General features: G+C 36.1%; 143 protein-coding genes (2 of these 143 cut by a window edge). 20 read left to right on the plus strand and 123 right to left on the minus strand.

Annotated elements, in window-relative coordinates; genetic code table 11:
• The 8 genes from R8495_RS09165 to R8495_RS09200 all read right to left on the minus strand — a co-directional run.
• A protein-coding gene (locus tag R8495_RS09165; RefSeq protein WP_317636626.1) for a contact-dependent growth inhibition system immunity protein crosses the window boundary here: on the minus strand, nt 1–57 show its start. Its footprint begins 330 nt before the window's first position; only the first 57 of its 387 coding nucleotides appear in the window; it begins with the start codon at nt 55–57; its stop codon lies off the left edge, out of view.
• On the minus strand, nt 54–581 hold the full coding sequence (locus R8495_RS09170) for a hypothetical protein (RefSeq protein ID WP_317635173.1): 528 nt from the start codon (nt 579–581) through the stop codon (nt 54–56). The genes R8495_RS09165 and R8495_RS09170 overlap by 4 nt, the downstream gene beginning before the upstream one ends.
• Before the next feature lie 27 nt (nt 582–608).
• On the minus strand, nt 609–914 hold the full coding sequence (locus R8495_RS09175) for a hypothetical protein (RefSeq protein WP_317635174.1): 306 nt from the start codon (nt 912–914) through the stop codon (nt 609–611).
• Nucleotides 915–1015: 101 nt separating this feature from the next.
• Entirely contained in the window at nt 1016–1423 is a 408-nt protein-coding gene (locus tag R8495_RS09180) for a DUF7957 family protein (RefSeq protein WP_317635175.1), read from the minus strand.
• Nucleotides 1424–1718: 295 nt separating this feature from the next.
• Nucleotides 1719–2108 carry a hypothetical protein gene (locus R8495_RS09185; RefSeq protein ID WP_317635176.1) on the minus strand — a complete coding sequence of 130 codons (390 nt, stop codon included), beginning with the start codon at nt 2106–2108 and terminating at the stop codon, nt 1719–1721.
• A gap of 49 nt (nt 2109–2157) precedes the next feature.
• Nucleotides 2158–2664 carry a hypothetical protein gene (locus R8495_RS09190; RefSeq protein ID WP_317635177.1) on the minus strand — a complete coding sequence of 169 codons (507 nt, stop codon included), beginning with the start codon at nt 2662–2664 and terminating at the stop codon, nt 2158–2160.
• The gene (locus tag R8495_RS09195; RefSeq protein WP_317635178.1) at nt 2664–3575 is read right to left on the minus strand and encodes a hypothetical protein; all 912 of its coding nucleotides are present in this window, start codon (nt 3573–3575) and stop codon (nt 2664–2666) included. The genes R8495_RS09190 and R8495_RS09195 overlap by 1 nt, the downstream gene beginning before the upstream one ends.
• Before the next feature lie 197 nt (nt 3576–3772).
• On the minus strand, nt 3773–4045 hold the full coding sequence (locus R8495_RS09200) for a hypothetical protein (protein ID WP_317635179.1): 273 nt from the start codon (nt 4043–4045) through the stop codon (nt 3773–3775).
• A gap of 1018 nt (nt 4046–5063) precedes the next feature.
• On the opposite strand from R8495_RS09200, the gene R8495_RS09205 reads away from it, so the two are divergent.
• The 4 genes from R8495_RS09205 to R8495_RS09220 all read left to right on the plus strand — a co-directional run bounded on the left by R8495_RS09205 (nt 5064) and on the right by R8495_RS09220 (nt 9253).
• Nucleotides 5064–5906, plus strand: coding sequence for a MurR/RpiR family transcriptional regulator (locus tag R8495_RS09205; protein ID WP_317635180.1), 843 nt, complete (start codon nt 5064–5066; stop codon nt 5904–5906).
• Entirely contained in the window at nt 5902–7335 is a 1434-nt protein-coding gene (locus R8495_RS09210; RefSeq protein WP_317636627.1) for a 6-phospho-beta-glucosidase, read from the plus strand. The genes R8495_RS09205 and R8495_RS09210 overlap by 5 nt, the downstream gene beginning before the upstream one ends.
• Nucleotides 7328–8605, plus strand: a complete 1278-nt coding sequence (locus R8495_RS09215; RefSeq protein ID WP_317635181.1) for a PTS sugar transporter subunit IIC — start codon at nt 7328–7330, stop codon at nt 8603–8605. The genes R8495_RS09210 and R8495_RS09215 overlap by 8 nt, the downstream gene beginning before the upstream one ends.
• A gap of 174 nt (nt 8606–8779) precedes the next feature.
• Complete coding sequence (locus R8495_RS09220) at nt 8780–9253, plus strand: hypothetical protein (protein ID WP_317635182.1); 474 nt, start codon at nt 8780–8782, stop codon at nt 9251–9253.
• 126 nt (nt 9254–9379) lie between these two features.
• Here R8495_RS09220 and R8495_RS09225 read toward each other — a convergent pair whose 3' ends face one another.
• The 7 genes from R8495_RS09225 to R8495_RS09255 form a co-directional block, all read right to left on the minus strand.
• A complete protein-coding gene (locus R8495_RS09225) occupies nt 9380–10453 on the minus strand; it encodes a SepM family pheromone-processing serine protease (protein WP_317635183.1) in 1074 nt (357 codons plus the stop codon).
• A complete protein-coding gene (gene coaD, locus R8495_RS09230; protein WP_317635184.1) occupies nt 10443–10934 on the minus strand; it encodes a pantetheine-phosphate adenylyltransferase in 492 nt (163 codons plus the stop codon). Before coaD ends, R8495_RS09225 begins: the two co-directional genes overlap by 11 nt.
• Nucleotides 10934–11488, minus strand: coding sequence for a 16S rRNA (guanine(966)-N(2))-methyltransferase RsmD (gene rsmD / locus R8495_RS09235; RefSeq protein ID WP_317635185.1), 555 nt, complete (start codon nt 11486–11488; stop codon nt 10934–10936). Before rsmD ends, coaD begins: the two co-directional genes overlap by 1 nt.
• Nucleotides 11482–11721, minus strand: coding sequence for a DUF2129 domain-containing protein (locus R8495_RS09240; RefSeq protein WP_317635186.1), 240 nt, complete (start codon nt 11719–11721; stop codon nt 11482–11484). Before R8495_RS09240 ends, rsmD begins: the two co-directional genes overlap by 7 nt.
• Nucleotides 11705–12916, minus strand: a complete 1212-nt coding sequence (locus R8495_RS09245) for an FtsW/RodA/SpoVE family cell cycle protein (protein ID WP_317635187.1) — start codon at nt 12914–12916, stop codon at nt 11705–11707. The genes R8495_RS09240 and R8495_RS09245 overlap by 17 nt, the downstream gene beginning before the upstream one ends.
• 18 nt (nt 12917–12934) lie before the next feature.
• Nucleotides 12935–14779, minus strand: a complete 1845-nt coding sequence (gene typA, locus R8495_RS09250; RefSeq protein WP_317635188.1) for a translational GTPase TypA — start codon at nt 14777–14779, stop codon at nt 12935–12937.
• 497 nt (nt 14780–15276) lie between these two features.
• On the minus strand, nt 15277–15999 hold the full coding sequence (locus tag R8495_RS09255; RefSeq protein WP_317635189.1) for a CPBP family intramembrane glutamic endopeptidase: 723 nt from the start codon (nt 15997–15999) through the stop codon (nt 15277–15279).
• 16 nt (nt 16000–16015) lie between these two features.
• On the opposite strand from R8495_RS09255, the gene R8495_RS09260 reads away from it, so the two are divergent.
• Entirely contained in the window at nt 16016–16504 is a 489-nt protein-coding gene (locus R8495_RS09260; protein ID WP_317635190.1) for an acyl-CoA thioesterase, read from the plus strand.
• On the opposite strand, the gene R8495_RS09265 is transcribed toward R8495_RS09260, so the two are convergent.
• Nucleotides 16487–16972, minus strand: coding sequence for a hypothetical protein (locus R8495_RS09265; RefSeq protein ID WP_317635191.1), 486 nt, complete (start codon nt 16970–16972; stop codon nt 16487–16489). The genes R8495_RS09260 and R8495_RS09265 overlap by 18 nt on opposite strands.
• Nucleotides 16973–17066: 94 nt before the next feature.
• Here R8495_RS09265 and R8495_RS09270 point away from each other — a divergent pair, with 94 nt between their 5' ends.
• The gene (locus R8495_RS09270) at nt 17067–18113 is read left to right on the plus strand and encodes a hypothetical protein (protein ID WP_317635192.1); all 1047 of its coding nucleotides are present in this window, start codon (nt 17067–17069) and stop codon (nt 18111–18113) included.
• Between the two features lie 439 nt (nt 18114–18552).
• Here the strand turns inward: R8495_RS09270 and R8495_RS09275 are convergent, their stop codons facing one another.
• Nucleotides 18553–19011: a GNAT family N-acetyltransferase gene (locus R8495_RS09275; protein ID WP_317635193.1), complete on the minus strand. Its 459-nt coding sequence runs from the start codon at nt 19009–19011 to the stop codon at nt 18553–18555.
• A gap of 77 nt (nt 19012–19088) precedes the next feature.
• Between R8495_RS09275 and R8495_RS09280 the strand changes: the two genes are divergently transcribed.
• The 4 genes from R8495_RS09280 (at nt 19089) to R8495_RS09295 (ending at nt 21316) form a co-directional block, all read left to right on the plus strand.
• Nucleotides 19089–19580, plus strand: coding sequence for a hypothetical protein (locus R8495_RS09280; protein WP_317635194.1), 492 nt, complete (start codon nt 19089–19091; stop codon nt 19578–19580).
• On the plus strand, nt 19553–20212 hold the full coding sequence (locus R8495_RS09285) for a hypothetical protein (RefSeq protein ID WP_317635195.1): 660 nt from the start codon (nt 19553–19555) through the stop codon (nt 20210–20212). The genes R8495_RS09280 and R8495_RS09285 overlap by 28 nt, the downstream gene beginning before the upstream one ends.
• 260 nt (nt 20213–20472) lie before the next feature.
• Nucleotides 20473–20904, plus strand: coding sequence for a Panacea domain-containing protein (locus tag R8495_RS09290; RefSeq protein WP_317635196.1), 432 nt, complete (start codon nt 20473–20475; stop codon nt 20902–20904).
• Nucleotides 20894–21316 carry a hypothetical protein gene (locus R8495_RS09295; RefSeq protein WP_317635197.1) on the plus strand — a complete coding sequence of 141 codons (423 nt, stop codon included), beginning with the start codon at nt 20894–20896 and terminating at the stop codon, nt 21314–21316. The genes R8495_RS09290 and R8495_RS09295 overlap by 11 nt, the downstream gene beginning before the upstream one ends.
• Before the next feature lie 263 nt (nt 21317–21579).
• Here R8495_RS09295 and R8495_RS09300 read toward each other — a convergent pair whose 3' ends face one another.
• The 48 genes from R8495_RS09300 to R8495_RS09535 all read right to left on the minus strand — a co-directional run bounded on the left by R8495_RS09300 (nt 21580) and on the right by R8495_RS09535 (nt 60318).
• Nucleotides 21580–23208 (minus strand): DUF3114 domain-containing protein, encoded by a 1629-nt coding sequence (locus R8495_RS09300; protein ID WP_317635198.1) that lies wholly within the window; start codon nt 23206–23208, stop codon nt 21580–21582.
• A gap of 11 nt (nt 23209–23219) precedes the next feature.
• Nucleotides 23220–23369 carry a hypothetical protein gene (locus R8495_RS09305; protein ID WP_317635199.1) on the minus strand — a complete coding sequence of 50 codons (150 nt, stop codon included), beginning with the start codon at nt 23367–23369 and terminating at the stop codon, nt 23220–23222.
• Nucleotides 23370–23385: 16 nt separating this feature from the next.
• The gene (locus R8495_RS09310) at nt 23386–24003 is read right to left on the minus strand and encodes a TipC family immunity protein (RefSeq protein WP_317635200.1); all 618 of its coding nucleotides are present in this window, start codon (nt 24001–24003) and stop codon (nt 23386–23388) included.
• Nucleotides 24000–24389 carry a hypothetical protein gene (locus R8495_RS09315; protein WP_317635201.1) on the minus strand — a complete coding sequence of 130 codons (390 nt, stop codon included), beginning with the start codon at nt 24387–24389 and terminating at the stop codon, nt 24000–24002. Before R8495_RS09315 ends, R8495_RS09310 begins: the two co-directional genes overlap by 4 nt.
• A gap of 6 nt (nt 24390–24395) precedes the next feature.
• On the minus strand, nt 24396–25013 hold the full coding sequence (locus tag R8495_RS09320) for a TipC family immunity protein (RefSeq protein ID WP_317635202.1): 618 nt from the start codon (nt 25011–25013) through the stop codon (nt 24396–24398).
• Nucleotides 25010–25621, minus strand: coding sequence for a TipC family immunity protein (locus R8495_RS09325; RefSeq protein WP_317635203.1), 612 nt, complete (start codon nt 25619–25621; stop codon nt 25010–25012). The genes R8495_RS09320 and R8495_RS09325 overlap by 4 nt, the downstream gene beginning before the upstream one ends.
• 168 nt (nt 25622–25789) lie before the next feature.
• Nucleotides 25790–26086 carry a DUF4176 domain-containing protein gene (locus tag R8495_RS09330; RefSeq protein WP_317635204.1) on the minus strand — a complete coding sequence of 99 codons (297 nt, stop codon included), beginning with the start codon at nt 26084–26086 and terminating at the stop codon, nt 25790–25792.
• A gap of 1 nt (nt 26087) precedes the next feature.
• Nucleotides 26088–26831, minus strand: a complete 744-nt coding sequence (locus R8495_RS09335) for a hypothetical protein (RefSeq protein ID WP_317635205.1) — start codon at nt 26829–26831, stop codon at nt 26088–26090.
• A gap of 24 nt (nt 26832–26855) precedes the next feature.
• Nucleotides 26856–27473: a TipC family immunity protein gene (locus R8495_RS09340; RefSeq protein ID WP_317635206.1), complete on the minus strand. Its 618-nt coding sequence runs from the start codon at nt 27471–27473 to the stop codon at nt 26856–26858.
• Complete coding sequence (locus tag R8495_RS09345) at nt 27470–27859, minus strand: hypothetical protein (protein ID WP_317635207.1); 390 nt, start codon at nt 27857–27859, stop codon at nt 27470–27472. The genes R8495_RS09340 and R8495_RS09345 overlap by 4 nt, the downstream gene beginning before the upstream one ends.
• Nucleotides 27860–27865: 6 nt before the next feature.
• Nucleotides 27866–28483 carry a TipC family immunity protein gene (locus tag R8495_RS09350; protein WP_317635208.1) on the minus strand — a complete coding sequence of 206 codons (618 nt, stop codon included), beginning with the start codon at nt 28481–28483 and terminating at the stop codon, nt 27866–27868.
• Nucleotides 28480–29097 carry a TipC family immunity protein gene (locus R8495_RS09355; RefSeq protein ID WP_317635209.1) on the minus strand — a complete coding sequence of 206 codons (618 nt, stop codon included), beginning with the start codon at nt 29095–29097 and terminating at the stop codon, nt 28480–28482. The genes R8495_RS09350 and R8495_RS09355 overlap by 4 nt, the downstream gene beginning before the upstream one ends.
• Nucleotides 29098–29265: 168 nt before the next feature.
• Nucleotides 29266–29562 (minus strand): DUF4176 domain-containing protein, encoded by a 297-nt coding sequence (locus R8495_RS09360; RefSeq protein ID WP_317635210.1) that lies wholly within the window; start codon nt 29560–29562, stop codon nt 29266–29268.
• A 1-nt stretch (nt 29563) separates the two neighbouring features.
• Nucleotides 29564–30307, minus strand: a complete 744-nt coding sequence (locus R8495_RS09365) for a hypothetical protein (protein WP_317635211.1) — start codon at nt 30305–30307, stop codon at nt 29564–29566.
• Nucleotides 30301–31680 (minus strand): T7SS effector LXG polymorphic toxin, encoded by a 1380-nt coding sequence (locus R8495_RS09370; protein WP_317635212.1) that lies wholly within the window; start codon nt 31678–31680, stop codon nt 30301–30303. The genes R8495_RS09365 and R8495_RS09370 overlap by 7 nt, the downstream gene beginning before the upstream one ends.
• Nucleotides 31671–32033, minus strand: a complete 363-nt coding sequence (locus R8495_RS09375; protein WP_317635213.1) for a hypothetical protein — start codon at nt 32031–32033, stop codon at nt 31671–31673. Before R8495_RS09375 ends, R8495_RS09370 begins: the two co-directional genes overlap by 10 nt.
• A gap of 9 nt (nt 32034–32042) precedes the next feature.
• Nucleotides 32043–32294, minus strand: coding sequence for a TIGR04197 family type VII secretion effector (locus R8495_RS09380; protein WP_317635214.1), 252 nt, complete (start codon nt 32292–32294; stop codon nt 32043–32045).
• 4 nt (nt 32295–32298) lie between these two features.
• On the minus strand, nt 32299–32757 hold the full coding sequence (locus R8495_RS09385; protein ID WP_317635215.1) for a DUF5085 family protein: 459 nt from the start codon (nt 32755–32757) through the stop codon (nt 32299–32301).
• Nucleotides 32757–33203 carry a hypothetical protein gene (locus R8495_RS09390; protein WP_317635216.1) on the minus strand — a complete coding sequence of 149 codons (447 nt, stop codon included), beginning with the start codon at nt 33201–33203 and terminating at the stop codon, nt 32757–32759. Before R8495_RS09390 ends, R8495_RS09385 begins: the two co-directional genes overlap by 1 nt.
• Nucleotides 33193–34191, minus strand: a complete 999-nt coding sequence (locus R8495_RS09395; protein ID WP_317635217.1) for a hypothetical protein — start codon at nt 34189–34191, stop codon at nt 33193–33195. The genes R8495_RS09390 and R8495_RS09395 overlap by 11 nt, the downstream gene beginning before the upstream one ends.
• Before the next feature lie 30 nt (nt 34192–34221).
• Nucleotides 34222–34770, minus strand: coding sequence for a hypothetical protein (locus R8495_RS09400; protein ID WP_317635218.1), 549 nt, complete (start codon nt 34768–34770; stop codon nt 34222–34224).
• A 480-nt stretch (nt 34771–35250) separates the two neighbouring features.
• The gene (locus tag R8495_RS09405) at nt 35251–36831 is read right to left on the minus strand and encodes a T7SS effector LXG polymorphic toxin (protein ID WP_317635219.1); all 1581 of its coding nucleotides are present in this window, start codon (nt 36829–36831) and stop codon (nt 35251–35253) included.
• A complete protein-coding gene (locus tag R8495_RS09410) occupies nt 36822–37181 on the minus strand; it encodes a hypothetical protein (protein WP_317635220.1) in 360 nt (119 codons plus the stop codon). The genes R8495_RS09405 and R8495_RS09410 overlap by 10 nt, the downstream gene beginning before the upstream one ends.
• A gap of 2 nt (nt 37182–37183) precedes the next feature.
• Nucleotides 37184–37393 carry a hypothetical protein gene (locus R8495_RS09415; RefSeq protein WP_317635221.1) on the minus strand — a complete coding sequence of 70 codons (210 nt, stop codon included), beginning with the start codon at nt 37391–37393 and terminating at the stop codon, nt 37184–37186.
• Between the two features lie 87 nt (nt 37394–37480).
• Nucleotides 37481–37765, minus strand: coding sequence for a hypothetical protein (locus R8495_RS09420; protein WP_317635222.1), 285 nt, complete (start codon nt 37763–37765; stop codon nt 37481–37483).
• Complete coding sequence (locus tag R8495_RS09425) at nt 37758–38069, minus strand: hypothetical protein (RefSeq protein WP_317635223.1); 312 nt, start codon at nt 38067–38069, stop codon at nt 37758–37760. The genes R8495_RS09420 and R8495_RS09425 overlap by 8 nt, the downstream gene beginning before the upstream one ends.
• Nucleotides 38066–38434, minus strand: a complete 369-nt coding sequence (locus R8495_RS09430) for a hypothetical protein (RefSeq protein WP_317635224.1) — start codon at nt 38432–38434, stop codon at nt 38066–38068. Before R8495_RS09430 ends, R8495_RS09425 begins: the two co-directional genes overlap by 4 nt.
• Nucleotides 38428–39114 carry an alpha/beta hydrolase family protein gene (locus R8495_RS09435; protein WP_317635225.1) on the minus strand — a complete coding sequence of 229 codons (687 nt, stop codon included), beginning with the start codon at nt 39112–39114 and terminating at the stop codon, nt 38428–38430. Before R8495_RS09435 ends, R8495_RS09430 begins: the two co-directional genes overlap by 7 nt.
• Before the next feature lie 372 nt (nt 39115–39486).
• Nucleotides 39487–39903: a DUF1310 family protein gene (locus R8495_RS09440; protein ID WP_317635226.1), complete on the minus strand. Its 417-nt coding sequence runs from the start codon at nt 39901–39903 to the stop codon at nt 39487–39489.
• 286 nt (nt 39904–40189) lie between these two features.
• On the minus strand, nt 40190–40606 hold the full coding sequence (locus R8495_RS09445) for a DUF1310 family protein (protein WP_317635227.1): 417 nt from the start codon (nt 40604–40606) through the stop codon (nt 40190–40192).
• Nucleotides 40607–41188: 582 nt separating this feature from the next.
• The gene (locus R8495_RS09450) at nt 41189–41455 is read right to left on the minus strand and encodes a hypothetical protein (RefSeq protein ID WP_317635228.1); all 267 of its coding nucleotides are present in this window, start codon (nt 41453–41455) and stop codon (nt 41189–41191) included.
• On the minus strand, nt 41439–41747 hold the full coding sequence (locus tag R8495_RS09455) for a hypothetical protein (RefSeq protein ID WP_317635229.1): 309 nt from the start codon (nt 41745–41747) through the stop codon (nt 41439–41441). Before R8495_RS09455 ends, R8495_RS09450 begins: the two co-directional genes overlap by 17 nt.
• Nucleotides 41748–41750: 3 nt before the next feature.
• Nucleotides 41751–43118, minus strand: coding sequence for an alpha/beta hydrolase family protein (locus tag R8495_RS09460; protein ID WP_317635230.1), 1368 nt, complete (start codon nt 43116–43118; stop codon nt 41751–41753).
• Between the two features lie 45 nt (nt 43119–43163).
• Entirely contained in the window at nt 43164–43565 is a 402-nt protein-coding gene (locus R8495_RS09465; RefSeq protein WP_317635231.1) for a DUF1310 family protein, read from the minus strand.
• A gap of 92 nt (nt 43566–43657) precedes the next feature.
• Complete coding sequence (locus tag R8495_RS09470; RefSeq protein WP_317635232.1) at nt 43658–44059, minus strand: DUF1310 family protein; 402 nt, start codon at nt 44057–44059, stop codon at nt 43658–43660.
• 93 nt (nt 44060–44152) lie between these two features.
• A complete protein-coding gene (locus R8495_RS09475) occupies nt 44153–44554 on the minus strand; it encodes a DUF1310 family protein (protein WP_317635233.1) in 402 nt (133 codons plus the stop codon).
• A gap of 128 nt (nt 44555–44682) precedes the next feature.
• Entirely contained in the window at nt 44683–45084 is a 402-nt protein-coding gene (locus R8495_RS09480; RefSeq protein ID WP_317635234.1) for a DUF1310 family protein, read from the minus strand.
• A complete protein-coding gene (locus tag R8495_RS09485; RefSeq protein WP_317635235.1) occupies nt 45068–47428 on the minus strand; it encodes a MucBP domain-containing protein in 2361 nt (786 codons plus the stop codon). The genes R8495_RS09480 and R8495_RS09485 overlap by 17 nt, the downstream gene beginning before the upstream one ends.
• 18 nt (nt 47429–47446) lie before the next feature.
• A complete protein-coding gene (locus R8495_RS09490; RefSeq protein ID WP_317635236.1) occupies nt 47447–48148 on the minus strand; it encodes a class A sortase in 702 nt (233 codons plus the stop codon).
• A gap of 10 nt (nt 48149–48158) precedes the next feature.
• Entirely contained in the window at nt 48159–52547 is a 4389-nt protein-coding gene (essC, locus tag R8495_RS09495) for a type VII secretion protein EssC (protein WP_317635237.1), read from the minus strand.
• Nucleotides 52544–53722, minus strand: a complete 1179-nt coding sequence (gene essB / locus R8495_RS09500) for a type VII secretion protein EssB (protein ID WP_317635238.1) — start codon at nt 53720–53722, stop codon at nt 52544–52546. Before essB ends, essC begins: the two co-directional genes overlap by 4 nt.
• Nucleotides 53723–53732: 10 nt before the next feature.
• Nucleotides 53733–53984, minus strand: coding sequence for an EsaB/YukD family protein (locus tag R8495_RS09505; protein WP_317635239.1), 252 nt, complete (start codon nt 53982–53984; stop codon nt 53733–53735).
• The gene (locus R8495_RS09510; protein ID WP_317635240.1) at nt 53981–54508 is read right to left on the minus strand and encodes a hypothetical protein; all 528 of its coding nucleotides are present in this window, start codon (nt 54506–54508) and stop codon (nt 53981–53983) included. The genes R8495_RS09505 and R8495_RS09510 overlap by 4 nt, the downstream gene beginning before the upstream one ends.
• Nucleotides 54486–57605, minus strand: coding sequence for a type VII secretion protein EsaA (gene esaA / locus R8495_RS09515; protein WP_317635241.1), 3120 nt, complete (start codon nt 57603–57605; stop codon nt 54486–54488). The genes R8495_RS09510 and esaA overlap by 23 nt, the downstream gene beginning before the upstream one ends.
• A 183-nt stretch (nt 57606–57788) precedes the next feature.
• Nucleotides 57789–58079, minus strand: a complete 291-nt coding sequence (locus R8495_RS09520; protein WP_317635242.1) for a WXG100 family type VII secretion target — start codon at nt 58077–58079, stop codon at nt 57789–57791.
• A gap of 427 nt (nt 58080–58506) precedes the next feature.
• Complete coding sequence (locus R8495_RS09525; protein WP_317635243.1) at nt 58507–58668, minus strand: hypothetical protein; 162 nt, start codon at nt 58666–58668, stop codon at nt 58507–58509.
• A gap of 138 nt (nt 58669–58806) precedes the next feature.
• Nucleotides 58807–59946, minus strand: coding sequence for a M56 family metallopeptidase (locus R8495_RS09530; protein WP_317635244.1), 1140 nt, complete (start codon nt 59944–59946; stop codon nt 58807–58809).
• Nucleotides 59947–60318 (minus strand): BlaI/MecI/CopY family transcriptional regulator, encoded by a 372-nt coding sequence (locus R8495_RS09535; RefSeq protein ID WP_317635245.1) that lies wholly within the window; start codon nt 60316–60318, stop codon nt 59947–59949.
• Between the two features lie 731 nt (nt 60319–61049).
• Between R8495_RS09535 and R8495_RS09540 the strand changes: the two genes are divergently transcribed.
• The gene (locus R8495_RS09540; protein ID WP_317635246.1) at nt 61050–61274 is read left to right on the plus strand and encodes a hypothetical protein; all 225 of its coding nucleotides are present in this window, start codon (nt 61050–61052) and stop codon (nt 61272–61274) included.
• Between the two features lie 741 nt (nt 61275–62015).
• Here R8495_RS09540 and R8495_RS09545 read toward each other — a convergent pair.
• The 10 genes from R8495_RS09545 to R8495_RS09590 form a co-directional block, all read right to left on the minus strand.
• Complete coding sequence (locus R8495_RS09545; protein ID WP_317635247.1) at nt 62016–62870, minus strand: hypothetical protein; 855 nt, start codon at nt 62868–62870, stop codon at nt 62016–62018.
• Between the two features lie 110 nt (nt 62871–62980).
• Nucleotides 62981–63280: a DUF4176 domain-containing protein gene (locus R8495_RS09550; RefSeq protein ID WP_317636628.1), complete on the minus strand. Its 300-nt coding sequence runs from the start codon at nt 63278–63280 to the stop codon at nt 62981–62983.
• Between the two features lie 840 nt (nt 63281–64120).
• Complete coding sequence (locus tag R8495_RS09555; RefSeq protein ID WP_317635248.1) at nt 64121–64936, minus strand: hypothetical protein; 816 nt, start codon at nt 64934–64936, stop codon at nt 64121–64123.
• 24 nt (nt 64937–64960) lie between these two features.
• Nucleotides 64961–65767, minus strand: coding sequence for a hypothetical protein (locus R8495_RS09560; RefSeq protein ID WP_317635249.1), 807 nt, complete (start codon nt 65765–65767; stop codon nt 64961–64963).
• Nucleotides 65768–65838: 71 nt separating this feature from the next.
• Entirely contained in the window at nt 65839–66534 is a 696-nt protein-coding gene (locus R8495_RS09565) for a DUF3862 domain-containing protein (protein WP_317635250.1), read from the minus strand.
• Between the two features lie 85 nt (nt 66535–66619).
• Complete coding sequence (locus tag R8495_RS09570; protein WP_317635251.1) at nt 66620–66904, minus strand: DUF4176 domain-containing protein; 285 nt, start codon at nt 66902–66904, stop codon at nt 66620–66622.
• Nucleotides 66897–67760, minus strand: coding sequence for a hypothetical protein (locus tag R8495_RS09575; protein ID WP_317635252.1), 864 nt, complete (start codon nt 67758–67760; stop codon nt 66897–66899). Before R8495_RS09575 ends, R8495_RS09570 begins: the two co-directional genes overlap by 8 nt.
• Nucleotides 67761–67790: 30 nt before the next feature.
• Nucleotides 67791–69434 (minus strand): T7SS effector LXG polymorphic toxin, encoded by a 1644-nt coding sequence (locus tag R8495_RS09580; RefSeq protein ID WP_317635253.1) that lies wholly within the window; start codon nt 69432–69434, stop codon nt 67791–67793.
• Complete coding sequence (locus R8495_RS09585; protein WP_317635254.1) at nt 69421–69714, minus strand: hypothetical protein; 294 nt, start codon at nt 69712–69714, stop codon at nt 69421–69423. Before R8495_RS09585 ends, R8495_RS09580 begins: the two co-directional genes overlap by 14 nt.
• Complete coding sequence (locus R8495_RS09590; RefSeq protein ID WP_317635255.1) at nt 69707–70021, minus strand: WXG100 family type VII secretion target; 315 nt, start codon at nt 70019–70021, stop codon at nt 69707–69709. The genes R8495_RS09585 and R8495_RS09590 overlap by 8 nt, the downstream gene beginning before the upstream one ends.
• 465 nt (nt 70022–70486) lie before the next feature.
• Here R8495_RS09590 and R8495_RS09595 point away from each other — a divergent pair, with 465 nt between their 5' ends.
• Nucleotides 70487–70876: a hypothetical protein gene (locus R8495_RS09595; protein ID WP_317635256.1), complete on the plus strand. Its 390-nt coding sequence runs from the start codon at nt 70487–70489 to the stop codon at nt 70874–70876.
• Between the two features lie 39 nt (nt 70877–70915).
• On the opposite strand, the gene R8495_RS09600 is transcribed toward R8495_RS09595, so the two are convergent.
• Genes R8495_RS09600 through R8495_RS09615 form a run of 4 tightly spaced genes read right to left on the minus strand, consistent with a single transcriptional unit; the run spans nt 70916 to nt 74098 of the window.
• On the minus strand, nt 70916–71905 hold the full coding sequence (locus tag R8495_RS09600) for a VOC family protein (protein WP_317635257.1): 990 nt from the start codon (nt 71903–71905) through the stop codon (nt 70916–70918).
• 8 nt (nt 71906–71913) lie between these two features.
• Nucleotides 71914–72897, minus strand: a complete 984-nt coding sequence (locus R8495_RS09605) for a Gfo/Idh/MocA family protein (protein ID WP_317635258.1) — start codon at nt 72895–72897, stop codon at nt 71914–71916.
• Complete coding sequence (locus tag R8495_RS09610) at nt 72894–73787, minus strand: HNH endonuclease (RefSeq protein ID WP_317635259.1); 894 nt, start codon at nt 73785–73787, stop codon at nt 72894–72896. Before R8495_RS09610 ends, R8495_RS09605 begins: the two co-directional genes overlap by 4 nt.
• Nucleotides 73784–74098 (minus strand): hypothetical protein, encoded by a 315-nt coding sequence (locus R8495_RS09615; protein ID WP_317635260.1) that lies wholly within the window; start codon nt 74096–74098, stop codon nt 73784–73786. The genes R8495_RS09610 and R8495_RS09615 overlap by 4 nt, the downstream gene beginning before the upstream one ends.
• A gap of 68 nt (nt 74099–74166) precedes the next feature.
• On the opposite strand from R8495_RS09615, the gene R8495_RS09620 reads away from it, so the two are divergent.
• Nucleotides 74167–74514 (plus strand): hypothetical protein, encoded by a 348-nt coding sequence (locus tag R8495_RS09620; protein WP_317635261.1) that lies wholly within the window; start codon nt 74167–74169, stop codon nt 74512–74514.
• Here R8495_RS09620 and rfbB read toward each other — a convergent pair.
• The 4 genes from rfbB to R8495_RS09640 are packed head-to-tail and all read right to left on the minus strand — an operon-like array spanning nt 74511 to nt 77129.
• The gene (rfbB, locus tag R8495_RS09625; protein ID WP_317635262.1) at nt 74511–75467 is read right to left on the minus strand and encodes a dTDP-glucose 4,6-dehydratase; all 957 of its coding nucleotides are present in this window, start codon (nt 75465–75467) and stop codon (nt 74511–74513) included. The two genes, R8495_RS09620 and rfbB, sit on opposite strands and share 4 nt — an antisense overlap.
• On the minus strand, nt 75467–76258 hold the full coding sequence (locus R8495_RS09630) for an alpha/beta hydrolase (RefSeq protein ID WP_317635263.1): 792 nt from the start codon (nt 76256–76258) through the stop codon (nt 75467–75469). The genes rfbB and R8495_RS09630 overlap by 1 nt, the downstream gene beginning before the upstream one ends.
• A gap of 8 nt (nt 76259–76266) precedes the next feature.
• The gene (locus tag R8495_RS09635; RefSeq protein WP_317635264.1) at nt 76267–76821 is read right to left on the minus strand and encodes a shikimate kinase; all 555 of its coding nucleotides are present in this window, start codon (nt 76819–76821) and stop codon (nt 76267–76269) included.
• 29 nt (nt 76822–76850) lie between these two features.
• On the minus strand, nt 76851–77129 hold the full coding sequence (locus R8495_RS09640) for a PspC domain-containing protein (RefSeq protein WP_317635265.1): 279 nt from the start codon (nt 77127–77129) through the stop codon (nt 76851–76853).
• 141 nt (nt 77130–77270) lie between these two features.
• Here R8495_RS09640 and R8495_RS09645 point away from each other — a divergent pair, with 141 nt between their 5' ends.
• On the plus strand, nt 77271–77846 hold the full coding sequence (locus R8495_RS09645) for a xanthine phosphoribosyltransferase (protein ID WP_317635266.1): 576 nt from the start codon (nt 77271–77273) through the stop codon (nt 77844–77846).
• On the opposite strand, the gene R8495_RS09650 is transcribed toward R8495_RS09645, so the two are convergent.
• Nucleotides 77843–78928: a S66 family peptidase gene (locus R8495_RS09650; RefSeq protein ID WP_317635267.1), complete on the minus strand. Its 1086-nt coding sequence runs from the start codon at nt 78926–78928 to the stop codon at nt 77843–77845. The two genes, R8495_RS09645 and R8495_RS09650, sit on opposite strands and share 4 nt — an antisense overlap.
• Nucleotides 78929–79005: 77 nt before the next feature.
• Between R8495_RS09650 and R8495_RS09655 the strand changes: the two genes are divergently transcribed.
• Complete coding sequence (locus R8495_RS09655) at nt 79006–79422, plus strand: bis(5'-nucleosyl)-tetraphosphatase (protein ID WP_317635268.1); 417 nt, start codon at nt 79006–79008, stop codon at nt 79420–79422.
• Entirely contained in the window at nt 79423–80244 is an 822-nt protein-coding gene (locus R8495_RS09660) for a hypothetical protein (RefSeq protein WP_317635269.1), read from the plus strand.
• Nucleotides 80245–80258: 14 nt separating this feature from the next.
• Here the strand turns inward: R8495_RS09660 and R8495_RS09665 are convergent, their stop codons facing one another.
• Both R8495_RS09665 and R8495_RS09670 read right to left on the minus strand, forming a co-directional pair.
• Nucleotides 80259–80966: an MgtC/SapB family protein gene (locus R8495_RS09665; protein ID WP_317635270.1), complete on the minus strand. Its 708-nt coding sequence runs from the start codon at nt 80964–80966 to the stop codon at nt 80259–80261.
• 83 nt (nt 80967–81049) lie between these two features.
• Nucleotides 81050–81886 carry a DegV family protein gene (locus R8495_RS09670; RefSeq protein ID WP_317635271.1) on the minus strand — a complete coding sequence of 279 codons (837 nt, stop codon included), beginning with the start codon at nt 81884–81886 and terminating at the stop codon, nt 81050–81052.
• A 176-nt stretch (nt 81887–82062) separates the two neighbouring features.
• Between R8495_RS09670 and R8495_RS09675 the strand changes: the two genes are divergently transcribed.
• The 3 genes from R8495_RS09675 to R8495_RS09685 are packed head-to-tail and all read left to right on the plus strand — an operon-like array spanning nt 82063 to nt 84445.
• Nucleotides 82063–82404 carry a YwqH-like family protein gene (locus tag R8495_RS09675; RefSeq protein WP_317635272.1) on the plus strand — a complete coding sequence of 114 codons (342 nt, stop codon included), beginning with the start codon at nt 82063–82065 and terminating at the stop codon, nt 82402–82404.
• On the plus strand, nt 82401–82679 hold the full coding sequence (locus R8495_RS09680) for a hypothetical protein (RefSeq protein WP_317635273.1): 279 nt from the start codon (nt 82401–82403) through the stop codon (nt 82677–82679). Before R8495_RS09675 ends, R8495_RS09680 begins: the two co-directional genes overlap by 4 nt.
• An 11-nt stretch (nt 82680–82690) precedes the next feature.
• A complete protein-coding gene (locus tag R8495_RS09685; protein WP_317635274.1) occupies nt 82691–84445 on the plus strand; it encodes a DUF3114 domain-containing protein in 1755 nt (584 codons plus the stop codon).
• Nucleotides 84446–84471: 26 nt separating this feature from the next.
• Here R8495_RS09685 and R8495_RS09690 read toward each other — a convergent pair whose 3' ends face one another.
• The 17 genes from R8495_RS09690 to R8495_RS09770 form a co-directional block, all read right to left on the minus strand.
• Nucleotides 84472–85335 (minus strand): hypothetical protein, encoded by an 864-nt coding sequence (locus R8495_RS09690; protein WP_317635275.1) that lies wholly within the window; start codon nt 85333–85335, stop codon nt 84472–84474.
• Nucleotides 85336–85338: 3 nt separating this feature from the next.
• Nucleotides 85339–86130 carry a hypothetical protein gene (locus tag R8495_RS09695; RefSeq protein ID WP_317635276.1) on the minus strand — a complete coding sequence of 264 codons (792 nt, stop codon included), beginning with the start codon at nt 86128–86130 and terminating at the stop codon, nt 85339–85341.
• Nucleotides 86131–86133: 3 nt separating this feature from the next.
• Nucleotides 86134–86997, minus strand: coding sequence for a hypothetical protein (locus R8495_RS09700; RefSeq protein ID WP_317635277.1), 864 nt, complete (start codon nt 86995–86997; stop codon nt 86134–86136).
• A gap of 3 nt (nt 86998–87000) precedes the next feature.
• Nucleotides 87001–87843 carry a hypothetical protein gene (locus R8495_RS09705; RefSeq protein WP_317635278.1) on the minus strand — a complete coding sequence of 281 codons (843 nt, stop codon included), beginning with the start codon at nt 87841–87843 and terminating at the stop codon, nt 87001–87003.
• An 85-nt stretch (nt 87844–87928) separates the two neighbouring features.
• Nucleotides 87929–88174, minus strand: a complete 246-nt coding sequence (locus R8495_RS09710) for a type II toxin-antitoxin system HicB family antitoxin (protein WP_317635279.1) — start codon at nt 88172–88174, stop codon at nt 87929–87931.
• Nucleotides 88175–88215: 41 nt separating this feature from the next.
• Nucleotides 88216–89019, minus strand: a complete 804-nt coding sequence (locus R8495_RS09715) for an ABC transporter ATP-binding protein (protein ID WP_317635280.1) — start codon at nt 89017–89019, stop codon at nt 88216–88218.
• Entirely contained in the window at nt 88997–89911 is a 915-nt protein-coding gene (locus tag R8495_RS09720) for an ABC transporter permease (protein WP_317635281.1), read from the minus strand. The genes R8495_RS09715 and R8495_RS09720 overlap by 23 nt, the downstream gene beginning before the upstream one ends.
• Before the next feature lie 17 nt (nt 89912–89928).
• The gene (locus R8495_RS09725) at nt 89929–90897 is read right to left on the minus strand and encodes an ABC transporter substrate-binding protein (RefSeq protein ID WP_317635282.1); all 969 of its coding nucleotides are present in this window, start codon (nt 90895–90897) and stop codon (nt 89929–89931) included.
• 327 nt (nt 90898–91224) lie between these two features.
• Nucleotides 91225–92190, minus strand: coding sequence for an ABC transporter substrate-binding protein (locus R8495_RS09730; RefSeq protein WP_317635283.1), 966 nt, complete (start codon nt 92188–92190; stop codon nt 91225–91227).
• Between the two features lie 375 nt (nt 92191–92565).
• On the minus strand, nt 92566–92901 hold the full coding sequence (locus R8495_RS09735; RefSeq protein WP_317635284.1) for a hypothetical protein: 336 nt from the start codon (nt 92899–92901) through the stop codon (nt 92566–92568).
• Entirely contained in the window at nt 92901–93560 is a 660-nt protein-coding gene (locus tag R8495_RS09740; protein WP_317635285.1) for a Panacea domain-containing protein, read from the minus strand. Before R8495_RS09740 ends, R8495_RS09735 begins: the two co-directional genes overlap by 1 nt.
• 95 nt (nt 93561–93655) lie before the next feature.
• Nucleotides 93656–94624: an ABC transporter substrate-binding protein gene (locus R8495_RS09745; protein ID WP_317635286.1), complete on the minus strand. Its 969-nt coding sequence runs from the start codon at nt 94622–94624 to the stop codon at nt 93656–93658.
• Between the two features lie 324 nt (nt 94625–94948).
• On the minus strand, nt 94949–95686 hold the full coding sequence (locus tag R8495_RS09750) for a response regulator transcription factor (protein WP_317635287.1): 738 nt from the start codon (nt 95684–95686) through the stop codon (nt 94949–94951).
• A 192-nt stretch (nt 95687–95878) separates the two neighbouring features.
• Complete coding sequence (locus R8495_RS09755; RefSeq protein ID WP_317635288.1) at nt 95879–96256, minus strand: ATPase; 378 nt, start codon at nt 96254–96256, stop codon at nt 95879–95881.
• A gap of 3 nt (nt 96257–96259) precedes the next feature.
• Nucleotides 96260–96445 carry a hypothetical protein gene (locus tag R8495_RS09760; RefSeq protein WP_317635289.1) on the minus strand — a complete coding sequence of 62 codons (186 nt, stop codon included), beginning with the start codon at nt 96443–96445 and terminating at the stop codon, nt 96260–96262.
• Nucleotides 96446–96748: 303 nt separating this feature from the next.
• Nucleotides 96749–96964 (minus strand): hypothetical protein, encoded by a 216-nt coding sequence (locus R8495_RS09765; protein WP_317635290.1) that lies wholly within the window; start codon nt 96962–96964, stop codon nt 96749–96751.
• An 82-nt stretch (nt 96965–97046) separates the two neighbouring features.
• Nucleotides 97047–98324: a sensor histidine kinase gene (locus tag R8495_RS09770; RefSeq protein ID WP_317635291.1), complete on the minus strand. Its 1278-nt coding sequence runs from the start codon at nt 98322–98324 to the stop codon at nt 97047–97049.
• Nucleotides 98325–98497: 173 nt separating this feature from the next.
• Here R8495_RS09770 and R8495_RS09775 point away from each other — a divergent pair, with 173 nt between their 5' ends.
• Complete coding sequence (locus R8495_RS09775) at nt 98498–98710, plus strand: hypothetical protein (protein ID WP_317635292.1); 213 nt, start codon at nt 98498–98500, stop codon at nt 98708–98710.
• 13 nt (nt 98711–98723) lie between these two features.
• On the opposite strand, the gene R8495_RS09780 is transcribed toward R8495_RS09775, so the two are convergent.
• The 20 genes from R8495_RS09780 to rplO form a co-directional block, all read right to left on the minus strand.
• Nucleotides 98724–100373: an ABC transporter permease gene (locus R8495_RS09780; protein WP_317635293.1), complete on the minus strand. Its 1650-nt coding sequence runs from the start codon at nt 100371–100373 to the stop codon at nt 98724–98726.
• Nucleotides 100336–100569 carry a hypothetical protein gene (locus tag R8495_RS09785; protein ID WP_317635294.1) on the minus strand — a complete coding sequence of 78 codons (234 nt, stop codon included), beginning with the start codon at nt 100567–100569 and terminating at the stop codon, nt 100336–100338. The genes R8495_RS09780 and R8495_RS09785 overlap by 38 nt, the downstream gene beginning before the upstream one ends.
• A 13-nt stretch (nt 100570–100582) precedes the next feature.
• On the minus strand, nt 100583–101305 hold the full coding sequence (locus R8495_RS09790) for an ABC transporter ATP-binding protein (RefSeq protein WP_317636629.1): 723 nt from the start codon (nt 101303–101305) through the stop codon (nt 100583–100585).
• Between the two features lie 47 nt (nt 101306–101352).
• Nucleotides 101353–102327: a sensor histidine kinase gene (locus R8495_RS09795; RefSeq protein ID WP_317635295.1), complete on the minus strand. Its 975-nt coding sequence runs from the start codon at nt 102325–102327 to the stop codon at nt 101353–101355.
• On the minus strand, nt 102320–103012 hold the full coding sequence (locus R8495_RS09800) for a response regulator transcription factor (RefSeq protein WP_317635296.1): 693 nt from the start codon (nt 103010–103012) through the stop codon (nt 102320–102322). Before R8495_RS09800 ends, R8495_RS09795 begins: the two co-directional genes overlap by 8 nt.
• Nucleotides 103013–103457: 445 nt before the next feature.
• On the minus strand, nt 103458–106082 hold the full coding sequence (gene mgtA, locus R8495_RS09805; RefSeq protein WP_317635297.1) for a magnesium-translocating P-type ATPase: 2625 nt from the start codon (nt 106080–106082) through the stop codon (nt 103458–103460).
• Nucleotides 106083–106137: 55 nt separating this feature from the next.
• Nucleotides 106138–107328 carry an SAM-dependent methyltransferase gene (locus tag R8495_RS09810; protein WP_317635298.1) on the minus strand — a complete coding sequence of 397 codons (1191 nt, stop codon included), beginning with the start codon at nt 107326–107328 and terminating at the stop codon, nt 106138–106140.
• A 63-nt stretch (nt 107329–107391) separates the two neighbouring features.
• On the minus strand, nt 107392–108138 hold the full coding sequence (truA, locus tag R8495_RS09815) for a tRNA pseudouridine(38-40) synthase TruA (protein ID WP_317635299.1): 747 nt from the start codon (nt 108136–108138) through the stop codon (nt 107392–107394).
• Nucleotides 108135–108929 carry an energy-coupling factor transporter transmembrane component T family protein gene (locus tag R8495_RS09820; protein WP_317635300.1) on the minus strand — a complete coding sequence of 265 codons (795 nt, stop codon included), beginning with the start codon at nt 108927–108929 and terminating at the stop codon, nt 108135–108137. Before R8495_RS09820 ends, truA begins: the two co-directional genes overlap by 4 nt.
• The gene (locus R8495_RS09825) at nt 108926–109768 is read right to left on the minus strand and encodes an energy-coupling factor transporter ATPase (protein WP_317635301.1); all 843 of its coding nucleotides are present in this window, start codon (nt 109766–109768) and stop codon (nt 108926–108928) included. The genes R8495_RS09820 and R8495_RS09825 overlap by 4 nt, the downstream gene beginning before the upstream one ends.
• Nucleotides 109744–110580, minus strand: a complete 837-nt coding sequence (locus R8495_RS09830) for an energy-coupling factor transporter ATPase (protein WP_317635302.1) — start codon at nt 110578–110580, stop codon at nt 109744–109746. The genes R8495_RS09825 and R8495_RS09830 overlap by 25 nt, the downstream gene beginning before the upstream one ends.
• 79 nt (nt 110581–110659) lie before the next feature.
• Nucleotides 110660–111040, minus strand: a complete 381-nt coding sequence (gene rplQ, locus R8495_RS09835; protein WP_317635303.1) for a 50S ribosomal protein L17 — start codon at nt 111038–111040, stop codon at nt 110660–110662.
• Nucleotides 111041–111045: 5 nt separating this feature from the next.
• Complete coding sequence (locus tag R8495_RS09840; protein WP_317635304.1) at nt 111046–111987, minus strand: DNA-directed RNA polymerase subunit alpha; 942 nt, start codon at nt 111985–111987, stop codon at nt 111046–111048.
• Nucleotides 111988–112043: 56 nt separating this feature from the next.
• Nucleotides 112044–112433, minus strand: a complete 390-nt coding sequence (gene rpsK / locus R8495_RS09845; RefSeq protein ID WP_317635305.1) for a 30S ribosomal protein S11 — start codon at nt 112431–112433, stop codon at nt 112044–112046.
• An 18-nt stretch (nt 112434–112451) separates the two neighbouring features.
• Nucleotides 112452–112817 (minus strand): 30S ribosomal protein S13, encoded by a 366-nt coding sequence (gene rpsM, locus R8495_RS09850; protein WP_317635306.1) that lies wholly within the window; start codon nt 112815–112817, stop codon nt 112452–112454.
• Nucleotides 112818–112827: 10 nt separating this feature from the next.
• Nucleotides 112828–112944: a 50S ribosomal protein L36 gene (gene rpmJ / locus R8495_RS09855; protein ID WP_317635307.1), complete on the minus strand. Its 117-nt coding sequence runs from the start codon at nt 112942–112944 to the stop codon at nt 112828–112830.
• Nucleotides 112945–112958: 14 nt separating this feature from the next.
• A complete protein-coding gene (gene infA, locus R8495_RS09860) occupies nt 112959–113177 on the minus strand; it encodes a translation initiation factor IF-1 (RefSeq protein ID WP_317635308.1) in 219 nt (72 codons plus the stop codon).
• A 58-nt stretch (nt 113178–113235) separates the two neighbouring features.
• Nucleotides 113236–113907, minus strand: a complete 672-nt coding sequence (locus tag R8495_RS09865) for an adenylate kinase (protein ID WP_317635309.1) — start codon at nt 113905–113907, stop codon at nt 113236–113238.
• 6 nt (nt 113908–113913) lie between these two features.
• A complete protein-coding gene (secY, locus tag R8495_RS09870; RefSeq protein ID WP_317635310.1) occupies nt 113914–115224 on the minus strand; it encodes a preprotein translocase subunit SecY in 1311 nt (436 codons plus the stop codon).
• On the minus strand, nt 115224–115343 hold the final stretch of the coding sequence (rplO, locus tag R8495_RS09875; protein WP_317635311.1) for a 50S ribosomal protein L15. The gene runs 321 nt beyond the window's last position; the window shows 120 of its 441 coding nt (coding positions 322–441); its start codon lies off the right edge, out of view; it ends in the stop codon at nt 115224–115226. The genes secY and rplO overlap by 1 nt, the downstream gene beginning before the upstream one ends.

Here is a 115343-nt window from a genome sequence, read left to right on the forward strand (position 1 = left end):
ATCGTATTTTTCATCGATGATCGGAAATGAATCATCAATACTATAAATTTCTTTTATTTTTTTCGTTTGTCTATACTTCCGCGTATGTTATCATATGTATTTTCTACTTCGTCGATTGTCACTGGAAATACTTTTCCGATTGGGCCTTGATACTGATTACCCTGAATATCTTCCGTCCAACCGCATTCTGAACACTCTAGAAGAATTCTATCTGAATTATTTTCATAAACAATCTTTATAAACCTTAATTCGTTTTCTGGAGTTATTGGACAATCTTTGCCTGAATAAATTGTAACCCTGTCCCATAAAGTATCTCTAATAGACATTGCTAAAGTATCGATGCTTTTATGTTTTCCGGATAACCTTTTTGCTTCCATTTTTAAACAAAGGTCGGGTTGATCAACTAAATATTTCCGTGGATCGATACTTATAAGTTCTTCCAAACCCCACGCACTTCTAACTTCATCATTAAATTCTTCCGGATTATTTATCACAAATTTAGTCAATGATTGATAGTAAGCCAAAAAGCTTCCCATATTTAACTCTTGGCAAAAGTTATTTAACAACTTTTTATCGCTCATTTTACTCCTTATGCTTTTGAACAAAAATCACCTCATTAAATCCCAAATTTTATTTATCAAATCGCTTATTGATTGATTTATTTTTATTCTTATACTCTCGTCGCTATCCCAAACATAAAAATCTGTGAGTCCACCCCTTACAGGAAAAATACTTCTTGACATATCCTTAATTAAATCGTCTTTTTTATTTTCTTCCATATCAGAATTTATAATTTGGATTATTTCATTTAAAAGTATAACTTGATGATCGATTTTTCCCTCTCCGTATTTTAACAATAATGGTAATAACGATTGAATTGCTAACTCTAATTCTTTGGCTATTTCTCTTCTCAATCCAATTGCTCCTAAATTAAGACTTATTCATCAATAAAATCCGTCAATATTTGTTAATTTAACCCTCAAACGCTTAAATGAACGAATTTTGTGACCCGGGATCATATAAACCAAAGTTTTTCCCTGTCCACCCTAATATCATTTTGTAATCCCGCACTGTTCCAGCGCTCCGCCACTCTGATCCGCAACGAACCTTCTGCCCATAAAATCATTGACGTATAATCCTCTTCATCCAAATCCACTCCTACAATCGGACTATAAATGAACCCATTGGAATTTTGGAGAGAAAAATTTTGTACTTGCCATTCTAAATCCCCACATCTGTTAAAAGAATAAAAGTTGCAAATTACGTCCCTTGTTAACTCTTCTCCGGGTTGAACTTTAAGCAGCACAAAAACATGATTTAAGTTTGACATCGCTTCTAATATGCAACTAGATAAACGAATTGTCTTATCAGAAATATTTAATTTATTTTCTTTATATCGAAGTTTTATATTATCCTGTTCCATTTTGGAATTCCTCTTACATCTTTTAATCACAAAGCAGGCTTTTAGAAACAATAAAACCTTCTAATTTAGATATCTAACTTCATTTTTATACTTTTCAACAATTTTGATAAATCCCTCTTCGGTGTAAGCCAAACGAGATTTGCCAAAGGCATCTTTTAAATCATATTTAGATCCGCTTTTTAACAACAGGCGATATAAAGGCCTGGGTTTTCAATGGATAATTTATTAATCGTAATTACTCATTTATCACTAATAAGCACAAATAGCCTGTTTTGATGACATTCTCCACATTGCTTCAAACTTGGTTTACAATCATTCTCAATATATCAAATCTTGATATCTTCGCCTTAATATAGGCACCTTTTTCTATATCTTTAGGTATGAACCCATCTGAAATGTCTATTTCAAATTCACCAACTTTGACGATAGATTTATACTTGTCTATGAGTTGCCCTTGAATACAGTACATCCAATCATCACTTATTTTATCTGCTTTATAACTATTATCGGTAATTTGAAAAATATCATCAACATCAAATCCATAAATAACATTTCGAAAGACACTCTTTTCTTTTAAATTGCAATTGCTAAAGAAGCAATTTATAGATATAAAATCATCTAACAAAGTAACTTCTGCTTCTTTCGCTTCTTTATCTAACCAATTAATTTTTGTGATTTTTATCATTGGGGCCCGCTTGAATGAGTTTGCAAATATGGTTTATTTGAGCAAACTTCTATACTTCTGAAAGTTTACTGAGTAAAAATTTTAATTCCTTTATTTTGTCATTATCTCTGCCATTTAAAATTTCTAAATCTTTTAAATATTTATTTACTTTAACAAAAAGTTCTTCTCGAAAATATTTAGCCTTTATTATTCGTGTCCAAACAGTAGCTTCTTTGGCATCTATATCGGTTTCTATTGCAAGAGTGCCATCGGGTTTTTCCGCATTTATTTCACCAATTTGAATATTTTCAGTATTTTGAGCAAGACGTATCCATGTTTCAGGTGTTTCCACATCGCTAATGTAGACAGTTTTATTGCTCTCTAGCAATGACAAACCTTTCAACAAATTAACAAACCAATTATAAATATTAGTCGATAAAATATCTAAATCAACGTCTTCTCTGTAGTAACCATAAGTTTCGTCGTCTATAACTATTAAAAAATACCCGTACTCGCCTTTAAACTCGTTGTTTCCTGCATTAAATGAATCGAATATTTTATATTTTATTTCAATCATTAACTGTCTAAGCCAAGGCTTTTCTTTACGTTCATTAGTAGCGGGATCAGCTCCGTGCGCTCAGGTTCCTCTTCCAAAATATCCTGAACTGTCTTTGCTACATAATCATAAAATGTTTCAAAATCTAAGTATGCAATTTCGTCCACCTCAACTATGGGAGCATACAATTCTGCCAACACGTGATGATCATCTAACAGCTTCGGAAGTTGATACATGTCATATTCATCTAAATCACCTTTAAATGACACACCTACCCCTTCTTCACCTGCCCCCTTCTTTTTTGCAAGTAATTCCAGCCAATAACTAGTGCTATACATTAAGAAGCCCGAATAATACGACACAATTCTATCGATTTCTTTCTTATCAGTAATAACAATTCCCTTTTCGTTTGGCGGCACACCCTCTACTAAATATTTCATAGCATTGTCTGAAAATTCAATCGTACCAATCCTAGGAATTTCTTTATTAAAACTCCACTTAACTTTACCGATCCGAGAATATTTTAAAATGCCCGCAAAATATTTTGCTCGGTGCAAAATTTGGTACTCGTCATTGGTCAGATTTAATCCAAATAGAAGTTTGTTTCCAGCTTTAACTTCTCTAATTATTTTTATCAAACGGCTTGAAGAAATCCGTGAAATTTCGAGCCAGGATAACAACGTTGCCCGATCTATAATTGTATTCGATAACCAATCTTCTTCAAAAGTTAAATTAAAAAGTTCATTATATAAAGAAAAATTTTCTAAAAAATTATCAAAAGTAATAGTCTGATAAGCAACCTGTTGTTGCTGTTTTTGAGCAATTAACGAATTAAGTTGACTCGTTCTATCAACATCTAGAACTCCGTTTACATAAATTTGGTACTCATCAGCAACATCGTTTGCCTTTTTTATAATTTCTAAATTTTTCAACTTGTTACACCTATTTACCCATATTTTTTTAAATAGATAATTTAAATAATTTGATTTCATTTTTTCACTTCCTTTATTTTGGCTTCAACTTCCAGGCGGTAATTTTTAATTAATCTGCCACCATCAATTGTTTTCTTTATTAGATGTACCCTCTTACCATTTCGAAATAACCTTTCAAATGCCTTAATTTAGAGTAGCTACCGTCTCTGCAATCTTAATTTAAATTTTAAATACGATTCGACTATTTTTTTGGTCGCCGGAACTAAATCTCCTGAAATCTTAGTATACTTATCATTAACACCCGTATATAAGCATTCGTCACAGAATTTAATAATTGGTCTTTCTTTGCCTGCCTCTAAAGTTAAACGTAAGTTACTATCAAGGCAATTGGGACAAATTTCATTTGTCATATAGGCGCTTAAGTCCCAAATAAGAGAAGAAACTTGTTTTGAAATTTCTTCTTCATCCATGCCTCTCAAGATCTGATTTATAAAAAATGTAATTCCTGACTCAAAATATCGTCCGAATGACCTAAAATATAATCTTTAGAATTAAACTTTTTTACTTCATTTAAATATTCCGAAGAAGTATATTTGGAAAATTCAAATTCATACTTATTAACATAACCTATGAGGTTATCAAAAAAACAATCTAAATTATCAATAGAAAATTGTTCATAAATCGTTAGAATTTCTTCTTTTATATTCTATTCCTCTCTTGGAAATTTTATCCGCATCGTCGTTTTAATTGATCTCCCTTCAATCCAGAAAACGAATTGTTTTTGTCAACATTCTGCCGTTACCGAAGATAAATTATTGTCTGATTCAATCAGTTTGACTTGATTCCAAATCTTCAAAATCAGCCACCTTTTTTGCGGGAATCATTTAGCGAATTTTCCACATGTCTCGTAAATGTGATTAAGATCAATCGAGGACGTTCGATTCTTAGCAGCTTGGACATAAATAATCAATCGTAAATGTTGAAATATTTCATATCAAATGAACTACTTTTCTGCAAAATTCATCATTAGAAATTTTAAATATTTTTATACAAATTTAAATATCCGATCAAGTATTAGAACAATCTTATTCTCTTTTTTGTATTTTTAAATTATTTCTTCTCTCGTTGCTAATCTTCTTGATTTTTATACAGTTAATCAAGTTCCCCCAACAACTGTAAAATCACAAAATGTTTCAGGGTTATCCATTCTTCTATATTTTTAGTGGTACCTGATACCCTTATAAGCTTGTCTTTTGATTCATACAGAACAATTTATATTTTTAACTTTAACATAGTTGGAATACTTAGACAAAGTTTTATGATCAAAGAAAAGAATTAAAAAATAAAATTGGATTAACATTTCAAAATTCTTCACTTTCCGGTCCTATTTTGACTAACTGCGCCAAAATAACTAAATCGATTGAAGTGTAACCGCTTATCATCTATATTTGAAGTATCAATTGATATTTTTTCGGCCGGGAGGAGAAAATGTTACTGGACAAACTAAAGGTGCTCGATAACCTTACCGCACAAGAAAAATCTGTCTTGACGTTTATGATCACTAACCCACAAAAAATTTTGACAATGAACCTCAAAGAGCTGGCCATTGCCAGTTATACAAGTTCATCAACGATCGTCAGATTATGTCAAAAAGCTGGGTTTAGTGGATATTCCAAATTCAAATACGTGTTTGCCTCTGAAATTCCTACAATTATTGAGTTAAGTACTGACCTTAATGTGAAACCATTTACGGGCAGCGAAACTGAAATCGAGGTTTTGAACAAAGTGGAGCAGGTTTATCACAGATCCATTGGTTTTACCAAAAACATTTTCGATCAAACTAAATTAAAAAAAATTTCTCAAATGCTCAAAAAAGCTAAACGCATTGAAATCTATGGCGATGGCATTAATTACGAACTAGCTCAATTGTTTTGTCTTAACTTTCAAGAAATCGGGGTCGAAGCAAATGCGTATAATTCATTGAATTTAATGAATTCAAAACGCTTCACTGACTCTGAGGACCCCATTTTGGCGTTCATCTTAACGCACACGGGCAACAATCATCATATGTTTAAAATTGCTAGCAAATTAGCGCAAGAAAACTATCAAACAATTGCCGTCTGCGATAGTCTTAAACGTCAAATTGCTTCAATCTGCAACGAAACAATTATCATTATGACGACAAAAAACACAATTGAACTTAGTAATATGGTATATATTTCATCGCTTCAGTATTTGTTTGATGTCTTGATCTCAATCAAAATGCTGGATAAATATGCGCGCGTTAAGAAAACTTCTGAGGCAGTTGATGAAACAAAGGAAGGTAATTAATTTGTTAAACAAAAATTTTCTTTGGGGCGGCGCAACCGCAGCCAATCAAATGGAAGGCGCTTGGAATGTTGACGGTAAAGGGATCAGCGTCGCCGATGTAATGACCAAGGGCAGCGTATCTCAGCCACGCCAAATTACCGATGGCGTCCGAGCTGGGGAAGAATATCCCAACCATTTCGCAATCGATTTTTACCATAATTACAAGGAAATCATTAAATTGATGGCGCAAATGCATTTTAAATGTTTTCGCATGAGCATCGCTTGGACGCGAATTTTTCCAAAAGGTGATGAAAAGGAGCCAAACGAAGCCGGATTAAAATTTTATGACAATTTATTTGATGAATTACTAAAATACGGAATTCAACCGGTTGTTACACTTAACCATTTTGAAATGCCCTTTTATCTGAGCACAAAGTACGGCGGCTGGCGCAACCGAGAAATGATCACCTTTTTTATGAATTTTGCTAAAGTTTGTTTTAAACGCTACGCAGGCAAAGTGAAGTATTGGATGACTTTCAACGAAATCAACAATTTAATTGATACCGATAATCCCTTTAATGCTTGGACTGGCGCTGGCGTCTTATATCAGGACGGGGAAAATATCGAACAAACAATGTATCAAATTTGCCATTATCAATTTGTGGCCAGCGCGTTGGCAGTCAAAGCTGCTAAACAAATCGACCCCGAACTCCAAATCGGATGCATGCTACATTTTGGTCCCATCTATCCTCATAGCTGCCAACCAGAAGATCTGATGGCAAGTGTTAAAGCAATGGATCGAAGATTCTTCTTCAGTGACGTACAAGTTCGGGGAACTTATCCCGCCGCTGTCAATAAAATTTGGCAAAGAGATAAAATTCAGCTTGATCTAACTGACGAGGATCTATTGATAATTAAGGGTGGAGCCGTTGACTTCATTGGATTTAGTTATTATAAATCAACAACCGCTCAAGCCGATCAAGATGGTGATTTTTTGGAACTACCGAATCCTTATGTTCCCAAAAGCGATTGGGGTTGGGCCATTGATCCGGTCGGACTTAGATACATCTTAAATCTCGTATCCCAAAGGTATAACAAGCCGCTGTTTATTGTCGAGAACGGCTTTGGGGCTTTTGATAAATTGGAAGACAATAAAATTAATGACGATTATCGAATTAAATACTTAGAAAACCACGTGGTCGAAATGATGAAATCAATTGAATTAGACGGCGTTAAAGTCCTTGGCTATACCCCATGGTCCGCAATTGATCTGATTAGTGCCTCAACTGGTGAAATCGAAAAAAGATATGGATTTATTTACGTCGACATTACCAAAGTTAGGCAAGGAAAATCAGGTTTTATCCCTAAATCATCTTTCAACTGGTATCAAAATGTAATTAGGACAAACGGAGCTTGTTTAAAAGATAAGGTAGGTCTCACAAATGAATGATTTTATTAATAAAAAGGTTGTACCAAATGCAATAAAATTCTCAAACACTCGTCCAATCAAAGCACTTAAAGATGGAATGATGTACGGTCTTCCATTCTTAATTGTTGGTTCAATTTTCCTATTATTTGCTAATATTCCCATTCCCATAGTAGCAAAAGTTATTAAACAAAGCGGCTGGGCCGATGTATTTAACCAAGTTTATCAATCCTCTTTTAATTTAATGTCAATATTTGCAGTAATAGGGATTAGTTACGTATACATCAAAAATGAAGGAATTGAGTTAGCGATTCCTGGCAGTTTATCCGCCCTAGGAGCTTTTATCCTCCTCTTACCTTACCAAGTGAAAGCCCAAAGCGGCGAAATAATTCCAAATATTATTTCAAAAGATTGGACTTCAGGTAAAGGAATGATTTGTGCTATTTTAATCGGATTAGCTAGCGGTTGGATTTATAGCTTCTGTCTTAAGAAAAATTGGCGAATCAAAATGCCAGAAGGAGTCCCACCAGCTGTTGCCAACTCATTTAGTGCCTTAATTCCTACTAGTGCGGTTTTGATTTGTGCTGGCGCAGTTTTTGCCACATTTAAATTTTTGATAAAAAGTAATTTTTCTGAAGTAATCTATTCTACCGTTCAAGTTCCGCTCCAAGGGGTAACCGATTCACTTGGGGGAGTAATTATTATGGCTTTTGCGATGTCGCTATTTTGGTGGTGCGGCATTCATGGTGGAGCTATTTGTGGTGCAATTCTTACTCCGATTCTTCAATCAAATCTAGCAGCTAATCAGGCTATTTTGGATTCAGGTCGCAAATTAACTTTAGAAAACGGTGGTCACATTTTTTCTCAACAATTCTGGAGTAACTATTTATGTATGACTGGCGGAGGAATTATTGTTGGAATTGTTATCTATAATGCCTTCTTTGCCAAAGCTCCTATGTTAAGAGAGCTGGGAAAATTATCACTTCTTCCCAATATTTTTAATATTTCGGAGCCAATTATTTTTGGAGTCCCAGTTGTTATGAACTTATATTTAGCAGTTCCGTTCATGCTTTTCCCCGTACTAGTAGGTGCTGCTAGCTATTTATTAATGCAAGCTGGAATTTTACCTTTATTCTCAGGAGTGCTAGCTCCTTGGACCACTCCGCCAATTATTTCGGGGTTCATCATCGGAGGATGGCGCACTGCACTTTGGCAATTAATCATTATCATCTTATCAACTCTGTTCTATTGGCCTTTTATTCGTAAATATGACCAAACACTAATCTCCAAATAGGCCAATGTTTTTTTAATAAAAATGAGATTTCTGCGTAATTTATAGATTGGCGGGATTTAAGTGAGGAAGGAGAATGCTCACAAGCGAACTTGATTTCGCCAGACTAAAGCTGACAACTACTCGTCGAAGAAAAACATCACGATTGAAAAGGACAAGTACAGTTCTTTGAGACCAGTGTATCAGATCATAATTTTGTATGAGAATTATTTTGACGATGATCTGCCGATTCACACGTTTAGGTATCGGTGTGATGAGACGGGAGAGAAGTTGTTGGACTCTCGGGGACAAGAAGACTCGATGATCATATTTTTGGAATTACACAAGCCACTGGACACGTTAAGTGAGTTGTTAAGAGATTGGTCTTTGTATTTTCTAGCGGTGGATGCGCAGAAAGTTTCCGAGTATGTGAACTTAAAGAAGGAGGAGCGAGCACTGTTAATCGACATAGAGAAAAGGCGTGCGGATTCTGATACTTTTATAGCACGCGTTAAGTTGAATACGCGAGCGGAGACTCAGGCGGGGGACCGCAGGAAGTTTAAGGAGCGAATGCGAGAGAAGGCCCGCAAGATGCTGGCGAAAGGCTACGACCTGGAGGACATCAGCGAGATTACGGACTTGAGTATTTCGGAGATTGAAAAGTTGAGATAAGAATTGCGGGCAGCGATAAGCTGCTCGTTTTTAGATCAAGTTGTTAGAAAGCTTGCCGCATACCTTATTTAGAGCTGGCTGGTTTAAAACTTAATCATCAACATGGTTGGCCTAAAACGTTTCTAACTACAATTTTTCCAAAGCTTTGACAGCATCGTCAAAAGTTTTCACTGGAATAATCTTAATTTTCAACTTAAATTTTTTCTTAGCGTCCAAGGCTGTGTGGTAATTGTTCACGTAATGGGGATTATCTCGCTTCAATTCTTTGGAAAGCGTATCATCCGGGGCAATAAAATACTTCGCTCCCGCACGATCTGCACTTACAATCTTTTTATCGATCCCCCCAATCGCTCCTACGGTTCCATCCTCTTCAATTGTTCCGGTTCCCGCGATCTTCTCGCCGTGACGCAGATTCTTCTTAGACAAAATAGTGTAAAGCTCCAGCGTAAACATTAACCCCGCCGATGGACCACCAACATCACCCATATCGAAATTGACCTTTTTGTCAGTAACCACCTTGGTATGATCAATCGGCACAATTCCTACGCCAGCTCGATGTTTTGTAAGCTTAATCAACCCACCCGTAACCGAGATGCTCTTATTATTTCTTTTGACTTGAATTGTAACCTTTTGGCCTTTTTTCTTCTTATCAAGGTAACTTCTAAAATTGTCACTCGTACTAACTTTTTGATCATCGACTTTAATAATAGTGTCACCAATTTTAAGCTTATTCTTAAACTGGGAGTCTGGGTCAATACTCATGACGTAGACGCCTAAGTATTTAGTATGCACCTTTTCTCCCGCTTTCTTAAAAGCTGTGGAAATTGCGGTGTTTTCTGCATTTTGCATATAGTATTGCTGAAGGTTGTTATATTCTTCGCTCGTCTGATCTCCCATCACTGACTCCCGATCAATAATCGTCGAGTGAGGATCAAGTAGCGATTCTCCCAACATCAAAAGATTTACTGGCCCTCTAATACCAACGTCAGTATACATCAGCGCCCCTTCTTGCTTATCACTATTACCATCAACTGTGATGACCGATTTAAGCGACTTAGCATCCCCTAATCCCTCAATATAGTATTGAGTCGGAATTTGAATTGGCACTAGTAAAAATACTAAGATGATAATAAAGGCCGCAACTCTTAAATTACGCCAAAAATTTCGTTTCTCTTCTTTTTTTGAATCGTTATTTATCAAGATAAAACTTTTCCTTTAACTTCTGTACTACCGGATCTGGTACCATGCTTGATACATCTCCGCCTAAAGATGCAACTTCCCGGATCATCGTCGATGAAATATAGGTAAAATGTTTTGGCGGAATAAAGAAAACCGTCTCAATTGTCGGATCCAAACGATGATTCATATTAGAAATATCTGCTTCGTATTGAAAATCTGCTTCATTGCGAATCCCCCGAATTAGGAATTTTGCGTTTAATTTCTTAGCAACCTCAACAGTCAGTTGGCCAGGCTGCTCAATGACGCTAACTCGCTCAAGTCCAGCCGTACTTTCTTCTATCATCTGTTTTTTCTCTATATATGAGAACAAACCTGTCTTCTGCGTATTAGTCACTACAGCAACGTAAATTTGATCAAAAAGTGGATACGCGTCTTTTAATGTCTGTAAATGTCCGTTTGTAAAAGGATCAAAACTCCCAGGGAATAATGCTACTTTTTTCATTAATCTCTCACTCGATATATATAAATAAGGGTCTTTCCATACTTTTTAAATTTTAACAACTCAACCGAAGCAAAATTGTTTTCCGTCAGGTCCAGATCACCTTGACTAACAAACACCGTGCCAGGTTTGGTTAACCCCAACTCCACAATTTGCACCACATCATCATTTTGATTCTGATAACGATACGGCGGATCTAAAAAAATCAAAGAAAACTGCAAATCCTGATTTTGAAATTTTAGCAACGCTTTTTTTGCATCAGATTTTATCACGTGAAACATTTCATCATGATGCAATTTGACTAAATTAGCCTTCACTGCTTGAACTGCCTCGTAGGATCGATCAACTAGATAAGTTGGCTGCTCATAGCGTGAAAAAGCTTCGATGCCCAAAGCTCCTGAACCCGCATAAAGATCAAGAACTGGCCCGACAAACGTATAAGTCTGTAATAAATTGAAGATGGCTTCCCGTACTGCATCTGTTGTCGGACGAGTGTTGTCACCCTTTGGAGCAACAAGTTTAATCCCTGAATAATCTCCTCCAATAATTCTTAACATGAGTCGGCCTGACTAATTCCTTCAAAGCCTCCAAGATAAGGAGCAATTTCCACTTTTGTTATTTTGCGGCTTTTCTCTAATCTCTCTTTTATCCGCAAAGCATCCGACTCATTCACATAAAATATCGCATAATGAAAAATTTTCGAATAATACTGCAAATGAGCGATTGGCCTCAACGCCCTTAAATTTCGAAGGTTGTCAGTATAAACAATCATTTTAGTTCTTTTTATCATCAATTGCCACCTTTGCTTCAATTCTACGAATTCGATCTAAATTAGAAATATGAAATAATAGCCCCAATTCAATGGATAACAACATTACACTTGATCCACCATAACTAATAAAGGGTAAAGTCACTCCTGTAATCGGCAGCAGACCTGTCACACCGCCAACATTAAAAACCGTTTGGATAAAGAATGTTGTCGCAACACCAATACTAATCATTGAATAATAATTATTGCGACTACGAATCGCTAAAATCATCGCTCGCACAATGATCATAAAAATTGCAATCAAAATTAAAATCACTGTCATGATGCCAAGTTCTTCTGCCACAATTGATAAGATAAAATCTGTATTTTGCTCCGGTAAATACCCATGCTTTTGAATACTGTTACCGATCCCAACGCCAAACCAACCACCATTATTAATAGCAAAATAAGAATTAGTCAACTGGACTCCTGAAGAACTGCTGTTTTTCCACGGATCAGCAAAAGCGATTACTCTCAAAATCTGGTAGGGTAATTTAGAAAGAATGTGTTTATTGTAAAGATCCAGGATTCCATAAATTGCCCCACCTGCTAATAAGAATAAGAAAACCACGGTCGAAACTCCGATAACCCATGGAATTCCACTGATTGCCACGATCATAATTGTAATTAACGCAAGCGAGAGAAATCCCCCAGTGTCTGGTTGAAAGAATACAATAATACAAACCAGACCAACTAAACAAAGCGGTCCAAAGATTGATTTGAAATACGGAGCAAGATTTCGCCAGCTTGGTTTCATCTTTTCTTCTCTTTTAGCAAGAATCCGTGCCAAATATAAAGTGATCGCTAGTTTGGCAAATTCGCTAGGTTGAATATTTATTGGGCCTAATGAAATCCACGCTGACGCACCGTTAACTGCTTTACCGTGAAACAAAAGGAAAATGAGCATCATAACTACGATTAGGAAAAAACTATTAGTCACCTTACCTTGACGCAAGAAATCAAACCTTAAATGAGCAAACAAATAAACAAGAAAAAGCCCGATCAAAAAATATCCGGATTGACGGATCAAATAATTGAGCGGACTCATTGACGATACACTGCTTTGAGTAATATTAGCACTGGCCGAATAAACCATTAAAATGCCGATCACGCTTAAAAACAAATACGGATACAACAGCCAGCGATCATATTTAAATTTTTTTTCCTGGTTTTTCATTTTGTGCTATTTAACATATTAACCGGTTATTGAGGAACGACGGCGCTTCTCTGCCTTTTCACGCGAATTTGTATCTAAAATCTTTTTACGTAAGCGAACACTTGTCGGAGTAACTTCACAATATTCACTATCATTTAAGAATTCAATTGACTCTTCTAACGATAACTTGCGAGGAGTCTTAATTGCTGCTGCATGATCTTTACCTGATGCACGAGTATTAGTTAAATTCTTTCCTTTAGTAACAGTCACAGAAATATCACGATCACGGCTGCTTTCACCAACGATCATTCCTTCATAAACTTCAACTCCAGCATCAATGAATAAAGTTCCGCGTCCTTCAACACTCTGTAGGCTATAAGTTGTTGCTGAACCTTGGTTGATTGAAACCAAAGCGCCAGTTTTACGCCCAGGTTCCCAATTTTTAATAACTGGAGCATATTCTTCAAAGCTATGGTTTAAAATACCATAACCACCAGTATCAGACATAAACTGAGTTGGGAATCCGATCAATCCTCTTGAAGGAACTTTAAACATGATTCGAGTTTGACCATTACCTTCATTGATCATATCAATCATCTCGCCTTTGCGTTTAGCCATTGCATCGATGACTGTTCCTGTGTATTCATCTGGAATATCAACTTGCACTGATTCAAAAGGTTCTTGTAACTGACCATCAATTTCTCGATAAATAACTTGTGGGCGAGATAGTTGGAGTTCAAAGCCTTCCCGGCGCATCTCTTCAACTAAGATCGATAAATGCAATTCTCCACGACCAGATACCAACCAAGCTCCAGGCTGATCTGTTTCTTCAACCTTCAATGATACATCTGTACGCTGTTGAGCCATCAAACGATCTTCAAGCTTACTAGGTGTGACTTGAGTTCCTTCACGACCAGCAAAAGGCGAATCATTTGCAAGAAACATCATTTGAAGCGTCGGCTCATCAATTCTTAAAAGTGGTAATGGTTCGATTGCATCAGTTGGAGTGATCGTCTCGCCAATGAAAATATCATCAAATCCAGATACTCCAATCAAGTCACCTGCTTGAGCTTCTTGAATATCTTGACGATTTAAGCCGAAAAAACCAAACAATTTAGTAACCCGATAGTTTTTCACACTGCCATCAAGCTTAGTTAAAGCAACCTCGTCACCAATTTTAACTTTTCCACGGAAAACTCGACCAATTCCGATTCGTCCAACGAAATCATTATATTCAAGCATCGCAACCTGAAATTGTAATGGTTCATCACTGTTATCAACAGGAGCTGGAATTGTTTTAACAACCGTATCAAAAATCGGCTTCATCGTATGTTCTTGCTTGTCTGGTTCTGCTTCATAACTAGAAGTCCCATTAATTGCACTTGCATAGACAACTGGAAAATCAAGCTGATCTTCGTTAGCTCCTAATTCGATAAATAGTTCCAAAACTTCATCAACAACTTCGTCAGGACGAGCTCCTGGGCGGTCAACTTTGTTAATTACTACAACAGGAGTTAAATTTTGTTCTAAAGCTTTCATCAATACAAAACGAGTTTGTGGCATCGTGCCTTCAAAAGCATCGACAACAAGTAAAACTCCATCAACCATTTTCATGATTCGTTCTACTTCACCACCGAAGTCAGCATGACCTGGGGTATCCAAAATATTAATTTGGGTCTCACCATATTTCACTGCAGTAATTTTTGAAAGAATGGTAATTCCTCTTTCACGCTCGATTGGATTACTATCCATTGCACGATCCTGCAGATCAGTATGACCATTTAATGTATCTGATTGTTTCAATAATTCATTTACCAACGTGGTCTTACCATGATCAACGTGGGCAATAATTGCAATATTTCTGATATCTTCTCTTCTTTTCATCTAATTCCTTAATCCCTTCGTTCTAGCTTGAATTTTATCATATATTTACCAATAAAATTAAAATTAGTACAAATTTTGTTATTGTAATCGATTTCTTATTATGGTTTTCTTACAAAAAATAATCTTAATTTGGTTCATTATCTTTTTTCCAAAAAAAAAGAGCGACCAAAAAGCCAGCCGCACTCGTCTAGTATCTTTTCGAATTAAAATCAGAACTATTGAGCTCCCGCTCACTAGTCCTCGGGAAGCAACACTAAGCCGATGCCTTTTCGGTACGCGTTCCCGCGTCCCTCTATTAGGCTAATTGTCTAAATAGAGGTGCCGTACCATTTAATCACTTTAAAATCGTCAAAGACAGTGGATAAATAATTGGGCGACCTCACTCCACAATCTGACGAAGGTCCAGCAGAGTCTGTTGTCATTATTTACCACCACCTTTCAATTTGTAATCTACAGTGGATTATACTAGCATTTATGAAATATCTTGTCAACTATAGCTAAGAAATCAAATCATAAACCATCATCGCACCTGCAATTAAATTTTGTGTGAAATGTCCAAGCATTGAGTATTGCAGCTTTTTCGTTTTCCAATAAATCAGACCCAGAAATAACCCTGTAACAAAAAAGATTAAAAATTGGATGATATTATCAGTGGAATGCGACGCTCCAAACACGACTGCCTGCACAATTGTCCCTACCATTCGATGCTCTTTAAAGATTCCGTCGATGAAGAGACCGCGATAAATTATTTCTTCAAAAATTGGAGAAAGTAAGATCGCGCTACCAATCAGGACGACTGCAAAATCTGGGCGCAGACTAGCTATTTCTTCAATTTGCCGATTATTAGCAGTTTGAGCCTGACCGTTAATAACTTGATCCAACAAATTAAGAAGCACCTGAATCACAACGCTTGTAGCAAACATCAGTAAGACAATTTTCAATTTCTGCCAACTAATTCGCTCAAAAACCTTTTTTTGAGTCAATTTAACATATAAAATAATTCCTAGCAGGATGATAATCACAAAAGCCAAGATATAAAAAGTTTCCAGCATGATCTGTTGATCATAGGAAGTTTCGTCTTCTAATTGCTTTAATTTTATGGCCTTGTTTAACAGAACTCCCTGCCAGTTATAACAGATCATTAAGAAGACGATCGCCAATAATGAGGCAAAACTTCGCCACCAATGATTTGATTCAATTTTTTTTAATAATTTTTTCAAAAAGGACTCCTAAACTTTGTCTAAACAAATCAAAATTTCTGATACGATTACTATTACTACCAATCATGTAATGCCCAATCAGCTCAACGGGCACAACACAATGTTCGGCGGAGAGATCCTCTCATTAATTGACCGAACCGCAGCAATTTCTGCCAATCTGGTCACCAAAGAACCAATCGCAACTGTTTCGCTTGATGAGGTGAACTTTATTAAACCGATCCTGCCAAACAGTATTTATACTTTAACGTGCTATGCCAGTGGTACTGATGACCGCTCAATTGAAGTTTTTTTCAAAATTAAAGCCCGTGAGCTAAAAGAAAACCAAATGCAAACCAAAGTTACTGGTTTTATCACTTTTGCCCTTTTAAATTCTGCTACGCTTGACCTCGAATTACATCCAACTAATCCCGAAGAAGAATATGTTTTGGATCATTTCACAGCTCGTCTAGAAAAACGCGGAATCAAAATTGCTAATTTAAGAGATCTTTTAAAGATTATTGACTAATACTCCAACTGCTCCAAAAATCAACCAAAAAGCAGCAAAGAGCCAAATCCAGGTCTGTTTGACAAACCAAGGATATAAAATCAAAATTAAGGATACAACTACTAGAATGATTATGAGAATTAACAAGATTGGCCGATTGCGGCTCTGATCAAAATAAACATTAAATGCCTCGATCGCGTTTAAAATAAAAACGCTGACGATTAGATAGACCATCGGAATAACTGCATCAAACAATTGCAAGGTCAAAGGGACCGCAATTAAAAGGTCTATTGCTCCGACAACTAAAGCCGCAAGATTGTGTCTTTTTCGCCAAGCGGCAACCAAAAAAATTGCCCGAGCTAGACACCAGATCCCGGTGTATAAATCGAGATCCCCGACTCGGTGAACAAATATAAAAACAAATAGTCCCAACAAAATGCTGACGAGACCGAACCAACTTTTCTTCAAAAACTGCACTGGATTTAACATTTTTCAAACCTTTACTTTTATTTTATCGAAATTTCTTTTCATTTCCTAAGGATTTTGTTGTAACTTGATATTAACTAATTAAAGAGTGGAAAAAATGAATTTTATACTACAATGGTTTCTTTTCTTTTTTGAATACCTGATCTCACTGATTATCATTATTTATCTTGCCCAACTTTTACATGAAACGGGAAAGATAATTTTTGCACGTTTTTCAGGTTATCAATTTGTTTCATTAAATTTTATGTGGTTTACTTTGCTGCGCAAAAACAAAAAGCTTAAATTTTATTTTCACCGATCATTTTTCGATACCTCCAGCAATGTCGTCCCGTCCAAATTTACTCCTAAAATGAAATTTCGTCCATATTTCTTTGGCGGGATTATCTTAGACTTAATCTTTTTAATAATTTCAATCTTAATCTTATTGCTGGTCCCAGTCCCAAACGTCTTATTTCGGGTCGACAATTTATTATTCATTTTCTTTTTCTTTTATAATTTTTTGAATATCATTCCAATTACCTGGTTTGGTAATCCTACTGACACGAAGAATATCTCCTATATCAAGAAAGGCCCCGACGCTCTTTTTGGCTACTATGTGAGCCTTGTTGCTGTTTATCTTGCTGTCAACAACGTGCCGATAGTCAAATATTCAGAAGATCTCTTTCGTCAAAACGAAAATGCTGATCATCGCAACCCATTTGTTATGTACCAGGATTGGCTCAAGGTTACCTATTTGGAGCACATGATTTTTCGAGAGAACGCCAACTATGACCTCTTGCAATATTTGGACGCTTTAATTCCGTTTCTCAATTTCGCTCCAAAAATGATCCGCGCCCAATACCTGAACGAAGCAATTTTTGTTTACGTCGCCGCTAATTATAAGACCAAATGGGCGATCGACCATTGGAATTCCAGCTTGATTACTCATTATAGCACGCGGCAAAATTACACTTCTTTCATTAAGACAATGATCTTAATTGAGATTATCAATAAGAAAGATAAGTTGGCTCAAGACGACTTAAAAGAGGGTGCGCGAATCCTTGAACAAGCAAGCGATCAAATTAATGATCTTTATCTTGTTGAGCACCTCGAATCTGATCTTCCAAAGTGGCGTGATCAGCTCAATTTTAATCACGTTGGATAGGACGCTATATCTGTTAATTAAAGTCAGATCTCTGATTATAATTTTTGCCACCAAATAAAATCCAAATTGCTAGTGATTACTGAAGATTAAAAAATGCTTTACAATGAAGCAAACAATTACCTTTTTAAGTCCAAAGTTGCGTTGATATCATCAAGCCGTACGAATGAAGATCTTGAAGCCTCTGGATGAAATAACTCAATAAACAAATGGACCAAATTTCTAACTTCATTGATAAAATCAATAACTTGGAAGAACATTTGTCTTCCTTGATATAAGTCATCATGACGATGCTGAGCGATAACTATCCTTTAAGCTTAACTTTCTGATAATATCGCATTGAAGTTATCTCAATCTGTGTTATAATTGTAAGCGATTCATGAGATTCCTTACGAAACCTTATATTTTAAAGAGTCCAGATTTGCTTGCTGGGCTCTTTTTTTTATCCAAAAATTCTCTTATTTAAACGCAACAAATCTTTTAACAATAATTTATTTTCGATAATGGGGGCTTGATAGTTGCGGGTGAAGAAATCACGCTCGACACTAATCACCCGAATCCCCATTTTTTGATACAAGTACAATTGAGCAAAACTTGTCGTCCCCGTTGCAATCTCTAAAGTCCGCACTTGTTGGTCTTTCGCCCAAGTCTCCGCGAACTCTAACAACCTTTGAGCAATTCCTTGATTTTGAAATGCTTCTTTGACAGCCAGATTAACGATTTCAAGCGTCCTCGGATGCGTATCAATCAAAACGATTAATCCTACCAGCTGGTCGTCAATCACTGCTTCGAATTTTTCTGCGCGCGCTAAATAGCTATCAACCATGCGGCGATCGGGATCAGCGCTTAACAACAAATCATAGTGTTCTTTCGATACACAATCAAACGGTTTAATTTTCATCTCAGATTTTAAATAAAAAAGTTGTATTCATGTAACTTATTCTATAACATTATGACATAAAGAGGGAGAAACATTTTATGATTCAAAATAATCAAAAAGTTACTGGTATGCTTGTAGGATTGGCGGTAATAACTACACTGACAATAAATAACACTCAATGGCCTGAAGTTAGTATGGATATGAGATTAATTCCATTAATTGTAAGTTTTGTTGCGTTGATTGCAGCAGGATTCTTAGAAAAAACTACGGGGAAGAAAAATTTGGCTTTAGCAGCCCTAGTCTTACTGGCGGTTGGTCACTTAGTCATTATCGCTGGCAGCAGCAGCGCAATCTTTCTAGCGAAATTGACATCGTATCTAGCAATCGGACTCTTAACTCCGATCACCTTAGCCTATCCGTTTGAATTATTCTCCCCAAAAACAGCTGAAAAAATTCTAGGGTTACAAATACTTGGTTATCTGGGGGCATCCATAATAACTACGATGTTCAACCACGTTATTATCGCTCTCATTATTTTGACTTTTTCATTTGTATTCTATTCATGTCATGGGTCCCAAAAAAAAGCCTAGCTAGTGAATTTAAAGACATCCTCAAGAATCCCCGAAATGATTTTATTTTCAAAGTATCTTTATTATCAATTCCAGTTTTCTTTCTTTTGGGGCTGGTTACTAAAGGTTTTTCTTACTCAATAAATTCCCTTCAAACGCTGGGGATTATCGCAATCATTGAAAGCTCCAGTATTTTCGCATTTTTGCCTACTTTTTCGATAATCGCCTTGATCGCAGCTGTGATTCTATATCCAGAAATCAAACGCAAATATGGCACCAAATTAGCAGGAACTTGCGCAATAATGATGGGAATTTTTCCCTTGGTTGGCATCTACTTTAAGTTAACTTCGATTTTAGCTATCGGTCTAATTGTGATCGTTTTTTGTGAAATTTTGCTAACGATGACTCTAATTGACAATGTTGCGATCCTACCACCAGCTAGATCTACAACTTTAAGACTCGGTTTTGCTTGGTTTGGTTTTGCTGTCGGTAAAAGTTTTAGTATATTGATTTTAAAAAAAATCGTTGCTAGCTTAACTGAATATAGTAATGTGACACTGTTAGAGCTATTCATAACATTTATGGTTATTGCATTAATCTCGATTGTTTTCGGCGGAATATTGTTGGTGATCGGTCGAATCACTAAATGCTAAGGAAAAATTCCGACTTTTCGTTTAATTAAACAAATCAATTTCTTGCGGTGATTTTCCATCGCTTACTACAAGTTTTTGGACGATATCTTGATGCTGCAAATAAAAGTTCCAAATTATCGTCCATTTCTTATCCATCTCATTCAACATTATTTACTAGTAAGATCGACCAGAAAAACATTTAAGAAAATCAAAACTAGATGTAATTTTAAGGAAACAATGGCATTATGTAAAAAAGAACAAATGATCGGAGGAATTAAATTATGGGAATGCACGAATTTGCTAAACACATCCTAGCTGTTGCGGATCAAAGAAATCTTTCTTGCTCAAATTTACAACTTCAAAAAGTGATGTATTTCGCCATTAAAGACTATTTAGATGATCACCCAGGTGAAGATGGGCTTTCCTTTGTGAAGGAAATGTATGATCTTCCTTTTAAGACTTGGGACTACGGTCCGTTAATTCCCTCTATCTATCACGAGTATGGGATATACGGCAATACCTCAATCCCCGAAAATGGAACCTATCAGGAAAAATATAAAGATTTTGATCAATATATAGCTAATCGATTAAATAAAGATATTTTTGATTTAGTAAAAGAAAGCCATCAGCAACCGCTTTGGTCGAATAACCAAAAAGAAATTCTAAATCGTTCGAATACTTTTAATTATAGGATTGAAGATATTGTCGAATAATGTCAGCAAGAAGACCGACCACAATATCATAAACCTGTTAGACTCTGTCTTTGATAATAAATTTACCAAAGACATCGTTGAACAAGAAGATTTTGCTAAAATTTGCGAACTGTTCGAGCTCGCAGAGTCTAACGAACAGGGATACTATCCGATCAGCGAATTTGTTTTTAAACGCGGATTTGAAAAAACTATCGCTCAAGTCAACCAGTTTGGTTCAAAAGAAGAGATGGAAAAAGCAAACTGTGAAATAGCTAAACTTGAAGCTTCAATTAAACTTTCACAAAAAAACCTAAAAGAACAACAAGATGCAATCGTTGATTCTGAAAAAAGATTAAAAAAGTTGAACGTTTCTCAAAAAAACATTTACACTAGTTTTATTACTATTCTAGGTCTTTTTTCTTCTCTAGTTTAAAATCAGCTGTAGAATAATATCTCAGAACCAAAGTATATCTCGAATCCTTATAGGATCAGGAATAATTGGAATTTTAATGATATCTGTTGTATTCATTTTACTAACCATTACCGCAACGATAAACAAGAAAAAGATATTTAAAAATGTAACCTATAATCCGTTTAAAGGATTTCCCTTTTTTACTTGGAGTATTATAGTTATGATTTTAATGATTGTTTCAGGGATTTTACTATCTATATTTAATATTTGTTAACGATAACAAATTATGATCCCTTCTTCTTTTGCCTTAAAGTTTCCACCAAATTATTGAACTCTGCCCGAAGGCGCTTGGAATTTTGCTCCGAAGATAAGCCGTTGATTTGATAATATCCGTCAGGATTCTGATAGCTCCTATTCCACTCTGAACCAACTTTCGCAGTTTTTAATAGCGGGTGAAAATTCGTTGGTGAAACATACCTAACCGGATTATTTTTATCCTTTAATGATTTATTGATAGTGTAATCGCGCCAAGCGGGATCAAAATCTGCGTATTCTACATCCAATCGTTTATGAGTTTTGGCTTTATCTCTGTCGTTGTTGTCGGCATAATTAAAACTTGCGCCGTTAACGATGCCATTTTCGCTCGCACCCTCAGGGTCAATTTCATTTTGAAATCTTCCCTCACTATTTAAAATAAATTCACTATGAAAATTGACCACTACCTTGATGTCGCCATTAGCGTATCCAGCAGGATATTGCATAAATTTACCGTTATAATAGCCTTTTTGGTGAAGACGATCAGACTCCTCAGTCGTGTAATCGTGCTTTGTTAAATATAGCGCCAGTTTCTCGCCGTCGGTTTTGTTGCCAGGATCAGAATCTCTAATATATTGAGCTTGCTGGGCAGAAATCACGTACCGAAGATTATGAATTTGCTTACCCAGCTCCTTATAATCGCTGATATTTCCATTTGCAAAAGCCAGTTGAACCGTTTTCGACAGATCATCCCAAAATTCATTGGCTGGATCGAGACTATGATCAAAATGACTAATTAACTCGGCGACAAGCGCTGGTGACTGAGGTAAATCTAGCGGAAGCTGAATGATTTTAAGCAATAATCGCAATTTATCTTGTGCTGATTTAGAATCGCTACATTGCCAAGCAGACCACAGATCAAGGAAAACCTGGCTTCCCACCTGCCTCGCAGCATTTTGAAGTTTATTCAAACTGAATAATTGAGCGTTAATGATTTTTACAAACCTTTGTAAACTCGCTGCCGCCCAACCGTCAGACCTAAGATCCGCAAGAATTTTTCTTACAAGTTCTCGAAAATTATCTTCCGAACAGTCCAACAAATCCAGAAATCTTTCTAAATTTACCTCGGAGTAAAATTTCAGTTTCTCCAGCCAATTAGTTTGATCTACAATTAACAAACTTCCATCAGAACTAATTTGATAAGATCCAATTGCTTCTAAAGCTTCGGATAAAACCTCAATAATCGCCAGCTCTTCTGTGAATAAATTACTTGTAAAACTTTGAGCTTCTCGCAGAGTTTGAAGTTTTATTTCAATTTCTGATAGTTCATCTAGAGTACTTTCAAGTGTTTCTTCATCTAAGACCGAACCTTGCGAGCGCAATTTACTTTCAGTTCGATTAAAGATCGCAATTTTTTGAGTTAGCCTTTCGTTAAAATCCCTGAAAGCCCTGAGCACAGGGATAATATATGCTGTTAACGAGATAGACATTTTTGAATTGGCAATACCCGCCAAAACGCTATTATCCCCAACTTTTGTTTGGAAATTAGTGATACTTTGGCTCAACAAACTGATCATTGGCTTCAGCTTTTCAGTTTGTTGAACCAAGGAGTTAATCACTTCTTCTGTTTCTGCTTGTTCCCAGTGTAATTTCCCCATCGTTTGATCTCTCACAACAGATCACTATCAATCTTATTTAATTGATCACTTAAGGTCGTACTTACGCTGGCGAATTTCTGAGTCACCAAAGCCAACTTTTGATCAATAAGCACCAGATCATTTACCGCCTTCAAGTTGGTTCTTTTATAATTGTTTGCCATTTTACTTAACTCCTTTTCATTTATAATCTGCCCACTGGGTCTCAATCTTCAAGTGACCCAGCTTCTCTGGGCTAAACCTGCTTGGGTACACCAAGCACCAATCTTCCAAAAGTGTTTTCTTCATCCCCAATTCGTACCAATAATCCAGCTGTTCTTTGGAAATATGATATTTATCGATCAGAGTTTTAACTTTTTTGGGATCTTCTATAGATTCATCTTGATCAGATTTAACAAAATATATTTCTTTTTTTAATTCTTTGCGTTTTAAGTTATATCTGCTTGAAAGATATAGAATGGTTCTTGAATCAATTCTATAGGTAATATCTATAACCAATTTTTTTTTACTTGGATCATTAACGATATAAAGAGAGTTCATAGTAGGGGGTAAATATTTTTTATCATACCCTTCTGAAACATTTACATAGTTATCTTCCTGAAAAGATATCGGTTTTGTCCTAGAAATTCCTTTAATATTACCCAAATGCGATCTGCGATCAAGAAGTTCGCCCGTCGCTTCTTTGCTGTCATAATAAATCTCATCATAAATATTTTGAACTTTGACTACCTTATAGCTAAAGAATAGAAGAATAATCGTAACAATCACTGACCAAATATTAATCGTTCTCTTTTTCATTTGTTCTCATGTATCATATCGTTTTTATTTTGTCTAAGGCTTTCTAGAAATCTCCACGAATCTGGATAATTAGCTTTAAGTTGTTTTAAAAGCTCTTGTTCTGATAGAGGGCTAAATGACTCTTGATAATTTGGATTTATATAACTTCCTCGATGCTTATCACCTCGAATATTCATGAATTCATACTCATAAACCATCTTCTCAACAACTTTCTTCACTTCTTCAAAATCCATATTTTCCTTAAATTTATTCGCCCGATTTATCTTATTAGCCTTGAGATCTTGATAATAATTATTTGAGGCATGCAGAAAATCAAAATCAAGATCTTCCATCGCCCTGGTAATGTTAACTGCATCGAGATCTGCTTTATAATCATCATTGCGCATAATATTTCATTTATAATCTGCCCACTGGGTCTCAATCTTCACGTGACCCAGCTTCTCTGGACTAAACCTGCTTGGGTACACCGAACACCAATCTTCCAAAAGTGTTTTGGTCATCCCCAATTCGTACCAATAATCCAGCTGTTCTTTGGAAATATAATACTTATCGATCAGAGTTTTAACTTTTTTGGGATTATCTATTATTCCCTCTTGTCGTGAATCGATAAAATAAATCCCTTTTTTTAACAATTTTTGTTTTGGATCATAATTGTTTTTAAGGCAAATTGTGACAAAGTAATTTATCTCGTAAGAATTATATATAAATAATGTTTTGTCTACATCATCATTAGTGATGTTCAAGGAATGCATTGTCGAAGGCAAATATTTAGTTTCATAGCTTTCGGTAACAATAACTTCATCGCCCTCGTGTACCCATGATGTTTTCGAACGAGATATCCCCTTTATATTCCCCAAAGTTGACCTCCGACTAAAGATTTCTCCTGTGGCGCCTCTACTATCATAATAAATTTCGTCATAAATATTTTGAAATTTTACACTTTTATAAATGATGTACAGAAGGGGAATTGCCACAATTATTGACAAAATAATGATTGCTTTCTTCCTCATTTATAATCTGCCCACTGAGTCTCAATCTTCACGTGACCCAGCTTCTCTGGACTAAACCTGCTTGGGTACACCGAGCACCAATCTTCCAAAAGTGTTCTAGTCATTCCTAATTCGTACCAATAATCCAGCTGTTCTTTAGAAATATGATACTTATCGATCAAAGATTTAACTTTTTTGGGATTATCTATTATTCCCTCTTGTCGTGAATCGATAAAATAAATTCCTTTTTTTAACAATTTTCGTTTGGGATTATAATCGCTTTCAAGGCAAATTATGATATTATAATTTATATTGTAAGAATTATATATAGATATTGTTTTGTCATCATTAGAAATACTTAACGAATTCATTGTCGAGGGTAAATATTTAGTTTCATATCTTTCGGTAACAATCGAATTACTATAATCATGACCCCCTGTTGTTCTCGTTCCCGAAATCCCCTTTATATTCCCCAAAGTTGACCTTCGACTAAAGATTTCTCCCGTGGCACCTCTGCTATCATAGTAAATTTCGTCGTAAATATTTTGAAACTTTACACTTTTATAAATGATGAACAATAAAGGAACTGCAACGATAATTGACCAAGTAATAGCCGTTTTCTTTTTCATTTGTTCTCGCTTATCATATTGTTTCGATTTTGTCTAAGACTTTCCAAGAATTTCCACGAATCTGGATAATTAGTTTTAAGTTGTTTTAAAAGATCTTGTTCTGATAGAGGGCTAAATGCCTCTTTCAACAAATTTTCAACAGTAACCTGCGTTACACATTCCCTGTAGTTACAGAGCATCCGGCACCCCTTTTTTAATCTTACCAGCGTTTTCCTCAACCCATTTCTCGTACATGATCTCAAACCTTTGTCCATCATCATCTTTGTAACCCTCATGAACCACTTCATCAACGTCTTCGTCGTTAAAGTAATATACTTGTTCAGGATCTAAGCCTGATGGATACAACGCACCTGTATAATCGAAATACACTTTCTCCCCACCTTGATCAATGATTGGTCCCCAATTAAGAATCATCACCTTCTGATTTCCGTTTGTGAGATACACTACACTTCCAATTGCTAACATCTTAAAGTTCTCCTTTTTCTAAAATTGTATATTTTTTATTTTTATGAGCTGGTATAAAAAACAAAAAACGACCTAAAAAGATTACGCAGTACATATATATAACAAAAAAAATAAGGTCCCCAAAATTAGACCTAATTACGCCAAAAATAAATATCCCCATAACAAAAAGTACTCCAGCAACTAAACTCTGAAGAAATGGAGGGATCTTGTAAAACCACCTAATATAAAATTTACTTTCAGCGGCATCTTTGGCATTTAATTCCTTGTAGTTCGTTTGTTTCAGGATTAAATATTCATCTTTGGCAACTGGTAATTGGTATTGCTTTAAACTCGCCAATATAAAAATCAATACCAAAGAAATCACCAACAAAATCATAATTATCAATTTCCAGTTGCTTCTGATCCTTGGATCATAGGTTAAATAAGAAATATTCAGTGACTTTGGAAAACAGAAAATATTAATCATATATAAAATACCAATTACACCTTCAATTAGTCGTGCGCGTTGTTCAATTTTATAGTAGTCCTTAATTACCGGAATTTGTTCTCGACAATGCGTAACGTCGTAAGCCTTCCACTGAAGAGAATTTTTATAATAAAAAGTCCCCATAAAATAATTACGCAAATCCCGTGGATTCGAATAATCTAGGATATAATCTTTATCTTTCACATGGATCAATCGATACCTAATATCAATCCGCTCATATTCTTTAACACTAAAACTGCTATGCGTATTCTTTACCAACTAAATGCCCCTTTTAACGATATTTCATTTATAATCTGCCCACTGGGTTTCGATCTTCACGTGACCCAGCTTCTCTGGACTAAACCTGCTTGGGTACACCGAGCACCAATCTTCCAAAAGTGTTTTGGTCATTCCTAATTCGTACCAATAATCCAGCTGTTCTTTAGAAATATGATACTTATCGATCAGAGATTTAACTTTTTTGGGATCTTTTATAGATCCATCTTGATCTGATGCAACATAATAGATATCTTTTTTTAATTCTTTTCCTTTTGCGTTATAGCTGCTTGAAAGATATAAAACGGTCTTTGAGTCAAGTCTATAGGTAATATCTATAAACAATTTTTTTTTATTTGATTCATTAACGACGTAAAGTGAATTTATTTTCGAAGGCAAATAACTAGCTCCATATCTTTCGGTAACAATAACTTCATCTCCCTCGTGAATTGATGATGTTTTCGTTCCCGAAATCCCCTTTATATTCCCCAAAGTTGACCTTCTACTAAAGATTTCTCCTGTGGCACCTGCACTATCATAGTAAATTTCGTCGTAAATATTTTGAAACTTTACACTTTTATAAATGATGAACAATAAAGGAACTGCAACGATAATTGACCAAGTAATAGCCGTTTTCTTTTTCATTTATTCTCGCTTATCATCTCGTTTTTATTTTGTCTAAGACTTTCCAGAAACTTCCAAGAATCTGGATAGTTATTTTTGATATATTTTAACTTTTCTTGATCCGTCAATGGACGAAACGATTCTTGAGATTTAGGGGTAATTTTATTCCCTAAATATTTCTTCCCAAGAATATTTGTAATCTCATACTTGGGAGCCATTCTCTCAACAACTTTCTTCACTTCTTCAAAATCCATATTTTCCTTAAATTTATTCGCCCGATTTATCTTATTATCCTTGAGATCTTGATAATAATTATTTGAAGCATGCAGAAAATCAAAATCAAGATCTTCCATCGCCCTAGTAATGTTAACGACATCGAGATCTGCTTTATAATCATCATTGCCCATAATATTTCATTTATAATCTGCCCACTGGGTCTCAATCTTCACGTGACCCAGCTTCTCTGGACTAAACCTGCTTGGGTACACCGAGCACCAATCTTCCAAAAGTGTTCTAGTCATTCCTAATTCGTACCAATAATCTAGCCGTTCTTTGGAAATATGATACTTATCGATCAAAGATTTAACTTTTTTGGGATTATCTATTATTCCCTCTTGTCGTGAATCGATAAAATAAATCCCTTTTTTTAACAATTTTTGTTTTGGATCATAATTGTTTTTAAGGCAAATTGTGACAAAGTAATTTATCTCGTATGAATTATATATAGATAATCTTTTTTTAAAACTGTTATTAGAAATGCTCAATGAATCCATTACTGGGGGTAAATATTTAGTTTCATATCTTTCGGTAACAATAACTTCATCATCCTCGTGAATTGATGTTGTTCTCGTTCCCGAAATCCCCTTTATATTCCCCAAAGTTGACCTTCGACTAAAGATTTCCCCTGTAGCACCTCTGCTATCATAATAAATTTCGTCGTAAATATTTTGAAATTTTACACTTTTATAAATGATGTACAGAAGGGGGATTGCCACAATTATTGACAAAATAATGATTGCTTTCTTCCTCATTTATAATCTGCCCACTGAGTCTCAATCTTCACGTGACCCAGCTTCTCTGGGCTAAACCTGCTTGGGTACACCGAGCACCAATCTTTTAAAAGTGTTTTCTTCATCCCCAATTCGTACCAATAATCCAACTGTTCTTTGGAAATATGATATTTATCGATCAGAGATTTAACTTTTTTGTGATTATCTATTATTCCCTCTTGTCGTGAATCGATAAAATAAATTCCTTTTTTTAACAATTTTCGTTTGGCGTTATAATTGCTTTCAAGGCAAATTGTGACAAAATAATTTATCTCGTATGAATTATATATAAATAATTTTTTTCTAAAACCGTCATTAGAAATGCTCAATGAATCCATTACTGAGGGTAAATATTTAGTTTCATATCTTTCAGTAATCATCACTTGATCGTTACTGTAATTTGCCGTTGTTTTCGATCTTGAAATCCCTTTAATATTGCCCAAATGCGATCTGCGATCAAGAAGTTCACCTGTCGCTTCTTTGCTGTCATAATAAATCTCATCATAAATATTTTGAACTTTGACTACCTTATAGCTAAAGAATAGAAGAATAATCGTAACAACCATTGACCAAATATTAATCGTTCTCTTTTTCATTTGTTCTCATGTATCATATCGTTTTTATTTTGTCTAAGACTTTCCAAGAATTTCCACGAATCTGGATAATTAGTTTTAAGTTGTTTTAAAAGCTCTTGTTCTGATAGAGGGCTAAATGCCCCTTTCAACAAATTTTCAACAGTAGCCTGCGTTACACATTCCCTGTAGTTACAGAGCATCCGGCACCCCTTTTTTAATCTTACCAGCGTTTTCCTCAACCCATTTCTCGTACATGATCTCAAGCCTTTGTCCATCATCATCTTTGTAACCTTCATAAACCACTTCATCAACATCTTCGTCGTTAAAGTAATATACTTGTTCAGGATCTAAGCCTGATGGATACAATGCACCGGTATAATCGAAATACACTTTCTCCCCACCTTGATCAATGATTGGTCCCCAATTAAGAATCATCACCTTCTGATTTCCGTTTACGAGATACACTACACTTCCAATTGCTAACATCTTAAAGTTCTCCTTTTTCTAAAATTGTATATTTTTTATTTTTATGAGCTGGTATAAAAAACAAAAAACGACCTAAAAAGATTATATAATATATACATATAGTGAATACAAATAAGCTTCCGTAACTAGAGCTATTAATGCCTACAAGAACCGGACCTATAATAAGAAATAATCCTGAAATTAACCTCTGAAGAAATGGAGGGATCTTGTAAAACCACCTAATATAAAATTTACTTTCAGCGGCATCTTTATCATTTAATTCCTTGTAGTTCGTTTGTTTCAGGATTAAATAATTATCTTTGGCAACTGGTAATTGGTATTGCTTTAAACTCGCCAATATAAAAATCAACACCAAAGAAATCACCAACAAAATCATAATTATCAATTTCCAGTTCCTTCTGATCCTTGGATCATAGGTTAAATAAGAAATGTTCAGTGGCTTTGGAAAAAGCAAAATATTAGTGAAATAGAAAATAGCAACTACGCCGTCAATTAGTCGTGCGAGTTGTTCAATTTTATAGTAATCCTTAATTACCGGAATTTGTTCTCGACAATGCGTAACGTCGTAAGCCTTCCACTGAAGAGAATTTTTATAATAAAAAGTCCCCATAAAATAATTACGCAAATCCCGTGGATTCGAATAATCTAGGATATAATCTTTGCCTTTCACATGGATCAATCGATACCTAATATCAATCCGCTCATATTCTTTAACACTAAAACTGCTACGCGTATTCTTTACCAACTAAATGCCCCTTTTAATTTTCCCAAGGAATTAGAAAGTGACTTTCCGACATTTATTGCCTTTTTCTTAATGCGTGTTGCTTCATATTCAACCCCATCTTTAAATTCAACAATTTTTTTTCCAACAGAATTTAAAGCATCTCCGGTCGTATTTACCACATCTTTAAAAGGCTTAAAATTTGTATACATTGCTTTAATACCGGCAGCTGCTGCTGCTCCAACAAACACTGCTCCAACAATTGGAGCTCCTGCTACCGCTAATAAAGAAGTTGCTTCAGCATATCCAACTAGAGCCGTACCTGCACTGGCTCCTACTACACCAGCGCCAAGTCCAGCGCCTGTCGCAACACCACTATATGCTAAAGCACGACCTCGATTTTTATGTCCTTTATTAAGTTCTTCATTAAATTCCGTGTAATTATTATACGCATCAAATCCAATTAGAGCAGGACCCCCAATTTTTGCTACCTTTCCCAAGTTATTACTTGTTGGCTTTTTCATTTTCTTTAATCTACGGCTCATCCAACTTTGGACTTTATTACTATCTTTTACAAATCCTGTTCCGTGAGTTCCCTTTGGCTGCAATTTAGCACCCCAAGATAAACCTAAATGTTTACCTCGTTTAATAACTGTATCTTTAATCCCGTCAAACAATGAACTTGTACCTTCCTCAAGCCAATCAATAATGGTCATATTGTTACCCATTTCATTTTGAAATTGTTGTAATTTCTTTTGCATTCCAATATCAAATAACGAAAAGTCATAACTCCCATCGGCATGGACAATTACATTATCTAGTAAAAGCAAACAATTCATTGATTTATTTAAAGAAGACAAACTATCTTTGAACAATGAGTTTGTGGATGTCGAAAATTTATGCAACTTTTTTATTTTTTTCTCCAGCTTCCTGATATCTTTACGTAGTTGATCAGACATCTCAAGCAATTTCTTCTTTGCATCCAGTAAGCGGTTAGTAGTTTCTAAGTCCATCGAGTTTATCGAATTAAGAAAATTTAACTCTACTTGGATAGAATTGATCATTCCTTCCTTCTGTGAAATTTGATTTTTTAAATTGTCTTCATTTAAGTAGCCTTCACTACAAATCTCGCTATTAGCAGAATTATAAGTCTTTAAATCGCTTTCAATTTGATCAATAGCATCCGTAACTCTATCAACCACAGGTAAAATTAAATTTTTAAACAATCCTGCACCTGCTTTATAAGCCGCACCTGACAAATTATGCCCGTCAACCGCTGAAATCACCTGTTTACTTCCCGCTTTTAAGCGACTTACAGCTTCTTTACTGCTTTCTAAATTACTAGTTAAACCGTTTATTAAGTTATCTGAATCTGAACTATCATAAATTAATCCCATTTTTCTGACCCCTTCTTTAGCTTAAGCTCTTCTGTTTCCGACTCTATTTTTCTTGCCCTTAAATCATATTGTTCCTTTAAAGATTCTTCAGAACACTCTAAACTGCGTCTAAATTGACGCTCTTTCTCGTCGTTTTCCTGCTGGATTCTTCGACTCATTAAATTCCCAAAACGAATATTTTCTTCATTTAGTGAGCGTAACCGATGAAATCCTTGATTAAGGCTTTCATGTAAATTATTGAAAGATTCGCTGACATTACGCTGCTCACGCTTTAAATCGTCAAACTCTTCTTCTTTCTCACGGAGTTTTCGTTCAATCAGTTGTCGTTGTTCGTCTTTATTAATTTCTCCCATTTTGTGCCCCTAGAACTTAATCTTATTATCAACTTTGTTAAACTCGGCAGCAATTTGCTTAAATTTGCCTCCCTGAGTTTTAACACATTGAACTAATTTTGAGATATCTTTCAGGATTTGGTTATTAACTTCAGTCCCAGTCTTCATCCCAGTGATGTTACTGCGTCCCAAAGACACTTGTTTACTGTGATTAACCTGAACATTTGTTAATCCCGTTATTGCCGAACTTGCTTTAGTTTCATTCGATGCGATTTTGTCCATCTTTTTACTCCTCTTGTTTGAAATAACCTAAATAAATACTTACATATCTTGAACCGTTTGACGGGATCACATGATAAAAAGGGGTCGCGATATCAAGATTATTTAACTCTATCGTTGTTAATAATTTGGCGTATGATTGCTCCGTTGTAATGTCAAAATCTCCAAAAACGATCGTTTTCAGAAGATTTGTTATTTCAAAATATGAAGCAAATTGATACTCTTCAACTTGAAAATAATTTTCCTCGATCGGCATAAACATCTCAATATCAACAATTTGATCCCTCGGAACATTATTGAGGCTATAAAAATAGGGGCCCTTTAAGTGATAACCATTGTCTAAGATTCCTGAAAGAAAATTTCGATAAAATTCGTCAAACTTTGAATAATGAAAGCTAAATCTCTGGCTTACAACATTTTGAAAACCAAGCTTATAAGCTTGAACTACACTTGGAATAATTTTCATTAATCTTCTACCTCGCAGTACATGTCAACAACTTGATCCCCATATAGATCTAGTAAAATAAAATAGATGTTCTTCAATTTCTTGTGCCCTTCTCGAATTTTTTCCATAATATCATCGTATGGAATTGGTTCTAGCTGATCATAATGGCGATAATAGTAATCGGTAGTAAACTCAATTTGATCAAAAAAATCAAAACTTGATTTATTTTCTCCAACAATATTCAACTTATTTCCAACTGTTGTCATAATAGAGACATCTCCACCCAACTCAAAAGACTTCGATCTAAAAATTATGGGACTATCTGAATAAAACCCATTTTGAATTAAAAGTTCCTTAAACTCTTGCCCTGCTTCATCGGCCTGTTCGAAAATATCCTCTAACGGATCTAATTCCAAATTAAAACTTATAACTTTGTTTAAACTTAATTCTCTTTTTTCAAAATTCATTTCTTTTTCCATCTCTTTCTTTTTTTAATTTTTTTGTTTTTAAAGCTTTGTTTATTTTCCTAAAGACCCAAACCACAAAAACAACTGCCTCGAATATGACTATTATTAACGCAATGGATCCAACAATTGAGTATAGTGGCTCTGTTGTTATTTTCTGCATCAAGAATCCTGTATTAAAGAAGAAAATGCCAATCCCTAGTACCACATAAGTTGAGAGTTTCTTAAGTCGAATTTTCAACCTTTCCTTAAATGGGGGTTCGTCGTCTTTGTATACTACCCAATACGATCTGTTCGTATTTAATAAATATGCCGCATAAGAATACTCCACTGTTAATCTTGAAAAAAACGTAGTCAACAAAATTCCTATGGAAAAGCCAATTCCCGTAGTAAGCGTCCAGTTTAAAATTCTTCCCAAAATAGTAACACCCGAAATTAATGCCAGCGATCCATAACTGGTTACTGATGAGTTTGAAAAATAATTCAACAGGGCTAGTTCTTCGGGATATCCTTGGTTTAACATCTTTTTTAACCAAAAAATGTTATATATTAGTGAACCGATATAACTGATAACAAAACAACCAATAACAAACAAAGAACTTAAAGACCCATACCTAAAATTTTTAATGCTAATAATTGAGACTAAGTAAAAGAGTTCTCCTATCTCAAACGTAAGAAAAATTGAAAAGATCGCCAACCAAATTGACGCAAATCCTTGATGCTTATAGATAATTTGACGCAAAAATCGAATTCTAATAAGCAAGAAGGTCACACTCATAAAAACAATATTAAAGATCATAAAATCATTGATGGAACTCTTAAGAGGATTCATCTCGTAGTTATAAGACGCAATATTCCAAGTGCAAAATATTAAGAGCCCAGATATAATCGCTCCAGCTAATCCTAAGTAAAGCGCACCTATACTAGCTCTAGTCGAAATCAGTGATTTGAAATAGTTTTCGTTTAATTCTTCAGGTGATTTATCGTTCATTGGGTTACCTATCACCTTTTACCTTAAAATTCATTTCTTCTTCCATCTCTTTCTTTTCTTAAATGTTTGTGGTTTTAAAGATTTTTTTAGCTTTTTAGTGAAAGCTTTTTTTAATTTCCTAAAGGCCCAAACCACAAAAACAACTGCTTCGAATATGACTATTATTAACGTAATGAATCCAACAATTAAGTATAGTGGCTTTGTTGTTATTTTGTCCCACAAGAATCCTGTATTAAAGAAGATAATGCCAATCCCTAGTACCACATAAGTTGAGAGTTTCTTAAGTCGAATTTTCAACCTTTCCTCAAATGGGGGTTCGTCGTCTTTGTATACTCCCCAATACGATCTGTCCGTATTTAATAAATATGCCGCATAAGAATACTCCACTGTTAATCTTGAAAAAACTGCAGTGAAAAAAATTCCACCGAAAAATCCAATTCCTGTAGTAAGGGTCCCGTTTAAAATTCTTCCCAAAATAGTAACACCCGAAATTAATGCCAGCGATCCATAACTGGTTACTGATGAGTTTGAAAAATAATTCAACAGGGCTAGTTCTTCGGGAAATCCCTTATTTAGCATCCTTTTTAACCAAAAAATGTTATATATTAGTGAAACAATATAACTAGTAATAAAACAACCAATGATAATCAAAGAAAATAAAGAATCATATCTAAAACCCTTATCAAACTTATTTATCGTAGCTAGATAAGAGATCATCGTTAATTCAAACGTAAGAAAAATTGAAAAGATCGCCAACCAAATTGACGCAAATCCTTGGTGCCTAAAAAGAATTTGACGCAAAAATCGAATTCTAATAAGCAAGAAGGTCACACTCATAAAAACAATATTAAAGATCATAAAATCATTGATGGAACTCTTAAGAGGATTCATCTCGTAGTTATAAGACGCAATATTCCAAGTGCAAAATATTAAGAGCCCAGATATAATCGCTCCAGCTAATCCTAAGTAAAGCGCACCTAGACTAGCTCTAGTCGAAATCAGTGATTTGAAATAGTTTTCGTTTAATTGATTGGGTGATCTATCATTCATTGGTTTAACCTAATGTCCGTAACCAAATCTTAGCCCGCCAGCCAAGTTACCAAAACCTTTAATCATTTTGCCAATCCCATTGATTAATCCTTTCGCGCCGCTCTTTACATAATCAACAGCACTCTTAGGAGGATTTCCGAACCCTGCATTAAAGATAACATCAATTACAATTCCAGCTATTGCACCAGCCACAGTTCCAGCTCCTGGTAATAATGTGGTTCCGATTGCTGTACCAAGGGCAACTGCCGAAGCAGAAGCTCCAAAATCAACTGCCACATCAGTTGCAAAATTGACGACACTTTTCGTATCAATGTGTGACAAATCAATATTATCATTAAAATCATTTACGACGGTGAACGCAGTTCCAGCTATTCCCAGTCCTTTACCAACCTTAGTCAGATTACTTGCACCTTTCCATCCTTTAAAATCATTGAATGGATTAATAGCCTCTTTAAATCCAACCATTCCGCCTGCTCTAAATTGTTTCCAATCTATACTTCCGTCTGGAAGTCTGGAATAATGGTAATCGACTAAATCAATTCCTGTGTTTTTAAGATAAGTTTTCCCTTCTCTATGTAAATATTTCCCGTCATTTTTATGTTTAGATGCATCTGAATATTGACCGAGTAAAAATTTTCCTCCGTTTTTGGGTTTTTGTTCACCATTACCCATTCTTATATTGCGTTTACTATCCAAATATAACTTGTTTATACCCAAATAAGCTTTAGACTTCTTCCAGATTCGAAAAGCTTCAGACATTGTTGTGCCTTTCCCACTCCAATTTTGGATAGTATCCAACACTTCAAAGAAGTCCAATCCATGCTCTTCAATTCCATCAAGAACCCAATCGGTCATTTGATCAGTATCCATATTAAGTGGCATATTTTCGATAGCATTCCTGATCGCTTCATCTTCGGAACTCACACTCAAAGAACGGCTTTTTATTGCCTCAAACAGGGAACTATCAACCCCAATTGGAAATTGATAAGATCCATCTGGCTTAACGATCGTTTTCTTTAAAGCCAATACTCCTTGCATTGCAGTTTTTAAGTCATTTAAACTGTTGGTGAATAAACTGCTTGTTGCCGAGTTGAAGCGATATAATTTTTCCAATTTTTTATTTAACTTACTAATATCTCGTTTCAATTCATCAATAAGTTCGTATAACATTTTTTGATAACTTATAAGTGCATCCGAATTACCAATTGACATTACTTGAGACGATGCAATCTGGCTCTCATATCGATCAATCAACGATTCTTTTTCTCTAATTTGCTGCTTAATGTTATCTTCCTTAAGATAACCTTCATCTTTGATAGCTTCATTAGCAGATTTATATTTCTGAAATGATTTTTCAATACTTCGAATTATTTCGGTTGTCAGATTGATTGTCGGAATGACACAATCTCTAAACAAATTGGTTCCCTTCTCATAAGCATTTCCCGATAAATCAGAACTACCAGAAATATATGAAACTACGTGTTGACTCCCTGACTTTAAATGATCAACAGTAGATTTAATTTTTGATAAATTGTCTCCTAAAGCCTTGATCAGACTTTCAGAGTCACTGCTTGAATAGATCAATCCCATTGTTTTCCCTTCCTTAGACGATATAATTCATCATTCTCATTTTCAATCGATTTCACTTCAGAATCGTAGGCTTCCAAAACGTTTGTTGCTGAATTTTTAAGTCTCCTTTTGAAAGACATTTCTTGTTCATCATTTTGACTTTGCCATCTACGATTTGCGCTATTGCCAAAGTGAATATTTTCATCATTCAAGTAACGCAGTCTTTGGAAACTTTGATGGATCGACTCAAATAAATCATCATTTGATTCCTCGAATTTTCGTCGATCCGCTCTTAATTTATCTAGACTATCGTTATTGGTTTGAATCATTTGATCATATTTTTCAAATTCATCTTGTTTTTTTACTTCCATATTTATTTACCTTCAAAACTGATGCTATCATCTACCCGATTAAATTCCTCTGATATCTTTTGGAATTTACTGCTTTGTTCCTTAACGCATTCAACAAGCTGGGCTAAATCTGGAACAATTTCATCACTTACCGTTTTACCCGTTAACATTCCAGGAATATTACTTTGCGTTATTGATGCATACTTGCCACCATGGATACTTACAGCCTCCAATGGATCTATGGCAAAATTGACTTCATTTGAATTTGATACTATTTTTTCATCTTTTACTCCTTATGTAATTTTTTAATACTTTTATTACTATCGTCCTAGTCCTTCAGCGACTTTCCGGTTATCTCTTTCAATACTAACCTTTGCTTTATTAGATCCCGAACCTGACATCGAAGAAGATAGTTTTGATAATAGTTTGTTTTCTTTACTCACTACGGCATTTGTAATATTTCTAACGTTAACTTCGTGACCAGCGAAATCCGTTCTACTCCCCATCAATGACTCTCTACCTAAAGATATGACGCTTTGCCTTTCCGCTTCTAATCTCAAATTATTTAAATGTTCCGTTAAATCTTCGGTTACAAATTCAAACATTTTCATCCTTCTTTCCATATTCTCGATTTAATTCATCGACTTTGTTTTCATAACTTGAAGTCAATTTTCGTTTCGCTTGATTAATCGCATCTTGTGCTTCATTTTGATATCGATCCGCAATTTGATAGATTTCACGATTAGATCCGTTTAAGTTAAGTTGACGCAACCAGTAAATATATTTTTGAACCATATCCTCAGATTCTTGCCCTACTTTCTTTGCCTGAAGATTTAATTTGTCTAACTCTTCTTGATACGCTTGTTCTATTTTCCTTGAACTGCTTTCCTTTTCTTCTTCGTTCATCATCTAAAATACCCCGCTACTTCCTCATCTGATGATTGAATCTGTTTAGCACTCGACTCTAATTTCTGTTTAATCTCTTTGAATCTCTCCAAGAATTTTTCAGCAGCATTCATCTCTTCTTTATATTTTTCAATCGGATTAACTAGAACCTGGGTTTGTGTGTATCCGCCTTCAATCAGAGCAGATTCAATCCCCCCCTTTTGACTTAATAGTGGTGCCATTTGAATTGCTGCTTTATGCGTCAAATCCCAAGACAATTCACATTTCCTAATATCCTGTTCGCATTCTTTAATAATATTCTTCATTGCATTTTCCATAGTGTTGGCCATATCCCTAGCCAGGGCGAGTAATTCGGGATCTTTTAACATAATCTTTTCGGATTCACTACCTTTACCACCAATTTTTTCATAAATCTAGATAAAAATCCATACATTGGTTTTAAAGACTCAACCATTATCTCTAACTTACCGTCTTTGCCAAATATGTAGCCGCCCCACGAATGTTGTTCGCCTATAGATCCCGTCCATTTGGTAGAAACATACTCAACACTTCCAACGATTTCTTTAAAATTAACACCAAATCCTAAAGAAACCGCATCCCACCAATCCGTATAATTATGTACGTTATAATTTCTTAATAGACCTGCAATTGCTCTCTTATCTTTATTTAATATTGAATAAATATTAGGACCCTCATAGAGATACCCGCCATTAATTCGTTTTAATTGATCGATTGAAAGACTAGCCAAGGCATATTGCCCATTCATCGATCCCAAAGAATGCCCGTAAACCGTTACTTTAGCATTTGGATATTTCTTAAGTGCTTCTTGAAGAGTTGAAGAAGCTGAACGGAATTGTGGAATTAGCTCGCTAAGACCAATATGTTCATTCACGAGGTTACCCATAAATTTGGTCATTGACGGTTTACCTGGTTTTATTAACGATCTTCTAATCGCTAATGCTGCTGGACCATCTGCCAATAACCAGTCCAAAACAGTATCGTAACCCTTTGGAATCGAGGAAAAATCAACACTAGATCCTCGATACAAAACAGCAATTTCCTTAACATCTTCAGGTTTTGTCTTTTTTGGACTATTAGAAACAACATACGCCTGTTCTCCTGTGAGTTTTTCGATTTTGTCAACAACAAACCCAGCAATAGATTTGCCTTTTTTATCTAGAGTTACTCCTTCACCAACTGAATAATATTCATATTCTTCTTTAGCAAATTTTTTTCTCTGTTCATCTGTATATTTGCTCCAATCTTCTAAATTTTCATTTATTTTTTTGTTGATAAGCTGGCTGTCCCCCTTTGATGCGGTTTTTTGTTTGTTTTTAGCTTTTAATGATCAGAAATTCAATTGACTATTTTTCAAGATTCTTCCTCTTTCCTTTATTTAATATTTTTATATGTTTTGATATCATTTACCGTCTTCCGTCATTAAATCATACAGCTTTGAACTAATGCCACCAGAAAAACTATATTCTCTTTTATCCTCAATATAATCTTTAGATATAGTTACTGAAAACCTCAATGATTTATCTCCATTTACATAACAACGAACCATTATTCCACCCATTGGATTATGTTCGATAGAGTCATAATCGATGGTAACCGTTTTTACTACTTTGTTGTCGTCTCTGTTTCTTACAAGTTCTTCTATTGATTTCTCATTTTTCTTGACTTCTTTAACCATTTCTTCATGAAACTCTCGGTCTTTTTGATCTTGCATTTTTACTCCTATTCCTATTACTACAATTGCTATTGACAGCATAATAATTAATACGAAATGTCTTTTAACGAAGCTTCTTGGCTTCAAACTTTTGATATCGTTCATAATCTTCCTTTATTACATCACTCAAAGGATTTACTTTGTTGCACTAATTTTTACTGCACCAACAGAATATTTTGTATATTCTTCTTTAGCAAAATTCATTCTCTGTTCATCTGTATATTTACTCCAATCTTCTAAATCATCGTTTATTTTTTTGATTGGTAAGAAGACTGTTCCCCTTTGATGCGGGCTTTTGTTTGTTTTTAGATTTTAATGATCCGAAATTTAATTGACTATTTTTCAAGGTTCTTCCTCTTTCCTTTATTTAATATTTTTATATCTTTTGAAATTATTTATCATCTCCGTTCATTAAATCATCTAATTTTGAACTAATGCCGCCAGAAAAACTATATTCTCTTTTATCCTCGATATAATAGTTAGATATGGTTACTGAAAACCTCAATGATTTATCTCCATTTACATAACAACGAACCATTATTCCGCCCATTGGATTATGTTCAATGGAGTCGTAATCAATGGTAACCGTCTTCACCACTTTGTTTTTATCATCAGTTCTTATAAATTCTTCTATCGATTTCTCGTTTTTCTTGACTTCTTTAACCATTTCTTCATGAAACTCTCGGTCTTTTTGAACTTTCTTTTTTACTCCTATTCCTACTAGTACAATTGCTATTGACAGCATAATAATTAATACAAAATGTCTTTTGGTGAAGCTTCTTGGCTTCAAACTTTTGACTTTATCCATTAAGTGATCTCCTCAACCGCATCTACTGTCCAAAGTTTTAAACTCTAAACAGTCACTTTCCTTCTTATCTCAGGGTAAAACAAAAAGCACTGCTTTCCCCTTAAATTTCTCTATCGTGTAAGTACTACACCAACCGAAAGAAAATCAGGTTAAACAATGCTCACACTATTATTAAGGTTTTACCCCCCGATTGCGTGAAGATATCTCCGATATCGTCAACTTCGCTTCACACTTTTCTAATGTACTTGCTGATCTTCGATCTTATTCACAGTCACCTCATTTAGATCAGCCTTTCAATCGCTTCGATCTCGACGATGACATGCCCATCTTTGAACAACCTAAGAAGCACGATTACAAACGATTACTAAAAGTCCATCTTGACCAAACTGGTAATGTAGTTTCTTTATTCTCGTACCCACCACTACTGCTATGCTAGATTGGATTGTAATCAATTGTAATAAAATTCACTAAAAGACTTACTAAATCAAAAATTTAGCGTTTCAAAAATGGCTAACCCAGCCCTTTAGTAAATACATTTATCATCAGTTAGTGCTTAAATTGATCTGTCATTTTCATTAATTCTCAACCGCCAACTACATTGACTCCTTTTATTTCTTTCTTTAAGCTGCTTCGCGCTTTTTTACCGCCCTTCCCTTTTAATGCTTCTTCCGTTTCTCTAACTATAACCATCTCTTTTTGTTGAACAGACGAAACTTTAAGTTTAATTTTGCCGTTATTCTTCAGACCATTGGCTTCACTTAATGCTCTTGTTGCAACTCCCATTGCTCGAATAATTCTTCTTTCTGCCGATTTTTCAATTTCTTTCAGTATTTCATCTAATATCTCCATCTTGATCCCTCAACTTTCTATTTAGTTCATCCCGATTTTCTTCATACTGGTTAGTTATTTTTCTTCTTTCTTGTCCAATAGCTTCTCTTGCTTGATTGCGATAATCATCAACAATTTGGTAAATTTCTCGACTACTTGCTTCGGGGTTTATTTTCTTTAACCAATAAACACCTTCTTCAGCCATACTATCTGCCGTTTGATCAACTGTCCGCTGTCTGAAAGTTATCTCCTCTAATTTCTCGTTATATTCACGCTCAAGTTCTTTACGACTATCTTTAATTTCTTCATCCATAATTTAAAATATCCCTGCGACTTTACGATCTGCAGACGAAATCTTTTCGCCGCTTTGTTTCAATTTCTTACTTAAACTCTCGAATTTTTTAATCATCTGCTGAGATGAATCAATTTTCTTCTCATATTTTTCAGAAGGGTAAGTGACAATGCTTGCCCTCGTACAACCACCACTATCCAAAGCAGATAAAATTTCACTTTCTGATAATTTTCTCCCGATACTCCTTGCAGAGTTCAATCCATTATTATAAGTGCGATCACATTCTGAAATTGCTGCCCGACAAATCTTAACGATATCCCTCATTTCACCCTCCATAATGGTTGACATTTTTTCAGCATAACTAATTAATCCGGGATACTGTAACAACATCTTTTCCTTACTATTGCCACTACCAACTAAACCTAAATTCTTGCTTAGATCATTAAACAAATAAACAATTCCGTCTAAGGGATCAGCCAATTTCAAGCTTCCATCTTTCCTAAACTGATAGCCTCCCCACATATGCTGATTTGTATACTTTTTAAGTTTCTTTTTAATGGGGCCTCCATCTTCTGGTTCTGGAGCTTCTAAAGAGTCAACCAATTCTAAACGTCCGATAACTCCTTCCTTCCTTTCAAAATACTTCATCGTTACCAAATCTCTTACGTCGACATAGTTATGGACGTTCCGTTTGCCTAATTTTGAAGCAATATCTTTTTGATTAGCATTGAGGGTAAAAAATACGTTGGGACCTTGATATAAATATCCACCTTTAATTCGCTTTAACTGTTTTTCTGACACTGAAGCCAATGCAAATTGTCCATCCATGGAGCCAAGCGAATGACCATAAACAGTAACTTTCGCGTTGGGATACTTCTTTAGTGCCATCTGAAGGGTCTCGGCTGAAGATTTTAATTGTGGAGTAGGTCCTGTAGGAATTATATTTTTCGACAACTCTGTAGCTGCTGCCACTTTAATAAATGAGGGTGAAGTGATGATAGCCGCTGTAGATATTGCTGTTTTCATGACTTTACCTCCAATTTTCTGGATCCCTATATTCACATTATTATGAATCCAATCTTCTTTCCAACCCTTGTTTCCAGGTTCTTTACTCCCTTGATACAAAACCGCAATTTCTTTAACATCAGTGGGCTTTGTTCCCATAGGACTGTTGGCAACCACATATGATTGTTCCCCTGTTTTTTTGTTATCAACTTTGTCAACAACAAATCCAGCAAGAGATGTTCTGCCTTTTTCTAATTTTACTTCTTCACCAACTTTATAATCTTTATACTCTTGCTGAGCGAATTGCATTCTTTGCTTATCGGTATATTTACTCCAGTCTTCGAGATTTTTATTAATTTGATTTTTAGTATTCTTATCACTTTTCAATATTTTTTCCCTTTTCCTTATTTAATATGTTCATTACTCTTGAAATCAATTAGTATCTCCAGTCATGAAATCATCTAATTTTGAACTAATACCGCCAGAAATATTGTATTCTCTTTTATCTCCTACATAGTTGTTACTAATAATTACTCCAAAAGATAATTCTTTATCTCCGTTTACATACCCATCAACCATTACTCCGCCCATTGGATTATGTTCAATGGAGTCGTAATCGATTGTAATCGTCTTTACCACCTTGTTTTCGTCTTCACTTCTTACAAATTCTTCAATAGATTTTTCATTTTTCTTTACTTCTTTGACCATTTCTTCTTGAAATTTACGATCCGATTCTCTTTTCATATTTATCGCTCCCCTTACCATTAAACCTATAACAACAATCACCACCAGAACAATACTTATAATGCGGTGTCTTTTAATCCATTTGAACATCTATCTCTTCCTTTATTTTCTACAACCGTCACTCGGCGTAAATTTTTAACACTCTGATCACTTTTCAATATTTTGCCTCTTTTTCTTATTAATTATTTATATGGTCGTCTCATTAAATCGCTTAATTTAGAACTAATACCTCCACCAACACTGTATTTTCTTTTATCTCCTACATAATCGTTAGATATTGTCACTGAAAATGTCAATGACTTGTCTCCATTTGCATAACCCTTCGCCATTACTCCGCCCATTGGATTATGTTCAATGGAGTCGTAATCGATTGTAATCGTCTTCACCACTTTGTTTTCATCACTACTTCTTACAAATCTTTCAATTCTCTTTTCATTTTTCTTTACTTCTTTGACCATTTCTTCTTGAAATTTACGATCCGATTCTTTTTTCATATTTATCGCTCCCCTTACCATTAAACCTATAACGACAATCACCACCAGAACAATACTTATAATGCGGTGTCTTTTAATCCATTTGAACATCTATCTCTTCCTTTATTTTCTACAACCGCCACTCGGTGTAAATTTTTAACACTCTGATCACTTTTCAATATTTTTCCTCTTTTTCTTATCCAATTATTTATATGGGCGCCTCATTAAAACGCTTAATTTAGAACTAATGCCTCCAGAAATATTGTATTCTCGTTTATCTCCTACATAGTTGTTACTAATAATTACTCCAAAAGATAATTCTTTATCTCCGTTTACATACCCATCAACCATTACTCCTCCCATTGGATTATGTTCAATGGAGTCGTAATCGATTGTAATCGTCTTCACCACTTTGTTTTCATCACTACTTCTTACAAATTCTTCAATAGATTTTTCATTTTTCTTTACTTCTTTGACCATTTCTTCTTGAAATTTACGATCCGATTCTTTTTTCATATTTATCGCTCCCCTTACCATTAAACCTATAACGACAATAACCACCAGAACAATGCTTATAATGCGGTGTCTTTTAATCCATTTGAACATCTATCTCTTCCTTTATTTTCTATCACTATCACTCGGTGTAGATTTTCATTTATTTGATTTTTAGTATTCTTATCACTTTTCAATATTTTTTCCCTTTTCCTTATTTAATATGTTCATTACTCTTGAAATCAATTAGTATCTCCAGTCATGAAATCATCTAATTTTGAACTAATACCACCAGAAATATTGTATTCTCGCTTATCTCCTACATAATTGTTACTAATAATTACTCCAAAAGATAATTCTTTATCTCCGTTTACATACCCATCAACCATTACTCCTCCCATTGGATTATGTTCAATGGAGTCGTAATCGATTGTAATCGTCTTCACCACTTTGTTTTCATCACTACTTCTTACAAATCTTTCAATTCTCTTTTCATTTTTCTTTACTTCTTTGACCATTTCTTCTTGAAATTTACGATCCGATTCTTTTTTCATATTTATCGCTCCCCTTACCATTAAACCTATAACGACAATAACCACCAGAACAATGCTTATAATGCGCTGTCTTTTAATCCATTTGAACATTTTGCTTTTTTTCCATGAATTTCGTTTCCGGCTTTAATTCCCAAGCAAAGCCCAAAATCAAGAGCATTCCGAGAACGATTGCCCAATAATGAATTTCTATTGTTTCTGAAGTTTGTGGCAAACTTGGTTTACTGCTAGCAGGCTCACCATTCGTAAATGGTACTTGTGTACTGCTTTGAGGGGTCTGAGTATTGGTTGTATTATTGCCTGCAGTATTTGGGTTACTTGTTGAAGTGGTCACAGGGTCAACTGATGCGGGTTTTGCAGTAGGACTTGTTACAATATCCGGACCAGAATTGTTAGTAGAGCTATTATTATTGGTGGAAGTTTTATCACTGTTGCCTTTGTCAGTCGACGAATTACTTGGATCCTTACTGCTATCTGGTTTAGAACCATCAGCTAAGTAGTAAAGCGTGACATCTTGCTTTGAGCTTCCGAAAATTCCTTTTTCGTTTCCTTCTGAACGATCGAAAGTATAGCCAGTTATTTTCAATCTTTCAGCTGAATATGATTCGCCAATATTGCCACTTAATACAACATTGTTAGCAATCTTTTCTTTTGTTTTGGTATCTAAATATCTTACGGTCACATCTTGACCTGTAACTTGCTGATCTTTCTTGTACATAAACACAACAGTTTGAGGGTCTTTGGTATAAGCTCCCGTAGTCGCACCTTCAGTATGATCAAAGATATAACCCGGAATTTCTAATTTACCGACATCGTAGGTGTCGCCAATTTTGCCCATCATGATTTTGTCTCCCGCAACACTATTTTGAGAGTCTTTATCAATGTAGCGTAAGGTTAATTTGCCGACTTGACCATCTTTGCGATAAACCAGGGTTACTGTTTGAGCTTCAGCTTCAAACTTCCCAGTCAAATTACCATCTGCTTTGGTATATTTACAGTTATCAATGAAGTAATCATGCGGATCAACGCTATAACTTTCTCCGACATTACCTGTAATCGTATTGCTGGACTTAACCGCTTCGCCTGATTCATCAACAAATCGAATAATCACTTTCCCAGATGTTTCTTGTCGGCGATAAATTAACGTGACCGTTTGAAGAGAAGACTCAAACTTCCCATTTAAACTACCTTCCGATTTAGTGTATTTATACTTATCAATGAGATAGCTATATGGATCAACTGAATAATTGTCACCGACTTTCCCCGTCATCGTTTCACTTGCTTTCACAGCAGTTCCATTTTCATCCATAAACCTTACTGTGACTTTTCCTGGCTGCTCTTTCTTGTACATGAAGGTCATCGTTTGCGGTTCATTTGCATAAGTTCCACTAGTTGCACCTTCAACGTGATCGTAGACATAACCTGATATATCAATTCTCGATTCGTTGAATGACGTCCCAACTTTTCCCGTCATTACTTTTTCAGTTGCAATACTGGTAGCAGTGTCTTTATCCATATACTTAACCGTGACTTTACCCATCTGATTATCTCGTTTGTAGGTCAATGTCACTTTTTGATCTGCTGCAGTAAAGGATCCTGTCAAATTACCAGAAGCGCTGGTATATTTCAGACTATTGTCAATGAAATAGTCTTTCGGATCGATTGTATAATTACCGCCAACTTGCCCGCTAATTGTTTCACTTGATTTCACCGGATTTCCATCTTCGTCGACAAATTGAATTACGACTTTTCCAGTACTGTTACTAGAATTATCACTGTCGGTTTTCTTAAATACTAAAACTACCGAGATATCTGCTTCCGTAAAAGTCCCTGCTAAAGGATCACTCCCTGTATTAAGCTTGTCATAAGTATATTTATCAATCACATAAGAATATGGCTGAACACTATAGTTGTCGCCTACATTGCCCGTACGAACCTCACCAGCCTTAATAGCAGTGCCTTGTTCATTAATAAAGCTGATATAAACTTTGCCAGTTTTTGGTGTCTGTGGAGGTGTATTTCCTGCATTTGAATCTTTTATTTTCTTATAAATAAAAGTTACTTCTGGGGTTGTTCCCGTCGCAAAGGTGATCGTTGCACTTCCATCAACTTTTTGAAATGTATACCCGCTAAACTCTTTTTTCGCTACAGTGATTGTCTGACCGTTGTCACCGTGCATAGTTTGTTGTTCCAAAACATTACCGCTTTTAGTCTTATACCAAACAACTGCATCACATGCTCCACCACGAGGAGTAATGCCTCCTCGAGGAGTTATTCTCGGTGCCTTTTGATCATAACTTTGATCAAGCTTTTCCTGATTAGTATCCTTCGACTCATTTAAATCGAATGAACCTGCTTGAACTCCCATTGGGGTCAATCCTAAACTGCTAAACACTAAAAGAAGTGTCATCAATATTGTTATCATTTTCTTTTGCATCAATTTTCTCCTCTATTTTTACTCAACGAGTCCTAATTTATAAAGCTCCCGGTGAGTTACTTTATAAGTTGCTAATAAATTTCCTTGAACCACTGTCCTTAAGCTATCGGCGACCAAACTTTCACAAGTGATCATCGTTATTTGAGTCATATTCAAATGATCTTCAATTAGATCGGTTCGATTGGCCGCAACGTTTCGTTGGATACTTGAAATTCGGTACTTGTAGAAGAATTTCAAGTCGGTAAGATAAACATCTTCGCCTACTTTGGCTTTCGATAGATTATGAAATACCGTTTGATTATTCATATAGTGCCCCGCTAAAGCATAATTTCCGGCACCCATGATTTGATTGGGCTTCATTGTTCCAACACCATGAAGCAAATTGTTCCCAGATTCTCCATAACCTTTAAAAACCGGATTTCTGATATCAACCGTTGGAATCACAATGTATCCAATCGGACTGACTTTATAATTCCAGCCTTTGATCATATCCGATGACTTCAGCGAGTGAACAACCTTCGGATCAAAGTTTGCTTTCTTTTTCTTATTGTTTTCGATCTGTTTGTGACTAATCACATCTGTCTGGTTCACATAATGCTTCATAAGAAGATCATGGCTCCAAGGACTATTAAGTAATCCATACCCGATCAAAACTAATCCCAACAAAATTCCCAGAACATACAACAACTTTTTGAAAGATTTTCGTTTAATTACGCTCACCTACCTTCATCTACTTTGGAATTCTGATCTTAGAGTAAGATCGATTCTTAAAATAATATGCCTCGTCTTCCTTAAGATAAGGCTCGTTAGAAATATACTGAAAAGTAACCAGATCTTGATCAGTAATTCGTGATCCGATGATTCCAACCTTTAAATTGCTTCTAATATAGCTTGGTACATCATCATAATTTCCTGAAATAAACGACAAATAAGTATTAATCAAAATGTGAAGGCCGACAGATTGCCCTTGTTCCAAGATATCTTGGAAATCAAAGTCCTCGTCGCTTGCTACTTTTAAGATACTTTCTAAATCATTGATGTAAACCAAACGATCTTCGTCTTCTTCATCTGAATCGCATCGATCCTTTAATTGATTCAATTTCTTAAGAATGTCATCCTTATTTGCTTCTCCATCAATAATCATTGATTCATTTTGATTCTTTTGTTCTAATTCATTTGATATCATCGTGTCAAAGTTTTGTTTCTGCTCGTCTGTTTCGTTCAAAATCAGAAAATATTTATCTCGAGAAAACTCATATGTTATCGGCAAAGTGGTGTCTGAATTCAACCCCAAAGCAAATTCATGATCAGAACATTTACTCATTTCCGAGAATAAATCCCAAGTCAATTCTTCAGGAATCATTGGAATTCTAGCTGGCACCTTACCTTTCCAATCGGTTTTCATTTCTCCGGCTTCTTTCTTCACATTTTCCAATATTTCTAGCGAATCAGTGCCTTCTGTCGGAAGAAAAGTTTGAAACAATCTAATGGTGTCTAGTTTAATTAATCCTCGTCCAGGCAAATCATCAATAGTTACTTCAGATCGACCCACGATATCATTGACCTCACTTTTATCGAAAAGGTATAAACTTATTTGAGTTTTAATGTTAGATAGAAGTTGCATTCTTAATGCTCCATGTCGGTTAGCTGAGATCATCAGATAAACCCCAACATTCGAACCTTCACGAGTTATTTTGTCCAAAATACTATTAAACTCTTCAAACCACGGAGCTTCTTTAGCAGAATCAACTGTATCAACTACCACTTCAATTATTGGCAATCGATTGCCCGTAGATTTTACATATTGGTCTAAATTTGCAACACCAGCTTTACTTAATAACTGTTTACGATGGTTGATCTCACCCGCAATAATCGCCTCAAACTTCACGATTTTCTCAATCTCGTCAATTCTAATTAAATCAGCTGTATGTGGTAATTCTCTCAATGGAAGCAGTCCATTGGTTCCGAAATCCAATAAATAAATATTAAAATCATCCGGAGAATTATCACGACAAATTCCCATAATGAAAGTCTGAATGAAAGTACTCTTTCCATATCCAGGGCTTGCAAAAACCGCAATATGTTTATGTTCATTTAAATCAATTTCAAAAGGTTTTTGGGCCTGTTGGTCTGGATAATCAACCATTCCAACTAAAGTGCTAAGAGAAAGGCTTTCCTCCTTCCAATTCTTCGGATAATCGATAGACCCATAATCTTGGAAAATGATCTTTTCCCCTAACGGTGGTAACCACGGACGAGGTAAACGATTAATTTGATTTTGCTCCGCAAAATCAGAAATATAATTTGTGATCGCCGTTAATTCATTAATTTTTTTCTCTTTACTTTGCGTTAATTGTTTTGACAATCCACTTAAATCTTCGGAAAAGTTCTTATATTGACCCAAACTATCGATGATATAAAGGGGATCATATTCCTCGTCCTCAGTTTCATCAGGGTTGTAAGTCTTACCACTATATGCACTTTGAAATAATTCATAGATTTCGTTATTACCGACCTGTAAGTACGCTCGCCCAGGTTCAACAATCGAGGCTGCATCAGGAGTATGAAGAATTTCATTTGAGTCCGCCTGGTCTTGAACCTTTAGAGCAATTTTGAATCTTGAATTACTCCAAATTTGTTCATTAACGACACCGCTTGGCTTCTGAGTCGCAAGAATTAAATGGATACCTAGAGAACGACCAATACGAGCTGTTGAAACTAATTCTTCCATGAATTCTGGTTGCTCTGATTTCAATTCGGCAAACTCATCACTAATTAAAAACAGATGGGGCATTGCTTCGCTTGCACTTCCTTCGTGATAGAGTTTTTGATATTCGTTAATGTGATTTACATTATATTGACCAAACAACGTTTGTCTTTTTTCCAACTCTGCTTTAATAGACGCTAACGCCCTTAGGCTTTGACTGCCATCAAGGTTAGTGATTGTTCCTAGAAGGTGGGGCAGATCATTAAAAAGATTGGCCATCCCACCACCCTTATAGTCAATAAGTAAGAATCCGACATTATCTGGATGGAAGTTTATAGCTAGAGAAGCAATATACGATTGAATCAACTCAGATTTCCCAGACCCCGTTGTCCCTGCAATGAGTCCATGGGGTCCATGCGCTCGCTCATGCAAATCTAGTTTGACAATATCGTCTTTCCCTCTTTCTCCTAAGGGAACCGCTAAACTCTTGTATGGCAAATTACTTGTCCAACGCATCTTCAACTGAAGATCATCAACTTTATTGGTATTGTAGAGATCTAATAAACTGACAGAAGTCGGAATCGAATTTTTTAGACTTTCCTTGTGTTCTAGTGATGATAATTTTCGAACTACAGATTCTAAATCGACTCCTTCGAGATTTCCTGGGACAAATTTCTTATTAGAAAGTAATCCCTCCTCAATCAGAATTTCTCCTTGTTTACTATCCTTATACTCAATTACATTTTTGATATACTCTGGCAGATCAGCGGTAGTATTCTTGATAAATACAACCGATACTCCCAGATTAGAAATATCTTTGCCCATATATTCCATAATGCTGTGGCTAATGATTAGCTCTTCGTCTTGAATTATCAAAATGTACTGGGGTGAGAAAACGACTTTTTCTTTGTCTGGTCCGTTGTCTTTAATGATTTGTTCTCGATCCTTAAGCATTTGAAAAAGAGAAGTCATCAATTGATCACGAGTTTTTTCATCATAGACAAAATTCAAAGTGTTACTTCCATCTGTCCGAAAATGTTTCAACCATTTAAACGGAATCCACTCATCCCGCTGATTTTCATTAAAAACTGCAATAAACCTAACATCATGATAACTTTGAAAAGTAGCGATCTGCAGTAACATATTCTGCACGGCTATATTGACCTGTTCGAAATTTCCAACTAGCCCAATCCCACCGTTTGTTAAATTAATGGAAATAGGTGCATCATCAACTTTCATCGAATCCTTATAAATGTCATTCGCTTCATCAAGGAGTACGTCTTTTTCCATTTCTTGCGAAGAAAATGTAACTTGATACTTAGGAATAAAATCGCCAGTCCCAATTCTAAATGCCAAAAAATCGGTCTGAAATTTATTTTTTTCATAAACTCGAGGACTGTTATTAGCAATTAAATTGCTTATTTCTTGACCGGTTGGATAATGGTACTCCAAAGCTTCCCTGGTTCCCCTTTTTTGCTTTTGAATTTCCACAATTTTATTTTGGAGATAGTCATGATAGTTAATTACTCGATCAATCGCCCTTTGTTTTTGTTCCTTTTTATCGCTAAAGTAACTACTAATCGAAAATGAAATTGTTGTAACACTCATTGCACCCATCAAAATCATAGTCGTCATATTTCGATTAATAACTGACATCAATATTGAAGCTGCCACCATAACTAATGGTGTGGCAATAGTTCTTGCTAATTTATTTTTGGCTGGTTGTTCTTTTGAAGGAGGATTATCAATTATTATTTTCTCTTTCGGTAGAGCCATAAGCGCACGAGGTGACCGATGATACTCGGGATATTCTTCTGGATAAGTACCTCTCTTCCCCGTGTAATGAAACAAACTACTTTTAACAAAACGATTTAGTAAATCCCTGATTACCAACAAGTTGTTATCCTGAACTATGAGTTCGATTCTTCCCAAACAAATAACATCACCCAAACCAAATGTGACCTTGTTTTCCCTTACTTTTCGGTGATTAAGATAGAGATTACTAATCCTACTAGCGGAAATTACAAAAGTGCCAGGATTTTCACCTAATTTAAGTAAGACATCGTTATCGCACATAAGTTGGATATCATCTAACTCATTGCGACCGATACTCAATATCTGATTGCGATAAATTCTACTTAAATCGAAACTATAAGTTGTAACTTTGTTAGACACTAACAAAACGTTTAAGCGATCATTAATTTTGGTAACTTGATCAACATTTAGAGAAACATCAGCTAATCTTATTTCACCGTTGTCTTTGAGTACAACCACGTAATCTTGGTCAAGCTCGGGTACATAATACGGTTCATCATACTTAGTGGATAGAGTGACTTCTTGGTGAACCGTTGAATTTAGAGTAATTTGCGAATATGTATCATTGATCCATAAATATAACTTATATTTTGTCATGGCTGTTTAGCCTGCTCTTTTTTTAGTTTTTTACTGTAATCTTTAATTAATTTAGAATACTTTGAAAGCAGTTCCTGTTTCTTAGATCCTGACAACTGGGGATTATTATTTGCCTGAGAGTACAATTTGGTATAAGAAAATAGTATTAACTGATTATCCCCAAGATATTTCGCTATATCGAGAGATTTATCGAAATCTCCCTTCCCATCGTAAATCCAATACTTGAGATAATTTGGATCAGAGTGCATATTTAAAGACTTTTTGACATTTTCTTTTTGCGTATGATTAAGATTATCAACATTAACATATGCTTCAGCTAACATTAACTGATAAGCCTTGGGCATTTTATCGATTTTGATCGTGCTTAAATCACTAATTGTTCGATCATATTCTTGCGATAAATAATCGCCTGTCCCGTCTATTAAAGTATTATTGTGAGGAACCATGATCAAAAATACATAACCAACAACAACCACAAGAAAAGCTGCCGCTATTGAGCTAATCAGAAATCCCCAATGGTAAATCCCAAATTTTTTCTTAGAGATCGTAATTAACTTAGTATGTTCATTATTCAAAGTTGAATCGTAAAGTTTTTTCAAATAATTTCTTAAATCTGAAACCGAGGAATAACCAGCAATTTTTTTGTAAGTCATGCTGGTCAAAGATTTCTCAGACATTACACCTTTGTATAATCGTTCAAATGAATAACGCCCTGACAAAGCCATAATTATAAAAGCTTTAATCTGTTTGAAAAGATTATCTGATTTTTCTGGATAAAGAACCCCTTCAACTCCACGATGAATAATTTTGGGACGTAAATTTATATCAAAAAACACGTTATCAGGATGAACTACTGGATTAATTCTAGTTTTACTAAGCTGTAAAATATCTAAAAGATTAATACAAAGCTTAATTTTTTCGGACTCCGATAGATTACGGCTAACTTCTTTAAAATTGTGGTACCTTTCCTTCGTTTGATACGAAAACACCCATTCCTGATTCTCCATTTTAATATTTAATGGAATTAATAAATCATTTTGGATACTTAAATAGCCGAGAAGATTAACATCTTTTACGCTGCCCATTGGAATTGTTTCTAAAGCATGATATTCATCAATCCATTTGATTAAATAATTTTGATCATCTATTTTAAAACTAAACTCTTTCTCACTCATCATTCTCCCCCTAAATAACTTCTAAAATATCTCCGTCTGCAATCGGATAACTTCTCAATATATCAGTTCCGCTTATCAATATATCTTTGGTGGTCACTTTAATTATGTTTAAACAACCTGGTTTGATATCAATACTTCTTTCATTCAAGCCGTCGATTAACATCGCAATTAATTTATTCACAGTAATATTAGTTGGAATTCTTAAATCTTGAACATATCCCGAAGCTCCCACCCATTTAATTGTCACGTTTATATAACTCATAAATGTAGATACCTCCTTATCGATTTTCTCTTCCTACTAAGCAAAAATCCCAAAATCCCAAATGCGATAATAAAAACACTAATAAATAAATAATTTAGAATTTTTTTGAAAGAACTATCTGATTTCCTGGAAGGACGATGATCTCCTCCCTCTGCTTTCAAAGTCACCGTAAAAAGTTGATTATTAATTTTTTTATCTAGTTCATTTTTACTAGGAGACGGCTTTTTGTGAAAAAGTCTTTTCTTAGGTAGTGTCGTATTATTCTCATCGATTTTTTGCTTTTGAAATTGTTGATCTTTTATACTGTCTTCAGTGAATATGCCATCACTGGAAGTAATTTCCGACCCTCCCTTATCACTTTTAATTTCATCGCTATTTCCCGGCTTATTATTTTCAATGATGTTATTTATTTTCATCTTTCCATCATTTGTCGACTGATCATCAGCCAGAACCAAATATGCGGGTCCTTTTAGCAATATGACAAAATTTATAATAAATATTTTAAGAAATAGCTTCTTTTTCATTAGGCCTCCCTTTAAATAGCAAATTAAAAATCATTGTAATAACTAAAATGATCGAGAAAATAATTATTACTAAAACATTATCAGAGGTGTTAGCAAAAATTCGTGAATAAATATCTTCAATCTGTTGGAATGGCGATGCAAACTTCAATAAAGTCTCTACTAAGCTACTCTTGGTTAAGAACAAACCTAGTGCTGGGGTATAAAATATATATTCAATAAAGAAAAATACAAAGATAAAACGTCCGATAGAGCGAAAGAACTTAACCAAAATTATTGTAATTTCGATCAAGCTGGCCTGAATCAAGGTTTCCAACAGTAGCCAAATGATTTTATCAAGATATCCGGAAACCGTTTGCCAAGATACGAGCGCTAAGATGAAACTGAACATAATCACGACAATAATTACATATTGCTGGTATAGAGAATTGCGATCATCTTCTATTAGCTCATCCCCCTCTCTTCGTTTAAGTTTGAATTTAAACTTTAGAGAATCATTATTAACAATTAAAACTGCAGAAAAACCGGCTACAATTATGTTTACCAATGTTAAAAAATAAGGAAATATGGAACTTACATTTCTAATTGTCCCTGTATTTTTGAATTGTAGAGGATTCGCTAGATTACCATAAATCTTGCGAGCTGAATTATCGTCATTTCGAGTATTTCCCATCGAATTGCCAAAGTTGCGGTTATATTCGTCGTTTTTCTTTACTACTTTTTCCCAATTTTTTAATAATGAATCAGATTCTCCCAGAATCTTTTTACCGTTTTTAACAAATTCCTTTGAGTTACTTTCAATTCCTGACGCTGAATTAATCTGACTATCAAGGTTGCGTTTTAAATCTTGAGATTGGTTAAGCAATCCTTGCAACGATTGCTTTGATCTGCTTTTTAAACTTTGTGTCTTGTCATGTGAATGATCAATAATATTCCTAAAAGCTTCTTTCATCTGCGAATCATAACGATTAATCGAATCATCATTACTATTTGCAATGTCAGAAATATGAGATAAATCGATCGGATTACTTATTGAGATTAAATTCGTATTTAGTTCAATATTTGGTTTGATAGCACCCAAATGGTTTCGGTAATCATCTAATTCATCCTTATAGATCCCTTGAATTTGAAGAACTAGAGATTGAAAATCACTACTTGCCTTTTCTTTATCTTTGAGCTGCTCCTGATATTGATTTTCTAAATCTTCAATTGAATCGTATGCGCTATTGATATTAATTCTCAACGACAAAAGTAATTGCTCAGAATTATTATCAGTCGGTTCTTTTTCAGTCTGATAAGTTGAAGTTTGAGAAACGCTTTCATGTTGATTTAAGTCTCTTGTTACCGAAGAATCATGGACAGCCGAAACCAACGCCGACGCTTGTTCCAACTTTGAGATAAAGTTTAAATAATTCGTTTCTCTATCTTTAAAATTTTTAAAGCTTTTTGAACTAATTTTTCCTTTTTCAAGAACGCGATTTTCCAAAATTACCGAATATTCAACATCAGAATCATCTGACTTTAATTTAGGAAGAATACTTATTTCACGTTCAATAGCAGAATTATCAATATTAATCTGATTTGCATCAATACTGACACTCGAAATCCCCTTATTTAAGATCTGGGAATACAAATCATTCAAATCAACTTTTTCGCTGCTTATTTTTAATTTAATTATTTTATTTGGCGGAATCTTAAATGAAATTTTTTCTTGGTCATCGGAGCTATCAGTTTCTAAAGGCAAAATATCCCCATCAAATGTAAGATCGGGATAAAATTGATTAATTAAATTTAGTTGATAATTGAATTTATCTATTTGATCGCTTTTTAAGTAACCATTGGATTTCATTTCATTTAAAATGCTTAAACTGTTTTTTGGTAATTGGGTAATCGAACTACTTACTAAATTATCAAAAGTTTTTTTAATCGACGACAAACCTTGATTATTGATATTTTGGTAAGTGTTAAAAACATTTGTCGTTGAGGGCAAATTATTCAAATAATCATCAACTTTTGCTCGAGCAACCGATAATTGTAACTTCTGATTATTTAAGCTACTTAAAATTTCCCGGCTGCTCTGAGTTTCGTTTTGCCATATGGCTGCATTAAATAAATCACTAATTTGCTTTTGAATTTTGGCATCTTGTAACTGACTAACATTAGAACCTTCGTCCTTTAAAAAATCTTTTATCATTGCAAATTGATCATAAGATGCGTTCAAATAATCCTCATTATTCTCTTGAACAAGGGAATTACCTTCAGAAGCAATACTATTTAACTGGTCATTAGCTTTTTGCGAAGCATCAAAAACACTATCATTAATCCGGTCTATACCCGTGTCTAATTTCGTCTTTGGCAAGAACCCTTCTAAATCATCTGGTTCGCCCGAATCTTTTAGAAAGTTATCTGCTAAATTGTTCGAAAAATCATTTTGATTTTGTTTTCCTGCTTCAGATCTTTGATTAGCATTACTAGTATATTGCTGAATAAAATCTGTCAACGGACTATTAATCATCCCCTTCAACTGTGAACTAAGATTCTTTTCACTGTTGTTAATTTCGTTTAGATGATTTTGAGATTGATGAAGATTAAACAAAATACTGGCAATGTACATTTCGGAAACTTTATGATTCAGCTGATTAAGAATTGAATTGTTGATTTGAGTAATTTTAGTTCTTAAATTAGGGTTTTTATTTTCCCTAATTTTATATAGAACATCAATTTTTTCAAAATCTGTAGACTCAAAATTTAAAATTTTCTTAGAAAAGTTTTGGGGCAAAATCACAATTAAATCATAGTTTTTGTGCTTAATCCCACTTTCCGCAACACCACGAGAAACTGAATACCAAGAAGCGCTATGGTCTTGTGTTAGTAAATTTACAAAATCAGTACCAAAATTATACTTTTTGTTATTGAAGGTACTACCACTGTCTTCATTGACTAATCCTATTTGGAGAACCTTATTCTCGTTTGGATCTTTAGTTTCTTTGGTTCTAAAGGTAAAGACCATTACAGTAACAATCAGAAGCGCAATTAAAAAAAGCGCCAAAATATTTCTTTTGTTGTGATTTAAAAATTTAAGCGTGTTTCTTAGCATCATTAACTCTTCCAAAATTCAAAAATTTAATCTACCCTTACAGAGGTTTTTGCATAAATAAACAGAAAATTGCCATTGGCGTATAAAATATTCAATCCAACGCTAATGGCAATTTACCCAAAAATGTTTGAAACTAAATTCAATCCTAAAAAAAGTGCCCATTTAACATGGACACCATTTTTTCCACTAGCTCCAAGATTGACCGATTTGGTTATCAGTATCTTCCATTGTTTGCGCTGATTTATCTAGTTGAGTCTTGATGTCGCGTAACAACTGAGAAAACTGCTTAACCTTTTCAGACAATTCACCAAATTTAACGTCATACTTTTCGAAAGCAGTACCCTTCCACTGTTGACGAATCTGTCCTTGAGTAGATGTTAGGTCAGACAGTACTTGATCGACTGAATCTGCACCTTTTGTGTAATGTGTTGCCTGAGAGCGTAGTTCATCAGGCGTTACTTGAATCTGTGTAGCCATCGTAATTCCTCCGATTTAATTTTTTGTCGTATTTTTTACAAAATCTGACAACCAAAGTCTAACATATTTTTTTCGGATTTCAAAATATTTCATCATAAAAAGCAAAAATAGATCTTAATTTTACGTAATCCTTTACCAATTATTAGAATATTTCTTGATGTGATCATAATTATTGAAATCCAATTGAAGATCTTTAATTTTTTTTTTGAAATTGCACAAAATATTGTAAGGGTAATTGTAATTATCTTATCCTATTTATTTCTAAATTATACTCGATGTTTAAATTTCGATAAAATAAATGACTTATTTTTTGAAAAATAAAAAAAGCGGGATAAATATAGCCTTTCTATATCTATCTCGCTTTTAAACGATAACCATCGACATTTTTTTGCTCGTCGATGATTTAAATTTATGTTTCAATTCTTCTCTAAGCTCGTTCCCATGGGCCAAGCCAACGATCGTGTGATGCATCATAAAGTCTACGATACAAGTATCCTCTCACAATTTTATAACGATACTCGATGATCGCACGTCTTGGTGTTACGGTGGCTGCTTGTACACTAGCAGGAGCAGCACTACTTAAAGTCAAGGAGAATGCTCCTGGCAACAACACTGTGGCCAAAAACAAATAGCCTAAATATTTCTTTTTCATTTTAAAATTACCTCCATCAATATTATTAAACACTTTCGAAATAAATGCTACTCTCGATTTCTTTTTATAAAAAAATTATTCGTCTTTGATCGGAAGATTTCTAATGTTTTTATCCTTTATTTTAAGGAAGTTCTTAAGCTCACCGGCATCTTTACCATTCACAATCAAAAAATATCTGTTTCCACGTCTTGATACATAGGTTGCTGAATCATTTGGATCAAATTGGAAAGAATAAATTGTCTGCTTAGTTTTAGAATAATAAGGTTCCACAACAATAGAAGTTATGATTAATGGAATAACTATTAGGATAAATTTCACAACCCAATGAATTTTCTTAACTGGATACTCTTCACAAAGGAAATCGATTCTAATTTTTAAGGATTTGGCATTTAATTTTCTACTTAAATTTCTAAATACAAAAAAGCTGGATATAGAATCAGCACGTGAGCGTTTTTCCACCACCACGGAATAAACGCGTGCGATACAATTCATGTAACCTAGATAAAATGTAGCCGACTTGCCCTTAATCATCTTATAATCAACACTAATTTCAATAAGATGTTTAACCACAAATTGGTAAAAGTAAATTGGGAGATAATACCAGTAAAAACAAACTAGTATTTCAACCAGGAACTTCTTTAAATTATCGTGACTATGAACATGAAGCAGCTCGTGATGTATGATAAAATACTTGTCCTCATCAGTTAAGTCGACATCTGTCAACACAATTTTCGGTTTAAATATTCCTACGGTAAACGGTGATATATCAACCGGCACGTAGTAAAGTTCTAAATTAGACGGGAGCGAACTTTTCAATTCAGAACTTAAATAACCTGCTGGTAACTTTCTGGCCTTTCTGCAAAGTGTTCTCACTCTAATTATTTTGATAACTAGATAAATCAAAGCCAAAAAAAGACCTAATATCCAAATCTTTATATTAAGCGAGTATAAAGTCGGTTTTCCTGGGACAAAATTAACTCTTAAATTTCCATGTGTGTGTAAATAAGGCAAAAAGATTTTATCAGCCAAAGTAATTGTATTAATAAATTCAAATGGAAATACTAGTCTAAGAAAAATAATTATGCTCAAAGTTGACAAAAAGTCGATACCGAAATTTTTATATGTACTTTTCTTTAGTGTCAAAACCACGAGAAGTACTATCAAAATTAATGCAAAAAATTCCGATATTAAAACAGTAGAGAACGAAAAATTCATCTAGTTATTTCTTAGCTCTTCAGCTTTATGTTTGATGGTGTTAACAATATCCTCTGTATAACCATCTAAATCATCAAGATGATCTGGTACAAATCCACTGACCAAACTCTTCATTCCTCTTTCAGAGATGTATGATTTCAAGTAATCACTCTCAGAGATATTAGGTCGATAAATTCTGGTCAAAGATTTCTTCCTTAATTCAATTCGAACAACTTCTACAAATTTTTTATTACGAAGTCTTCTCAATAACGTTTGTGACGTGTTTGCATCTAAGCCTTCTTTTAATGTAGAAATTTCTTGCGAACTAAGAGCCTGATCCGTACCCCATAGAACATCCATCACTTCTTCTTCTAGTACAGTGAGTCTTTTCACGAAAGTTAACCTCTTTCCAACTTATTTTTTTAACCATGCGCTTCTAGTTTATATTATATCAAACGACTTTAAAAAAACATCACTAATAGGCAACTTGAGATTAAATTTCTTAATATCAGAGTTTCAATTATTTAATTGTCGATTGATATTGCTAATTATGTTAAAACTATAGTTTCTGTGATTATCTCGGCAACAATTAATTAATAATTACATCATAAGCATCTCTACTCCGTAATAACTTTTCTTACTATCCTTTAAAATAAATTAAAAATCAAAAGAATATCATAACTTAAAACGTTTTTATAATATTTGAATTATTATTCTTTTAGAAAGCACTATTATGTAAACGTAAATAATAATACACAATATTCCCTTTGTGGCATGTGTAAGAGGAAAGGGTTGCCAGAACAGAGAAATAAATGAAGAACGCAAGAATTTGCCCTAACAAAACTCAAATCGCTACTTTAGACACGTTTGGAACTAAATGTTAAAATTTCGGCTATCTGAGCTAGAAAAAAATCCAAAATCCCGGATAACTTTTACCGAAATGGACTCCATTCTAAACCAAATTATCAAAAATTTGTGCTGGATGAGAAAAACTGATTTCCCAATTCTCGAAAAAGTTGGTCTCGACCTTAAATTAAATCTTTATCTCGCAAATAGATCAGCGCAGCTACGATTTCGTTCCATTAACTATTTAAATCAGTGCTACATGCCAAATGCAGAAATCGTTGACGATATTCACAAATCTAGGGATGATCGTGTACAAGACTAGCAAGCTTTTAGAAGGTGAAATCACTGAATTGACCGACACTAAAAATCGTGCTGCCCATTGCTTTGCTTCAATTAAATACCTGGATGACCCGAAAGTATCCTTGCTTCAAGTCAATCTAACTCCTAAATTTAAGAAATTACTTAATGACAATTACACCGTAATTATTATGAAGATCTCATAAGATAGCAGAAAACTGCTGATTGTCGCAAAGACAGAGCTCTGAAGGAAATCGCCAACGATTTAAAAGTTAAAGTGGACTTGCCCGCGCACCTTAAAAGATTTCAAGAATTATCAGAAATCTGAAAGTCAAGTCACAAAATGCAAACTAAGATTGTTTAATCAACAGCTCAATTTCCTCCAAAAAATGGTCAGTAAAACACCATAAATTAAGCACAACTGTTGGCGTGAGATGCGCCTTGGTTAAGGATTATGATCGACAGAATCAGTAATGTTCCCAAAAGCCTCAAGGAAGGTAAATCCACAAACAATTTAACTCCTTTACAGTTTAGAGTAAAGAAGGGCTAGTAATGCCCAAACACATCAAAACAACCGCAATGGTAATTACAATCATCGAGATAGTCTGGGAGGACAAGGAATGGCAATAAATGAAGCATGGTCATTTTACCCGGAATTTGAAGATTTAATCAAGAAAGACTTGATTAACGCAGGCGTCAAATCAAATTAACTTTGAAGATTTTCTTAACAGCGGTAAAGTAGAATTTATCAATTTCTACAATAAGTGCGGGCGAAATCTGTACACCCAGAGAGATAGCAATATTTAAGCGGCTACATCCAAAAATGGATCGCTGAAAAAATGAACTTAAGTAAAGTTCGAATCTTTCAGATTTTTAGGCGGGTCGAGCGGAGCAGCCAATTATCAGTCAAGAAAAATAGTCCCAAACTCCTGGAAGGGTGGCGATTTTTATCTATCCCCTTCAAAGCTAAATTGATACTTCTCCTCATACTGCTTGCGATATTTCAACAAATAGTAATCTGGTAATAAAACTTCCGCAAATTCGTAGTAAAATATAAAAATCAAAGTATAGATCGCTAAGGGAACTACGACAACTATTGCGCCAATGTATTCAAGCATGCTCATAAAGTTTTCTTCTAAAAAGCACAAATACAAACCTCTGATAAGTGATATTACAAAAAGGGGAATTTCTATATAAAATAGTATTTTATTCATAAATTTGATTCTCGACTCAACTGAACGAGAATTTACGATTGTTCTGTCTACCAGACTATTTTCTTGATTATACTTTTCAATTTCGTCGTTAAACGTAATATAATTTATGCGTACATTCATTAAAGAAATAATTCCAGTTACTATATACAATGGAAAATTAGTTGTCATCGCTAAATTAGCATCTACTCTTGTTCCCAGAAAAACGATTACTCCTAAAAAAGAAAATGCAATGAAAAAAAGCAGTACAATAAAATAAATTTGAATAAAAATCTCCTCATGGATAAAAGTCTTCTTACTTAAAGTCCAAACAAACAACACTGCAAAAATTAAAAAAATCCAAAACGTCATTTTTTCCATATTTTTACTTATTTCAATAAAAAATTTCGGATAAATTTTTTTCATATTTATAGGAAAATGACACATCATAGCTACTCCTGCATTTGTGCAAATTGCAGTAAAATAATTCTTAAATTTTTTTTTCGTTAATGATTCTTCTTCATTAATTTGATCAGTTAATTTTGATAAATGATTTTTTGTAATCTTCTCACTTTGTTCAAACGTCAAATTGAAATAGTTTCTAAATTTCATTAAGTCTCCCTTTTAGTATACTTTGTATGAAGTATCACCCCCTCAAATCATGAATGACATTCATTCATTTTCTATTTTTCTTAAGTCAATCAGGTTGTTCCATATTTAAATCACAATTTCTTCTTTTCTACTTTAAGATTCTTAAGCCACTCATTGTAGACCTGATGAAACCTAGATTCTTCTTCATCTTTAAACCCTTCAAATACTACATGATCAATATCTTCATGGTTGAAAAATATCGTGCGTTCTGGATCAACTCCCACAGGATAAAGACAACCCATGTAGTCCATAAATTTGTCTTCTCCCTCGTCAGAAAATTCAACTCCACGTCCGACAATCATCACTTTTTGCGTTCCCTCTTCGAGAAAAAGAACTGTTCCTAAAGGTAAAATTTCTTGTTGTTTGTTCACTTTTTTTGCTCCTTTAAAACTAAATTGATATTTTTCCTCGTACTGTTTACGATACTTCTTTAAATAATAGTACGGGATAATTACTCGCATGAAAAAGATGTAAATAAGATAATAAAATTCAAAGAAAATTGCTAAAGGTATCATAATAAAAACTACCGTAGTCTTTTTTAGATTTTCAAAGAAATTGTTCCCTCCTAAGAATAATTCTATAATAAACTTTAACCCTAAAATAGTGGTCAAAATGAAACCGCTATATTTTAAGAACTGCTCAAGAACAGGATTCGTTGTTTGCTTTACATCAAAATATTTTTTTGCGTCATTTTTTATTTGGACAATAGAATAAATCGCGGAATAAATCGAAAAAGAAATATAAATTGCATTAATAAAAATTACATTTGTATTTCCAATAGATAATTTACCACCAATAACAACTAAAGAAGTAATGGCAGAAATTGCGATAAATAGAAATGTAAAAAATAATGATGCATAAACTATATAATCATATACAAGTCTATCGTTGGTACTAGATTTAATCCAAAAAACTACTCCAAATATCAAGATTTTACTTAACGTCAATATTAATACTGCAAACAATACAATCTTAACCGGTCTTGTCACATCTGGCATAGCAATTACCATTGAGCCGCATAAAAACATTAAAACCAAATCTAATATCAATGTTCCTATAAAAGCTTTAAAAAAATGCTTTTTACTGATGCCTTCTCTTTTGACTATACTTGCTTCTTCCATTGCCAATTTGTGGGTTATTTTGTCACTTTCTTCAAAGGTTAAATTGAAGTATTTTTTTAAGTTCATCTACCCTCCGATGGCATTCCTTGTTCATTTTTTTCCTCCTTTAAAGTTCACTCCATATTTCTCCTCATACTGTTTGCGGTACTTATTTAAATAGAATAACGGCAAAAAAAGGTACAAAGGATAATAACAAACAATTATATACACTATTAAGAATATAATGATTGGCATCATAACAGTAGTTATAATAAAACCCTTTATTTCATGAAAGAAATCTAATTTACTAAACAAAATTTTCGAAACTATTTTAAAAAGAAAAGATACGATTAAAAATAAACCACTATATTTTGAGATTTTTTTAATAAAAAATCTCAACTTATCTAGTTTTGATGTGCTTTTTCCATCAATTCTTAATTTAGCAATAGAGTAAATTAATGAATAAATGAAAACACCCAAATAAAGAGATGATAGAAAAATTAAATTGATCCCGTTTTCAAATGATTTATCTATAATGCCGCTAATTATAAATACTATAGAAAAGAAACAAATGGATAGTGAGGAAATGTATATAGAAATATAGAGTATGAAATCAAACACTAGTCGATCTCTTGTCCTAGATTTAATCCAAAAAATAGCACCAAATATAATAACCTTAAAAAAAGGCAGCCAACCAAAAAACTTAAACATTATTGCTAGGATCGGCGGTGGGCTTTCAATTACAACGATTATCGCAAATCCAAAAATCAATACAAATAAATCTATTATTGTAGTTCCAACAAATCCTTTTAAAAAGATTTTGTTGAATCCATAAATTTTAATGGCAAGAGCTTCAGCAGATGCAACACTAGAAGTTATTTTGTCGCTTTCTTCAAAACTTAAATTGAAGTATTTTTTTAAGTTCATCTACCCTCCGATGGCATTCCTTGTTCAATTTTTTCCTCCTTTAAAGTTCACTCCATATTTCTCCTCATACTGTTTGCGGTACTTACTTAAATAAATCAAAGGGATAAAAGTATGTAATGGATAATAACAAAAAATTACATAAATCCCAACAAAAATGATGATTGGATAAGCTAAGATGGCTAATGCAGATACTTCTATATCTTTTGTAAATGAAAAATTACCAGAAAACATCTTAAAAATAACTTTAAGAATAAAAAACAATAGAAGGAATCCGCTTTTTTTGAAAACTCTACCAGTTAATTTCTCTAATCGAATTGGGCTTTTGCTTCGAACCTTCCATTCTGAAACAGAATAAAACAAACTATTCAGCGCCGTAAATATATACAATATCGAAAGTGCTGCTGATCCAAAATCTCCAAATATTTTTTTGTCCAAAATATTAAATATAATTCCAAAAATAAAAAAAACGATAGTAGATATCAAAAACAAGTACATAAAAAGATGCATGACAAAATCATATACAAGACGATCTGTAGTCTTAGAAGCGACCAAAAAAATTATTCCAAATGTAATTATTTTAACGATGGATAATAGCCAAAATATTGCAATTATTATTTCCTCATTCGGGAATACATCTGCAAATGCCACATACATAAAGAAGCCTAAAAGCATTTCGATTAATTCAAAAAATAAAGTTACGACGAAGCCTTTTAAAAAAAACATTTTGTTGAACCCTAATTTTTTGACAATCTTTGCTTCGTCATTTCCTACTTTTGACGTTATTTTTTCACTTTCTTCAAAACTTAAATTGAAGTATTTTTTTAAGTTCATCTACCCTCCTTTTGTGATTTTTGATTCTAGTGACTTTCCAATCAGATATTTGCTGGTTCATTATCAACATTTTATTTTAAATATTCTTGATCTTTAACAGATAATTTGCCATCAGAAAAGTCCAAATATATCCGAGGTTTTTCTTGTTCAGGAGCATTATGATTTAAATCGTATGTATAGGAAATACCTTGTAATAATTCATTACTAGTAAAATATGACTCGGAAAACCCGTTGGGAATACCAAGTTGTTTAATCACATCACTATATTTATCATTCCTATGAACCTTATTATAATCATCAAGTCCAATCTTCTTTTTTCTTTTTACTTCTAAACCTGAGATGTGCTTACTATAAGCTCGTCCATCTTTGAACAAGATAATAGTTCTAATTTCTTTTGTGTCGTTTTGGTCATCTTTATAGAACCAATACAAAACTCTACTGATTCCTTTAGTACTTTGTGTTGATGGTTCTCCCAATAATTTTTTTACTTGATTTATCGTCATCCCCTTATCTTTTCTGACTTTAATTTTGTTATATTGTTCCAGCCTTAACGATTCTTTTGCTCCAAATTCGCTCAATATTTGACTGCTTAAAGAGCGTTTAGCTTTATTTGCACTTGATGACGATTTTTTTGGCTGAGAATTACTAGTACTTGCAGACTTTGAAGTTCCACTTTTTCCTTTAAAGTCTGCAAACGAAAACAATAAACTTAAAATTATTATAATTACTGACGCAATTGTCCAGGATTTATTTTTTTTATTTACCACTAACTAATCCTCGTACTCATCTAATTATAAAAATGCCTTTAATCTGACTTTATTCGAACTCAGACAAAGGCGCTGACCCAATCCACTACTTCTTATTTTCTTTAACCCAATCTTCATAAAGTTTCACGAATCTTTCTTCTTCTTCATCGGAATATCCTTTAAAGACAAGTTGATCAATATCTTCTTGGTCGAAGAAAATAGTTTCCTTAGGATCAATGCCCTCTGGATAAAGACAAGCCATATAATCCTTGAATTTATCTTCGCCGTCTTCTTCATAAACTACGCCTCTACCGACAATCATTAACTTCTTTGTTCCTTCTTCAAGATATACGATAGAGCCGATTGGTAATAATTCTTTCTTTTCATTCATTTTTTGTTCCTCCAAAATTAATTTTATATTTTTCTTCGTACTGATTACGATATTTCAGCAAATAGTAATCTGGTAATAAAATTTCTGCAAATTCGTAGTAAAATAGATATATTGCGGAATAAATAATCAAAGGTACTACAATAACTACTGCACCGACGTATTCAAGCATGCTCATAAATTCTTTTCCTTCTAAAAAGCACAAATACAAACCTCTAATAAGTGCTATTACAAAAAGGGGAATTTCTATATAAAACAGCATTTTATTCATAATTGTGATTCTCGACTCAACGGAACGAGGATTTACGACTTTTCTGTCTACCATACTATTTTCCTGGTTGTATTTTTCAATTTCATCGTTAAACGTAATGTAATTTATACGTACATTCATAAAAGAAATGATTCCAGTTACTATATATAGTGGAATTATAGGTGTCATAGATAATCTAGCGTTTATCCTTGTTCCAGGAAATATAATAAGTCCCATAATGGAAAATGCAGCAAAACAAAGCAATGGTATTAAATAAAATTGGACAAAAATCTCCTCATGTATAAAAGTATTCTTTCGCAGATTTAAAATAAAAATTATTGCAAAGATTAAACAAATCCACAAAACGAGTTTTCCCATACTTTTACTGAATTCAATAAAAAACTTTGGATAGAAATTTCCAATAAACACTGGACTATAACACAAAAGAAATACTCCTGCATTTGCGCAGATTGCAGTAAAATAATTCTTAAATTTTTTTTTCGTTAATGATTCTTCTTCATTAATTTGATCAGTTAATTTTGATAAATGATTTTTTGTAATCTTCTCACTTTGTTCAAACGTTAAATTAAAATAGTTTCTAAATTTCATTAAGTCTCCATTACCTTAATTCCCTTTTCATCAACGGCTTAATGCCGGTATAATGTTCCAATTATGTTTGACTATAGCATTTCCTACTCCTTTGGTAAGATTTTTAACTGCATTCGAACCAATTTGTTCAATTTTTTTGCTGGCTTTTCCAACAAAATTATACGTCTCAACAGCTCCCCTGCCAATTTGCTTTCCAATATCAATTGCTTTTTTCTCAACATTTTTATTGAAATCTTTTGCATTTTTTCCAAAAGTTTTAATTTCATCAACAACAGAGTCCTCTACGTCATAAATAAACGACTTGGCATCATCTTTAAATTTAGGGTTAAACTTTTTAATTCCTAAATTTGCAAGCCCTATGGATGCTCCTAAAAAAATTCCGCCTAGTCCAAAACTAGATAACGTTATTGCACCACTAACAGGACCGATATTTAAAACTGCATCAATTACTCCGTTATTAATCCCCTTACCAATATCATGCTTTGGATCATCGATAATATTAAAGAAACTTTCAATACCCACATCGGTAATAAATGAAAACTTCAAAACTTTTGTTGTTAGTTTTCCAGCTGCAGCGGCACCCTTACCAATCATAGGAATTGTTTTGGCTTTTGACCAAATATCCTTCACACCCTTTCCGATTTTTTTACCACGATTCACAGCCTTCGTAGCCATTGCACTGTCTTTTATGCTATTCCAACCACTTACAGCACTCTTTCCGATTTCCTTGGACATTAGATACTTATGAAGAACTTCATCTTTATATATCGTGCGACCCAACTTAGTAAATCTGAAATTAAGAGCGTCAGAAGCATATTTATCGAATTGTTTAAAGTACTTTTGACCACGATAAAATTTTTTGAGAATTGGATAAGTTTTTTTCAAATTCTCTGGGTCAGTTTTTTCAACCGCCTTCAAAAGAAGTTTCATAAGCTTATCGTCTTTCTTTATATGTTTCATTAACTTATCAGACTTAACTATTTCTTCAAATGCTTTATTGGGGTCAGTAGTAATTAATTTTTTAATTTTTTTATACCAATCACTGTCGAGAGCACTTCTTGAGTTCTGCAATAATTCGTTCAAAGAATTTTTTAATCCCACGGGACTTACTGAATTAATTGCATATTTTAGGTTTTTGGTATTTTTGTTTAAATTAGTAAGTTGCTTGCTCGGTTTTTGTTGATCAAATTTCTCTAACTTATCAGCGGTTTTGATTCCCGATCTATACACCTCTTGCAGTAACGAAACAGCTTCCGGACTTAATGCAGTTACACTTACGGATTGTTGAGCTTGAAATACTCCTTCATTACATTTATTTATAGCTTTATATAAGGGGTTTTCTTTTCTTTTTAACTTCTTAGCTTTATCTTTGATATAATTAGAATCTAAAACTGCAGAATTATTGTTATCTACATTACTTCTAAAAGATTTAACTAAGCGGTCAAATTCATTCTTTGCGTTTTGCAAATCATCGATCATGTTCTTATTAATATAACCATGAATCTCTTTAACATAATCTTCCATTGCTTCTTGTCCACTACCTGAGAATCCAGGAGTATTTGGAACAGCATTCATTTTTTTGCTAACATCATTTAGACCTTCTTTAACAGCTTTTGATCTTTTTTCGTATTCTTTTTGTTTTTTAAGGACTTCCTCAATCTTAATTTTGACCAAACTGATTTCCTCCTATCTTATTCGCAATTGAATCATCCTGATCAACAAGCGTTTCTTCCGTCTTTTTATACTTTTTGATGTCATCATTTAAGACAATTATATATTGTTTTACAAGGTGATCTAAATCACTAATCAAGCTAATCATGCTTTTAAAAGGCTTAGTATTAGTTTTCTCAAAATTTTGGGTTTTTAATTTCTTTTTGTCTAAATCTTGAACACTTTTATTAGCAGCCTCGATATTATCCTTGTAGTCTTGTAGTTTAATTGAAATCTTAGTCACTATTATCGCTCCTTAACATTGCAATCCTGTCTCTAAGTTCTGCAATTTTCTGATTTACAGCCTGAATATTGGTATTATTACGATTACGCAAATTTCCGAATTCTCTGTTATAGTTGTCAAATTTCTGATTAAATTCATTTCTTCTCTGCCCGCGCCATTCTTTATTGTCTATTGAGCTGACAACATTTTGTATTTCTCCATTCACGGAATTTAAATCTTGACCCCCAACTTCCATTAAAGCCTTGGCTTGCTGCAATGCTGCTATTTCGCGTTCTAGACTAGATATCTCAAAATCATGCTTTCCCACATCAGTCCCTCCTGACCATTTTAAAATTACAATTTCGCTTAACTAATTAGAATATCCAGATTATATCACTTTTTCTTTCGCAATCATAATATACTTATCGTTCTCCAATTATCATTTTTATATTTTTTAAAAGTTGATAAGCAGTTTAAAATTTCTATAATCGAAAATCATAGGAGAGATATTTATATCAATATTTACGAATAGATTTTAAACTCTTTTTATCAATTTATAAAAATATTTTACAATTCCCCAAAATAAAAAGGCAAAATCTCAGATAATTGAAAGATCATTATTCCTTCTACACAAAAATCAACTAAAAATTATCTATTTGAATAATTCCTTTGACTAATAATCTATTCTTTTTTTAATTTTTTGTTCTTTTAAACTTTTAAAAAATTAGCTAAAAAGCGAGCCAAACAACATAATTGATGCTATTATTGTTAGTAAACGCAACGAGGTGAAATCGTGACAACGACAATAACAGCTTTAGCAAAAGAATTGGGAGTTAACCGCTCACAAATTCAACAAATCGTTCAAAAACGTCTGAAAGAAAAACCCAACAAAGACCAAAGCGGCCGCTATGTTCTGTCGCCTGAAAATATAGCTGAGATTAAGCAGTGCTTACAAGAACCTGTTGGTAAGAAAGACAATAAATCGGCGGCGGAACTCAAAGCTAAAGATCAACAAATCTTTGAATTGAACCAACAAATGGATAAACTTCAAAGCATCACCTTCGCCCAAGCCGACGAATTGAAAGAGCTCCAGGATCGCTTAATTAAAATGGAGCAGCAAATAAAGAATTTAAAAAATCGGACCTTGTGGCAACGAATTCGAAACACTGAAATTAACGAATAAAAAAGACAAAATTTCAAAGAGAAGAAATTTTGTCTTTTTTTATTGATTACTATCATTATATGCCTCGCCCTTTAGAGGCTTGGAGGACCGATTATTCAGATACCCATTGCCCGTGTAAGGTTCCACATCATCGAAATTGATGCCCTTTTCTGCGTAAAAGTTGGTAAGCATTTCTCGCTCAGACTCCAAAAGCGGCGGTAATGATAAAGTTGTTCCCAAATTATAGAGCGACTCATCCAATGTAAATCCGGGATTAGTTGTCGCTAGCTCTACGCGACATCCTCCTGGTTCGATAAAATAAGCGGATCGAAAATAGCCCCGATCGGTAAACAATTCTCTTTGCCAACCATTCTCGCCCGCTTTTTCCCAATAGTAATGAAGCTGAGCGGTTGATTCTACTGCCAGTGCCAAATGATCTACTGAACCCCGTCCCCACTTCTTCTCTGGCGCATCAAGCGGGGTTTGAACCAAATCTAGATGCTCCCGCTTCTCTAGCTGAATTTGATTGTCCTTAATTTGACAGCCAAACAAATCATGAAAAAATTCGGCTGTTTTATTGGGATCTGGGACAGCGAGCGTACTACCGATTACTCCAATAATTTGTTTAGTTTCTGGAATATCTGATTGATAATTTATGTGCCAATCATAAAGCTCATCGTCTCGCTCTTTAAATTGCAGAGTAACTCCGTCTTGATCAACAACATGCAATACATGCCTCGAATCAACTTCGGTCTTGTAACCATTATTTTGCAGTCGATCCCGCCAATAAATCAGTGAATCTCTCGGGATTGCAAAATTAATCCCCGACCAATAATGATTTACGTCAGTGCGCTTACGAAACGGATTGATTGGAAAGAAAGTCACAATCGTCCCAGGAGTACCCATAAAATCGCCATAATAAAGATGGCGCCTACGAGGAAAAGCTTGGTTGACACTATTTTTCACCAAACGAAGCCCTAAAATTTTGGTATAAAACTTCAGATTAGTATCAAGATCTTCGGTTAATAAAGAAATATGATGTATTTTCATTTTTGCCTCTATTTCCAAATATCTCCTGCGCTCTCGCGCATTTCTTGTAAAATTTCACTAACTTCAACTGACTTATCGAGTTGCTCAAACATCTCGATGCGGTCGTGTCGCTGCATCGTCCAGTAGAAGAAGTCAGCTTCAAACCTCAAAGGATTGCCGTTGTGAGGAAGTGACACATCATGTACGTCTTTAGGATTGCGTGCCAAGCGAATCTCCGTTAAATCTGCTGGATTAGAAACTAAGATCGTACCCTTTTCACCGTAGATTTCAGTTGGCGCATACGACGTCGTCGATTTACCAATCTTAAGCTCAACTGAGAAGTGCGGATACTTCAAAAGTCCTAAGCCAAAAATATCTGCCCCGTGAGCTACTGGCAACATCAAAGGATCATAAAGCGATTCTGTTGGTTTACCAAATAAGGCAGTCGCAAAATAAACGGCATAGACCCCGAGATCTGATAAGGCACCGCCTGAGAATTCATTTGAAAACACATTCGGCAGCTTTCCCACTTCAACTTCTGCAAATCGTGAAGAGCGCTTCATATAGGTGATCGATGCCCCATCAATAGTCCCAATTTGCTCCAACAAGTCCTTAATTATTTTCAGATTTGGATCATATAAATTACGTTGAGCTTCAAAAAAGAAAAGTTCAGGATCTGCTTCAAGAATTTCTCTAAGCTCTATTAATTGACTCGGCCTCGTAACCGCGGGCTTCTCACAAATTACATTATGATGATGAAGTAGCGCAGCTTTTGCCTGTTCAAAATGTAAACTATTTGGACTCGCAATATAAATTACGTCAAGATCACGGTTCAAAAATCTTCCAAAATCAGTCTCGACGCAGCCGTGCCCAAACTCATCAGTTAGCCGAACTCCTGTTTCCTGGCGCCGAGAATAAACTGCTGTCAATTCGTACTGACCCTTAGCCTGCGCCGCCTCGATAAATTGACTGGTAATCCAACTAGTGCCAATTACTCCTAATTTATAAGTCATCTCTCCCTCTTTTCAAATCTACTCATTTGATAACGGGCATTAATGTAGCTCTTTCGCAAATCACGCAGTCTCTGATAATCTTGATTAAGCCCATCAAGGAGAATTTGCTGTTCCTTTAATTGTTTGCGAAAAATCTCACTGCGCTCGTCAACTACAACGCCCGTTCGATGCAGATAAGCACTAAGCTGAGCTGTCAACTGCTCTTTTTTGCTGCTAAGTTCGTTAATCTGCTGTTCAAAAGCGACTAACCGTCGATTAATTGCCTTGGTTTGCAGATTGAACTCCATAAACCATTCATAGGGCATATTACTCTTTAATTTATTACATTCCCGACAAGACAACGTCAGGTTATCAAGATCGTTGGCTCCACCGCTAGAAACCGGTTTCATATGATCGATGCTCATCCCCTGACGCCCACAATACTGACAAGTATTGTGGAAGCGATGATAAACCTGCATCCGGGTATTGTAGTCAATCTTCTGCAAATTATGTATTGTATCGACTTGAAATCCCAACTGAGCCAAATTATCAAAAAAACTTCCGAGATTATCGAGAGTGATTTCTTGATCTTCATACTTAATCAATCGTTCATAAAGATCGCGGCGCCCAATATTCTTCTTAACTACAATTGCGGCGTCATCATAATCGCTGATAATTGCTTCGACTACTTTGCGCATGGTTTTGGGTAATTGAAGCGCTTTTCCAGTTGTCTGGCCACCTTGGTATGTTAAATTCATCACTTCAGCGTAAATGCTATTGCGATAGTTATAAAAATCACTATATAGCAAGCCGCGGACCTGGCAAACATCACAAACACTGAAAACCTGGGACTTTTTAATGAAGTGTTCGGGCGTCAAACGCAACTCACAACTAGCACAACTTAATTTCAACGGTAAACTATTTCCAACTCAGAACGCTTGCTAACAAAATTCACTCCCACAACTGATTGATCTAAGATTTTCGTATATTCATCTAGTACATCATCCGGCAAAGGAGTGACTCCCTTTAACGCTGTTATGACCTCTTGAGTACTATCTAGCTGTTCAAAGTCCAACAAAATTTCAATTTTAGTGACAACATCACGCAACAAATCAGTTAATAATGAATTGGGCTTCCCCTCAAGATCGGTCATCACCAACTTATCAGCTGTGAAGTACTCGTGATTCAATTTAGTAATTTTAATAATCTCAAAAACTGACATCAAGTATTCCACCTTTCTTCCTTTTTCCCTATAATAACATAGGTAACTAATAAAGGTGGATGAAAAAAATGAACGAATTAGATGACTGCTTTGCTGAATACTTTACAACCATTAAATCGCCCGAACAAAGGGAAATATTTCGCCAAATCTTGATTCAGACAATGTTAATGTTAGAGCTTAACAGCTACCCCGAAATGGACGGTGGCAACCCTAGTTTCTTTCTAAACGATCAGCCAGTGATCGGATTTAGCGCGAACACTGAACAAATTGAAATTATCCCGCAAAATATCGTTGCCCTAAAAACTGCCGTCTCATGGGACCATGATTTTCCATTTGACCATGTCAAGAAGTTAGTAAAACTGAGGGAAGCAGAACTCCTTGAAGATATTGAAGGTGTTGACCGAGCTGAAGACTAAACATCAACTTCCCACCAAGCACGGTTAGTTTGATACCAGTCAATAGTTCTTCGGAGGCCGCTGGCAAAATCAACCTCCGGCTTCCAACCTAAGGAAGTAATTCTTGCAAAATCTAACCCATAGCGCCAATCGTGCCCCGGTCGATCACTGCCAAATTGGATAAAATCGGGACTTTTCCCCAGTTCAGTGGCAACCATTTGGGTCACCGCTAGATTACTAAATTCTTCAAAAGAACCTACTTGATAAATTTCTCCCGGGACACCTTTTTCAATCACCAACTCAATTGCCCTAACATTGTCCTCGACGTACAACCAAGAACGGAGATTAGTCCCGTCACCATAAAGTTCAATTGTCGCGTCTCTTAAAGCATGCGTAATAGCCTTTGGAATCAGCTTCTCCAAATTCTGATAAGGTCCGTAGTTATTGGTCGAGCGCACAATATTAGCTTGAACACCGTAAGTTTTCTGGTAAGAATTCACCAACAAATCCGCACTCGCTTTACTAGCTGCATAAGGCGAACTCGGATTTATTGGTGTCGTCTTTTGAGCCCAGACCCCACTTGGCAAACTGCCATAAACTTCATCAGTGGAGATTTGAATTAAGCGCACCTGATGCTCTTTTGCCACCTCTAACAAGGTTTGAACACCCAGAACATTGGTCTCGACGAAAATGTCTGGGTCGGATATTGAGCGATCAACATGACTTTCAGCTGCAAAATTTAAAATCAAATCAACATGATTACCAGCAACAATGTTCGCCACCAAATTTCGATTATTAATATTTCCACTGTAAAAACGATAGTGACTTTGGTTGGTCCCATTCAAGTTATCCGTATTTGCCGCATAGGTCAAAGCATCCAGATTAATCACCTGGTCAGAACAATAATGAGCCAAGTGATACCGAATGAAATTAGCTCCAATAAAGCCCAGTCCACCCGTCACTAAAATGTTCACTAAATCAGCCTCTCTTCTTCAACGTAATCGATCGGCAACCACCTCAAGACATCTTCTAGTAATTGATCCCAATAATACCATTCATGTCGCCCGCGTGATTTTTGATAATTAAGCTGATAACCTAAACCTTCAACTTCTTTTTTGGCTGATTGATTGCTCAAATACAGATCATCATCGGTCCCAATCCATGCAAAAAGCTTTGGTAGCTCCAGATTTTTTGCTGCCTGTTGGCGCGCCAACTCCAATAAATCATTCTCAGAGCCCGCAAAATCATTTAGATTACCAAAAATGCCTTGCCAATAAGCCAGCTGCTGCTCATCTTTAATTAGGTCCAAATTCATTTGACTCAAATCTAACGCCCCTGATAGTGAGGCAGCGTAAGAGAATTTATTGGTCCCAAAAGCAAACTTCCAAGCGCCGTAACCACCCATCGAAAGACCCGCGACAAAATTACGTTCTCTGGAAGTTGCCAATTGCGGGAACATTTCATGGATTTTCTCAGGCAATTCTAGCGCTAGAGCATCAAAATAGTTCATCCCATAAGTCGTGTTAGTGTACCAGCCTAAACCCGTGGTTGGCATAACCACGGCCAGATTGGTACGACGAATTAAACGAGCAAGGCGGGTTTGACGCAACCATGTGAGCTCGTTTCCGCCCATGCCGTGCAATAGATAAAGAACCGGGATTTCAGTTAAATCAGCATCCACCGCTTCTTTTTCTGGCAAAATAACTACCATTTCCTGATCTTCGCTTAAAACCTTTGAGCGATAATTAATCTGTAATAAAGCCATTTCTCCTCCTAAAATAGATCGTCTTCATCAACTTCAGTAGTAATAAAAGATGCGATCTCGTGGGCTAATTCTGCTGCATCTTTGTTCGCTGTTTCCAATAATAAGTCAGAAATATTGCGATAAGCTTCATCCCCAAACTTCCAATAATCCTGCAAAATTTTCTCAACAGGCTGCTCACCAATATAATCTGAATACAAATGAGTAGCTAGGTACTTGACCAATGATTTTGAATGTTTGATATGTAAATAGATAATAGCTGCGTCTGATTCCACTAAAGTAATGAGATTATTTTTATCCTCAACCAAGTCAGAACCAGTCGAAATAATGCTCCCCTGCCTACTAAGCAAATCGGAGAACACATATTCTTCAACATGATGAATTTCATCCCAACCGATGCTGTCAAATTGACTAGGTGGCAAACGCAAAAACTGATTCTCCACCTCTTCTTTGAAGTCATAAAAGGGCCTATTTAATTGTTCAGCCAGATTGTGGCCAATTTGGTTTTGGAAAATCCCCCAAAAACCAACGAGTACTATCGTTTCATTTTGTTCAGCTTTATTCATACCTATATTCTATCCTAAAATTACCCTAATTAGAAATCGTCCCAGTGGTGACTTTTAGTTGGTAAAACAATGGCAAAAGCAAGATACCAAAACAGCCCCTGTCCAAGGAGCAAAATCGACAAAAGCCAGACGATTCTGAGAATGCCAGGAGAGATTCCAAACCGTTCTCCGATTCCCCCACAAACACCTGCCAGAACTCGATTATCAGTCGATTTATAAAGTCCTAGAACTCTTCCAACTAACGAAGCAATAAACAGAAGAATCAAAAGTGAAATTACTATAAAAAAGAAAATAAAGAAAAGAATCATGTCGGCAACTCCTTACTAAATATAATATAAGTATAACCCAGTTAAAAACTTAAACAAATCGGTCAAAAGATTGATTTTACAGTTGATCTTTTTGGCTAATTAAATTATTCTGAATGAAAAGTGTTTACGCAAGGAGAAAAAATGAAACTACTGGAAGACAGAATTCAAAAAGATGGACTAATTCTTAATGACGACATTTTAAAGGTCGATTCTTTTCTAAATCACCAAGTTGATCCTGCTCTAATGATGGAAATCGGCAAAGAATTTGCGAGGATTTTTGCTGATACAAATGCTGATCGCATTTTAACCGTTGAATCATCCGGCATTGCCCCTGCGGTAATGGCGGGCTATGTTATGGATCTACCAGTGGTTTTCGCCCGCAAGCATAAATCGCTGACTTTGCCAGACAACGTCTACACCGCTGATGTCTTTTCATTCACGAAGCAAGTCAAGAATAAGATTATTATCGACAAGCGTTTCCTGCACCCCGATGAGAACATTTTGATCATCGATGATTTTCTAGCTAACGGACAAGCTGTCTACGGACTACTTGATATTACTAAAGCCGCCGGTGCTAATATTCAAGGCGTTGGGATCGTGATCGAAAAGACTTTCCAGCGCGGCAGAAAACTTCTCGACGAGAACAATATTAGAGTTGAAGCCCTCGCAAGAATTTCTGAATTCAAAGACGGCAAAGTCGTTTTTACCGAGGATTAATTTCTAAAAAATGGCTCTTTAACGGTGATCGCAGGGTGATCAAGATCGAGCTCTACTCTTGCCCCGTACGGCAAAGCCACCCGCGGATAACTGTGTCCAAAATTCACATTATAAATAATGGGCAGCTGAAAGTCACTGGTGACATCTAATAAGACAGCTTTATACTCTTCATAATTTTTCTCATTTTGCGGTTTTCCGACAATAATCCCATTAATGTTTTGAAATATTCCCCAAGCCTTCAGATCTTCTAACATATGCCGATAAAACTCTGCATCTGGACACATTTCACTAGTTTCGATAAATAAGATTTTCCCCTGCCACTCTTCTTTTGACGGAAAAATCTGATACTTAGCAATAACTTTATCTTCATCGCTAATTTTTGGAATCGTCGTGTGAATCATGTCATGCAAACTGTCTAAACAGCCGCCAAGCAGTTCACCAGTGACAACTCCTTGACCTCTTAGAACCTCATATCCATGCTCTTCTACATGACTAGGCCGAACAGTCCCTAGCGCTTTTTCAGAAAAATCAGTTCGTTCTTCATACCAAACTGGGCTTGAAGTAATCGCCGTCTCACTTGGATTTGAAAAGTAACGCATAATAGTTTCTTTAGTTTTTGGGAGCAAATCAGAATCAAGCTCTGCTAAATCATTGATAAAATTCGGACCATAATAAGTCCGTAGACCCAAGCGGTGGAACATCAAATGATTAATTGTCGTATCTGAGAACCCGCTAAATAGCTTGGGATGTTGCAACACAGCTCGAACAAATTCTGAATCTTCCATTATATGTGGAAGTATTCGATAAGTATCAAGTCCCCCTATTGCGCAAAAAATTCCTTTGATCCGTGAATCGTAAAAAGCTGCCTTGAGATCTGCTGCTCGCGCCTCAGGGTGTGCTGCTAAATATTTCACCCCTTTTAACGCGTTGGGCATCAATTCTGGTTTAAGTCCTAATTCTTGCAATCTTTTGAGACCCAGATCAAGTTGATGTTTGGCCGATTTTTCGCCCAAAGTTCCCCGAGAAAGACTTACAATCGCGATTCTGTCGCCTTTTTCTAAATTCGATGGTAAATTAAGCATTTTTAGTTTCTCCATTTATTTAGGGAAAGTATAACATTTGCGCTATAATTTAACCATGAATTAATGGAGGAAGAAAATTGACATTAGAAATTTCAACCGGAGCGGTCGTATACCGCAAACACAATGGAACGATCGAATATCTTCTTGAACAAAGTGTGCCTTCTCATTACTGGGGGTTTCCAAAAGGACACGTCGAAGAAGGAGAATCTGAACAAGAAGCGGCAGAACGCGAAATCCGAGAGGAGACCGGCCTTAACGTGCACGTCGACGTCACTGGCTTTAGACAGTCAGATGAATATCCCTTGGCTAACGGCAACCTCAAGCGAACAATTCTCTTTTTAGCTGAAGCTAGCGATGATCAAAAGATAATTAAACAGGATTCTGAAATCAGCCACTTGGACTGGTTTAACTACGAAGATGCGCGAGCGACCCTGACTTATGCCAGTTTAAGGGCAATTCTCAGAAACGCTCACAATTACTTGAATGGCCGTTAAATGAAATCCAAAAATAAATCGCTAGAATTTACCATTGCAGCTTGGCTAATTTTAGGAATCGGAGCTCCTCTGGTCAGACAATTTGGTCAAAAAATCTTACCAGAAGAGTATCTGAGTTTGGTTACTAACTTAATTGTCCTACTAATTGCAATTTACCTAAACAGTAAATTTTTTAAAGTCCCAATTCGCTGGCAGAACCGCCACAACTTTAAGAGCCAATTAATTACTTGTCTCCCAGCGCTAATCTTTATTTTGTTGCTGGTAGATATCTGGCACTGGCAACTAGGAAGCTTGTTTTTCGTTAATTTATTGAATTTGTTTTTAAGTGCTGTTTCTAACATTTTCATTATTTACGGATTGATCCTGACTTTAGTCGAACAAGCTAACCCTGACAAACCTTATCGAGCCGTTGTTGTAAGTACAATTGCGTTTGGATTAACTAACATTTATATTTTATCAATTTCATATGGCAGCGGGGTCTTTCTCATGTCGGTCATCGAGAAGATAATTTTGTCCATGGCTTTTAGCGTTCTATTGGCAACAGTTTATCTCAAAACGCATCACTTAAACCTCGTAATTGCGCTTCAAATGATGTATCTGGCTCCCAGAATTTTAAATGAGCTCTCAGTGCCGTTAACGTCTAATACCTTTACTTTAGCTTATCTCATTATAGCGATCTTTTATTTTATCTTTTTAACTCAAGTCGTCAATTCTGCGACTGATTTTATCACATTGAAAATCGTGATGAACTCTGCAGTCTTGCTGATTTGCTTATTCGTTTCATATCAACAATTCAAGCCAAAAAAAATGCCTCCAAAGTAAAGGGGCATTTTTTGTTAAAGGCTGACCATCTTAATTGACATAATATTCTCATTCATTGAAATATCTTCAATGATATCGGCGTTATTGATCTTGGTCGGGATCTCCACGTCGTAGACGTTAGTATAGATATGATTATTGGTATCCGACTGGTCAACGTTAAAGTTAACGTCGCGCACCACGATACCGTGCTCGTCAAAATAATCCTGAATGAAAGTTTTGGTTTCTTTCTTGTGCCGGTACTGAATCATAACTTTCTTAACTGGCGTAATGTGAAGAATTTGCTTCAAAACCGTTAAAACCAGGAAAATAACCACGGTACCAGCAATTGCGATGTCATAATTCCCCATTCCAATTGCTAAACCTAACCCAGCTACTGCCCACAGACTAGCAGCTGTCGTTAATCCGCGGACAATTTGATGATGTACTAAGATCGTCCCAGCGCCTAAGAACCCGACCCCGCTAACCACCTGGGCGATTAACCGCGCCTCATCTGCTCTAATAACTCCTGCGTAACGCGGATATTTGCTGGCCATCATCAAGGCATTGAAGCCAATCTCCTTTTGGATCATTGCAATAATGCAGGCCCCCACACAAACTAAGATATGCGTCCGCAATCCCGCAGAGTGATTTTTTTGCTCTCGATTGTAACCGATCAGACCAGCACAAACAACTGACAGCAGTAGACGAAAGATAATTTCGTAAATTGATAAATACAAATTCATAATTTTCCCCCCTTCGAAAGATCTAGACTAACTGAATAGTTTACGCTTATTTTTGAAACGTTAAAAGGGAAATTAGCGAAATTTTAATAATAAAGAATTGCGATTGCCTTTTCGCCAATATGCGTTGCTAGGACGGGACCTGTTTCTGCAAGCAAAGTTGGAATATCTGGACGAATTCTAAAAATATGCGCTGCTAGTGATTTGGCATAATCCTCTGCGTTAACGTAGGAGATCCCAATCGAATGTAAATTAGGATTTTGCAACATTTCATCAATTACTCCGTTATAAAATTGTTCGATTCCTTTCATGCTGCGAGTCTTCTTGACTGGAAGCAATTTCTGATCTTTTAACTCGATGACAAGCTTAAGCCGGATGATCGTAGACAGCACGCCTGAAACTCGGCTGATTCGCCCTCCTTTAACTAAATTGGTCAGCGTCGGTAAAGCCAAGTAGACCTTCGTTTCGTCTCTAACTTTCTCGATTTCTGTCAAAATTTCCTCAATTGAAGCACCTGATTTTGCCATTTGCGCAGCTTTGAGTACTTGAAAAGCAAGGGCTCGATCAGTAAAATCACTGTCAACCACAATCACTTCCCCGTGACTAATCTTTGCAGCTTCTCTAGCAACGTTCACCGTTCCGCTCAAAGCTGCAAGCATATGGATGGACAACACAGTTTGCCCGTTGCTTGCATATTTACTGTAGACCCCAACAAAGTCGCCAAGCGAAGGCTGGCTAGTTTTCGGCAAATTCGTAGCTTGACGCATCTTTTCCACGAATTCAATTGGCGTAATATCGATGCCATCAAGATAGTTCTTGCCGTCAATTTCAACTTTTAAGGGTACGATTTCAATTTCGTATTCTTCAATTTCTTGCTTAGTAAGTCTGACTGAAGAATCTGTAACAATTTGGATTTTACTCATTTTGCACCTCGCTATAATTTTTTGCCTATATTAAATTATACATGATTACGACACTTTTAAAATATTTTTAAGCGAATGTTAATTTTCTGAACTTCAGCACTATCAAAGCGCTAACATTCATGATATGGTAAAGTGTATATAACAGAGTAATACTGATTTAAATAAAAGGAGGAACCATGAATTCAAGTGAAATTATGAGCCAAATTAGAGCGGCGGAAGAAAAGATCCAGGTGCTAAAAGGTGCGCTGATTGATATGTATAGTGCTGATAAACGGCTGACCGAAGCTGGTAATTCGATTAAACAGGCAAAGTCCACGGCTCACCCTTGGCGCGGGCAACAAAAGGAGACTTTCAGTTACCAAGCTATTCAAATTGACGATATTATCACCGCAAATATTAGAACTAACAACGATAATATCTTTGCTACAATGACCAGAATTAAGCAGTTGGAAAGTGAAATTGAGAGTTTGCGCAACAGTTTAGCGAGCGCATTACAGGCGGAGGCAAGTGTCAAATGACGAAAATTCAAATCGACAAATCTAGTTATGATTCTAACGTAAATAAAGCAAAGAAGGATATCAATTGGCTGAAGTCACAAAAGATCCACGTTCTTAAAACGCCTGGGACCGATATTCACCCCTTCGTTCAAGCAGTTGAACTCGAAAAACAGTTGGACGGTATTATTAAGAAATACGCTGACGTGGCATCCCATGACACCGATGAATTTAGTAAAACTGGCAAATATTTTAAAAAGACTGATCAAGCCATTGGTCAGGCAATCGAAAAGAATTGAGGTGATCATTAATGGTTAAAATTAAAATGAGCGAAGTGTTGGAGAATTATGAGAGTTTGAAAAGAGATGCTGATCTCCTTCAAAATGCTTTAAAAGACGTTAACGAATCAATGTTAGGTGTACCAAAGACAGAGAATTTCCACGGTCGAGCTCAGACCTTGATGCTTGATTACACCCAAAAGATTCACGAAACTTCCACGAAAAAATTGAACCAGAATCTTGAAGATTTAACTAAACAGATGCATCAGATGATCAACATCTTCAAAAGTAGCGTTGATAATAGCGACGATGCGGTCATCATTTCAGGGAATCTTGAAGAAATTTCAAAAAAAGTAAAGAACGCCCAAACTAGTAACATCTCAGGCGAAACTTTAGCAAATAATGCTGCCGCAAAAGCCGCAAGTGCAGGAGCTAACGTTTACAAATTATCTAGCAGCTGCGATGAACTTCTACACAACTTAAATCGACACATCGATAAAACCAAAACCAATTTAATGACTTTCCACTCGCGCAAAGATCTCGATAAATCATTTGATAACATTGGCAGAAGTGTTGTGCGTGTAAAGACGGTGATTCGTTCCATCGATACAGTAACCCTCCATGGCGACGAGAAATTTATCTTGGGAGCATTATTAGAAGAATTAGCAGCGGACGGTTGGTCTGAAGGAGGTCTAAACTCGTTGAAAGAATTTATCAAGGAAAAGATGCTTAATGCCAAAGATCGAGTAAAGGTGCTCAATAACATCGCCAAAAGCGTCCGGGAAGTCGGCTCTGATGCATTTAATGCACTGATCCGACCTTACGCCCAAGAAGGGGGTGCAGGTGAACCTGCTCAACGGGCACTGAAAGCAATGCTTAAATATTTGGGAGCTGAAATGAAAGACGGTTACTTGAAAATCCCGAACGGATTCCCCACAAATTTGGATCCATTTCATAACGAGTTCTTACAAGAACTTCTGCCGAGATTGGTACAAAACGCCTTTCCATTTAATCTTACTATACCTGGTGGACTATCAACTGCAAGAGGAGATTTTGCCGCTGCAATTCATCAATTGCGCTATTACGTTTCTTATGCCAACGCTGTCTACGTCGAGAACGAAGCCAAAAAACTGGGGATTAAACCAGCTGTGTTCTTAGATTTATTGACAAAAATGAAGGGCAAAGATCTGAAAAACCATCCAATCCTTAGCAAATATGCAGACACCGAAGTAACTTTCGAAAGTTCAAGACCTCACAATAAGTTAAGCTCATTTAAAGCTACTGAGGAAGATTTCAAAGGGATCAATAAGGTGAAAGAGAATCTCAGAAAGGCGGGAATTACAGATATTAAAGACTTAACCGACTACAACAACTATAAATTATTATCCAAATTCAACGTTGAATTCATTGTTAACAACAAGACGGGCGATTTGTTGAAGGTAAATCTCAATAATACCGCGGGAAAAAATGCCCTCGATTACAACAATTGGGATTTCGACGACCTTAATGGATTCATAAATGGACCTTCCTACAATTATTCCAATACCGGGGACATGAATAAGAAGGAGGGGGATAATGAAAATTATAAACTAGATGCTCGTAAAAGTTCTCACTACAATTATGACTACAATTATTGGTATAAATTAGACATGCCTAATCGAAATAAAGCAACCAGCGGGGGGATGAAAATTTATGTTTCTCCGGGAGGTGATAACTATGACGCAAACACACCTAAGACGTTCTCTGAACTTAACAATATAAATTTCTCAGACATTCTAAAAAAATAACTTTAAGAAAAAGGGAAGAGACAGCACTACTTGCTGACCTCTCCCTTTCTTATTTTGCCCAAGATTAAGTCATTAATGGAGTTGGGAATCTTATACACATGATCGTACTCGTGGAGGTAATCCTTGTATTCCAAATGATCAGTATCCAAAGTCTTACTATCCTTACCTAGATCTGCTTTGATCGTCGCAATCCGCCAATTTTTACCCTCTTTCTTTATGACATAGTTATCCTCGTCTTTAAACCGTTCCGGTAAATTTTCTTTGCCCGGAAATATGTTATCTTTCTTTATCTTGTTCTGTACTTCAGGTGGCAATTCCTGTAATGTTCTTCTGCTGACACTAAGTAACTTATAGTTAATCTTCACTTCATTGATTCTTTGACGTTTTTCAAATTTTTGATCATTGGAATCTTGATCAATAATCGCATATTTTCTAACATTTAATTTAATTTGATCCCCCTTAACCATGTAATCTCCCGATTCTATTTCAAGCCATATAGGCAATCCCTCATCGCCTGGCAGATACGAATCTTTAAAAGTGTGATTATAAACCAAGACAAATGTTTGATCTTCATTTAATCTGAGAAAATACTCGCCATGACCGGGATACTTCATTGCTCTTTCAGTAAATACACGTGTATTAAACGAAAATGATTTGCCCACCAATTCAGAAGCTTGATCGGATTCAATCCTCGGAGTAAGCGCAATGCCTTTGTCTTTTGCTTTCTCTAGCTCTTTGGAACTCATCTTCGAAAACACTGGATCTAAGTTTTCATGACGAACTGGCTGATTATTAGAATGCTTCTTTTGAGGTCTATTAATAATTAGGATAGCAACTACTAATCCAATGATCGTGAGAATGCCGAACGCTATTTTAATTTTATTCTTCATCTGCTACTTGCTGACCTCTCCCTTTTTTATTTTGCCTAAAATTAAGTCATTAATCGAATTGGGAATTTTATACACATGATCGTACTCGTGGAGGTAATCCTTGTATTCCAAATGATCGGTATCCAAAGTCTTACTATCCTTACCTAGATCTGCTTTGATCGTCGCAAAACGCCAATTTTTACCCTTTTTCTTTATGACATAGTTATCCTCATCTTTAAACCGTTCCGGTAAATTTTCTTTGCCAGGAAATATATTATCCTTCTTTATCTTGTTCTGTACTTCAGGTGGTAATTCTCGAAAAGTTCTTTCAGTGACACTAAGCAACTTATAGTTAATCTTCACTTCATTGATTCTTTTTAAATTTTCCACTTTATGATCATTGAAACCCTGACCAATAATCGCATATTTTCTAACATTTAACTTAATTTGATCCTCCTTAACTATGTAGTCTCCCGACTCTATTTCAAGCCATATAGACGATTCCGCATGGTCTGGCAGATACGAATCAGTAAAGGTATGATTATAAACCAAGACAAATGTTTGATCTTTATTTAATCTGAGAAAATACTCGCCATGACCGGGATACTTCATTGCCCTTTCAGTAAATACTTCTACATTAAACGAAAATGATTTGCCCACTAAGTCCGAAGCCTGATCTGCTTTAATCCTCGGAGTGAGCGCAATGCCTTTGTCTTTCGCCTTCTCTGCTCTATAATGCATAAACATAAGACCTGCAACAACAAATACAACAAGAATGCTGCCAGTTATTATCATTAATTTTCTTTTATTCTTCATCTGCTACTCGCTGACCTCTCCCTTTTTTATTTTGCCTAGTATTAAGTCATTAATAGAATTGGGAATCTTATACACATGATCGTACTCGTGGAGGTAATCCTTGTATTCCAAATGATCAGTATCCAAAATCTTACTATCCTTACCACGATCCACTTTGATTTTCGCAAACCGCCAATTCTTATCCTTTTTCTTTATGACATAGTTATTTTCATCCCTAAATCTTTCCGGCAAATCTTCATTATCTGGAATTATGTTATCTTTCTTTATCTTGTTCTGTACTTCAGGTGGTAATTCCTGTAATGTTCTTCTGCTGACACTAAGTAACTTATAGTTAATCTTCACTTCATTGATTCTTTGACGTTTTTCAAATTTTTGATCATTGGAATCTTGATCAATCATCGAATATCTTCTAACGTTTAACTTAATTTGATCCTTCTTAACTATGTAATCTCCCGATTCTATTTCAAGCCATATAGGCAATCCCTCATCGCCTGGCAGATACGAATCTTTAAAAGTGTGATTATAAACCAAGACAAATGTTTGATCTTCATTTAATCTGAGAAAATACTCGCCATGACCGGGATACTTCATTGCTCTTTCAGTAAATACACGTGTATTAAACGAAAATGATTTGCCCACTAAGTCCGAAGCTTGATCTACTTTAATCCTTGGAGTGAGCGCAATGCCTTTGTCTTTAGCCTTCTCTAGCTCTTTAGAGTTCATCTTCGCAAACACTGGATCTAAGTTTTCATGACGAACTGGCTGATTATTAGAATGCTTCTTTTGAGGTCTATTAATAATTAGGACAGCAACTACTAATCCGATAATTGCGAAAATGCCGAGCGCTATTTTAATTTTATTCTTCATCTGCTACTTGCTGACCTCTCCCTTTTTTATTTTGCCTAGTATTAAGTCATTAATGGAGTTGGGAATCTTATACACATGATCGTACTCGTGGAGGTAATCCTTGTATTCCAAATGATCGGTATCCAAAGTCTTACTATCCTTACCTAGATCTGCTTTGATCTTCGCAACCCGCCAGTTTTTACCCTCTTTCTTTATGACATAGTTATCCTCGTCTTTAAACCGTTCCGGTAAATTTTCTTTGCCCGGAAATATGTTATCTTTCTTTATCTTGTTCTGTACTTCAGGTGGCAATTCCTGTAATGTTCTTCTGCTGACACTAAGTAACTTATAGTTAATCTTCACTTCATTGATTCTTTGACGTTTTTCAAATTTTTGATCATTGGAATCTTGATCAATCATCGAATATCTTCTAACATTTAATTTAATTTGATCCCCCTTAACCATGTAATCTCCCGATTCTATTTCAAGCCATATAGGCAATCCCTCATCGCCTGGCAGATACGAGTCTTTAAAAGTGTGATTATAAACCAACACAAATGTTTGATCTTCATTTAATCTGAGAAAATACTCGCCATGACCGGGATACTTCATTGCTCTTTCAGTAAATACACGTGTATTAAACGAAAATGATTTGCCCACCAATTCAGAAGCTTGATCGGATTTAATCCTCGGAGTAAGCGCAATGCCTTTGTCTTTTGCTTTCTCTAGCTCTTTGGAACTCATGTTTATAAAAACGGGATCTAAGATTTTACGGCGAGCTTGATTACGTCTATCAAGATATAGAACAGCAGTTACTAATCCAATGATCGTGAGAATGCCGAGCGCTATTTTAATTTTATTCTTCATGGTGCTACTCTTTCCTCTACTTTACTTAAATTTAAACAAGTCAAAAAAAGACCCACAGTTCTAAATCGAATTGTGAGTCTTCATTTTAAATTTCAATCGTCAAATACAAGACCTGATCATTATTTTTCAGATCCCAACTTGCTGGATCGCCTGGAGCAGGATAATCTTCTTTTCCTTCTAACATCGTAGCAATCTCATCCGCCGCCCAGAAAGTTGCATCCGGCATAGTTCTCTTAGTAACTTTCAGTTCTGTAAGCGCTGGCGAGGTCACCACAAAATAATTACCATTGTCATTGAACTTAGATACAATCACCGGATAAGTCAGCTCCATTATTTTACCTCAAACATTTTCTGTTCTAATTTTAACACTAATTAAGCTAACAAAAGCGCATCATCTTCTAATTGACTGCCTGCTTGCTGTTGGAAAAGATCCATTAATTTGGTAACAGTTAAATCATGCTTCTCATCACCCTTTAAATTGAGCGCCACTTTGCCTTGGTGGAGCATGATCAGCCGATTGCCGTAGCGAATGGCATCTTCCATGTTGTGAGTCACCATAAACGCCGTCAGGTGCTGCTCGCTGATTAATTTCTCCGTCAGATCCATGACGGTAATTGAAGTTTTCGGATCCAGTGCTGCCGTATGCTCATCTAACAAAATTAAATCAGGCCGCTTTAGCGTGGCCATCAGTAAAGTAATTGCTTGGCGCTGACCCCCAGATAAAAGTCCTACCTCTGACTCCAGGCGATTCTCAAGATTCAAATTTAACGTCGCCAACTGCTCTTTGAAAAATTGACGATCACGAGGTTTTACTCCTGGTGCAAAACCACGCCGCTGTCCCCTTTTCATCGCCAATGCTAGATTCTCTTCAACCGTCAAGCGCACTGCTGTGCCCATTTTTGGATCCTGGAAAACTCGACTAATCTTCTTAGCACGCTTAGTAACCGACTGTTTAGTAACATCTTCATCATTTAAAATGATTTGACCCTGCGTCACTGGTAAAGTCCCCGCAATGCTATTTAACAACGTCGATTTGCCAGCTCCGTTACTACCAATAATCGTGACAAAATCCCCTGCTTCAAGTTCGAGGTCGATCCCGCGCAGCACGTGATTTTCATTTACCGTCCCACGTTCAAAAGTTTGTTGCAAATCATTAATCTTCAAGACTTGTGGCATGATCAGATCCTCCTTTTTTATTGCGATGCAGCCGGAAATTCGGCAACGATAAGCAAACTACTAAGACTAACGCCGAAGCCAGTTTCGCATCTGATGGCTGGACGTTCATTTCAAATACTAAAGCAAGAATGAGACGATACAAAATTGCTCCAATGACAATTGTAAAAAGTCGCAGGCCGATCTTTTGATTTTTCAACAAAACCTCTGCAATTATAATGGAAGCAAGTCCAATTACGATCGTTCCGACCCCTGAATTTAAGTCGGCAAATCCGTTATTTTGTGCGATCAAAGCTCCCGAGAGCGCAATACAGGCGTTTGAAATCATATAACCTAAGATCTTCATATTCTCCGTTTTGATCCCGTTTGCGGCACTCATATCTGGATTATCTCCCGTCGCGCGCATCGCCAGGCCAATCTCTGTACTAAAGAATAACATCAATAGTCCGATAACTAACAGAGCAATCAAAAGCCCAACCACAATGACAGAATTGTTGCGAGTCATCACCCATTTTTGCGCCTCTGTGAAAATCGTATCCTTGCCCAAAAGTGAAATATTCGCAGCGTTACCAATTACCCGCGAAGTAACGGAATAAAGTCCTGTCATCGTGATAATCCCAGCTAACAATGAAGGAATTTTAAGCTTGGTGTTTAGAAGTCCCGTTACGAGTCCTGCAAGCATCCCACCTAGAAACGCAGCAAAAGTTGCTACAACCGGATTCACCTTATTCACAATACACATTGCCGCAATCCCCGCGCCCAACGGAAAACTACCCTCAGCTGTCATATCGGCAATATCCAGAATTCGAAATGTTAGGTAAACTCCAATTGCCATCACCGACCACAAGAGTCCTTGCGAGGTCGTTGATAATAATAATTCAAAAATATTAGTCATCTTGTTTATTCCTCTAACTATTTAGGTTGTTTAATCTTTGTCGGATCAATCCCAAGTGCCTTAGCCATGTCTTTATTGATATAAAGCTGTAATTCTTTTGGATTCTCAACTGCCATTTCTGCTGGTTTTGCTTTTCCATCAAGAATCTTCGCTGCCATTTTACCCGTCTGAACACCCAAAGCTTTATAATCAATTCCGACCGTTGCAAGACCGCCAGTTTTTACTTGATCCAATGCCCCTGCTACTAACGGGATTTTCTTTTCCTTTACGACTTTACCAACTATTGCTGCAGCCGATGCAAAAGTATTATCGGTTGGCACGTAAATCCCATCGGTTGACCCCGCCAACGTTTCAGTAACTTGTTGAACATCATTAGTCGTATTAGCGGTTTTAATCAAGACCTTGACGCCAGCTTTTTTGAGAAGTTTCTCCGCCTGATCGGCTTGGATTTTTGAATTAGCCTCACCTGCGTTATACATTAGTCCAATTGTTTTGGCGTTGGGAACAATGGATAAAAGTAAAGCAATTTGTTGCTCAATCGGTCCCATATCAGTAGTTCCGGTAATATTGCCGCCTGGCTTCTCGTTTGATTTGACCAATTTAGCTGCTTTCAAATCTGTGACTGCCGTTACGACTGTTGGGATCGTAGTTGTGGTATTAGCTAAACTTTGCGCTGCCGGAGTTGCGATTCCAAGCAGCAAGTCTGACTTGTCATTGACCAACTTCTCACTCATACTTTTCAAGTTATCTTGACTATTTTGAGCGTTTTGATAATTAATTTTGAGATTCTTACCTTCGGTATAGCCGCTCTCTTTTAAGCCCTCTATAAAGCCATCGTAGGCCTTATCAAGTGACGGATGCTGCACTACCTGCAAAACTCCGACCTGCTTAACCTTTGAGTCACCTGAATTGCCTTTATTTGCGCAACCACTCAATAATAACGCTCCTGCGATACTTAGTCCGACCAATGCTTTATTTACTTTCATCATTCTCCTCCATCTTTCATAAAAAAATACCCACTTAGCTGCTAAGTGGGTACCGAAATCAGTTGATGATGATTATTCTTCGTTAGCCACCTAGCTTCTACGTGGCTAACCGTAAGTCAAAATGCTCTAGCCATCATAGATCAATCCAAACCTGGAATCAGTTTGGACTCATCTTGATGAATCCAAACTCTATCTAAAATAGCTAAAGTAAAAACGATTATTCAGTTGTAAGTTAATTTCTAAATTCTTAATCATTAAGAATCCCCTCCAACTTGATGCTTAAAATTATATTCGATCTAATTGATTTAGTCAAGAATAAAAATACATTTATTTTGGTGCCTTAATGCTAGTAGGATTAATTCCCAGTGCTTGCGCCATTTCTTTATTCACGTACAATTTCAAAGTCTTAGGCGCCTCAACCGGAATATCTGCCGGTTTTGCCTTGCCATCTAAGATTTTTGCTGCCATTCTGCCCGTCTGAACACCGATCTCTTCAAAATCAATCCCAAGTGTTGCGAGACCTCCCGTTTTCACTTGATCAACTGCTCCTGCTACTACGGGAATTTTCTTTTCCTTGGCCACTTTTCCGATAATCTCAGCAGCAGATGCAAAAGTATTATCTGTCGGAATATAAATACCATCAGTGGAGCTGGCTAAAGTTTCAGTAGCTTGTTGCACGTCATTGGTACTATTAGCGGTCTTGACCACGGCTTCTACCCCCGCCTTTTTCAAAACCTTTAGCGCTCGATCAGCCTGAATTTTAGAATTGGACTCGCCTGCATTATACATGATTCCGATCTTTTTAGCTTTCGGAACAATTGATAAAAGCAACTCGACTTGTTTTTCGATTGGTCCCATATCGTGCGTTCCGGTGATATTGCCGCCTGGCTTCTCGTTCGATTTAACCAATTTAGCGGCTTTTAAATCAGTAACTGCTGTTACGACTGTTGGAATTGTCGTTGTTGCATTAGCTAAACTTTGTGCTGCGGGAGTTGCAATTCCAAGCAGCAAATCTGGCCGATCTTTAACTAATTTATCACTCATACTTTTTAAATTATCTTGACTATTCTGAGCGTTCTGATAATCAAATTTGACGTTCTTACCTTCGACGTAGCCGCCCTCTTTCAAGCCTTTTTTGAAACCAGTGTACGATTTATCAAGCGATGGGTGCTGAACTAACTGTAAGACGCCAACATGCTTAACCTTCGAGGTGCTTTCCTTACTATTTGCGCTGCAACCTCCAAGTGCCAATAAACTAACCAAACTAAGACCAATCAATAATTTCTTTCTCATTTTTCCTTCTCCTTCAAAAAAATACCCACCTAGTTACTAAGTGGGTATCGAATTTGGTCGAAATTGAGATCTGTCCGTTAGCCACTTAGCTTCTACGTGGCTAACCGTATGTCAAAATGCTCTAGCCATCATAGATAAATACAAACTTGCATTTGTTTGCATTCACCTAGATGAACACAAACTTTATCTAAAAAAGCTAAAGCTAAAACGATTATTCAGTTGTAAGTTTTGTTTTAAATTCTTCATCAAGAATTTCCTCCAACCTGATTGTTTTGAATTATATGCGTTCAAATTGTAAACGTCAAGTTTTTTATTTCGGCGCTTTAATGCTCGCCGGATCGATGCCAAGTGCCTTCGCCATGTCCTTGAATTAAACTACTTCAAATGATTCTTTAAAATAAAATTCAAATCTTTTGAATTGAGTTTATCCCCCCTACACATTAAATTAAAGTCTTTTAACTCCTCATTTGAAATAAATTTTCTTGAATCTAGTTTAACAAAACTAGATTTTGGAAATGGAGGGTAATTATTTTTAAGAAAATAATTACTTTTATATATCAATTTATTTTCTTTTCCTTTACTAGAAGAAACATTTAATACATAAACACCTTTTTCCAAAACTTCAACTATTAGGTACGGTCGTATATACGCAGGCATGCTGCCATCAGCAAAGCAAGTTTTTCCCCAATAGGCTTGTCCAACAGATACCATTACATAATCACCAAATTGCCGTCATCAAGCGAAACAATATATGATTCCTCATCTGCTTCATTCATCGAAAAAAAGTCTAACTGTGGCATAATTTTATCAACGTCTATTTCATTAGGATCATAAAAGAAGGTTACGCCGTTAACAAGTTCTGTAACCTGATTATCTTGCTGATTTTCTTGACGAATTTTTAATACTTGTCGTATTTTATCAACTTCCAAATCAAAATCTTCAGTTGTTATCTCAGATAATTTTTTGTTAAAATATCCATTTTCGTTCGTTGATGCCTGGTAACGTTTTTGCCAAAAATTAAACTCGTGATTCAATTTAGAAAGTTCTCTGGCGTTTAAATTACCGAATATATCGATAGTTTTATTTAAAATCTCGTACTCTTGTTGAGAAAAATCAGGATCAAAACGCATTGCATCTTGTTTAAAAGAATTATAGTCATTCTTGTACTTTTGACGAACTTCTTCAATTACCGTACCATTTTCGAAAGCGCACATCTTTTCTGAGAATAGCAGTTTTTCATTTTCCGCATAATTAATAAAATTTGCAAAAAATAGAAGCTTCTGTAATTTCATATTTCCATCAAAAGTATTTGGTTCAGAATCTAATCCCTTTTTCAAGAAGAATTTTGCGTACTCGGTTACATCTCTCATCTGAAACACCTCCTTTTTTATTAAATTATATCAATTAAAATTAGATTTTTGTACTGTTCAGAGATAACGGCTCATTTATAGACACTGTCGAAATTTTATTTCGGCGCTTTAATGCTCGCCGGATCGATGCCAAGTGCCTTCGCCATGTCCTTATTGACGTAAAGATTTAAGCTCTTAGGATCTTCAACTGGCATCGTCGCAGGTTTAGCTTTCCCGTCCAGAATTTTAGCCGCCATTTTACCAGTTTGGACTCCGAGTTCTTCAAAATCAATTCCAATCGTTGCCAATCCACCAAGTTTAACATGATCAATCGACGCAGCGACTAAAGGGATTTTCTTCTCTTTTACAATTTTGCCGCTCAACTCTGCTGCTGACGAAAAAGTGTTGTCCGTTGGAACATAAATCCCGTCAGTCGAACTAGCCAGCGTCTCGGTTACTTGTTGAACATCGTTAGTGCTGTTTGCCGTTTTGATCACTGGCGTAACGCCCGCTTTCTTTAAGGCCTTCACCGCCATATCAGCTTGAATCTTTGAGTTAGATTCCCCTGCGTTATACATAATTCCAATTTTCTTCGCCTTCGGAACGATCGAAAGCAAAAGCGCAATTTGCTTATCGACAGGACTCATGTCGTGCGCGCCGGTAATATTGCCGCCTGGCTTCTCGTTGGTCTTCACAAGTTTTGCAGCTTGTAAATCGGTCACCGCAGTTACCACCGTCGGAATTTCTGTTGTTGCGCTAGCTAAACTTTGCGAGGCGGGAGTCGAAATCCCCAAAAGCAAGTCTGGCTTATCCTTAACCAATTTCTCGCTCATACTTTTGAGATTATCCTGATTGTTCTGGGCATTTTGATAATCAAATTTGACGTTCTTGCCCTCAACGTAGCCGCTCTCCTTCAACCCTTTTTTAAAGCCTTCATACGATTTATCAAGCGACGGATGCTGTGTTAACTGCAATACGCCAATATGTTTTACTTTAGTACTCTCTGAACTGCTTTTGTTACTGCAGCCTCCCATTAATAACGCTCCTGCAATACTTAGGCCGATCATTAGATTCTTTGCTTTCATCTTTTTCTCCTCCGTTGTAATAAAAAAATACCCACCTAGTGACTAAGTGGGTTACGAAATGTCGAAAAATTGATTATATTCCGGTTAGCCACTTAGCTTCTACGTGGCTAACCGTAAGCAAAAACACCATAGCCATCATAGACGAATCCAAACTTTTGGTTTGAACTCATCTTGATGAATCCAAACCTTATCTATAATAGCTATAGTAGTAACGGTTATTCAGTTGTAAGCAATTATTTGTATTCTTAATCATTTAAGAACTACCTCCAACTTGGTTGTCTTGAATTATAACGAATAAAAATCTCGACGTCAAGGATTTTCAATCTACTTCATCATCCGAACTAGTTCCCGACTTTTTCGAATCGAAGCGTAAGCCTTACTCCCGTCAACGAAAATCAACTCTCTACTGCCACTATCAAAACTTTCCAGCAAATCCAAATTAACTAAAAAGCTTTTATCACAGCGAAATAGCTGGGGATACTTCTTAGCAAGATCGTTCAAATTGCCAAGGAACTCTGATTCTTTAGTCCTGCTCCTAAGCTTAACTCGACCAGGCGCACTTTTTTCAGTCTTCAAATAAATTAAATCAGCAAGTGGCAAAGAAAAATAACGGGAACCAATTCGGTAAGTGAAGAGATTCTCTTTCTTGTATTTGCCTGAAGCCTGAATCTGCTGGACCTTGATCAGATCGTCGCTAATATTTTGCTTGAGCTGCTCAAGTCCCCGCTCTTTTAAAATGTAATCAAGGGGCGCAACTTTTCGCTCTAACGTCAGAAATGAAAGTTCCTCGTGCGTGGTGATAAATACAATCTGTGCCCCTGGCAGCTCCCGCCTAATATCAACCGCTACTTGGAGTCCAGCTTCTTTCACGCCGTCAATTTCCATATCTAGGAAAAACAAGCCCTGATATTGATCATTAATTGACGCCAAAAGTTGATCTGTCGAAGCAGCTTCTACAACCAACTTCATCGCAAAATCATTGATCAAGATAGTATTTCTAATTGTCTGGGCATAAACTGCCCTTTGTTTTTCGTCATCTTCAAGTAAGTAAATGGGAAACATTTTCTCTCCTTTATTTAGAAACATAACTCGATAAAGGCCCCGTTCTAATCGATAGAAAGCCAAGGATACGCTAGCAATAAATCTTTATAATTGATCCTGTCCTGTTTTTTGTAGATAACGGTAAACTTATCCGTATTATCAGCGTTTGCTGCTACTCGAGCCAAATTGCGATGTGATTGGATGTAGCGTCTTTCAATTAATGGGCATCGATCCCATGACCTCCCATTTTGACGCGCTCATTAACTCAGTCGATCGCTTTAAGCGATCTGTCACCTCAAAATCATTTTTTCGTGCTTCTTCGATCAAGTTGAGATGAGCTTTAACTGCGCCAGCTAAAGTAGTTTCAAAATGGATACTAGTTTTATTCGCCAAAGCTTGATGCAGTCTTCTGCCTTCTTCACGCATTGCTCTGATGTAATCTACCGGATTACGCCAATCTCCACCTAACTCCTGCAGGATTTCATCGGCATTAATTCTTTTAGTTCCGGCAAATAATTCTGGTAGAATTCCATATAAAGTACTTTTCCCAGCTCCATTAACTCCCGCAACTATAATATACTGTTTTTTCATTAATTAAATCACAAATCTTTCGCGTTTGAGCCACTCTTTTTGCCGTTTATCTAAAACGTAAGTATACAGAGCATCATATAACTGCCGCTTATCTGGATCGGGATCATCCATAGAAAGATTCAGCAAATCTTTTGGTCCGAGTTTCTCTGCTTCTTCAATTAATTTTGCCAACATCTTCTCGCTGTCCATAACTTCCTCCAATTTATATCAATTCTACCAGTTAACAGTTTTATGGTAAACTAACCCTAATAACGAGGAGGGTTTCAGTCGAATATGCCAAAATACTCAAAAAAGAACTGATCCTATTCAAAAAAAGATTTGGTGGGACTGAAAGAGAAAAAGTTGATGCAATTATGGAGAAATACAATCGTAATTTTTCGATTCTCCAAAGTAAAGGAACGGTTAGATAATTAAAAACTGTTTTTAATTACGTTGCAAGTGAAGCCAATCACAAACAGCGACTCTTAGTTGGTCTCGATCAAGATACGAGCTCTAGTGATCAATCCTAGAACTCTTTTTTTCTTGTTTTTCTTCAAAATAAGCAACAAAGCCGAATCCAAAAATTGAAACCAGCGCAAAATTTTCATCAAGAAAATTACAGGTTGGAACTTGGTGAAGATCGCTTAAAATCCGCCAAATCAGTGAAAAAATCATCCAAATGGTCACTAATCCCATAAATATATTCGAGTTGTGTTTTAACTTGTTCATCAAAATGATCTCCTTTAATTGATGATACCATTGTAGCAATATTTCTTTATTAGTCGGCGCTAAAAATATTAACGTTCGTTTTTTAAGAATTAACGTCACTAGATCTTTCGATCATTAAAGTCATTTGGAGATTCCCATTTATTAACTCTTTTTCGAAAAACAAGTCGGAATTTTGATCAACTAAATTTCTGACGTTTGCCAATCCAAAGCCTTGATGATTCTTCTTAGTGGTAAACCCATTTTCAAATAACTGATCTAAATTACTTAAATTAGACGCCTGGTTGCTTACAGTAATTTCAATTAAATCAGGAGATTTGATCAAGGCACAAGAGACCTTTTTATCTGTTTCTTTGTCCACGTGTTCAATCGCATTATCCAACAAAATTCCCAGAATCCTGATCACCGTGAGTACCAATTTAGCAGGGACAACAAGCGGTTCTTTGATTTCAAGTTCTAGTTCAATTCCTAATTTCTGGGCCGCAAAAAATTTCTGAACAATTAGTCCCCGGATTGGCTCATTTTGCAAATAATCTAAGTGATTAAGCGCAAAACTGAATTTATGTTCATCCGGCTGCTCTAAAATCAACTGCTGATAATAAGAATTCAGCTGTTCATCGTTTTCGACAACGCTGTTTAACGAGAGCAATAAGTTGTGATAGTCATGTTTAAAGTGGCGCAGCTCTTGATATTGCTGCTCAATATTATTCAAATAATTCTGCAGCTGTTCATTTTGGATCGCCTTGTCCTCTGCAGCACGCCGAGACATATCGAGAAATAAAAATGCCATTAGCTGAACCGATGCGACTCCTAAGAGAATGCTAATAAAAACCATGGTAGTGGTTTCTTTTGGAACAAAATACAAATAAGCCGAAATTGCCATATAACTAGTCCAAATTACCAAAAACGAAATCAAAAGCAGCCAATAGACTCGTCGCTCTAGATTTAGCTTTTGAATTTCACTTACAATTTGATCAAGTGCGGCACGTTTTTTGTGAATCAAAATCGCTATCATCATCAAGGAAATGATTGTCAGAAGTTCAAAAAACAAAATCGAGAAATCAAGATTTTTAATAAATTTCATCATTAGCGGATAAACGATATTTAAAAGAAAATTAAGCGTAAAAGTGATTAATAACGCCAGAAGTCGTTGATTGAAATAGAGATAATCCATCTTTTTATTTTTGATCTTTCGATAGATGATCGGCGCAAAAAACCAGATCAGAACGCTAAAGTACCCCAAAACAACGCTGACCAGAGTATTCAAAATCACCCAAAATAAATGGCGTAACTTAAAATCTTGCCGCAAAAAATCTTCAAAGAGAATCAATTCAAAGAAGTTAAGAAAATATTCTAATAACACTATCTGCCAGGAGATCTCTTCCAAATTACTCGCTCCATTCAAATGTTTATTTCTAATTATACCGGTTTTAACTTAAATTGTCGGTTAACGTTAATCAGGCAAATTTGAACGTTAGTAATAATTCGACTGAACTCCTAAATTCTATGGTACACTTCATTTAGGAGGAATTATCCATGATCATTATTACTGGCAAGACCGTTGCAAAATTCTGGGGCATCGTTTGTGCTGCCATCGGAATTATTGGCTTAATCTTAACAAGGGAACTCTCTTTTGTGTCAATACTTATACCTAGCTGTTGGCTCTGTATTTTATCAAATACCCTTGACGACTCTAAAGAAAAAGCTGACGCAATGAGAAAAATCGCTCGACGCCAGGATGATCGCTAAGTTGTGATTGATATCACCTTCTTTTAAAGATTATTCGATAGTAAACTTTCATCGTTAATTTACCCATTAAGCGATACATCAGCGCAAAAGTAATTAACACGCCTAAACCGATCAACATGAAATTCAACTTGCTTTTGAGCCCCCAGTTTGATAGCACTCTTTGGATAAAAGGCAGTGCAAATAAAAGATGAATCATCGCCGTTGCCAGCGGCAAGTAAAATAGGACCCGCAGCTGGCTGACGATGTTTTTTTTGATTTCACTTTGGGCAAGACCAACGCGCAATAAAGTTTGATAGCGTAACACATCTTCAAAAGCCTCACTTAGCTGTTTATAGTAAAGAATCAAGAACGTAATTAACACGAAAGCACTCCCACATAATATTCCAATAAATAATAATCCATTCATCATTATTCTAATATTATCTTTGGTCACAGCTTTTGATTGAACATTGATCCCGTCGGGTAAATTATTAAACAACGCTAGCTGCTTTTGATCGCTGCCTTTTAACGTCAAAAAGTGCTGCGTCTCATCTGTTTTTTCTTTCATTGCAAAAATCAAATAAATTGTATCATGACCAACTTGCCACTTAACATTAGGAAATTTACGAAAAACTCGCTTGACCCGAAATTCTTGGTTATCAATTTTCAAAGATGACCCTTCATAGCCATCCTCTTTTACTATGATAACTTCATTGGGCGTCAATTTTTCAGTAGTTTTCGCCATTCGATTAAAATCCGCCAACAAGACACCGTGGACATCATAATGATGCAGTCCGATCACATCCATCAAAATGGGCGTCATCTTTAAAATATCGTGTGTTTTGATCTCGACTCCAGATTTTTGGGCCGCCGCATAAATGATTGGCGTGGGATCCGACTGATTGTTGCCGACAGTATATTGTAGATCTACCGGGCTTTGAGCAGTGATCATTTGATTTTGCCCCAAAAATAGTGCCACTGTCGAGATAACTGTCACCAAAGTCATCGTAATCAAGATAGTAATCGAAGCCAGACCAGCGCCATTTTGCTTCATGCGGGTCAACAAATTCCCAATTCTAATAAAGTGCTGGGGCCGATAATAATAAGATCTCCTGCCCCTTAAAAATTTCAAAACAAAAATACTGCCTGCAATAAAAATAAAATAAGTACCAACGATGACCAGCATCACCGCAATAAAGAAATATTGAATCGCATCAATCGGATCTTTGAGCGTTACAGCAAGATAATAACCTAAGATGATCGACCAAAATCCGAAAATCAACATGAACCAGCGAGTCTTGGGCTCCCGTTGATCAACAATTGCGGGAGTCAATGGATTGTGGCGTTGAATCCAAATTAAATCCAGAAAAAACAAAAAAATAAAGATTAGCACAACAGCAAGATCAGCAATCATAAACGCTTGCAAACTTAGACCAAACCCACGTTTTAAAGTAATTTTAAGCATCCGGGCAACCACTAAGTACCCTAGGCGCGCAAAACTCAAACTACCAATTGTTCCCAGCAAAAGCGTTAAACCAAGGCAAAGTATTTTTTCAAAAAAGAACATTTTAGACATTTCTCTTTTGCTAAATCCGATCACGCTAAAAAGTCGTAATTGTTGGCTGCGATAGTTTAGAGTATAACTGTTAGCATACCAAGCAATCAAAACTGTCATGAGAAGCATCACGATGCCACCAAAAATAAAACAACCCCCTCGTACTCTGGGCTCCCATTCCACTAACTAAAATCGAGTTATCAAAACAAATATTGAGTATTACCAAACTTACCATCATCATTGTACTCACCGTAATGATAAAAGGCAGATAAATATTAGCAAATTGACGCAAATTATTTTTTGCAAGTTTTGCGTAAAATTTCACAAACTCTCCTCTTTTAAAAGTGCTGATCTGCTTCGCCCAACATCGCCGTCAACGTTTCGCTGATTTTGGTCAAGAATTGAAGTTGCGTTAAGTTGCCCCGATATAACTGATGGAAAATGATTCCGTCACGGATAAAAAGCACCCGCTTACTATGACTCGCCGCTACCGCACTATGAGTTACCATCAAAGTCGTTTGACCTGCTTGATTAAGTTCTTCCAGCAAATTCAAAAGTTCAGCAGAAGTTCTTGAATCAAGTGCCCCCGTCGGCTCATCGGCCAATAAAAGCTCAGGGTTCGTAATAATAGCGCGCGCTGCTGCCACTCGCTGTTGCTGTCCGCCCGAAAGTTCATAAGGATGTTTATTCAACACTTCACTTAACCCCAACTTCGGCGCAATTTCAGCTAAACGAGTATTCATTAATGATAGCGGCTTTTTTGCTAGAACTAACGGAAGATAAATATTATCCTGCACGTTAAAGGTATCCAATAAATCAAAATCTTGAAAAATAAAACCTAAGTGTTCACGCCGAAATTTTGCCCGTTCATCCTCTTTAACCTGGTTTAAATCCTGTCCATTTAAAGTAATCGTTCCCGCAGTTGGATCATCTAGCGTTGCAATCAAATTTAAAAGTGTACTCTTCCCTGCACCAGATTCGCCCATAATTGCCACAAATTCATTGTCTGCAACCTCAAAACTAATTCCTTTTAACACCCGTTCAGCACGAGTTTTAAGCATGCTGTAGTAAGTTTTTTCAACATTTCTTAATTTCAGCAAAATTCCACCTACTCTGCAATCCAAGCACGCTGAGGGAAATGAATTGAAATTTCAGTTCCTGTGCCTACCGTTGAAGTTGCCGTCATTTTTAGACCGAGCTTCAAAGCAATTTGGTTACTTAAATATAGCCCCAAACCACTGGCTTTCTGATTTTCGCGTCCGTTATATCCTGAGTATCCCTGTTCAAAAATTCGGGGCAAATCCTCAGGCAAAATTCCGATTCCCGTATCGGAGAAAATTATGGCGTCACCCTTAGCGTAGATTTTGATTTCCCCTTCTGGCGTATATTTGATTGAATTAGTTAATACCTGTTCAAAAATAAATTTCAGCCACTGCGAATCACTGACCACCGTCGGTAAATCGAGAACTTTAACTCGCAAATCCTTAGCAATAAACAATTTAGCCAGGTCGCGCACCGTCTCTTGGACAAGTACTGTTAGATTGACACTTCTCAACACCAGATCCGTATTAACTGTCGTTAACTTCAAATAATTAAGCATCACTCGCAGGTAGCGGTCAATTTTTTCAACTTCCAAACGAGCTCCTACTTGATCGACCGGATTAACTTGGAGCAAAAGATCAAGTGCTGTTAGTGGCGTCTTAATTTGGTGCGTCCACAGCTGCAGTGTTTCGTATGTATCTGTTTGAACTTCAACTAATTGCGTCTTTAACTGATCAAGTTCACTAGATTCACGGTGCAATAATTCTTGATAAATTTGGGCAAGCGAGTCGTTTGTTTCGGGTAACGCCGTTAAATCGATTATTGGAGAATTTTGTTGTTGTTTAAGTTTTTGACAATGACGTTTAAAATTCATAAAATCGATCACCCACAAAATAAACACTGGCCAAAATCCAACAAAAATTGTATTAAAAAGCAGCTCGTTTGACTTAGCTAATAACTCGGTCATCAAGGCGGCGATTGCTAATAAGATTAAGGGACCAGCAATGACCAGCCAATTACTTTTGAGATACAATTTAATCATTTTGTCCTACCAATTCTAATTTATACCCTGCGCCTTTTACTGTTACCAACTGATCGGCTAACCCGATGGCGCTAACTTTTTTGCGCAGTCGATTGACTGTCACCGCCAGTGTATTGCGATCAATAAAATCATCGCCTTCCCATAATTTTTTGATCATTTCTTCCCGGCTCACGAGCTGGTCGGATTTTTCAAATAACAACCCGAGTAGCTTGGTTTCAATAGGCGAAAGACTGACGCTGCCTTTAGCATTGCTTAATCTATTATCTGAAATCTCCAGTACGTAACCGCCTTTTTGGAGACTAGTTTCAGAGATTTGATATTGATAAACGCGCCGCAGCGACCCTTGAATTTTTGCCAACAAAACTGTCAATTCGATTGGTTTCGCCAAGAAATCATCTGCTCCCAAGTTCATCGCCATCACTAAGTTCGGATCATCTCCCGCACTAGTCAAGAAAATCACTGGCACTTTGGAAGTTTTGCGAATCTCTTCAAGCCAATGAAACCCGTTAAAATGCGGCAACATCAAGTCCATGATCACTAAATCTGGATCAAAAAAATCAAACTCTTTATCAATTGCGTTAAAATGTTGTGCTGTCTTCACTTCATAACTTTGTCCAGCCAAGAAACTTTGAATCGTCTTAGCGATCACTGTATCATCTTCAACCAGCAAGATTTTATTATGCATGGGCGCCTCCTTGCATTATTGTATCAATTAATTCCTCGATTGATAAAAATTTTTATCTTTCGAAAGCTCAATTATCGTTTGTAATTTCTGCAATAACTTTTAAGTTTTGCAAAGTCGCAGTTGTTTACATTTAGAACCGAAACCAAATTGTTTTAATTTTATAAGCGTTAAATTTTCAAATATTTGGTTTTAGAGGAAGATAACGGAACAAAATAATTTCTCCTATGCTGACTATCACGCGTTCCGTAGAAATTTTCAACCCGTGAATCTAATTCACAAAGCTCAAAAACATATTCATATAGTCCGAATGTTAGATTTGATTTCAAACTTTTCTCCTAAAAAAAGCCACAATGCATATGATACATTGTGGCTTTTAAACTTTTTCACTTAACGGTAACCCGCTTTTATTACAATTATTTTTTTGCAACTAATCAAGGGAAAACCCCTAAAGCCACTCATGATAGCGCTTCAAATAAAATACTTTAACCAACTCAACAGTCAAAAGATAGCCTGCAGTTAACAAAATAGCTGCAAATGCGTAGTTTCCCGGTAATCTTCCAAACTCAAAAGCAACTCTTAGCGGCGTCGTGATCACGATGAGTCCTGCCGCAACTGCCAAAAGCGTCGCTAAAATTACTGTGTTGGAAGCATGTCGACTAAAGCTCGGAACTTTTTGCGTCCGGAAAATATAGACCACTAAAGTTTGGGTCAAAAGACCCACGACAAACCAGCCTGCTTGAAAATCGTGCTGCCAAGCAGGATTTCCAGCATGAGCGCCAATCCCAAAGGCGAACCACAAAGTGACAAATGTTAGAATATCGAAGATCGAACTCAGTGGACCAAAAATCACCGTAAACCGAAATAGCCCTTTTAAGCGCCAAGGTGTGGGCTCCATCAAAGTTTCTTTATCAACATTATCCCAAGGAATCGACATCTGCGAGGTATCATAGATCAAATTCTGCACCAAAAGTTGAACAGATAACATCGGTAAGAAGGGCAAAAAGATACTTGCAATCAGAACCGATAAGGCATTTCCAAAATTTGATGAAATTGTCATTTTAATATATTTCATCGTGTTAGCGTAAACCTTGCGTCCTTCAATAATTCCGGTTTCTAACACTAATAAGCTTTTTTCAAGCAGCACAATGTCAGAAACATCTTTAGTTATATCGGCTGCATTCTTCACGCTGATTCCAACATCCGCCTGCCTCAAAGCGGGTGCATCATTGATCCCATCGCCCATAAATCCGACAGTATTACCATAACTGCGCATCACTTTGATAACTCTGGCCTTCTGTTCAGGGCTGAGCTTGACAAAGAGATCGTGACTCTGAACTGTATCAAGAAGTGCTTGATCATCAAGCTGATCAATTTCGTGTCCCCAAACGACGTCCAAATTGTCGATTCCGACGTCATCTGCCACGTGTTGGGTAATAATTGCATTATCCCCGGTCAGAATTTTAACTTTGACTCCGTGCTCCCGCAAAAGTTTGATCGCTTTTTCGGCATCTTTTTTCGGCGGATCCAAAAATCCTAGAAATCCTGCGATCGTCATGTCCTTTTCATCTTCAACGGTGTAATCATTGTTCCGGTGCAGATCCATCCGATACGCAATCATCAAAACTCGCATCCCTTGCTCATTTAATTCGCGATTAGTTCTTGCCAACTGCTCCTTCATATCTGACGTCAAAATCTCTCGTTTTTCGCCGATCATGACATATTTTGAAATGCTGAGCATCTCTTCAAAAGCACCCTTGGTGATCATCCACTGATGTTCTTTATTACGCACCGCAACGGTTGAGCGCCGACGAGAAAAATCAAACGGTATTTCATCATATTTATTGAGACCCTGCGGTAGCGTCTTCTCCTGCTCCGGATGCTCGCGCACGTATTCAATGATCGCAGCATCCATCAAATTGCTCCAACCGGTCTGATAATTTGAATTCATGTATGCTAATTGCAAAACATCGTCATTATCTTCTCCAAAAACGTTGACATGGCGCATCACAACTACGCGATCTTCCGTCAAAGTCCCCGTTTTATCAGTAAATAAAGTATCAATCGCACCTAAACTTTGAATTGCATTCAAGCGCTTGACGATCACCTCTTCTTTTGCCATCGTCAGCGCCCCTTTGGCCAAATTACTATTAACAACAGTTGGTAGCATCTCTGGCGTCAGTCCAACTGCAATTGCAATTGCAAAAAAGAAAGCCTGGCCCCAATCATTTTTGGTGAACCCATTGATTAGGAAAACAACTGGCACAAGCGCTAACATCATTAAAATCAAAAAACGACTGACCGAACGCATCCCCTTTTCAAAATTGCCCACCGCCTTTTTGGTCGTCACACTTTGAGCAATGCCGTTGAAGAAAGTATTGCGGCCGGTTTTTAAAATTACTGCTTTACCAGAGCCTGAAAGGACATCTGTCCCCATGAAAACCAAATTTGGCTGATCAAAAGCGGTCATTTCACTATCCTGATTTTCGCTCAAGCCCTCAGCATTTTTTTCGACTGGCATCGATTCGCCAGTCAACGACGACTGGTTAATAAACAGATCGCGCGTCTCAAAAAGATAAGCGTCCGCTGGGATCATATCTCCGGTTCTCAGTTCGATCACATCTCCGGGTACGATTTGATCCATCGGAATTTCCTTGACAACACCATCCCGCATCACAGCACTCGTGTTTTGAATCAATTTCGTTAAGTCGCTACTTGCTTGTTGCGAACGATACTCTTGGCGAAATCTTATGCCTACGGAAAGAGCGATCATCAAAAACATCACCGTGGCACCGTCCAAATCACCCGTAACTACGGAAACAATTGCCAGCAAAAATAATACGTAAACAAAGGGGTCATTGAAGGAAAAAAGCAAAATTAAATACCAGGGTTTCGCTCGTTGACTTGTCACGGTATTGAGCCCAAACTGATCTTGTAATTCTTCAATCACACTATTAGCTAGCCCGGTCGGCCTTGATTTTAACTCCGCCAACACTTCTGCCGGATTCATCGCACTAATTCTTTTCAACTCTGCTTGTTTTGGTGAAATACTCTTTTTCCGGTTTTTCATCATCTCCTACCCTTCATCAGTAAAAATGGTACCTAACCAACGAGTCGGTACCATTTAATTATTTTTCATTATCATAAATATAAGCGCGGGTCATCGGTAACGTTTGATTACTGCGACCATTTGAAAGCAAGAACTGCATGACATCAATGTTACCCGACTCAAAGGAACCTGCTGCTGCCTGCAAGTACATATCCCACATCCGGGCAAACTCACGGCCGTATTTCTCACTAGTTTCATCAAATACTTGATGATAACTTTCTGTCCAACACTCCAGTGTTTTCTGATAGTGGCGCCTCATAGTCTCCAAATCATCAAGCTGAAGTTTAGCGTCCATAATATGATTTAAATTCTCCGCCATATTTGGAATATACCCGCCTGGGAAAATGTATTTCACCAAAAACGGATCAACTCCTAGTCCTACATGTTGACCAGTAATTCCGTGGATTAAAGCAACTCCGTCTGGCACTAAGAGATCTTGAATTTTCTGAAAATAAAGTCCAAGATTTTCTTTTCCTACGTGTTCAAACATTCCAACACTGACAACGTAATCAAAATCAACATCTTTAGGTACTTCACGATAATCCATCAGCCAAACATCAACTTGACCTTCCAGGCCTTCTTTTTTGATCCGTTCTTTGGTGTAATCGTATTGCTCTTGACTTAAAGTAATCCCCGTCGTCTTTAAATTATAAAGTTTCGCTGCAGCAATGATCATTGCGCCCCAGCCAGAACCGATATCTAAAAGCGTCCTTCCTGCAACCGGATTTAATTTATGTAAAATATGTTCAATCTTATTGTGTTGAGCTTGTTCTAACGTATCATCCGGGTGTTCAAAATAAGCACAGGAATAAGTCATCGTTGGATCTAACCACATCCGATAGAAATCATTTCCGATATCGTAATGCTTTTGAATATCAGCTTCACTAGCCTTCTCGCTATGTGACATCTTCGGTAAATACTTAATAAGTCTCCCGTTAGTTAGGAAACTATCCTTCGCTGCAAAAGCCGAAGCAACCAACTTTTGAATGCTGCCCTCAATATCTAGTTTATCACTCATATAGGCTTCGGCAAGTCTAAGGGTTGGTTCGTGCATGAAATCAGTAACCGGGATCTCTTCATTAAATTTAATTTTTACAACTGGATCACCTTCGCCGTAATTTTCAGTCGTCTGATCCCAGTAACTAACGCTCACCGGAATTGAAAACGCACGACTTAAAATTTTGCGATAAATACTTTTATCAAAAACCATTTTTTCACCTCAATTATTTTCCCGAAGAAAATTATAAAGTTCTTTTTTTAAAAATCAAACTACTTAAAGGTAATGAACCTCCTGTAAATAAAGTCCACTGGCAGGTGCTGTCCAACGAGCTTCTTTACGGTCTTTAACCTCATAAAGACGCAAAAAATCATGAACTGGTCGCCGACCATTGCCAATTTCAAGGAGAACTCCTACCATAATTCGAACCTGATTATAAAGAAACCCATCTCCGGTAAAATAAAATTTCAGCTCATTTTCTGACTCGCTACTTTCAACAGTTGCCTTACTAATTGTACGTACTTTATTTACCGCCTGACCTCCACTAGCTGCAAAACTGGTAAAATCATGGGTCCCGACAACATCTTTTAGCGCTTCTTCAATCTTAGCAAGATCCACCGGATACGGATAATGTGTCGTATAGAACCGTTTAAAAGGATCTACAAACCGACCTCTTGCCACCCGGTAAAGATAAGTTTTTTCGTGCGCCGCGAATCGGGCATGAAAATCGTCATCCACAGCCTGAACATCCGTAAACTCAACATCAAGTGGCATTAGACTATTAAGTGCTAAGCGCATTTTTTCAGGGGGCAGAAACTTTTTGTAATCAAAATGAATCACCTGTCCCAACGCATGCACACCTGCATCTGTGCGGCTAGCACCAAAAACCACAATCCGCTCACCCTTCGACATCTTCATCAAGGCATTTTCAATTACGCCTTGGACGGTCCGCAAATTCGATGCTTGTAGTTGAAAGCCTGAAAACCTTGTTCCATCATATTTTAATATTGCTTTATATCTCATGATTTTAAAACCCAAGTCAAAATAGTAATTACTCCTAAAATAATATATGATGCTGTATCTGCTAAATGCCAACGCATGATCCGATACTTAGTTCTTTTTGCCTCCGGAATGTAACCCCGGGACTCCATGGCGACCGCCAGATCTTCTGCCATCTTAAAATTACTTTCTAGTAGCGGTACCAACAATGGAATAATATTCAAAATTCTTTTTTTCAAGCTCGAATCGTTAAAATCTACGCCTCTAGACATCTGAGCGTTAATAATTTTCTGTGCTGAGTCAGCAATTGTTGGAATAAAACGTAGTGCAATCGAAATCATCAAGCCAATAACCTGCGTTGGTACTCCCAATAATTTAAGTGGCTTCAAAAGCGACTCAATCGAGTCTGCAATCAAAAGGGGTGAGGTCGTTAAGGTCAAAATCGTCGAGATATTGATGTTAATTAAGAGACGCAAAAACATGTAAAAAGCGCTTTTCAGGCCCGAACTTGTCAACCAGATCAACCCCCAATGAAAATAAACTTTTCCTCCTGGAGTGAAAAACATTTGGACGACCACCACCAGCACAATTAAGAAGATGAAGGATTTCATCCCCGCGAAAAAATAAGATAACGAAATTTTCGAAAGACGTATCACTAAAAGAGTAAAGCCTAAAAGACATGCATAAGTAACTAAATTATTCGCCCAAAAAACGACCATAATGAATAAAATCGTGAAAACCATCTTGCCTCGCGGATCAAGACGATGAATAATTGAATTACCGGGGAGATAACGCCCAATTAATATTTTACTCAAGTTAACTTCCTAACTAATTCCTGAACCAACTCTGTTGTTGAAAGAGGCGGTTCAGACAAATAAACACCTTTTTGTTTCAACTTTTGAGCGAACTCAAGTGCGCGGGGATAACCAACTGTTAAGTGATCAGACTGGGTAAAAACTTCGCGGGGCGTTCCCGCTGCTTGAATTGACCCCTGATCTAACAAAATGACTTGGTCACTATATTTAGCTACATCGTCCATTTGGTGAGTGACCATTACGACTGTCAGTTGCCACTCCTGATGCAAACGTTCAAACAATTCCATCATCTCACGGTGGGCTCTGGGGTCAAGGCCCGCCGTTGGCTCATCTAAAACCAAGATTTGCGGATGCATCGCTAAAATTCCAGCAATAGCAACTCGCCGCATCTGTCCACCCGAAAGCGAAAAAGGCGACCTATCTGCTAAAGATTTTGGCAACTCCACTAAATCTAACATTTCTAAAGCTGTCCGATATGCAGCAGATTCTTCCATCCCATAATTAATCGGAGCAACAGCAATATCTTTAACAACTGTTGCTTCATAGAGTTGATTTTCCGGAAACTGAAACACCATTCCTACATGTCTTCGAAGCTCACCTAACCTTTTTTTCTTTGTATCAGGTGTTAAGGTAAAATCTCCAATTTCTACACTTCCAACGCTCGGAATCAAAAGCCCATTTAAGTGCTGAATAAGCGTCGATTTTCCGCTACCAGTTTCTCCGATAATTGAAGTAAAACTACCTTCCCTTATTTGAAGATCTATTTCTTTTAAAGCTCTAAACTGCATCGGCGCATGATAGTTATAGTAGTAACTTACATTTTTAAAGATAATTTCCATAAATAATCTATTAATTGCTCCTCGCTAAAGTATTGATCTTCGATAGGAATTCCTGCTTCTTTTAACTGCTGATCTAGCTTTAAAATAAAAGGTAGCTCCAAATGGTTTTCTGAAATAAGCTTCCGATTTGTAAATAAGTCAGTTGGTTGACCACTCCCCTTAATTTGCCCTTCAGTTAATAAATAGATATAATCACTTGCTAACGCTTCTGTCAAATTGTGCGTTACTGAAAGAATTGTCATCGACGTTTGAGTTTTTAAATTCGAAATCAGTTTTAACAAATCCGTTCGTCCACGAGGATCTAACATGCTGCTAGCTTCATCCAAGATTAAAATTTCTGGATCGTAAGCAATCGCGCAGGCAATTGCAACTCGTTGCTTTTGCCCGCCCGAAAGAGCTTCTGGCTGACGATCACGATATTCCCACATCCCAACTAACTTTAAAACGCGTTCAATGATTGAATCCATCTGATCATGTGGCACCAAATGATTCTCCAAACCAAAAGCAACGTCATCTTTGACGGTTGCTCCAACAAACTGGCTGTCCGGATTTTGAAAGACAATCCCAACTTCACAACGAATTTTCTTTAAATTGTCATCACTAAGTTCATAACCAGAAACGGTCACTCGTCCACTATCAGGTTGATTAATTCCAATCAAAATCTTCGCCAAAGTACTTTTTCCACTGCCATTTTCGCCAATAATAGTGGTAAATGTATTTTGCCTAATAGTTAATGAAACATTTTTTAAAATAGGAGTTGTAGTCTCGGGATAAGTGAAATTTAAATTATCTACTTTAATTATATCTGACATTTGTGCCCCAATTTTTTGAATAAAAAAAGTCCTTGGCATAATTATACTGCAAGGACAATCAACTGAAAAATGTTAGACTTTATACTAACTCGATTACAACCATCGGGGCACCATCACCGCGACGGCTAACTGTTTTATAAATTCGCGTATACCCACCGTTACGTTCAGCGTAACGATTTGGTAAATCAGAAAACAGCTTTTGAAGCGCTGACTCAACAACAATTTCGTCGTCTTTCTCTTCTGTGCTTGCGACAACATTACGAACATAAGCAGCAGCTTGACGACGTGCGTGCAAGTCGCCTCTTTTACCTAACGTAATCATTTTTTCAACAACTGAACGTAGATCTTTAGCTTTAGCTTCAGTCGTCGTGATCCGTTCGTGTACAATCAGATCAGTTGTCAAATTTCTGAGCATCGCTTTTCGGTGGCCACTATCACGACCAAATTTACGATTATGCATGGCTTCTATTCATCCTCCTTCTTTAGTGATAATCCTAAACTTGCAAGTTTAGCTTTAACTTCTTCTAAAGACTTACGTCCAAGATTTCGAACCTTCATCATATCAGATTCTGTCATTTGGGTTAACTCACCCAAGGTATTAATCCCAGCTCTCTTCAAACTATTGTATGAACGAACCGTTAGATCAATCTCTTCGATCGTCATATCGAGCAATTTCTCAATATGTTTGTCTTCTTTTTCAACCAAGGTTTCAACATTACCAGCATCGCCGTCTAATTCAACAAAAATTGCTAAATGATCCGTCAAAATCTTCGCTGCAAGACTCAAAGCCTCAGTTGGCATGATAGACCCATTTGTCCAAATTTCTAACGTTAATTTGTCAAAATCGTTCCGGTTACGAACTCGAGTACTTTCAACCTGGTAATTAACCTTTTCGACTGGTGTATAAATCGAATCAACCGCTAATACTCCGATTGGCATTGAATCAGTCTTATTTTGAACAGCAGAAACATATCCACGGCCTGTTTTAACAGTCATCCGCATTGAAAGCTCTCCGCCTTTAGCGACTGAACAAATATATTGATCCGGATCAATTACTTCAAGTTCTGGATCACTTTCAATATCAGCAGCAGTAACTTTCTTTTCACCATTGACTTTAATCTCAATGACTTTCTCTTCAACTCCGACTAATTTCAGCTTCAATTTCTTAACATTAAGAATAATATGAGAAACATCTTCTAAAATTCCGTCTACCGTTGAGAATTCGTGATATACATTGTCGATTTGAATGTCAGTAACAGCTGAACCTGGTAAAGAGGTCAATAAAACACGGCGCAAGGAATTGCCTAAGGTAGTACCATACCCTCTCTCTAAAGGTTCAATAATAAATTTCCCATAAATCGGGGTTTCTTCGATCCTTGCAATCGACGGCTTTTCAAATTCTATCATTTAGTAACTATTACCCCTTTCTGATCTGATATTTTAGATGAAAATAGGATTAATAATTACACACGACGCCGCTTTGGTGGCCTTGAACCATTGTGAGGAACTGGTGTATCATCACGAATCGCAGTAATCTCTAAACCAGCTGCTTGTAAAGATCTAATAGCTGATTCACGACCAGAACCTGGTCCCTTCACTGAAACTTCAACATTACGCATCCCTTGATCCATTGAAGCCTTTGCTGCTGCTTCTGCTGCAAGTTGTGCAGCATATGGTGTTGACTTACGTGAGCCTTTAAAGCCAAGTGCACCTGCAGATGACCAAGATATTGCGTTGCCCTTTGGATCTGTAATCATAACAATCGTGTTGTTAAATGTTGAGTGGATATGAGCAACACCAGACTCAATATTTTTCTTTACTCTACGCCGACGCGTAGTTCTTCTCGTTGCCAAATTTTAATTACTCCCCCACTACTTCTTCTTACCAGCGATCGAAACCTTCTTGCCTTTTCGGGTCCGAGCGTTATTTTTAGTATTCTGTCCCCGAACGGGTAGATTAAAACGATGGCGCAAACCACGGTAAGAACCAATTTCCTGTAAACGTTTAATATTAAGATTGACTTCCCGGCGTAAATCACCTTCGACTTTATACTTATCGACTGCACCACGAATTGCATCTTCCTGCTGTGGTGTTAAGTCTTCTTGGCGAATATCTTCAGAAATATTTGCATCCTTTAAGATTTTCTGCGCTGTTGGAAGACCAATTCCGTAAATATAAGTTAATGCTATTACTATTCTTTTACCTCTCGGTAAATCAACTCCAGCAATACGAACCACTACTTATCTCCTAACCTTGTCTTTGTTTATGTCTTGGGTTTGCAGAGCAAATTACCATAACCCGACCGCGGCGCTTGATAATCCTGCAATGCTCACACATTTTCTTTACTGATGGACGAACTTTCATCCTAACCTCCGTAATTATCTAAATCTATACGTAATCCGACCTTTAGTGAGATCATACGGAGATAACTCTACTGTCACTTTATCTCCTGGAAGGATACGGATATAGTGCATTCTGATTTTCCCTGAAACATGAGCTAAAATTTCTGCTCCGTTTTCTAATTGGACTTTAAACATTGCATTTGGCAGTGTATCAGTAACTTTTCCGCGTACTTCGATCACATCTTGCTTTGCCAAATATAACCTCCACTTTGACTGCTTTAACCTGGGTCTAACTTATTAATGATACCACATATCACAATTCTTTAAAAGAATCAAACTTTTTAAGAATTTTTTCTATTTCCGCAAATACTTCATCAATCGACTTGTTACCATCAATTTTAGCCAGTTTACCCTGTTCTTGGTAATAAGCAATCAACGGTGTGTTATCCTGGATGTTTACTGCTAGACGGTTGCGAACCACTTCTGGTTTATCATCATCTCGCTGGTAAAATTCACGACTTCCACAAACATCACAAATACCTTCAACTTTCGGAGGATTATAGATTCGGTGATAAGTCGCTCCACATTTACGACAGATAAATCTTCCTGAGAGTCTCTGAACTAAGTCTTCTGGATCTACTTCAATATTTACAACTTGATCAATCTGTGTCTTCAAATCTTTTACAGTTTGATCTAATGCTTCACCTTGAGCAAGCGTTCTTGGATATCCATCCAACAAAAATCCTTTGCTCTTAACATCTGATTGACCCAAACGTTCTTTTACAAGTCCGTTTGTCACTTCATCAGGAACTAATTTACCCTGATCCAAGTAACTTTTAGCCATTTTACCTAATTCAGTCTCTTGACTAATTGCTGCACGAAACATATCACCAGTTGAGATGTGGACCAAATCAAATTCATTAACAATTTTTTCAGCCTGAGTACCTTTACCAGCACCCGGTAATCCCATCAAAATAATATTCATTCTCAATTACCTAATAAATCCTACATATTCTCGCTTCATTAACAACCCATCTAGCTGCCGTGTTGTTTCCAATGCAACTCCTACTACGATTAGCAAACTAGTTCCACCAAGGCCAATTGACTGTGGCAGTCCCCAGATATTACTTGCTAATAATGGAATCAAAGAAATTAATCCTAAGAAGACTGACCCGACTGTAGAAAGACGAATGAGTAAACTCGATAAATAATTCTCCGTCTCCTCGCCTGGTCTTACTCCTGGAATATAACTACCTTGTTTCGTTAGATTCTCTGCAACTTTTTCTGGATTAACCTGTACAAAAGCATAAAAGAACGTAAAGAGGACAATCAGTAATGTATAAATCGCAACTCCCCAGTTACTTTGCAAGTTAAAGATCGAATCGAGAACTTTAAACCAGCCATCTTGCTCATGTGCATTTCTAAACGCAGTCAAGATCGTTTGAGGCGTAACAATGAATGAACTTGCAAAAATTACTGGAATAACCCCAGAAACATTAATTTTCAATGGTAGGAAACTATTATCTCCAGTTCCCGTAGCTCGACGAGTAAACTGAATTGGGATCTTATAATTGGCCTGTTGAACGTATGTAACAAAAGTGGTAATCAAAATTACTGCAAGTACAATCAAAACAATGATTCCAATATTGAACATCAAACGGGTTTTTGAAGCACCAACAATGTACTGATGGTAAAGAGCCATAATTCCGCTTGGAAGGCGAGCAATAATCCCGCCACCAATAATCATTGAAACTCCATTACCAAGTCCCTTATCAGTGATTTGTTCACCGAGCCAGGTCAAAAGCATTGTTCCTGCAGTAAGGATAAAACCAATTTCAATGAAAGTCGCAACTGTTGGCGACTTCACCAGCTTCTGTCCGTTATTATTCAGACTTGAAAGTGCATTAAATCCACCAGTAATAGCTACTGATTGAAGAAATGCTAAAAATATCGTCAAAACTCTGGTCACGTTGTTTAACTTACGACGACCAACCTCTCCTTGTTTACTCCATTCAACAAAAACTGGGACAATATCCATTTGCAATAACTGAACTACAATTTGCGCCGTAATATAAGGCGAAACCCCTAGAGCAAAAATTGAATAATTAGCAAGACCTCCACCACTGACAGTATCTAAGATCGGTACTAAGCCGCTTTGAGCGATGCTAGTCATTGCTTTTGCATTAACTCCAGGGACTGTCAGTAAAGACCCAAAACGATAAATCAAGAATGCAAAGAAGGTGAAAAGTATTCTTGATCTGATATTTTTTACTTTTAAACCCCTGAATAATGTTTCGAACATTAATTTACCTCAACGGTTCCACCGGCATTGACGATTGCCTCATTCGCCGACTTAGTAACTTTACTTACTTTAACAGTAAGTTTCTTCTCAATTTCTCCATTTCCAAGGATTTTCACCCC

This window comes from Xylocopilactobacillus apicola, assembly GCF_033095985.1.
In the GTDB taxonomy this organism is placed as follows: domain Bacteria; phylum Bacillota; class Bacilli; order Lactobacillales; family Lactobacillaceae; genus Xylocopilactobacillus; species Xylocopilactobacillus apicola.

Excerpts from the sequence above, each read along its gene's own strand:
- R8495_RS09290 (WP_317635196.1), top strand. The coding sequence starts at position 20,473 with ATGGGAATGCACGAATTTGCTAAACACATCCTAGCTGTTGCGGATCAA.
- R8495_RS09730 (WP_317635283.1), bottom strand. The coding sequence starts at position 92,190 with ATGAGAAAGAAATTATTGATTGGTCTTAGTTTGGTTAGTTTATTGGCA.
- R8495_RS09350 (WP_317635208.1), bottom strand. The coding sequence starts at position 28,483 with ATGAGGAAGAAAGCAATCATTATTTTGTCAATAATTGTGGCAATCCCC.
- R8495_RS09660 (WP_317635269.1), top strand. The coding sequence starts at position 79,423 with ATGAAATCCAAAAATAAATCGCTAGAATTTACCATTGCAGCTTGGCTA.
- R8495_RS09400 (WP_317635218.1), bottom strand. The coding sequence starts at position 34,770 with ATGCTAAATAAGGGATTTCCCGAAGAACTAGCCCTGTTGAATTATTTT.
- R8495_RS09690 (WP_317635275.1), bottom strand. The coding sequence starts at position 85,335 with ATGAAGAATAAAATTAAAATAGCGTTCGGCATTCTCACGATCATTGGA.
- rplQ (WP_317635303.1), bottom strand. The coding sequence starts at position 111,040 with ATGCATAATCGTAAATTTGGTCGTGATAGTGGCCACCGAAAAGCGATG.
- R8495_RS09630 (WP_317635263.1), bottom strand. The coding sequence starts at position 76,258 with ATGGCTTTATTACAGATTAATTATCGCTCAAAGGTTTTAAGCGAAGAT.
- R8495_RS09555 (WP_317635248.1), bottom strand. The coding sequence starts at position 64,936 with ATGAACTTAAAAAAATACTTCAATTTAAGTTTTGAAGAAAGCGACAAA.
- R8495_RS09775 (WP_317635292.1), top strand. The coding sequence starts at position 98,498 with ATGATCATTATTACTGGCAAGACCGTTGCAAAATTCTGGGGCATCGTT.
- R8495_RS09725 (WP_317635282.1), bottom strand. The coding sequence starts at position 90,897 with ATGAAAGTAAATAAAGCATTGGTCGGACTAAGTATCGCAGGAGCGTTA.
- R8495_RS09315 (WP_317635201.1), bottom strand. The coding sequence starts at position 24,389 with ATGCGCAATGATGATTATAAAGCAGATCTCGATGCAGTTAACATTACC.
- R8495_RS09710 (WP_317635279.1), bottom strand. The coding sequence starts at position 88,174 with ATGGAGCTGACTTATCCGGTGATTGTATCTAAGTTCAATGACAATGGT.
- R8495_RS09605 (WP_317635258.1), bottom strand. The coding sequence starts at position 72,897 with ATGACTTATAAATTAGGAGTAATTGGCACTAGTTGGATTACCAGTCAA.
- R8495_RS09390 (WP_317635216.1), bottom strand. The coding sequence starts at position 33,203 with ATGAATTTTGAAAAAAGAGAATTAAGTTTAAACAAAGTTATAAGTTTT.
- R8495_RS09370 (WP_317635212.1), bottom strand. The coding sequence starts at position 31,680 with ATGGGATTAATTTATGATAGTTCAGATTCAGATAACTTAATAAACGGT.
- R8495_RS09190 (WP_317635177.1), bottom strand. The coding sequence starts at position 2,664 with ATGATTGAAATAAAATATAAAATATTCGATTCATTTAATGCAGGAAAC.
- R8495_RS09615 (WP_317635260.1), bottom strand. The coding sequence starts at position 74,098 with ATGTCAGTTTTTGAGATTATTAAAATTACTAAATTGAATCACGAGTAC.
- R8495_RS09375 (WP_317635213.1), bottom strand. The coding sequence starts at position 32,033 with ATGGGAGAAATTAATAAAGACGAACAACGACAACTGATTGAACGAAAA.
- R8495_RS09300 (WP_317635198.1), bottom strand. The coding sequence starts at position 23,208 with ATGGGGAAATTACACTGGGAACAAGCAGAAACAGAAGAAGTGATTAAC.
- R8495_RS09530 (WP_317635244.1), bottom strand. The coding sequence starts at position 59,946 with ATGAATTTTTCGTTCTCTACTGTTTTAATATCGGAATTTTTTGCATTA.
- R8495_RS09695 (WP_317635276.1), bottom strand. The coding sequence starts at position 86,130 with ATGAAGAATAAAAGAAAATTAATGATAATAACTGGCAGCATTCTTGTT.
- R8495_RS09795 (WP_317635295.1), bottom strand. The coding sequence starts at position 102,327 with ATGATTAAATTGTATCTCAAAAGTAATTGGCTGGTCATTGCTGGTCCC.
- R8495_RS09680 (WP_317635273.1), top strand. The coding sequence starts at position 82,401 with ATGACGAAAATTCAAATCGACAAATCTAGTTATGATTCTAACGTAAAT.
- R8495_RS09645 (WP_317635266.1), top strand. The coding sequence starts at position 77,271 with ATGAAACTACTGGAAGACAGAATTCAAAAAGATGGACTAATTCTTAAT.
- R8495_RS09545 (WP_317635247.1), bottom strand. The coding sequence starts at position 62,870 with ATGAAATTTAGAAACTATTTCAATTTGACGTTTGAACAAAGTGAGAAG.
- R8495_RS09200 (WP_317635179.1), bottom strand. The coding sequence starts at position 4,045 with ATGGATGAAGAAGAAATTTCAAAACAAGTTTCTTCTCTTATTTGGGAC.
- R8495_RS09205 (WP_317635180.1), top strand. The coding sequence starts at position 5,064 with ATGTTACTGGACAAACTAAAGGTGCTCGATAACCTTACCGCACAAGAA.
- R8495_RS09755 (WP_317635288.1), bottom strand. The coding sequence starts at position 96,256 with ATGAAAAAACAGTATATTATAGTTGCGGGAGTTAATGGAGCTGGGAAA.
- R8495_RS09670 (WP_317635271.1), bottom strand. The coding sequence starts at position 81,886 with ATGAGTAAAATCCAAATTGTTACAGATTCTTCAGTCAGACTTACTAAG.
- R8495_RS09800 (WP_317635296.1), bottom strand. The coding sequence starts at position 103,012 with ATGCATAATAAAATCTTGCTGGTTGAAGATGATACAGTGATCGCTAAG.
- truA (WP_317635299.1), bottom strand. The coding sequence starts at position 108,138 with ATGAGATATAAAGCAATATTAAAATATGATGGAACAAGGTTTTCAGGC.
- R8495_RS09330 (WP_317635204.1), bottom strand. The coding sequence starts at position 26,086 with ATGTTAGCAATTGGAAGTGTAGTGTATCTCACAAACGGAAATCAGAAG.
- essC (WP_317635237.1), bottom strand. The coding sequence starts at position 52,547 with ATGACAAAATATAAGTTATATTTATGGATCAATGATACATATTCGCAA.
- R8495_RS09240 (WP_317635186.1), bottom strand. The coding sequence starts at position 11,721 with ATGATAAAAAGAACTAAAATGATTGTTTATACTGACAACCTTCGAAAT.
- R8495_RS09825 (WP_317635301.1), bottom strand. The coding sequence starts at position 109,768 with ATGGAAATTATCTTTAAAAATGTAAGTTACTACTATAACTATCATGCG.
- R8495_RS09560 (WP_317635249.1), bottom strand. The coding sequence starts at position 65,767 with ATGAACTTAAAAAAATACTTCAATTTAAGTTTTGAAGAAAGTGAAAAA.
- R8495_RS09285 (WP_317635195.1), top strand. The coding sequence starts at position 19,553 with ATGTCATGGGTCCCAAAAAAAAGCCTAGCTAGTGAATTTAAAGACATC.
- R8495_RS09745 (WP_317635286.1), bottom strand. The coding sequence starts at position 94,624 with ATGAAAGCAAAGAATCTAATGATCGGCCTAAGTATTGCAGGAGCGTTA.
- R8495_RS09510 (WP_317635240.1), bottom strand. The coding sequence starts at position 54,508 with ATGAAAAAGAAGCTATTTCTTAAAATATTTATTATAAATTTTGTCATA.
- R8495_RS09810 (WP_317635298.1), bottom strand. The coding sequence starts at position 107,328 with ATGGTTTTTGATAAAAGTATTTATCGCAAAATTTTAAGTCGTGCGTTT.
- R8495_RS09430 (WP_317635224.1), bottom strand. The coding sequence starts at position 38,434 with ATGTTAAAAGATCCCGAATTACTCGCCCTGGCTAGGGATATGGCCAAC.
- R8495_RS09485 (WP_317635235.1), bottom strand. The coding sequence starts at position 47,428 with ATGCAAAAGAAAATGATAACAATATTGATGACACTTCTTTTAGTGTTT.
- R8495_RS09410 (WP_317635220.1), bottom strand. The coding sequence starts at position 37,181 with ATGGAAGTAAAAAAACAAGATGAATTTGAAAAATATGATCAAATGATT.
- R8495_RS09635 (WP_317635264.1), bottom strand. The coding sequence starts at position 76,821 with ATGAATAAAGCTGAACAAAATGAAACGATAGTACTCGTTGGTTTTTGG.
- R8495_RS09310 (WP_317635200.1), bottom strand. The coding sequence starts at position 24,003 with ATGAAAAAGAGAACGATTAATATTTGGTCAGTGATTGTTACGATTATT.
- R8495_RS09735 (WP_317635284.1), bottom strand. The coding sequence starts at position 92,901 with ATGGTATCTGTTGGACAAGCCTATTGGGGAAAAACTTGCTTTGCTGAT.
- R8495_RS09715 (WP_317635280.1), bottom strand. The coding sequence starts at position 89,019 with ATGCCACAAGTCTTGAAGATTAATGATTTGCAACAAACTTTTGAACGT.
- R8495_RS09520 (WP_317635242.1), bottom strand. The coding sequence starts at position 58,079 with ATGGCTACACAGATTCAAGTAACGCCTGATGAACTACGCTCTCAGGCA.
- R8495_RS09215 (WP_317635181.1), top strand. The coding sequence starts at position 7,328 with ATGAATGATTTTATTAATAAAAAGGTTGTACCAAATGCAATAAAATTC.
- R8495_RS09185 (WP_317635176.1), bottom strand. The coding sequence starts at position 2,108 with ATGATAAAAATCACAAAAATTAATTGGTTAGATAAAGAAGCGAAAGAA.
- R8495_RS09760 (WP_317635289.1), bottom strand. The coding sequence starts at position 96,445 with ATGGACAGCGAGAAGATGTTGGCAAAATTAATTGAAGAAGCAGAGAAA.
- R8495_RS09640 (WP_317635265.1), bottom strand. The coding sequence starts at position 77,129 with ATGATTCTTTTCTTTATTTTCTTTTTTATAGTAATTTCACTTTTGATT.
- R8495_RS09445 (WP_317635227.1), bottom strand. The coding sequence starts at position 40,606 with ATGGATAAAGTCAAAAGTTTGAAGCCAAGAAGCTTCACCAAAAGACAT.
- R8495_RS09440 (WP_317635226.1), bottom strand. The coding sequence starts at position 39,903 with ATGAACGATATCAAAAGTTTGAAGCCAAGAAGCTTCGTTAAAAGACAT.
- R8495_RS09180 (WP_317635175.1), bottom strand. The coding sequence starts at position 1,423 with ATGGAACAGGATAATATAAAACTTCGATATAAAGAAAATAAATTAAAT.
- R8495_RS09720 (WP_317635281.1), bottom strand. The coding sequence starts at position 89,911 with ATGACTAATATTTTTGAATTATTATTATCAACGACCTCGCAAGGACTC.
- R8495_RS09685 (WP_317635274.1), top strand. The coding sequence starts at position 82,691 with ATGGTTAAAATTAAAATGAGCGAAGTGTTGGAGAATTATGAGAGTTTG.
- R8495_RS09700 (WP_317635277.1), bottom strand. The coding sequence starts at position 86,997 with ATGAAGAATAAAATTAAAATAGCGCTCGGCATTTTCGCAATTATCGGA.
- R8495_RS09425 (WP_317635223.1), bottom strand. The coding sequence starts at position 38,069 with ATGATGAACGAAGAAGAAAAGGAAAGCAGTTCAAGGAAAATAGAACAA.
- R8495_RS09395 (WP_317635217.1), bottom strand. The coding sequence starts at position 34,191 with ATGAACGATAAATCACCTGAAGAATTAAACGAAAACTATTTCAAATCA.
- R8495_RS09480 (WP_317635234.1), bottom strand. The coding sequence starts at position 45,084 with ATGTTCAAATGGATTAAAAGACAGCGCATTATAAGCATTGTTCTGGTG.
- R8495_RS09320 (WP_317635202.1), bottom strand. The coding sequence starts at position 25,013 with ATGAGGAAGAAAGCAATCATTATTTTGTCAATAATTGTGGCAATTCCC.
- R8495_RS09360 (WP_317635210.1), bottom strand. The coding sequence starts at position 29,562 with ATGTTAGCAATTGGAAGTGTAGTGTATCTCGTAAACGGAAATCAGAAG.
- R8495_RS09790 (WP_317636629.1), bottom strand. The coding sequence starts at position 101,305 with ATGCTTAAAACTCGTGCTGAACGGGTGTTAAAAGGAATTAGTTTTGAG.
- R8495_RS09470 (WP_317635232.1), bottom strand. The coding sequence starts at position 44,059 with ATGTTCAAATGGATTAAAAGACACCGCATTATAAGTATTGTTCTGGTG.
- R8495_RS09475 (WP_317635233.1), bottom strand. The coding sequence starts at position 44,554 with ATGTTCAAATGGATTAAAAGACACCGCATTATAAGCATTGTTCTGGTG.
- R8495_RS09865 (WP_317635309.1), bottom strand. The coding sequence starts at position 113,907 with ATGAATATTATTTTGATGGGATTACCGGGTGCTGGTAAAGGTACTCAG.
- R8495_RS09305 (WP_317635199.1), bottom strand. The coding sequence starts at position 23,369 with ATGGCAAACAATTATAAAAGAACCAACTTGAAGGCGGTAAATGATCTG.
- R8495_RS09455 (WP_317635229.1), bottom strand. The coding sequence starts at position 41,747 with ATGGATGAAGAAATTAAAGATAGTCGTAAAGAACTTGAGCGTGAATAT.
- R8495_RS09740 (WP_317635285.1), bottom strand. The coding sequence starts at position 93,560 with ATGAGAGATGTAACCGAGTACGCAAAATTCTTCTTGAAAAAGGGATTA.
- R8495_RS09280 (WP_317635194.1), top strand. The coding sequence starts at position 19,089 with ATGATTCAAAATAATCAAAAAGTTACTGGTATGCTTGTAGGATTGGCG.
- rpmJ (WP_317635307.1), bottom strand. The coding sequence starts at position 112,944 with ATGAAAGTTCGTCCATCAGTAAAGAAAATGTGTGAGCATTGCAGGATT.
- esaA (WP_317635241.1), bottom strand. The coding sequence starts at position 57,605 with ATGATGCTAAGAAACACGCTTAAATTTTTAAATCACAACAAAAGAAAT.
- R8495_RS09355 (WP_317635209.1), bottom strand. The coding sequence starts at position 29,097 with ATGAAAAAGAGAACGATTAATATTTGGTCAATGGTTGTTACGATTATT.
- R8495_RS09405 (WP_317635219.1), bottom strand. The coding sequence starts at position 36,831 with ATGGGATTGATCTATTCAAGCAGTGACTCTGAAAGTCTGATCAAGGCT.
- R8495_RS09570 (WP_317635251.1), bottom strand. The coding sequence starts at position 66,904 with ATGAATGAAAAGAAAGAATTATTACCAATCGGCTCTATCGTATATCTT.
- R8495_RS09340 (WP_317635206.1), bottom strand. The coding sequence starts at position 27,473 with ATGAAAAAGAAAACGGCTATTACTTGGTCAATTATCGTTGCAGTTCCT.
- secY (WP_317635310.1), bottom strand. The coding sequence starts at position 115,224 with ATGTTCGAAACATTATTCAGGGGTTTAAAAGTAAAAAATATCAGATCA.
- R8495_RS09380 (WP_317635214.1), bottom strand. The coding sequence starts at position 32,294 with ATGGACAAAATCGCATCGAATGAAACTAAAGCAAGTTCGGCAATAACG.
- typA (WP_317635188.1), bottom strand. The coding sequence starts at position 14,779 with ATGAAAAGAAGAGAAGATATCAGAAATATTGCAATTATTGCCCACGTT.
- R8495_RS09750 (WP_317635287.1), bottom strand. The coding sequence starts at position 95,686 with ATGTTTCCCATTTACTTACTTGAAGATGACGAAAAACAAAGGGCAGTT.
- R8495_RS09575 (WP_317635252.1), bottom strand. The coding sequence starts at position 67,760 with ATGAAATTTAGAAACTATTTTAATTTAACGTTTGAACAAAGTGAGAAG.
- R8495_RS09270 (WP_317635192.1), top strand. The coding sequence starts at position 17,067 with ATGAATTTTATACTACAATGGTTTCTTTTCTTTTTTGAATACCTGATC.
- coaD (WP_317635184.1), bottom strand. The coding sequence starts at position 10,934 with ATGAAAAAAGTAGCATTATTCCCTGGGAGTTTTGATCCTTTTACAAAC.
- R8495_RS09665 (WP_317635270.1), bottom strand. The coding sequence starts at position 80,966 with ATGAATTTGTATTTATCAATTTACGAAATTATCTTTCGTCTACTGCTG.
- R8495_RS09450 (WP_317635228.1), bottom strand. The coding sequence starts at position 41,455 with ATGGAGATATTAGATGAAATACTGAAAGAAATTGAAAAATCGGCAGAA.
- R8495_RS09465 (WP_317635231.1), bottom strand. The coding sequence starts at position 43,565 with ATGTTCAAATGGATTAAAAGACACCGCATTATAAGTATTGTTCTGGTG.
- R8495_RS09705 (WP_317635278.1), bottom strand. The coding sequence starts at position 87,843 with ATGAAGAATAAAATTAAAATAGCGCTCGGCATTCTCACGATCATTGGA.
- R8495_RS09325 (WP_317635203.1), bottom strand. The coding sequence starts at position 25,621 with ATGAAAAAGAAAACGGCTATTACTTGGTCAATTATCGTTGCAGTTCCT.
- R8495_RS09650 (WP_317635267.1), bottom strand. The coding sequence starts at position 78,928 with ATGCTTAATTTACCATCGAATTTAGAAAAAGGCGACAGAATCGCGATT.
- R8495_RS09675 (WP_317635272.1), top strand. The coding sequence starts at position 82,063 with ATGAATTCAAGTGAAATTATGAGCCAAATTAGAGCGGCGGAAGAAAAG.
- R8495_RS09620 (WP_317635261.1), top strand. The coding sequence starts at position 74,167 with ATGAACGAATTAGATGACTGCTTTGCTGAATACTTTACAACCATTAAA.
- R8495_RS09840 (WP_317635304.1), bottom strand. The coding sequence starts at position 111,987 with ATGATAGAATTTGAAAAGCCGTCGATTGCAAGGATCGAAGAAACCCCG.
- R8495_RS09170 (WP_317635173.1), bottom strand. The coding sequence starts at position 581 with ATGAGCGATAAAAAGTTGTTAAATAACTTTTGCCAAGAGTTAAATATG.
- mgtA (WP_317635297.1), bottom strand. The coding sequence starts at position 106,082 with ATGATGAAAAACCGGAAAAAGAGTATTTCACCAAAACAAGCAGAGTTG.
- R8495_RS09830 (WP_317635302.1), bottom strand. The coding sequence starts at position 110,580 with ATGTCAGATATAATTAAAGTAGATAATTTAAATTTCACTTATCCCGAG.
- R8495_RS09245 (WP_317635187.1), bottom strand. The coding sequence starts at position 12,916 with ATGAAAAACCAGGAAAAAAAATTTAAATATGATCGCTGGCTGTTGTAT.
- R8495_RS09600 (WP_317635257.1), bottom strand. The coding sequence starts at position 71,905 with ATGAAAATACATCATATTTCTTTATTAACCGAAGATCTTGATACTAAT.
- R8495_RS09765 (WP_317635290.1), bottom strand. The coding sequence starts at position 96,964 with ATGAACAAGTTAAAACACAACTCGAATATATTTATGGGATTAGTGACC.
- essB (WP_317635238.1), bottom strand. The coding sequence starts at position 53,722 with ATGAGTGAGAAAGAGTTTAGTTTTAAAATAGATGATCAAAATTATTTA.
- R8495_RS09265 (WP_317635191.1), bottom strand. The coding sequence starts at position 16,972 with ATGTTAAATCCAGTGCAGTTTTTGAAGAAAAGTTGGTTCGGTCTCGTC.
- R8495_RS09385 (WP_317635215.1), bottom strand. The coding sequence starts at position 32,757 with ATGAAAATTATTCCAAGTGTAGTTCAAGCTTATAAGCTTGGTTTTCAA.
- R8495_RS09780 (WP_317635293.1), bottom strand. The coding sequence starts at position 100,373 with ATGCTTCTCATGACAGTTTTGATTGCTTGGTATGCTAACAGTTATACT.
- R8495_RS09345 (WP_317635207.1), bottom strand. The coding sequence starts at position 27,859 with ATGGGCAATGATGATTATAAAGCAGATCTCGATGTCGTTAACATTACT.
- R8495_RS09505 (WP_317635239.1), bottom strand. The coding sequence starts at position 53,984 with ATGAGTTATATAAACGTGACAATTAAATGGGTGGGAGCTTCGGGATAT.
- R8495_RS09420 (WP_317635222.1), bottom strand. The coding sequence starts at position 37,765 with ATGTTTGAATTTGTAACCGAAGATTTAACGGAACATTTAAATAATTTG.
- R8495_RS09275 (WP_317635193.1), bottom strand. The coding sequence starts at position 19,011 with ATGAAAATTAAACCGTTTGATTGTGTATCGAAAGAACACTATGATTTG.
- rsmD (WP_317635185.1), bottom strand. The coding sequence starts at position 11,488 with ATGTTAAGAATTATTGGAGGAGATTATTCAGGGATTAAACTTGTTGCT.